This is a genomic window from Albidovulum denitrificans (genome assembly GCF_002973535.1).
GTDB lineage: Bacteria > Pseudomonadota > Alphaproteobacteria > Rhodobacterales > Rhodobacteraceae > Albidovulum > Albidovulum denitrificans.
In genome coordinates, this window is sequence record NZ_PVEP01000005.1 from 108,035 (window position 1) to 218,249 (window position 110,215).

Annotated in this window: 109 protein-coding genes and 2 tRNA genes (1 of these 111 only partly in view); 64 read left to right on the forward strand and 47 right to left on the reverse strand. The window is 66.2% G+C overall.

The window, feature by feature from the left end; translation table 11 throughout:
- From LX70_RS12485 to LX70_RS12530, 10 genes are all read left to right on the forward strand, one after another.
- A protein-coding gene (locus LX70_RS12485) for an acyl-homoserine-lactone synthase (protein WP_105515112.1) crosses the window boundary here: on the forward strand, window positions 1–394 show its 3' portion. Its footprint begins 197 nt before the window's first position; the window shows 394 of its 591 coding nt (coding positions 198–591); the start codon falls outside the window, past its left edge; the stop codon is at window positions 392–394.
- Window positions 395–464: 70 nt separating this feature from the next.
- The gene (locus tag LX70_RS12490; protein ID WP_105515113.1) at window positions 465–1,781 is read left to right on the forward strand and encodes a replication-associated recombination protein A; all 1,317 of its coding nucleotides are present in this window, start codon (window positions 465–467) and stop codon (window positions 1,779–1,781) included.
- Window positions 1,782–1,895: 114 nt separating this feature from the next.
- Window positions 1,896–2,276 carry a fluoride efflux transporter CrcB gene (crcB, locus tag LX70_RS12495; protein WP_105515114.1) on the forward strand — a complete coding sequence of 127 codons (381 nt, stop codon included), beginning with the start codon at window positions 1,896–1,898 and terminating at the stop codon, window positions 2,274–2,276.
- Window positions 2,273–3,322: an RluA family pseudouridine synthase gene (locus LX70_RS12500; protein WP_105515115.1), complete on the forward strand. Its 1,050-nt coding sequence runs from the start codon at window positions 2,273–2,275 to the stop codon at window positions 3,320–3,322. The genes crcB and LX70_RS12500 overlap by 4 nt, the downstream gene beginning before the upstream one ends.
- Window positions 3,319–3,990 (forward strand): HAD-IA family hydrolase, encoded by a 672-nt coding sequence (locus LX70_RS12505; protein WP_105515116.1) that lies wholly within the window; start codon window positions 3,319–3,321, stop codon window positions 3,988–3,990. The genes LX70_RS12500 and LX70_RS12505 overlap by 4 nt, the downstream gene beginning before the upstream one ends.
- Entirely contained in the window at window positions 3,987–4,706 is a 720-nt protein-coding gene (locus tag LX70_RS12510) for an ATP12 family chaperone protein (protein ID WP_105515117.1), read from the forward strand. The genes LX70_RS12505 and LX70_RS12510 overlap by 4 nt, the downstream gene beginning before the upstream one ends.
- Window positions 4,707–4,909: 203 nt before the next feature.
- Window positions 4,910–5,926 (forward strand): amino acid ABC transporter substrate-binding protein, encoded by a 1,017-nt coding sequence (locus LX70_RS12515; RefSeq protein WP_105515118.1) that lies wholly within the window; start codon window positions 4,910–4,912, stop codon window positions 5,924–5,926.
- A gap of 128 nt (window positions 5,927–6,054) precedes the next feature.
- Entirely contained in the window at window positions 6,055–7,332 is a 1,278-nt protein-coding gene (locus LX70_RS12520; protein WP_105515119.1) for an amino acid ABC transporter permease, read from the forward strand.
- Between the two features lie 46 nt (window positions 7,333–7,378).
- Entirely contained in the window at window positions 7,379–8,809 is a 1,431-nt protein-coding gene (locus tag LX70_RS12525; RefSeq protein WP_425430592.1) for an amino acid ABC transporter permease, read from the forward strand.
- Between the two features lie 11 nt (window positions 8,810–8,820).
- A complete protein-coding gene (locus LX70_RS12530) occupies window positions 8,821–9,615 on the forward strand; it encodes an amino acid ABC transporter ATP-binding protein (protein WP_105515120.1) in 795 nt (264 codons plus the stop codon).
- An 18-nt stretch (window positions 9,616–9,633) separates the two neighbouring features.
- On the opposite strand, the gene LX70_RS12535 is transcribed toward LX70_RS12530, so the two are convergent.
- From LX70_RS12535 to rpmH, 11 genes are all read right to left on the reverse strand, one after another.
- On the reverse strand, window positions 9,634–10,149 hold the full coding sequence (locus tag LX70_RS12535) for a SixA phosphatase family protein (protein ID WP_105515121.1): 516 nt from the start codon (window positions 10,147–10,149) through the stop codon (window positions 9,634–9,636).
- The gene (locus tag LX70_RS12540; protein ID WP_245885070.1) at window positions 10,146–10,802 is read right to left on the reverse strand and encodes a ferredoxin; all 657 of its coding nucleotides are present in this window, start codon (window positions 10,800–10,802) and stop codon (window positions 10,146–10,148) included. Before LX70_RS12540 ends, LX70_RS12535 begins: the two co-directional genes overlap by 4 nt.
- A complete protein-coding gene (gene argB / locus LX70_RS12545) occupies window positions 10,799–11,677 on the reverse strand; it encodes an acetylglutamate kinase (protein ID WP_105515122.1) in 879 nt (292 codons plus the stop codon). Before argB ends, LX70_RS12540 begins: the two co-directional genes overlap by 4 nt.
- Before the next feature lie 75 nt (window positions 11,678–11,752).
- Window positions 11,753–12,403 (reverse strand): ribosome biogenesis GTP-binding protein YihA/YsxC, encoded by a 651-nt coding sequence (gene yihA / locus LX70_RS12550; RefSeq protein ID WP_105515123.1) that lies wholly within the window; start codon window positions 12,401–12,403, stop codon window positions 11,753–11,755.
- Window positions 12,400–13,155 carry an MOSC domain-containing protein gene (locus LX70_RS12555; protein WP_105515124.1) on the reverse strand — a complete coding sequence of 252 codons (756 nt, stop codon included), beginning with the start codon at window positions 13,153–13,155 and terminating at the stop codon, window positions 12,400–12,402. The genes yihA and LX70_RS12555 overlap by 4 nt, the downstream gene beginning before the upstream one ends.
- On the reverse strand, window positions 13,152–15,041 hold the full coding sequence (yidC, locus tag LX70_RS12560; protein ID WP_105515125.1) for a membrane protein insertase YidC: 1,890 nt from the start codon (window positions 15,039–15,041) through the stop codon (window positions 13,152–13,154). The genes LX70_RS12555 and yidC overlap by 4 nt, the downstream gene beginning before the upstream one ends.
- A gap of 201 nt (window positions 15,042–15,242) precedes the next feature.
- The gene (locus LX70_RS12565; RefSeq protein WP_105515126.1) at window positions 15,243–16,760 is read right to left on the reverse strand and encodes a putative bifunctional diguanylate cyclase/phosphodiesterase; all 1,518 of its coding nucleotides are present in this window, start codon (window positions 16,758–16,760) and stop codon (window positions 15,243–15,245) included.
- A 72-nt stretch (window positions 16,761–16,832) separates the two neighbouring features.
- Window positions 16,833–17,699 carry a tRNA 2-thiocytidine(32) synthetase TtcA gene (gene ttcA / locus LX70_RS12570; protein ID WP_105515127.1) on the reverse strand — a complete coding sequence of 289 codons (867 nt, stop codon included), beginning with the start codon at window positions 17,697–17,699 and terminating at the stop codon, window positions 16,833–16,835.
- 69 nt (window positions 17,700–17,768) lie between these two features.
- Window positions 17,769–18,020, reverse strand: a complete 252-nt coding sequence (yidD, locus tag LX70_RS12575) for a membrane protein insertion efficiency factor YidD (protein ID WP_105515128.1) — start codon at window positions 18,018–18,020, stop codon at window positions 17,769–17,771.
- The gene (rnpA, locus tag LX70_RS12580; protein ID WP_105515129.1) at window positions 18,017–18,439 is read right to left on the reverse strand and encodes a ribonuclease P protein component; all 423 of its coding nucleotides are present in this window, start codon (window positions 18,437–18,439) and stop codon (window positions 18,017–18,019) included. The genes yidD and rnpA overlap by 4 nt, the downstream gene beginning before the upstream one ends.
- A 23-nt stretch (window positions 18,440–18,462) precedes the next feature.
- A complete protein-coding gene (gene rpmH / locus LX70_RS12585) occupies window positions 18,463–18,597 on the reverse strand; it encodes a 50S ribosomal protein L34 (protein WP_105515130.1) in 135 nt (44 codons plus the stop codon).
- Between the two features lie 247 nt (window positions 18,598–18,844).
- Here rpmH and LX70_RS12590 point away from each other — a divergent pair, with 247 nt between their 5' ends.
- Together LX70_RS12590 and LX70_RS12595 are read left to right on the forward strand one after the other, a co-directional pair.
- Window positions 18,845–20,263 carry a sensor histidine kinase gene (locus tag LX70_RS12590; RefSeq protein ID WP_105515131.1) on the forward strand — a complete coding sequence of 473 codons (1,419 nt, stop codon included), beginning with the start codon at window positions 18,845–18,847 and terminating at the stop codon, window positions 20,261–20,263.
- 82 nt (window positions 20,264–20,345) lie between these two features.
- Window positions 20,346–20,422 (forward strand) — tRNA-Arg (locus tag LX70_RS12595).
- Window positions 20,423–20,485: 63 nt separating this feature from the next.
- Here the strand turns inward: LX70_RS12595 and LX70_RS12600 are convergent.
- Window positions 20,486–21,139, reverse strand: coding sequence for a GntR family transcriptional regulator (locus tag LX70_RS12600; RefSeq protein WP_105515132.1), 654 nt, complete (start codon window positions 21,137–21,139; stop codon window positions 20,486–20,488).
- A gap of 156 nt (window positions 21,140–21,295) precedes the next feature.
- Between LX70_RS12600 and LX70_RS12605 the strand changes: the two genes are divergently transcribed.
- The 6 genes from LX70_RS12605 to LX70_RS12630 all read left to right on the forward strand — a co-directional run bounded on the left by LX70_RS12605 (window position 21,296) and on the right by LX70_RS12630 (window position 28,035).
- Window positions 21,296–22,279 carry a TRAP transporter substrate-binding protein gene (locus LX70_RS12605; protein ID WP_105515133.1) on the forward strand — a complete coding sequence of 328 codons (984 nt, stop codon included), beginning with the start codon at window positions 21,296–21,298 and terminating at the stop codon, window positions 22,277–22,279.
- A 63-nt stretch (window positions 22,280–22,342) separates the two neighbouring features.
- Complete coding sequence (locus LX70_RS12610; protein ID WP_105515134.1) at window positions 22,343–22,906, forward strand: TRAP transporter small permease; 564 nt, start codon at window positions 22,343–22,345, stop codon at window positions 22,904–22,906.
- A complete protein-coding gene (locus LX70_RS12615) occupies window positions 22,903–24,183 on the forward strand; it encodes a TRAP transporter large permease (RefSeq protein WP_105515135.1) in 1,281 nt (426 codons plus the stop codon). The genes LX70_RS12610 and LX70_RS12615 overlap by 4 nt, the downstream gene beginning before the upstream one ends.
- On the forward strand, window positions 24,180–25,169 hold the full coding sequence (locus LX70_RS12620; RefSeq protein WP_105515136.1) for a sugar phosphate isomerase/epimerase family protein: 990 nt from the start codon (window positions 24,180–24,182) through the stop codon (window positions 25,167–25,169). The genes LX70_RS12615 and LX70_RS12620 overlap by 4 nt, the downstream gene beginning before the upstream one ends.
- Window positions 25,153–26,859: a dihydroxyacetone kinase family protein gene (locus LX70_RS12625; RefSeq protein WP_105515137.1), complete on the forward strand. Its 1,707-nt coding sequence runs from the start codon at window positions 25,153–25,155 to the stop codon at window positions 26,857–26,859. The genes LX70_RS12620 and LX70_RS12625 overlap by 17 nt, the downstream gene beginning before the upstream one ends.
- Window positions 26,860–26,973: 114 nt before the next feature.
- Entirely contained in the window at window positions 26,974–28,035 is a 1,062-nt protein-coding gene (locus LX70_RS12630) for a 4-hydroxythreonine-4-phosphate dehydrogenase PdxA (protein ID WP_105515138.1), read from the forward strand.
- A gap of 37 nt (window positions 28,036–28,072) precedes the next feature.
- Here the strand turns inward: LX70_RS12630 and LX70_RS12635 are convergent, their stop codons facing one another.
- The 10 genes from LX70_RS12635 to LX70_RS12680 form a co-directional block, all read right to left on the reverse strand.
- Complete coding sequence (locus LX70_RS12635; protein ID WP_245885072.1) at window positions 28,073–29,143, reverse strand: GlxA family transcriptional regulator; 1,071 nt, start codon at window positions 29,141–29,143, stop codon at window positions 28,073–28,075.
- Between the two features lie 64 nt (window positions 29,144–29,207).
- A complete protein-coding gene (locus tag LX70_RS12640; RefSeq protein WP_105515139.1) occupies window positions 29,208–30,197 on the reverse strand; it encodes a CobW family GTP-binding protein in 990 nt (329 codons plus the stop codon).
- Window positions 30,190–30,483, reverse strand: a complete 294-nt coding sequence (locus LX70_RS12645) for a hypothetical protein (protein WP_105515140.1) — start codon at window positions 30,481–30,483, stop codon at window positions 30,190–30,192. Before LX70_RS12645 ends, LX70_RS12640 begins: the two co-directional genes overlap by 8 nt.
- 9 nt (window positions 30,484–30,492) lie before the next feature.
- Window positions 30,493–31,398: a polysaccharide deacetylase family protein gene (locus LX70_RS12650; RefSeq protein ID WP_105515141.1), complete on the reverse strand. Its 906-nt coding sequence runs from the start codon at window positions 31,396–31,398 to the stop codon at window positions 30,493–30,495.
- Between the two features lie 28 nt (window positions 31,399–31,426).
- Window positions 31,427–32,887 carry a dihydropyrimidinase gene (gene hydA / locus LX70_RS12655; protein WP_105515142.1) on the reverse strand — a complete coding sequence of 487 codons (1,461 nt, stop codon included), beginning with the start codon at window positions 32,885–32,887 and terminating at the stop codon, window positions 31,427–31,429.
- Window positions 32,884–33,873 (reverse strand): asparaginase, encoded by a 990-nt coding sequence (locus LX70_RS12660; protein WP_170076189.1) that lies wholly within the window; start codon window positions 33,871–33,873, stop codon window positions 32,884–32,886. The genes hydA and LX70_RS12660 overlap by 4 nt, the downstream gene beginning before the upstream one ends.
- Before the next feature lies 1 nt (window position 33,874).
- The gene (locus tag LX70_RS12665; protein WP_105515144.1) at window positions 33,875–34,993 is read right to left on the reverse strand and encodes an ABC transporter ATP-binding protein; all 1,119 of its coding nucleotides are present in this window, start codon (window positions 34,991–34,993) and stop codon (window positions 33,875–33,877) included.
- Window positions 34,990–35,832: an ABC transporter permease gene (locus LX70_RS12670; RefSeq protein ID WP_105515145.1), complete on the reverse strand. Its 843-nt coding sequence runs from the start codon at window positions 35,830–35,832 to the stop codon at window positions 34,990–34,992. Before LX70_RS12670 ends, LX70_RS12665 begins: the two co-directional genes overlap by 4 nt.
- 3 nt (window positions 35,833–35,835) lie before the next feature.
- The gene (locus tag LX70_RS12675) at window positions 35,836–36,711 is read right to left on the reverse strand and encodes an ABC transporter permease (RefSeq protein ID WP_105515146.1); all 876 of its coding nucleotides are present in this window, start codon (window positions 36,709–36,711) and stop codon (window positions 35,836–35,838) included.
- 82 nt (window positions 36,712–36,793) lie between these two features.
- Window positions 36,794–38,098, reverse strand: a complete 1,305-nt coding sequence (locus tag LX70_RS12680) for an ABC transporter substrate-binding protein (RefSeq protein WP_105515147.1) — start codon at window positions 38,096–38,098, stop codon at window positions 36,794–36,796.
- A 215-nt stretch (window positions 38,099–38,313) separates the two neighbouring features.
- Between LX70_RS12680 and LX70_RS12685 the strand changes: the two genes are divergently transcribed.
- Window positions 38,314–39,378, forward strand: coding sequence for a GntR family transcriptional regulator (locus LX70_RS12685; protein WP_170076190.1), 1,065 nt, complete (start codon window positions 38,314–38,316; stop codon window positions 39,376–39,378).
- A 10-nt stretch (window positions 39,379–39,388) separates the two neighbouring features.
- Entirely contained in the window at window positions 39,389–40,567 is a 1,179-nt protein-coding gene (locus LX70_RS12690) for an ABC transporter substrate-binding protein (RefSeq protein WP_105515149.1), read from the forward strand.
- Between the two features lie 11 nt (window positions 40,568–40,578).
- Here LX70_RS12690 and LX70_RS12695 read toward each other — a convergent pair whose 3' ends face one another.
- The 4 genes from LX70_RS12695 to LX70_RS12710 form a co-directional block, all read right to left on the reverse strand.
- Window positions 40,579–40,815, reverse strand: a complete 237-nt coding sequence (locus LX70_RS12695; RefSeq protein ID WP_105515150.1) for a thioredoxin family protein — start codon at window positions 40,813–40,815, stop codon at window positions 40,579–40,581.
- 11 nt (window positions 40,816–40,826) lie between these two features.
- Complete coding sequence (locus tag LX70_RS12700; protein WP_105515151.1) at window positions 40,827–41,885, reverse strand: permease; 1,059 nt, start codon at window positions 41,883–41,885, stop codon at window positions 40,827–40,829.
- Window positions 41,882–42,172, reverse strand: a complete 291-nt coding sequence (locus LX70_RS12705) for an ArsR/SmtB family transcription factor (protein WP_105515318.1) — start codon at window positions 42,170–42,172, stop codon at window positions 41,882–41,884. Before LX70_RS12705 ends, LX70_RS12700 begins: the two co-directional genes overlap by 4 nt.
- 81 nt (window positions 42,173–42,253) lie before the next feature.
- Complete coding sequence (locus tag LX70_RS12710) at window positions 42,254–43,255, reverse strand: LLM class flavin-dependent oxidoreductase (protein WP_105515152.1); 1,002 nt, start codon at window positions 43,253–43,255, stop codon at window positions 42,254–42,256.
- Window positions 43,256–43,387: 132 nt separating this feature from the next.
- Here LX70_RS12710 and LX70_RS12715 point away from each other — a divergent pair, with 132 nt between their 5' ends.
- The 8 genes from LX70_RS12715 to LX70_RS12750 all read left to right on the forward strand — a co-directional run bounded on the left by LX70_RS12715 (window position 43,388) and on the right by LX70_RS12750 (window position 50,021).
- Window positions 43,388–44,434: a pyridoxal-phosphate dependent enzyme gene (locus tag LX70_RS12715; RefSeq protein WP_105515153.1), complete on the forward strand. Its 1,047-nt coding sequence runs from the start codon at window positions 43,388–43,390 to the stop codon at window positions 44,432–44,434.
- Window positions 44,431–45,588: a M24 family metallopeptidase gene (locus LX70_RS12720; protein WP_105515154.1), complete on the forward strand. Its 1,158-nt coding sequence runs from the start codon at window positions 44,431–44,433 to the stop codon at window positions 45,586–45,588. Before LX70_RS12715 ends, LX70_RS12720 begins: the two co-directional genes overlap by 4 nt.
- Window positions 45,585–46,349 (forward strand): maleate cis-trans isomerase family protein, encoded by a 765-nt coding sequence (locus LX70_RS12725; protein WP_105515155.1) that lies wholly within the window; start codon window positions 45,585–45,587, stop codon window positions 46,347–46,349. The genes LX70_RS12720 and LX70_RS12725 overlap by 4 nt, the downstream gene beginning before the upstream one ends.
- Before the next feature lies 1 nt (window position 46,350).
- On the forward strand, window positions 46,351–47,193 hold the full coding sequence (locus tag LX70_RS12730; RefSeq protein ID WP_105515156.1) for a fumarylacetoacetate hydrolase family protein: 843 nt from the start codon (window positions 46,351–46,353) through the stop codon (window positions 47,191–47,193).
- A 76-nt stretch (window positions 47,194–47,269) separates the two neighbouring features.
- A complete protein-coding gene (locus tag LX70_RS12735) occupies window positions 47,270–47,599 on the forward strand; it encodes a hypothetical protein (RefSeq protein ID WP_105515157.1) in 330 nt (109 codons plus the stop codon).
- Between the two features lie 75 nt (window positions 47,600–47,674).
- Window positions 47,675–48,115, forward strand: a complete 441-nt coding sequence (locus tag LX70_RS12740) for a c-type cytochrome (RefSeq protein ID WP_105515319.1) — start codon at window positions 47,675–47,677, stop codon at window positions 48,113–48,115.
- A gap of 34 nt (window positions 48,116–48,149) precedes the next feature.
- Complete coding sequence (locus LX70_RS12745) at window positions 48,150–48,509, forward strand: hypothetical protein (protein WP_146111598.1); 360 nt, start codon at window positions 48,150–48,152, stop codon at window positions 48,507–48,509.
- Between the two features lie 48 nt (window positions 48,510–48,557).
- Window positions 48,558–50,021 carry a multicopper oxidase family protein gene (locus tag LX70_RS12750; protein ID WP_105515159.1) on the forward strand — a complete coding sequence of 488 codons (1,464 nt, stop codon included), beginning with the start codon at window positions 48,558–48,560 and terminating at the stop codon, window positions 50,019–50,021.
- Between the two features lie 61 nt (window positions 50,022–50,082).
- Here the strand turns inward: LX70_RS12750 and LX70_RS12755 are convergent, their stop codons facing one another.
- Window positions 50,083–51,690: a GMC family oxidoreductase gene (locus LX70_RS12755; protein ID WP_105515160.1), complete on the reverse strand. Its 1,608-nt coding sequence runs from the start codon at window positions 51,688–51,690 to the stop codon at window positions 50,083–50,085.
- A 188-nt stretch (window positions 51,691–51,878) separates the two neighbouring features.
- On the opposite strand from LX70_RS12755, the gene LX70_RS12760 reads away from it, so the two are divergent.
- From LX70_RS12760 to LX70_RS12790, 7 genes are all read left to right on the forward strand, one after another.
- Window positions 51,879–52,979 carry a TRAP transporter substrate-binding protein gene (locus LX70_RS12760; protein WP_245885073.1) on the forward strand — a complete coding sequence of 367 codons (1,101 nt, stop codon included), beginning with the start codon at window positions 51,879–51,881 and terminating at the stop codon, window positions 52,977–52,979.
- 50 nt (window positions 52,980–53,029) lie between these two features.
- A complete protein-coding gene (locus tag LX70_RS12765) occupies window positions 53,030–53,584 on the forward strand; it encodes a TRAP transporter small permease subunit (RefSeq protein WP_105515161.1) in 555 nt (184 codons plus the stop codon).
- Window positions 53,585–53,623: 39 nt separating this feature from the next.
- Window positions 53,624–54,994: a TRAP transporter large permease gene (locus LX70_RS12770; protein ID WP_105515162.1), complete on the forward strand. Its 1,371-nt coding sequence runs from the start codon at window positions 53,624–53,626 to the stop codon at window positions 54,992–54,994.
- 20 nt (window positions 54,995–55,014) lie between these two features.
- Window positions 55,015–55,914, forward strand: a complete 900-nt coding sequence (locus LX70_RS12775) for a LysR family transcriptional regulator (protein WP_105515163.1) — start codon at window positions 55,015–55,017, stop codon at window positions 55,912–55,914.
- Window positions 55,915–56,063: 149 nt separating this feature from the next.
- Entirely contained in the window at window positions 56,064–56,678 is a 615-nt protein-coding gene (locus tag LX70_RS12780; RefSeq protein WP_245885075.1) for an ImuA family protein, read from the forward strand.
- A complete protein-coding gene (locus LX70_RS12785) occupies window positions 56,593–58,047 on the forward strand; it encodes a Y-family DNA polymerase (RefSeq protein WP_105515321.1) in 1,455 nt (484 codons plus the stop codon). Before LX70_RS12780 ends, LX70_RS12785 begins: the two co-directional genes overlap by 86 nt.
- 41 nt (window positions 58,048–58,088) lie before the next feature.
- Window positions 58,089–61,409 carry an error-prone DNA polymerase gene (locus LX70_RS12790; protein ID WP_211301721.1) on the forward strand — a complete coding sequence of 1,107 codons (3,321 nt, stop codon included), beginning with the start codon at window positions 58,089–58,091 and terminating at the stop codon, window positions 61,407–61,409.
- 208 nt (window positions 61,410–61,617) lie between these two features.
- Here LX70_RS12790 and LX70_RS12795 read toward each other — a convergent pair whose 3' ends face one another.
- The 5 genes from LX70_RS12795 to LX70_RS12815 all read right to left on the reverse strand — a co-directional run bounded on the left by LX70_RS12795 (window position 61,618) and on the right by LX70_RS12815 (window position 67,900).
- Window positions 61,618–63,603, reverse strand: a complete 1,986-nt coding sequence (locus LX70_RS12795; protein WP_105515164.1) for a vWA domain-containing protein — start codon at window positions 63,601–63,603, stop codon at window positions 61,618–61,620.
- On the reverse strand, window positions 63,600–64,139 hold the full coding sequence (locus tag LX70_RS12800) for an RNA polymerase sigma factor (protein ID WP_105515324.1): 540 nt from the start codon (window positions 64,137–64,139) through the stop codon (window positions 63,600–63,602). Before LX70_RS12800 ends, LX70_RS12795 begins: the two co-directional genes overlap by 4 nt.
- A gap of 51 nt (window positions 64,140–64,190) precedes the next feature.
- A complete protein-coding gene (locus LX70_RS12805; protein ID WP_146111599.1) occupies window positions 64,191–65,579 on the reverse strand; it encodes a PAS domain-containing protein in 1,389 nt (462 codons plus the stop codon).
- A gap of 147 nt (window positions 65,580–65,726) precedes the next feature.
- Window positions 65,727–66,260, reverse strand: a complete 534-nt coding sequence (locus tag LX70_RS12810; RefSeq protein ID WP_105515166.1) for a peptidoglycan-binding protein — start codon at window positions 66,258–66,260, stop codon at window positions 65,727–65,729.
- 161 nt (window positions 66,261–66,421) lie between these two features.
- Window positions 66,422–67,900: an NAD-dependent succinate-semialdehyde dehydrogenase gene (locus LX70_RS12815; protein WP_105515167.1), complete on the reverse strand. Its 1,479-nt coding sequence runs from the start codon at window positions 67,898–67,900 to the stop codon at window positions 66,422–66,424.
- An 80-nt stretch (window positions 67,901–67,980) separates the two neighbouring features.
- Between LX70_RS12815 and LX70_RS12820 the strand changes: the two genes are divergently transcribed.
- On the forward strand, window positions 67,981–68,769 hold the full coding sequence (locus tag LX70_RS12820; protein WP_105515168.1) for an alpha/beta hydrolase: 789 nt from the start codon (window positions 67,981–67,983) through the stop codon (window positions 68,767–68,769).
- Between the two features lie 3 nt (window positions 68,770–68,772).
- On the opposite strand, the gene LX70_RS12825 is transcribed toward LX70_RS12820, so the two are convergent.
- From LX70_RS12825 to LX70_RS12840, 4 genes are all read right to left on the reverse strand, one after another.
- Window positions 68,773–69,516, reverse strand: a complete 744-nt coding sequence (locus LX70_RS12825) for a class I SAM-dependent methyltransferase (RefSeq protein ID WP_105515169.1) — start codon at window positions 69,514–69,516, stop codon at window positions 68,773–68,775.
- Complete coding sequence (locus LX70_RS12830) at window positions 69,509–70,504, reverse strand: P1 family peptidase (RefSeq protein WP_105515170.1); 996 nt, start codon at window positions 70,502–70,504, stop codon at window positions 69,509–69,511. Before LX70_RS12830 ends, LX70_RS12825 begins: the two co-directional genes overlap by 8 nt.
- Window positions 70,504–70,854, reverse strand: a complete 351-nt coding sequence (locus LX70_RS12835; protein ID WP_105515171.1) for a cupin domain-containing protein — start codon at window positions 70,852–70,854, stop codon at window positions 70,504–70,506. The genes LX70_RS12830 and LX70_RS12835 overlap by 1 nt, the downstream gene beginning before the upstream one ends.
- A 68-nt stretch (window positions 70,855–70,922) precedes the next feature.
- Window positions 70,923–71,660, reverse strand: coding sequence for an SDR family oxidoreductase (locus LX70_RS12840; protein WP_105515325.1), 738 nt, complete (start codon window positions 71,658–71,660; stop codon window positions 70,923–70,925).
- Window positions 71,661–71,788: 128 nt separating this feature from the next.
- On the opposite strand from LX70_RS12840, the gene LX70_RS12845 reads away from it, so the two are divergent.
- Window positions 71,789–72,583: a DUF72 domain-containing protein gene (locus tag LX70_RS12845; RefSeq protein ID WP_105515172.1), complete on the forward strand. Its 795-nt coding sequence runs from the start codon at window positions 71,789–71,791 to the stop codon at window positions 72,581–72,583.
- Between the two features lie 12 nt (window positions 72,584–72,595).
- Here LX70_RS12845 and LX70_RS12850 read toward each other — a convergent pair whose 3' ends face one another.
- The 4 genes from LX70_RS12850 to LX70_RS12865 all read right to left on the reverse strand — a co-directional run bounded on the left by LX70_RS12850 (window position 72,596) and on the right by LX70_RS12865 (window position 76,593).
- On the reverse strand, window positions 72,596–74,185 hold the full coding sequence (locus LX70_RS12850) for an ABC transporter ATP-binding protein (protein WP_105515173.1): 1,590 nt from the start codon (window positions 74,183–74,185) through the stop codon (window positions 72,596–72,598).
- Window positions 74,182–74,994, reverse strand: a complete 813-nt coding sequence (locus tag LX70_RS12855; protein WP_105515174.1) for an ABC transporter permease — start codon at window positions 74,992–74,994, stop codon at window positions 74,182–74,184. Before LX70_RS12855 ends, LX70_RS12850 begins: the two co-directional genes overlap by 4 nt.
- The gene (locus LX70_RS12860; protein ID WP_105515175.1) at window positions 74,991–75,938 is read right to left on the reverse strand and encodes an ABC transporter permease; all 948 of its coding nucleotides are present in this window, start codon (window positions 75,936–75,938) and stop codon (window positions 74,991–74,993) included. Before LX70_RS12860 ends, LX70_RS12855 begins: the two co-directional genes overlap by 4 nt.
- A 112-nt stretch (window positions 75,939–76,050) precedes the next feature.
- Complete coding sequence (locus LX70_RS12865; RefSeq protein WP_105515176.1) at window positions 76,051–76,593, reverse strand: hypothetical protein; 543 nt, start codon at window positions 76,591–76,593, stop codon at window positions 76,051–76,053.
- 548 nt (window positions 76,594–77,141) lie between these two features.
- Here LX70_RS12865 and LX70_RS12870 point away from each other — a divergent pair.
- Window positions 77,142–78,344, forward strand: a complete 1,203-nt coding sequence (locus LX70_RS12870) for an aminopeptidase P family protein (RefSeq protein ID WP_105515177.1) — start codon at window positions 77,142–77,144, stop codon at window positions 78,342–78,344.
- A 94-nt stretch (window positions 78,345–78,438) separates the two neighbouring features.
- Window positions 78,439–79,230: a L,D-transpeptidase gene (locus LX70_RS12875; RefSeq protein WP_105515178.1), complete on the forward strand. Its 792-nt coding sequence runs from the start codon at window positions 78,439–78,441 to the stop codon at window positions 79,228–79,230.
- Between the two features lie 9 nt (window positions 79,231–79,239).
- On the opposite strand, the gene LX70_RS12880 is transcribed toward LX70_RS12875, so the two are convergent.
- Window positions 79,240–79,581 (reverse strand): cupin domain-containing protein, encoded by a 342-nt coding sequence (locus LX70_RS12880; RefSeq protein ID WP_105515179.1) that lies wholly within the window; start codon window positions 79,579–79,581, stop codon window positions 79,240–79,242.
- Between the two features lie 87 nt (window positions 79,582–79,668).
- Window positions 79,669–81,141, reverse strand: a complete 1,473-nt coding sequence (locus LX70_RS12885; protein WP_105515180.1) for an ABC transporter substrate-binding protein — start codon at window positions 81,139–81,141, stop codon at window positions 79,669–79,671.
- Window positions 81,142–81,299: 158 nt separating this feature from the next.
- Here LX70_RS12885 and panB point away from each other — a divergent pair, with 158 nt between their 5' ends.
- Both panB and panC read left to right on the forward strand, forming a co-directional pair.
- Entirely contained in the window at window positions 81,300–82,124 is an 825-nt protein-coding gene (gene panB, locus LX70_RS12890; RefSeq protein WP_105515181.1) for a 3-methyl-2-oxobutanoate hydroxymethyltransferase, read from the forward strand.
- The gene (gene panC / locus LX70_RS12895) at window positions 82,121–82,960 is read left to right on the forward strand and encodes a pantoate--beta-alanine ligase (RefSeq protein ID WP_105515182.1); all 840 of its coding nucleotides are present in this window, start codon (window positions 82,121–82,123) and stop codon (window positions 82,958–82,960) included. Before panB ends, panC begins: the two co-directional genes overlap by 4 nt.
- An 82-nt stretch (window positions 82,961–83,042) precedes the next feature.
- Here the strand turns inward: panC and LX70_RS12900 are convergent, their stop codons facing one another.
- Window positions 83,043–84,329 (reverse strand): acetylornithine deacetylase/succinyl-diaminopimelate desuccinylase family protein, encoded by a 1,287-nt coding sequence (locus LX70_RS12900; RefSeq protein WP_105515183.1) that lies wholly within the window; start codon window positions 84,327–84,329, stop codon window positions 83,043–83,045.
- A 153-nt stretch (window positions 84,330–84,482) separates the two neighbouring features.
- On the opposite strand from LX70_RS12900, the gene LX70_RS12905 reads away from it, so the two are divergent.
- From LX70_RS12905 to LX70_RS13000, 20 genes are all read left to right on the forward strand, one after another.
- Window positions 84,483–85,562 (forward strand): coiled-coil domain-containing protein, encoded by a 1,080-nt coding sequence (locus LX70_RS12905; RefSeq protein WP_105515184.1) that lies wholly within the window; start codon window positions 84,483–84,485, stop codon window positions 85,560–85,562.
- Window positions 85,559–85,858 (forward strand): hypothetical protein, encoded by a 300-nt coding sequence (locus LX70_RS12910; protein WP_105515185.1) that lies wholly within the window; start codon window positions 85,559–85,561, stop codon window positions 85,856–85,858. The genes LX70_RS12905 and LX70_RS12910 overlap by 4 nt, the downstream gene beginning before the upstream one ends.
- Window positions 85,851–86,978: a hypothetical protein gene (locus LX70_RS12915; RefSeq protein WP_211301713.1), complete on the forward strand. Its 1,128-nt coding sequence runs from the start codon at window positions 85,851–85,853 to the stop codon at window positions 86,976–86,978. Before LX70_RS12910 ends, LX70_RS12915 begins: the two co-directional genes overlap by 8 nt.
- Before the next feature lie 64 nt (window positions 86,979–87,042).
- On the forward strand, window positions 87,043–88,977 hold the full coding sequence (locus tag LX70_RS12920) for an AAA family ATPase (RefSeq protein WP_105515186.1): 1,935 nt from the start codon (window positions 87,043–87,045) through the stop codon (window positions 88,975–88,977).
- Complete coding sequence (locus LX70_RS12925; protein WP_211301714.1) at window positions 88,974–89,738, forward strand: hypothetical protein; 765 nt, start codon at window positions 88,974–88,976, stop codon at window positions 89,736–89,738. Before LX70_RS12920 ends, LX70_RS12925 begins: the two co-directional genes overlap by 4 nt.
- Window positions 89,735–91,093, forward strand: a complete 1,359-nt coding sequence (locus LX70_RS12930) for a DUF6638 family protein (RefSeq protein WP_105515188.1) — start codon at window positions 89,735–89,737, stop codon at window positions 91,091–91,093. The genes LX70_RS12925 and LX70_RS12930 overlap by 4 nt, the downstream gene beginning before the upstream one ends.
- Window positions 91,090–91,368 (forward strand): hypothetical protein, encoded by a 279-nt coding sequence (locus LX70_RS12935; protein ID WP_105515189.1) that lies wholly within the window; start codon window positions 91,090–91,092, stop codon window positions 91,366–91,368. The genes LX70_RS12930 and LX70_RS12935 overlap by 4 nt, the downstream gene beginning before the upstream one ends.
- A 7-nt stretch (window positions 91,369–91,375) precedes the next feature.
- Window positions 91,376–92,050, forward strand: coding sequence for a DUF1523 family protein (locus LX70_RS12940; protein ID WP_105515190.1), 675 nt, complete (start codon window positions 91,376–91,378; stop codon window positions 92,048–92,050).
- 110 nt (window positions 92,051–92,160) lie between these two features.
- Window positions 92,161–93,135, forward strand: a complete 975-nt coding sequence (gene deoC, locus LX70_RS12945) for a deoxyribose-phosphate aldolase (protein ID WP_105515191.1) — start codon at window positions 92,161–92,163, stop codon at window positions 93,133–93,135.
- A gap of 59 nt (window positions 93,136–93,194) precedes the next feature.
- A complete protein-coding gene (locus tag LX70_RS12950) occupies window positions 93,195–95,552 on the forward strand; it encodes an aldehyde dehydrogenase family protein (RefSeq protein WP_105515192.1) in 2,358 nt (785 codons plus the stop codon).
- Window positions 95,549–96,247, forward strand: coding sequence for a fumarylacetoacetate hydrolase family protein (locus LX70_RS12955; protein ID WP_105515193.1), 699 nt, complete (start codon window positions 95,549–95,551; stop codon window positions 96,245–96,247). Before LX70_RS12950 ends, LX70_RS12955 begins: the two co-directional genes overlap by 4 nt.
- Before the next feature lie 84 nt (window positions 96,248–96,331).
- Window positions 96,332–96,913: an amino acid synthesis family protein gene (locus LX70_RS12960; RefSeq protein WP_105515194.1), complete on the forward strand. Its 582-nt coding sequence runs from the start codon at window positions 96,332–96,334 to the stop codon at window positions 96,911–96,913.
- The gene (locus LX70_RS12965) at window positions 96,913–98,274 is read left to right on the forward strand and encodes a hypothetical protein (protein WP_105515195.1); all 1,362 of its coding nucleotides are present in this window, start codon (window positions 96,913–96,915) and stop codon (window positions 98,272–98,274) included. Before LX70_RS12960 ends, LX70_RS12965 begins: the two co-directional genes overlap by 1 nt.
- Before the next feature lie 97 nt (window positions 98,275–98,371).
- Window positions 98,372–99,658 carry an ABC transporter substrate-binding protein gene (locus tag LX70_RS12970; RefSeq protein ID WP_105515196.1) on the forward strand — a complete coding sequence of 429 codons (1,287 nt, stop codon included), beginning with the start codon at window positions 98,372–98,374 and terminating at the stop codon, window positions 99,656–99,658.
- 48 nt (window positions 99,659–99,706) lie between these two features.
- Window positions 99,707–100,621, forward strand: a complete 915-nt coding sequence (locus LX70_RS12975) for a branched-chain amino acid ABC transporter permease (RefSeq protein WP_105515197.1) — start codon at window positions 99,707–99,709, stop codon at window positions 100,619–100,621.
- A 5-nt stretch (window positions 100,622–100,626) separates the two neighbouring features.
- Complete coding sequence (locus LX70_RS12980; RefSeq protein ID WP_105515198.1) at window positions 100,627–101,559, forward strand: branched-chain amino acid ABC transporter permease; 933 nt, start codon at window positions 100,627–100,629, stop codon at window positions 101,557–101,559.
- Entirely contained in the window at window positions 101,547–102,254 is a 708-nt protein-coding gene (locus tag LX70_RS12985; protein ID WP_105515199.1) for an ABC transporter ATP-binding protein, read from the forward strand. The genes LX70_RS12980 and LX70_RS12985 overlap by 13 nt, the downstream gene beginning before the upstream one ends.
- The gene (locus tag LX70_RS12990; RefSeq protein WP_105515200.1) at window positions 102,255–102,950 is read left to right on the forward strand and encodes an ABC transporter ATP-binding protein; all 696 of its coding nucleotides are present in this window, start codon (window positions 102,255–102,257) and stop codon (window positions 102,948–102,950) included.
- Between the two features lie 74 nt (window positions 102,951–103,024).
- Entirely contained in the window at window positions 103,025–103,318 is a 294-nt protein-coding gene (locus LX70_RS12995; protein ID WP_105515201.1) for a chorismate mutase, read from the forward strand.
- Window positions 103,319–103,336: 18 nt separating this feature from the next.
- The gene (locus tag LX70_RS13000; protein WP_105515202.1) at window positions 103,337–104,305 is read left to right on the forward strand and encodes a 2-hydroxyacid dehydrogenase; all 969 of its coding nucleotides are present in this window, start codon (window positions 103,337–103,339) and stop codon (window positions 104,303–104,305) included.
- Here LX70_RS13000 and LX70_RS13005 read toward each other — a convergent pair whose 3' ends face one another.
- The gene (locus LX70_RS13005; protein ID WP_105515203.1) at window positions 104,306–104,506 is read right to left on the reverse strand and encodes a heavy-metal-associated domain-containing protein; all 201 of its coding nucleotides are present in this window, start codon (window positions 104,504–104,506) and stop codon (window positions 104,306–104,308) included.
- A gap of 153 nt (window positions 104,507–104,659) precedes the next feature.
- On the opposite strand from LX70_RS13005, the gene LX70_RS13010 reads away from it, so the two are divergent.
- Both LX70_RS13010 and cueR read left to right on the forward strand, forming a co-directional pair.
- On the forward strand, window positions 104,660–107,134 hold the full coding sequence (locus tag LX70_RS13010) for a heavy metal translocating P-type ATPase (RefSeq protein ID WP_105515204.1): 2,475 nt from the start codon (window positions 104,660–104,662) through the stop codon (window positions 107,132–107,134).
- Complete coding sequence (gene cueR / locus LX70_RS13015; protein WP_105515205.1) at window positions 107,131–107,523, forward strand: Cu(I)-responsive transcriptional regulator; 393 nt, start codon at window positions 107,131–107,133, stop codon at window positions 107,521–107,523. The genes LX70_RS13010 and cueR overlap by 4 nt, the downstream gene beginning before the upstream one ends.
- On the opposite strand, the gene LX70_RS13020 is transcribed toward cueR, so the two are convergent.
- The 3 genes from LX70_RS13020 to rlmB form a co-directional block, all read right to left on the reverse strand.
- Complete coding sequence (locus tag LX70_RS13020; RefSeq protein WP_105515206.1) at window positions 107,520–107,996, reverse strand: CoA-binding protein; 477 nt, start codon at window positions 107,994–107,996, stop codon at window positions 107,520–107,522. The two genes, cueR and LX70_RS13020, sit on opposite strands and share 4 nt — an antisense overlap.
- A gap of 169 nt (window positions 107,997–108,165) precedes the next feature.
- On the reverse strand, window positions 108,166–108,627 hold the full coding sequence (locus tag LX70_RS13025) for a YHS domain-containing (seleno)protein (RefSeq protein WP_105515207.1): 462 nt from the start codon (window positions 108,625–108,627) through the stop codon (window positions 108,166–108,168).
- A 131-nt stretch (window positions 108,628–108,758) separates the two neighbouring features.
- Window positions 108,759–109,556: a 23S rRNA (guanosine(2251)-2'-O)-methyltransferase RlmB gene (gene rlmB / locus LX70_RS13030; RefSeq protein ID WP_105515327.1), complete on the reverse strand. Its 798-nt coding sequence runs from the start codon at window positions 109,554–109,556 to the stop codon at window positions 108,759–108,761.
- A 121-nt stretch (window positions 109,557–109,677) separates the two neighbouring features.
- On the opposite strand from rlmB, the gene LX70_RS13035 reads away from it, so the two are divergent.
- Window positions 109,678–109,761 (forward strand) — tRNA-Tyr (locus LX70_RS13035).
- Window positions 109,762–110,215 lie beyond the last annotated feature (454 nt).

Here is a 110,215-nt window from a genome sequence, read left to right on the forward strand (position 1 = left end):
TGCCGGCAATCGGCTGACGCCGACGACCGCGCGGTGCGGCGTCTATTCCTACATGATTCGCGATGCCCAGCGGGGGCTTCTGGATACCATCCCGTCGGACCTGCTTTACGAACAGGCGCCGGTCTCGGATCAGGTCTGGGAAAGCTCGCGCCTCTTCGTTGCGCATAACGTTCCGGCCGGGATCCGCCGCAGGGTTCATGCCACGCTGATCGCCGAGATTGGCCGGGCGTCGCGGGCGCTGGGCGCGACCAGTTGCCTGACCCTGCTGGCCGCGAACTGGCCGCGCTGGGCCAAGCGGGTGAATGTCGACATGAAGGCGATGGGGCCGGTCATGCTGATCGACGGGATCGAGAACCAGGTGGTCTCGATGAACTTCGCGTCCAACCTTCACTAGGCGCGGGTGAAACGCGTGGCACGGATACGCCACCTTCCTGTTCGGCTCCGGCAAATGTAAGGTCGGGGGCATGTCTGATCTGTTCGATCTTGCCCCCGGCGCACCCGAGACACGAAACAGCGGCCACCGGCCGCTGGCCGACCGGCTGCGCCCGGCCGCGCTTTCGGATGTGATCGGCCAGGACAAGGTGCTGTCGGCCGAGGGTCCGCTCGGCGCGATGGTTGCGTCGGGAAGCCTGTCGTCGCTGATCCTCTGGGGGCCGCCCGGTGTGGGCAAGACCACCATCGCGCGGCTTCTGGCCGATGCGACCGACCTTGCCTTCGTCCAGATCAGCGCCATCTTCACCGGCGTCCCGGAGCTTCGGAAAGTGTTCGAAGCGGCGAAGCTGCGCCACCGGCAGGGCCGCGGCACGCTGCTGTTCGTGGATGAGATCCACCGCTTCAACAAGGCGCAGCAGGACGGCTTCCTGCCTCATATGGAGGACGGGACGATCCTTCTGGTCGGTGCCACGACCGAAAACCCGTCCTTCGAACTCAACGCGGCGCTTCTCAGCCGGTCGCAGGTCATCGTGTTGGAACGCTTGTCGCTTGCTGATCTGGAGCGGCTGGCGCAGCGGGCGGAAAAGGAACTCGGCGCCGCGCTGCCGTTGAAAGGACCGGCGCGCGAGGCGCTCCTGGAGATGGCCGATGGCGACGGCCGCGCGCTTCTCAACCTTATCGAGCAGGTGACGGCCTGGAAGCTGAAAGAACCGATTGAGGCGGAGGTGCTGGCCAAACGCCTGATGCGGCGGGCGGCGAAATACGACAAGTCGGGTGAGGAGCATTACAACCTCATCTCCGCGTTGCACAAATCGGTGCGGGGGTCGGACCCGGATGCGGCGCTTTACTGGTATGCACGGATGCTTGAAGGCGGTGAGGACCCGCGCTTCCTTGCCCGCCGCCTGACCCGGATGGCGGTGGAGGATATCGGCCTTGCCGATCCGCAGGCGCAGACCCTCTGCCTGCATGCCTGGGAAACCTATGAACGCCTCGGCAGCCCGGAAGGGGAACTGGCGCTGGCGCAGGCGGTCGCCTACCTCGCCCTCGCGCCCAAATCGAACGCGGGCTATGTCGCCTACAAGGCCGCCCGCGATCTTGCCCGCAAGACCGGGTCAGAGCCGCCGCCAAAGCATATCCTCAACGCGCCGACGCGGATGATGAAGGATCAGGGCTATGGCGCGGGCTATGCCTATGACCACGATGCCGAGGACGGCTTTTCCGGCCAGAACTATTTCCCCGACAGCGTGAAGCGCCCGGTTCTCTACCAGCCGGTCGAGCGTGGCTATGAGCGCGAGCTGAAAAAGCGCGTCGACTGGTTCGCCAAACTCCGCGCGGAGCGGAACCGCTGATCCTTTCATCTTGCCGGAAATACCTTCGGGGGTGGACGGCCCGCAATGGTCGGAGGGGGCGGACAGCCCCCTTGCCCGGTTGACTTCCCGCGCGCCGCGTCAGAGGAAGGCGCAATGATCCAGACGCTTTTCCAGGTCGCCCTCGGCGGCGCGCTCGGCGCCTCGGCCCGCTATCTTGCCGGGGTCGCGGTCATGCGCCAGTTCGGCAGCCCCGTCTTCCCGCTGGGCGTCATCACCGTGAACATCGTCGGGTCTTTCGTGATGGGCGCGCTGGTCGTGTTCCTGGGCCAGAAGGGGCTGACCCACTGGAACGCCTTCCTTGCGACCGGCATCCTTGGCGGGTTCACCACCTTTTCCTCCTTCTCGCTCGAAACCTGGCGGCTGATGACAGAGGGGCGCTATGACCTTGCCGGGCTTTATGTCGGTCTTTCGGTTCTGGTGTCGATCCTCGCGCTGATTGCAGGCGTCGCGCTGATGCGGGCGGTCCTGGCATGAGCGGCGTGCGTACCCTGACCGTGGCCGAGGCCGAGGGCGAAAGCCGTCTCGACCGCTGGCTGAAGAAGCGCTTTCCCCAGATCACCCAGGGCGCGATCGAAAAGATGTGCCGCACCGGGCAGATCCGCGTCGATGGCGGGCGGGTCAAGGCCTCTACCCGGATCGGGCCGGGGGCGCAGGTCCGGGTGCCGCCCCTGCCGAAATCCGACGCCCCCGCGACGAAGCGCGAGGTGAGTATCGCGGATGATGACGCGCGGATGATCCAGGCGGCGGTGCTGTGGAAGGACGACCATATCATCGCGCTGAACAAGCCGCCGGGCCTGCCGTCACAGGGCGGGTCAGGGCAGGGCAACCGGCATGTGGACGGCCTGACCGGGGCGCTGCTGTTCGGCTACAAGGACCGGCCGAAGCTGGTCCACCGGCTTGACAAGGACACTTCGGGCGTTCTGCTGCTGGCCCGCACCGACCGCATCGCACGGGCGCTGTCCGAGGCGTTCCGCGCCCGCACCACGCGCAAGATCTACTGGGCCGCCGTCGCCGGTCTGCCCAATCCGAAGATGGGCACGATCCGCTTCGGCCTTGTGAAGGCGCCGGGCCACGGGCGTGGGGGGGAGGGCGAGAAGATGATCGCCATCCATCCGTCCAAGGTGAATGAGACCGAGGGCGCGAAACGGGCGACGACCGATTACGCCGTCATCGACGCGCTCGGCACCCGTGCCGCCTGGGTGGCGCTGGTGCCGGTCACGGGGCGGACCCATCAGCTGCGCGCCCATATGGCCGAAATCGGCCACCCGATCGTGGGCGACGGCAAATATGGCGGTTCCGGTCAGGAAAACCTTGGCGACGGCTGGGGGGCGCAATTGGGCGGGGAGATCAGCCGCAAGCTGCACCTCCACGCCCGCTCCATCGCCTTCGATCACCCGATCACCGGCAAGCGCATCACGCTGACCGCGCCCTTGCCCGACCACATGCTGCGGACCTGGAAGACCGTCGGCTGGTCCGAGGGCGAGGCGACGGCCGACCCGTTCGACGAGACGTCGGAATGAGCGGGTTGAAGCTCGCCGTCTTCGACGTGGACGGGACGCTTTGCGACAGTCAAGGGCATATCCTGTCCGCGATGGCGGCGGCTTTCGGGGCCGAGGGGGTGATGGTGCCACCGCGTGAAACTGTGCTGTCCATCGTCGGGCTGTCCTTGCCGGTCGCGGTCGCGCGGCTGGTTCCCGATCTCGACAGGGGCGTTCAGGACCGGCTGGTCGCGGCCTACAAATCCGCCTACACCGCCGCGCGTATCGCCGAACTGGCGCCACTTTACGACGGCATCCCCGCGCTGATCGACGGGCTGGCGGGGCGCGGGGACGTGATCCTTGGCATTGCGACGGGCAAGTCGCGCCGGGGGCTTGATCACCTTCTCGCCGGGCATGGCATCGCCGGGCATTTCCTCACCCGGCAGGTGGCCGACGATCACCCGTCCAAGCCGCATCCCGCTATGCTTCTGGCCGCGATAGCCGAGGCCGGGGCGGCGCCGGAGGCGACGGTGATGATCGGCGACACGACCTATGACATGGACATGGGCCGGGCCGCGGGGGTGCGGACGCTGGCCGTGACATGGGGCTATCACGGGGCAGGGGCGTTGGCCGCCACCGGCCCCGACCGGACCGCGACGCGGGTGGCAGAGATCGCGCCGCTTCTGGACGACCTGTGGGGGGCGATATGACCGGATGGGCGGCGCGGCGGTTCTGGAAAGAGGTCTCGGTTGAGGCGGCGGAGGGCGGCCACCGCGTGCGCCTTGACGCGCGGCCGCTGATGACGCCCGCCAAGCGGCCGCTGATTCTGCCGACGGTGGCGGTGGCGAAAGCGGTGGCGGACGAATGGCGCGCGGTGGGCGAAAAGGTCGATCCGCGCCAGATGCCGGTCACGCGATCGGCCAATGCGGCGATCGACAAGGTCGCGACGCAATTCGCCGAGGTGGCCGGGCTGATTTCCGATTATGGCGGAACCGACCTGATCTGCTACCGGGCCGAGACGCCCGAAGAACTGACCGCCCGGCAGGCGGCGGCCTGGGACCCGCTGGTCGACTGGGCCGTGCGGCGGTTCGGGGCGCGGCTGACCGTGACGCGCGGCATCGTGCCGGTCGTCCAGCCGGCCGAGAGCGTTGCAGCCCTGTCGCGCGCCGTGACGGCGCTGTCGCCCTTCGAGCTGACGGCGCTGCATGACCTTGTGGCGCTGTCGGGGTCGCTGGTGATCGGGCTGAACGCGACGGAGCCGGGGAGCGACCCCGAGGCGCTTTGGTCCCTGTCGCGGGTCGATGAGGACTGGCAGGCGGAGCTGTGGGGCGTTGATGAGGAAGCTGCGGCCCTGGCGTCGGTGAAGAAGCGCGATTTCCTTCATGCGCATCGATTCTGGACCTTGCTGCACGATCAGAGCGCTTGACGTTACGTCCATGCGCCGCCCCGGCACGGACGGACCGCCGTTGGTGCCAGAATCCGGGGCGGACCGGGCAAAGGTCCCTTGACGTGTGGAGTGGGACGGTCCTTACTGGCCGCCACTGGGGATAACCCTAACATCTGCGTCAGGACCACCTGACCGATCTCATCTGCCCCGAAAGAGGGGCGGCAACTCAGGAAGAGGTAAGCATGAAGAAATCCGTATTTCTCGGGACGCTTGCGGCCACGGCCCTTCTCGCGGGCTATGCATCGGCTGCGACGCTCGACGACGTCAAGGCGCGCGGGGAACTGAACTGTGGCGTGAACACCGGCCTTGTGGGCTTTGCCGCGCCGGATGCGAACGGCAACTGGCAGGGCTTTGACGTCGCGATCTGCAAGGCGGTCGCTGCCGCCGTGCTGGGCGACGCCACGAAGATCAAGTATGTCCCGACCACCAGCGAAACCCGCTTTACCGCGCTCGCCTCGGGCGAGATCGACGTGCTGGCCCGGAACACCACCTGGACCTTCTCGCGCGATACCGACCTTGCCTTCACCTTCACCGGCGTGAACTACTACGACGGTCAGGGCTTCATGGTGAAGAAGGACCTCGGCGTGACCTCGGCGAAGGAGCTCGATGGCGCCACGGTCTGCATCCAGACCGGCACCACGACCGAGCTGAACCTGGCCGACTTCTTCAAGGTCAACAACATGAGCTATCAGCCGGTGGCCATCCAGACCAACGCGGAAGGCGAACAGCAATTCCTCGCCGGGGCCTGCGACGCCTATACGACCGACGCTTCGGGCCTTGCCGCGACGCGCGCGGCCTTTGCCAGCCCGGACGACTACATCATCCTGCCCGAGATCATCTCGAAAGAGCCGCTTGGGCCGCTGGTGCGTCAGGGTGACGATCAATGGGCCGACATCAACCGCTGGGTGCTGAACGCGCTGGTTGCGGCGGAAGAATACGGCGTGACCTCGGCCAATGTCGAAGAGCTGTCGAAAGGCACCGACAACCCGGAAATCAACCGGATGCTTGGCAATGAGGGCGACCTCGGCGCGATGATCGGTCTCGACAAGGACTGGGCCAAGCGCGCGGTTTCCGCGTCGGGCAACTATGGCGAGATCTTCGCCGCGACCATCGGTGAATCGACGCCGATCGGCCTCGCCCGCGGCCTGAACGCGCAGTGGACGCAGGGCGGCCTGCTCTACTCGCCGCCGTTCCGCTAAGACGACCGGGGGCGCGTCGGGGACAGGCCCGGCGCGCCCCTTCTCCTATCAGGACATCCAGAAGCCGACGGGGCAGCAAGACCCCAGCGACGTGATCGCAGACAGGCTTTGGGCAACGGGGATACAGAATGGCAACTTTCGCGGATACGCCGAAGGCTAACTTTCGGCTGGGGATGCTGATTTACGATACGCGGTATCGGTCGGTCACCATCCAGATCGTCGTACTTTTCCTGTTCATGGCGGGGGCCGCCTGGCTTCTGAACAACCTGTTCACGAACCTCGCGGAACGTGGCAAGGACCTGAGCTTTTCCTTCCTCTGGTACCGTGCCGGCTATGACATCAACCAGACGCTGATACCCTATACGAACGACGACACGCATTTCCGCGCGATGCTCGTCGGGCTGGTGAACACGCTTCTGGTGGCTTTCCTTGGCTGCGTGGCGGCGACGATCATCGGCGTCGTGGTCGGGGTTCTGCGGCTGTCGTCGAACTGGCTGGTGGCGCGGCTGATGACGATCTATGTCGAGATTTTCCGCAACGTCCCCGTCCTTCTGTGGATCCTCGTCACCTTCGCGATCTTCACCGAGGTGACGCCGCAGCCGCGCGATTTCAAGGTTACCGACCAGATGATCGCCGAGGGGCAGGAACCGGCCGCCTCGATGCTGCTGTTCGACAGCGTCGCCATCACCAATCGCGGAACCTTCATTCCCAAGATCGTCTATTCCCGGTCGCTGGGTGAGATTCACCTCGGTTTCCTGCCGATCAGCATCGACACGCTTCTGGTGCTGGCCTCGATCGTCTTCGGCGTTCTTGTCTTCCGCGCCATCGGGAATAACGCGACAAAGGTGCAGGAGGCGACCGGCGTCCGGCCCGTCACCTGGTGGAAGCGGTTGCTGGCGCTCTTCGGGCCGCTTCTGATCGTCCTTGTCGCGCTTGGCTTTTCGTTGCAGCGGCCGACGCTGGGCGGGTTCAACTTCACCGGCGGGGTGCTGGTCCTGAACTCCTTCATGGCGCTCTGGATCGGGCTGACGCTTTATACCGCCGCCTTTATCGCCGAGATCGTGCGGGCCGGTATCCTCGCCATTTCAAAGGGGCAGACCGAGGCCGCCTATGCGCTGGGCCTGCGGCCGGGGCGGACGATGAACCTTGTGATCCTGCCACAGGCGCTGCGCGTCATCATCCCGCCACTGATCTCACAATACCTGAACCTGACGAAGAACTCCTCTCTCGCCATCGCGGTCAGCTACATGGACCTGCGCGGTACGCTGGGCGGCATCACGCTGAACCAGACGGGACGGGAGCTGGAGTGCATGCTCCTCATGATGCTGATCTACCTCGTCCTCAGCCTGCTGATTTCCTCGGGGATGAACGTCTACAACAACGCCGTCCGGCTGAAGGAGCGTTGAGATGAGCGATCTTCATTCCGAAAGCGTTGCCTTCGTCCGCGACACCATGCTGACACCGCAGTCGCCGCCCGCGTCGCAGGCAGGGGCGATCAAGTGGCTGCGGGAAAACCTGTTCTCCGGCCCGATGAACACGATCCTGACCATTCTTGGTGTGGGCATCGTCGTCTACCTCGTGAACCTCGGGCTGCCGTGGTTCCTGCACTCGGTCTGGAACGCCAATTCGCTGGCCGAGTGCCGATCCGCGATCACCGCGACCTGGGGGCCGGACGCGCATGGTGCCTGCTGGGCCATGATCCGCGAGAGGTGGAGCCAGTTCATGTTCGGCTTCTACCCGAACGTCTTCTACTGGCGTCCGATCCTGGCGCTGCTGCTGCTCTTCGTGGCCCTGGCGCCAATCCTGTTCGCCGAGTTTTCCAACCGCCTGACGATCGCGGGCGGGGTGGTGGCCGCGTTGGTGGTCTGGCTGGCGGCCTCCTACGGCGAATGGCTGCCGGTCGGCATCCTTGCGGTCGTCGCCGCGATTGCGGGGCTTCTGGCGGTGCAGGGAACGAAATGGCCGCATAACCTGATCTGGTTCCCGATCGTCTATGCGGGGATTGCCTTCTGGCTGCTTTGGGGCGGGTCGATCTTTACCCCCATCGCGGCGCTGGCCGGGATCGTCGTCGGCTGGCTTGCCTTCCGCATCCTCGCCCCCATCGCGGGCAACATCGTCGCGGTGACGGCGGCGGTCGTGGCGCCGGTTCTGTGGTGGTATTTCGGCAGCGAGCCCGTGATCGACCTGCTGAGCCGGGCGCTTCCCCGCGTCGAACCCTTCTGGCTGCCGCCGGTGGACAGCGACCAGTTCGGTGGCTTCGTCCTGGCCTTCGTCATCGGCCTGACCGGCATCGCCTTCTCCCTTCCCATGGGGATCGTGCTGGCGCTGGGGCGGCGGTCGGACATGCTGCTGGTCAAGGCGCTTTGCGTGGGCTTCATCGAGTTCATCCGGGGCGTGCCGCTGATCACGCTTCTTTTCACCGCATCGCTGCTTCTGAACTACTTCCTGCCACCGGGAACCAATTTCGACATCATCCTGCGCGTCATCATCATGGTTACGCTGTTTTCGGCCGCCTATATCGCCGAGGTGATCCGGGGTGGTCTCGCCGCCCTGCCGCGCGGGCAGTATGAGGCGGCCGATGCGCTTGGCCTCGACTACTGGAAGGCGCAGCGGCTTATCATCATGCCGCAGGCGCTGAAGATCTCGATCCCCGGTATCGTCTCCTCCTTCATCGGGCTGTTCAAGGACACCACGCTGGTCGTCTTCGTGGCGCTTCTCGATCCGCTGAAGGGCATCACCGACGCCGTGCGCGCCTCGATCGAATGGAAGGGCATCTACTGGGAGCCTTACATCTTCGTCGGCGCCATCTTCTTCCTCGTTTGCTTCAGCATGTCGCGGTACTCCATGTACCTCGAAAACCGGCTGAAGCGTGAACATCGTTAAGGAGTGCCATCATGGCTGATCCCCACGCCGTAACCCGCGAAATCAATCGCAGCCAGATGCAGGTCAGCGAGGAAATCGCGATCGAGATCGTCAAGATGAACAAGTGGTACGGGGCCTTCCACGTCCTGCGCGACATCGACCTGACCGTGAACCGGGGCGAACGCATCGTCATTGCCGGGCCGTCAGGGTCGGGCAAGTCCACGCTGATCCGCTGTATCAACCGGCTTGAGGAGCATCAGTCGGGCAAGATCGTCGTCGACGGGATCGAATTGACGAGCGATCTGAAGAACATCGACAAGGTGCGATCCGAGGTCGGGATGGTGTTCCAGCACTTCAACCTCTTCCCGCATCTGACGATCCTGGAAAACTGTACCCTTGCCCCGATCTGGGTCCGCAAGGTGCCGAAGAAGGAAGCCGAAGCGACGGCGATGCACTTCCTTGAAAAGGTGAAGATCCCCGAGCAGGCAAACAAGTATCCCGGCCAGTTGTCGGGTGGCCAGCAGCAGCGGGTGGCCATCGCGCGGTCCTTGTGCATGAAGCCACGGATCATGCTTTTTGACGAACCGACCTCGGCCCTCGACCCGGAGATGATCAAGGAAGTGCTGGACACGATGATCGAGCTGGCCGAGGAAGGCATGACGATGCTGTGCGTGACGCATGAAATGGGCTTTGCCCAGGCCGTCGCGAACCGGGTCATCTTCATGGACCAGGGCCAGATCGTCGAACAGAACGAACCGACGGAGTTCTTCAACAACCCGCAGTCCGAACGCACGAAGCTGTTCCTGAGCCAGATCCTCGGCCACTGACGCCCTCCGGGCGCGGTGTCAGCCGCGCCCGGAGGGGACGAAGAAGTCCAGCACGCTGGCGCGGCCGAAAGCGGCATCGCGCCAGTCCGCGATCTCGAAATCCACCACAAGGGTCGCCGCGGTCGGAAAGCGGCGGAAATCGGGGTCGAGCGGCGGCTGCGCGGGCAGCATCGCGGCCAGCTCGCCGATGCCGGGGTTATGCCCGATCATCATCACGCAGTCCCCGGTGGCCTTTTGCAGCGCCGCCAGCATGACGTCAGGCGTGGCGTGATAGAGGCTGTCGACATAGGACACACGCGGCGTCACCTCAAGCGGTGCGGCAAGGGCGCGCGCCCAGGTCTCCCGCGTGCGCTCGGCGGTGGAACACAGCACCTCGTCCGGCTCATACCCGCGCGAATGCAGCCATTCCCCCAGTTCCAGCGCGGCCCGGCGGCCACGGGCGTTCAGCGGGCGGCCGTGGTCGTCCTGATCGGGATCGTCCCATGAGGATTTCGCGTGGCGGGTCAGGATCAGGCGGCGGTGGCCAAGCGTCATTTGTGGAACAACCTCATGTGATAGGCGGATTGTTCCGGCAGCCTGCCATAGCCTTGCGACACCGGGCAAGCGCGACGAGTGACGCAGCCCGAAGAAATGCAATCGCCGTCCGGCATCGTGTCGAGATAGGCGTGGCAAGCGGGGACGTCATAGCCCTGATTTCCAAGGGCGCCCGCCGGGCAGGCCGTCAGGCAGGGTCGGTCCGTGCAGCTTGCGCAAGGGGATTGCGTGGGCGGGGCGGGCAGGTCGATCCGGTCGGTCAGGGCGATGGCCCCGCGATAGGACACCATCAGCCCGGCGGTGTCATGGACCAGAAGCGCGACGGGGGAGGGCCAGGCGCGGCCCGACCGCAGCGCCCAGGCGTAGAACGGGTGATAGGGCGGCCCGCCGAAGGGGAAGAAGGCCCGCCCCCCGAACCGATCCGCAAGCCCGGTCAGGACACGCGCCGACCAGCGGTCGACGGGATCGGGCGTGCCATCCTGCCATTCCGGTTCGGCGGTCAGATGCGGCCAGAAGCCGGGTTCATCGGGGCCGAACAGAAGCAGGGTGCCGGTGCCGTCGGGCAGGCTGTCGCCGGGTTCGGCATGGAACGCCCCGAACACCGCGAGGCGATGCGCGGCGGCGGCGGAGGCAATCGCTCTCAGCGCCGTCACCGGATGCGCGGCTTGACGCGCGGTTCGGTGGTGCGGATCTGGCTGCCGGTGCCGTGGTCGGTGAACAGCTCAAGCAGCACCGCGTTCGGCACCCGCCCGTCCACGATCGTCACCGCGCGGACCCCGTCGGCGATTGCCTTCAGCGCGGTTTCGGTCTTGGGGATCATGCCACCAGCGATGGTGCCGTCCTCGACCATCGCGCGGACATCCTCGGGCGTCAGCTGGGTCAGGACCTCGCCGTCCTTGTTCTTCACCCCGGCAACGTCGGTCAAAAGCAGCAGCCGGTCGGCCTGCAACGCGCCCGCGATGGCCCCGGCGGCGGTGTCGCCGTTCACGTTGAAGGTTTCGTTATCGGCCATGCCGGTCGCGACCGGGGCGATGACGGGGATGATCCCGGCGGTGTAAAGATCGCGGATCACCTGCACGTTCATCTCGACCGGGCGGCCCACGAAGCCAAGTTCGGGGTCGTCGGCCTCACACACCATCAGGTCGTCATCCTTGCCGGAGATCCCCACGGCGCGGCCGCCCTGATCGTTGATCGCCTGCACGATCCGCTTGTTGACGAGGCCCGAGAGGATCATCTCAACCACCTCGACCGTGGCCTTGTCGGTCACGCGCTTGCCGCGCACCCACTGGCTTTCGATGCCGAGCTTGCCAAGCATCTCGTTGATCATCGGCCCGCCGCCATGGACGACGACCGGGTTCACGCCGACCTGCCGCATCAGCACGATGTCACGGGCAAACTCTGCCATCGCGTCATCGTCGCCCATCGCGTTGCCGCCGAATTTCACGACGACGACGGCGCCCGAGTAGCGTTGCAGATAGGGTAATGCTTCCGAAAGCGTCCGGGCGGCGGCGATCCAGTCCTGGTCCATCTTCTGTTTTCTCATTGGCGTTTCCTCGGGGCAGGCAAAGTGTTACCGCGCCTGCCGGGGACTGCCAAGGGCCGCTCAGCCGATCCCGGCGACGATCGCGCGCAGGGTTTCGATCCCGTCGCCCTTCTCGGAAGAGGTCAGGACGATCTCAGGGTAGGCGGCGGGGTGCTTTTGCAGCGCGGCGCGAACCTGGGCCAGAACCTTCTCGCGGTCGGCGGCCTTCACCTTGTCTGCCTTGGTCATCACGACCTGAAAGGTGACGGCAGAGCGGTCGAGAAGGGTCAGGATCTCTTCATCCACCGCCTTGATGCCATGGCGCGTGTCGATCAGGACGAAAGCGCGGCGAAGGGTCTGGCGCCCCGCCAGATAGGCCTTCAAAAGCCGCTGCCATTTCGCGACGACGGCCACCGGCGCCTCGGCAAAGCCATAGCCGGGCAGGTCGACAAGATAGTGGTCGTCACCGAGGGTGAAATAGTTGATCTCTTGCGTCCGTCCCGGCGTGTTTGAGGCGCGGGCGATGTTCTTTCGCCCCGTCAGCGCATTGATAAGACTGGATTTCCCGACGTTGGAGCGACCCGCAAAACAAACCTCGGCCCGGTCGGGGGGCGGCAGGCCCTCCATCGCGACGACGCCCTTGACGAAATCGACCGGCCCGGCAAAAAGCAGTCGGCCCTTTTCCCGCGTGGCATCGTCGGGCGGTTCCACCAGCGGGAAGGGGATGGTCACGGCAGGACCTCGACAGTATCGCCGGTCCTGATCGCGCCGCCCTCGATCACGCGCGCATAAACGCCGAATTCCGCCGCGCCGTGCAGGGTCTTCAGCGCGCCGAGCGTGTCGGCATCGCGTTCGCCGGTGGCCGGGTTTGCGGTCGTGGCAAGGCAGCGGACGATATTTTCCTCGACACGCAGCAGGGTGTCGCCGATCCGCACCTCACGCCCGATCCAGCCGCGTTCGGCCCAGGGGCCGGTCCCCTCGATCCAGAGATTGCCGCGCCAGCGAAGGGGCGACAGGTCCTGACCCATCCGTGCGCAGAGATCGGCATTGGAGGCAAGCGAAAGAAGCGAGACGGATTGATAGTCCGTATCGGTCATCGCGACGTCGGGCGCCGAAAAGATCCGCGCCGGTTGCGCGCGGTCGGGCGGGCAAAGCGGGCGCACCCAGTCGATGAAGCGGGCGGCATCGTCGGGGTCGTCGGGTGCGAAGGTGATGGGGGCCTGATCCGGGTGGGTCAGCGTCAACTGCGCCGCCCCCTCATCCAGCTTTGCCGAGATCGCCGTCAGCCGCGCCGCCTTCGATCCGCGCGAAAAGTTCTGGCACGGCGCCCAGGCGCCCTCGGTCAGCCGCGCGGCGTCATGCGCGACCGCCCAGTGCCGGTCCCAGGGCAGCGCGCAGCCCGGCGTCAGCCGGACCCCCTCAAGCGTTTCGCGCCCATGCGATTTCAGCGGATGGCGCTGGATCGAGGCGAGCCGCGCGGTCATTTCTCGGCCGGTTTGTTACGCTTGAAGCCCGACTTGATATTGCCGAACAGGTCCGGGCGTTTCCCGTGCATCGACATGATGGTGTACTGCTGGATGAAGGTGATCGTGTTGTTGGTGATCCAGTACAGCACCAGGCCCGAGGCAAAGCTGCCCAGCATGAACATGAAGATCCACGGCATCCAGGCAAAGATCATCTGCTGGGTCGGATCGGTCGGCGCAGGGTTCAGCTTTTGCTGGAACCACATCGAAATACCCAGAAGGATGGGCAGGATGCCGAGCGAGAAGATGAAGAAGATGCTGCCCGGTTCCGGCGTCGCCCAGGGCAGAAGACCGAAGAGGTTCAGGATCGACGAGGGATCGGGCGCCGACAGGTCACGAATCCAGCCGATCCATTCGGCATGGTAAAGCTCGATCGTGACGTAGATGACCTTATAGAGCGAGAAGAAGATCGGGATCTGGATCAGGATCGGCAGGCAGCCCGAGGCCGGGTTGACCTTGTTCTTCTTGTAAAGCTCCATCATGCCCTGCTGAAGCTTCTGCCGGTCCTCGCCCGCGCTTTCCTTCAGCTTCTCCATCTCGGGCTGCAATTCCTTCATCTTCGCCATCGAGACGTAGGATTTGCGCGCCAGCGGGAAGACGAGAAGCTTGATGAGGAAGGTCAGCGCGATGATCGCGAAGCCCATGTTCCCGATCGCACCATGCAGCCAGTGCAGGACGCGGAACATCGGCTTGGTCAGGATGAAGAACCAGCCCCAGTCGATCGATTCGATGAAGTTCTTCACCTGCGGGCGGTTCGGATCGACCTTCTTGCCGAACAGGCTGTCGATCCAGTCGGGGTCGTTCTGGTAATACTTGATCGCGTCCCATTCCTTCGCACCCGCGAAAAGCATCGTGGGAACGTCAACGCGGGCGCCGGGGGCGACGTCCTGCACCGGCAGGCGCGTTTCGGCCTGATAGATGTCGCCGCTTTCGACGTATTTCACGACCGAGGTGAAGGGCGCGCCGGGCTGCGGCACCAGCGTCGTCATCCAGTAGGCATCGGTAAAGCCGATCCAGCCGTCATGGGCGATGGATTTGGTTTCCGCCTGGCCTTCGCCCGGAAGGGTGTCGATCTTCGGGATGGCAGAGTATTTCAGGTCGCCAAGCTCGCCATCGGTTTCGCGGATCAGGCCCTCATGGCGGACATAGGCGCGGGTTGCCTCGGGGATGCCGTGGCGCACGACCATGCCGTAGGGGGCGAGGCGGACCGCCGCGCCGGTCTGGTTTTCGACCGATTGCAGCAGGGTGAACATGTAGTTTTCGTCGACCGAGATCGTGCGGTGGAAGATCAGGCCGTTGCCATTGTCCCAGCGCAGCTTGACCGGCTTGCCGGGCGAAAGGGTCGCGCCTTCCTCAAGCGTCCAGAGCGTGCGGGCGCCGGGAACCGCGTCGGACGGGAGGCCACCGGCGGGTTGCCAGCCGTAGACGGTGTAATAGGGCAGGGCGGCATTCTCGACCGCGCCGCCGACCGGCGACAGAAGCCGGACATCGGGGGAATTCGCGTCGAGCGAGACCTTGTAATCCTTCAGGCTGAGGTCATCGAGACGCCCGCCGAGCAGAGAGATGGAGCCGGTCAGCCGGGGGGTGTCGATCTGCACCCGCGGGGCGGCGGCGATTTCGGCCGTGACGCTGTCGGCGGCGGCAAGTTCCGGCGCGGTCGCCGTGCCGGACGCGGTCGCCGCGGCGGGCGGCGCCGTGGCGTCGGTGGCGGGGCTGGCCGCCTGTTCGGTCGCCGTCTGGTCCTGCGGGGTTTCGGGCTGCTGCGGCGGGAAGAGTGTGACCCAGCCGAGGATCACGAGGAAGGAAAGCACCGTCGCGAGAATGAGGTTCTTGTTCTGATCGTCCATCTGGACCCACCGCCCGCCTGTTCGAGGTTTGGGCAGGTTCAACAGAACGGGGGGGCAAAGGTCAAGCGGTTTTCCGGTTCAGAGACCGGCCCGGACCGTGGCCGCAGGGCCGACGCGGGCCGTCTTGCGCCCGCGCGGCCCGCGCGCCCCGGACAAGCCGCTGAATTCGCGGGGTCCCGGCCGCCCGGCCGGGGGGCGGCGTCACGATGCGGCGCGGCCCGACAGGCCGGGTGTCCGCTCAAGCTTGGCCCTGTGGCTGGCCAGCCAGCCATGCGTGGATTGCAGCGGCATCGGCCGGGCGATGGCGAATCCCTGCACATGGGTGCAGCCGAGTTGCGCCAGAAGCGCGTGTTCGGAAAGGGATTCGACCCCCTCCGCCAGCGTCTCGACGCCCAGCTGTTCGGCCAGCGACAAGATCGCGGTGATGATCTTCTGCTGTTCGGGGTCGGTATCCGCCCCGGCGACGAAGGACCGGTCGATCTTGATGCGCGAGACGGAAAACCGCCGGATCGAGGCGATAGCCGCGTGGCCGGTGCCGAAATCGTCAAGGTCGATGCCGCAGCCAAGCTTCGACAGCGCGGTCAGGTTGCGCACGATCATGTCATCGTCGGTTTCCGCGACGACGGATTCCAGCACCTCGATGCTGAGCCGCTGGGGCGGCAGGTCGAAGCGGTCGAGATCCCATTTCAGCCGCGCGACGAGGTTGGGATCGCGCAACTCCTCGGACGAGAAGTTGACCGCGACCGATCCGACCTCAAGCCCCGCGCGATCCCAGGCGCGCAGGGCGGAAAGGGCCTGGGTCAGGATCGTTTCGTTCAGCCGCCCGCCCAGCCCCGAGGCCGCGATGGCAGGCATGAATTCGGCCGGTGGCAGGATGCCGCGGGTGGGGTGCATCCAGCGCGCCAGCGCCTCGAACCCCGTCACCTCGCCGGTGTCGGTGGAAAGCTGCGGCTGGAAGAAGGCGACGATTTCGCCGGTGTCCAGCGCCCGCTCGATTTCCTCTGTCAGGTCGTCGGTCCGGCGCTGGCGGTGGCGCATGTCGGGGGTGTAGGCACGGATCGCGCCGGGGCCGTTCGACCACGCCTCATCCAGCGCGCCTTCGGCGGCGGCGAGGATCGCCGCCCCACTGCGTTCGGGCGCGCGCGACGGCAGGCAGAAGCCGACGGAGACCGAACCGTAGACGGTGGTCCCGTCCAGGCTGACCGGCTCACAAAGCCGTTTTTGCAGACGCGCGGCGATCTGGATCGCGGATTCGAGGTCGATGCGCCGGTGCGCCGTGACCGCGACGGCAAAGCGGCCGCCGTCGAACTGGCGCAGCACGTCGCCATTGCGCAGCGCGCCGCGGATACGGTCCTCGAACGCGGCCATGATGCGGTCATAGCCGCTGCGCCCGAACTGGGTCAGGATCAGGTGCGGATCGTCCATGCAGATGGCGAAGCAGGCCATCCGGTCATGCGTCGCCGCGCCGTTGCGGAAGGCGGTATCGAGGGCGGCGGTAATCACCTCACGCGGGGCGGTGCCAGAGGGCGGCGGCGCAGCGCCGCGCCCGGCCCTGCCGCGTGTCGCGCCGAGAATGGCCAAGGGTATCCCCAGCGCCCCGGCGACGGCGGCGCCTTCGGGGCCGAAGAACCAGCCTCCGGCGGCGACACCCGGACCCAGCGCCAGAACATCCGGCCGGATCAGCCAATGCAACTTTTGCGAAAAGTCTCTCGATGTCATGGTCGCCCTCGTCCCTGCGGCAGGATGATCTGCCTGCGGGACCGACATTAGGACGAGGGTCTGACCGCGAGGTTAACGCAGATCAGGAATGTTCCCGTCCCGTTCCTTTTCCGGCTGGCGCGCGAGTCCTGCGAAATCGAAGAGCTTCGGGTCGAGAAGATGGGAGGGCCGCGCGTTCATCAGCGCCCGGAACATCACCTGTCTGCGGCCGGGGCTGCGCGCCTCCCACCCGTCGAGGATCTGCTTGACCTGCTGGCGCTGAAGCCCGTCCTGGCTGCCGCAGAGGTCACAGGGGATAATCGGATAGGCCATGGCCCTGGCGAACTTCTCGCAATCCGCCTCGGCCACGAAGGCCAGCGGGCGGTAGACGAACAGGTCGCCATCCTCGTTCAGAAGCTTCGGTGGCATCGTCGCCAGTCGCCCGCCGTGGAAGAGGTTCATGAAGAACGTCTCAAGAATATCGTCGCGGTGATGGCCGAGGACGACGGCGGAACACCCCTCTTCCCGCGCGATGCGGTAAAGGTTGCCGCGCCTGAGGCGGGAGCAGAGCGAACACATCGTGCCGCCGGGCGCGATCTTGTCGGTGACGATGGAATAGGTGTCGGCATATTCGATGCGATGCTCGACGCCCATCTTGGTCAGGAAGGCGGGCAGCACCGTCGCCGGAAAGCCCGGCTGGCCCTGATCGAGGTTGCAGGCCAGAAGATCGACCGGCAAGAGACCGCGCCATTTCAGCTCATGCAGCACGGCCAGCAGGGTGTAGCTGTCCTTGCCGCCCGACAGGCAGACGAGCCAGCGGGCGCCGCGTTCGATCATGCCATAGGCCTCGATCGCCTCGCGCACTTCGCGCACGATCCGCTTGCGAAGCTTCTTGAACTCTGTCGTCGCAGGCGCGCCGTGAAACAGCGGGTGGATGTCGTCGGTATCGTCGTCAAGCATCGGGCGGCTCTCCGGGGCCGGGTGGGCCTTGGCATAGGCAAGGCGCCGTGTCGTCGTCAAGGCGCGGGGTCAGTCCTTCGGCCCGTGGTCGTGTCCGTCCGCCCCCGGCACCGGATCATAGCCCGATCCGCCCCAGGGATGACAGCGCCCGATCCGGCGGGCCGCCAGCCAGCTTCCCTTGATCGCGCCATGCTTTTCCAGCGCGTCAAGCGCATAGGCCGAACAGGTCGGCTGATAGCGGCAGGAATGGCCGATCCACGGGCTGAGGAGAAGCCGGTAGGCGCGGACGGGCAGGGCGACGAGGTGGGCAAGCGGGGTCATGTCCGCCCGCCATGTATCTTCTGAAGCGCGCGCGAGAGATCGCCCTTCATCGCGGCGAAGTCGCGGGTCGCGGTGGCCTCGGGGCGGCCAACCAGGACATAGTCCCAGCCGTGCTGGCCTTCCGAGGTCAGCACCAGCCGCGCGATCTCCCTCAGCCGCCGTTTGGCGCGGTTGCGGGCGACGGCATTGCCGACCTTCTTGGAACAGGTGAACCCGACCCGGATCGCGTCGGGGGCGGTCGCTTCGCCATCACGCCGCGCGCGCGCCTGAAGCAGAAAGCCCGGCGTTCCCTGACGCCGGGCCTGTGCCGCGCGCAGGAAATCGGCGCGCTTTGTCAGTTGCTGCAAAACGACCACCGCCGGAGGCGCCTCCGCCGTCCGGCCCATGGGGCCTTGCGCGGGTGCCTCCGGCGGTGTCATGCCGTGTGCCTTGGTGTCTGGCCTCAGGCCGACAGAACCTTGCGGCCCTTGGCGCGACGGGCGTTCAGCACCTTGCGGCCAGCCTTGGTCGCCATGCGGGCGCGGAAGCCGTGACGGCGGGCGCGAACGAGGTTCGACGGTTGGAACGTGCGCTTCATCGCTTCAACTCCGGTTGGGGGCGGCCCAAACCCTTCGGACGGATTCGAAGGCCGCGGTCATTCGAAGCCCGGCTCATAGAGGGCAGTAGCGCCCAAGTCAACTCGCCCCTGCGGATTTTTCGCGTGCCGCGCCGGGCAAGACAGAGGTTTAAAGCCCGCCCCCGAATGCATATTGTCATGCGGACCGGACGATCCGGGACCGGGCCACCCATATCAGGGATGGAACGGGGAAGCACGGGGCATTTGGATGTTCTTCAAAACGCTGTCAGGACGGTTCCTGCTGCTGACGACGCTGTTCGTCATGCTGGCGGAAGTTCTGATCTTCGTGCCCTCCGTCGCGCGGTTCCGCGAGGACTATATCCTGTCGCGTCTGGAACGGGCGCAGATCGCCTCGCTCGCGCTCTTGGCGACCGACGGCATGATCGACGCGCAGCTTGAGAAGGAGCTGCTTGAGAATGCCGAGGTCTATAACGTCGTCCTGCGCCGGGACGAGGTGCGCCAGCTTGTCCTGTCCTCGCCGATTCCGGCACCTATCATGGCGACCTACGATTTGCGCGACGTCCCGGCGTGGCAGTTGATCCGCGACGCGATCGGCACGCTGCTGCATCCCGAGGCACGGGTGATCCGGGTGATCGGCGACCCGGTCAAGCAGGCGGGCCTCTTGATCGAGGCGACGATGGATACCGGCCCCTTGCGGGTGGCCATGCTGGATTACGGTCTGCGCATCCTTGGCATGTCGGCCATCATCTCGGCGGTGACGGCGGTCTTGCTGTTCCTTGCGGTGCGCAGGCTTTTCGTCCTGCCGATCCGCCGCGTCATGCAGGGGATGAGCCTTTATGCCGAGGCCCCCGAGGATGCCCGCCGGATCATCGAACCCGGCGCCACGATCCTGGAACTGCGCGAGGCCGAGGAAGCGCTGAAATCCATGCAGCAGCAGTTGACCGGGTCCCTGCGCCAGAAAGAGCGTCTGGCCCAGCTTGGCAGCGCGGTCGCCAAGGTCAGCCATGACCTGCGCAACATCCTGACCACGGCCCAGCTTTTCGCTGACCGGATGGAGGACAGCGACGACCCGATGGTCAAGCGCGCGACGCCGAAGCTGGTGAACTCCATCAGCCGCGCGGTCGGGCTTTGCGAGGCGACGCTGGCCTTCGGCAAGGCCGAGGAGCCGCCGCCCACGCTGACCCGCTTCATGCTTTCCGCGCTGGTCGATGACGTGATCGAGGGGGAGAAGGCGGCGGCGGGCGATTGCGGGGTGGACTTCATCACCGATGTCGCGCCGACCCTGGCCATGCGGGCGGATTTCGAGCAGCTCCACCGCGTCCTGACCAACCTGATCCGCAACGCGCGGCAGGCGATCGAGGCGACGCGCCGCCCCGGCACGATCGAGATCGCGGGCGGCGAGAGCGAGGATGGCTGGTGGATTCGCGTCGGCGACACCGGCCCCGGCCTGCCCGAGCGCGCGCGCGAACACTTGTTTCAGCCGTTTCAGGGCGGGATTCGCAAGGGCGGCACCGGCCTTGGCCTTGCCATCGCGGCCGAACTGGTCCGCGGCCATGGCGGCCAGCTTGAGCTGTTGAAGTCCGGCGAGGACGGGTCCGAATTCCTGATCCGCCTGCCGCGCGACATCATTCCCGCCCCCGCACGGGCGCCTGAGGGGGCGCACTGACCGGGCGCCGTGCCGCCGCGCCGCAAATTCTTGGCAAGGCCCCTTGCATTGCCCCGCGCCGACGGCTAAATGCCTCACCCACGCACCCGTAGCTCAGCTGGATAGAGCACCAGACTACGAATCTGGGGGTCAGGAGTTCGAATCTCTTCGGGTGCGCCATTTTCCATTGTCAGACGGTGCCAGATCCCAAGCCTCCCGCCGACCCTTGGTATGCGGCTGCCTTCAGATGCTGTCCTTGACCCGTTCCCAGGTCTTTCTGAGATGGCTGGACATCGCTTCACCAAGGCGCTGGCCGTCGCGTTTTTTCAGCGCGGCGACCATGTCCTCATGATCGGCGACGGCGCCGGCCCATGACTCCGGTTGCTGATTGCCGATATAGCGGATGCGCTTCAGCCGGGCCTGGATGTTCGACTGAACCTCTTGCAGTGTCCCGTTGCCGGAGAGGCTTGCCAGGCGCGAATGGAATTCCTGGTTCAGCTTGTAATAGGGCATCCGGTCGCGGAGCCGGTAGCACGCCATCATCCGTTCGTGCAGATCCACAAGCGATTGGATGTCCTCGTCGCTCGCCCGCGCGCAGACCAGTTCGCCCGCCAGCTTCTCAAGATGGCCCAGCACCTCAAGCATTGAAAACACATCCTCGGGTGTCAGTTTCCGCACGATGCTGCCCTTGGACGGGCGCACGATGACCAGTCCTTCGGCCGCCAGGGTGCGCAGCGCCTCGCGGAACGGGGTGCGGGAGACGCCCAGTTCCTCGATCAGATGGGCTTCGTCGATTCGGCTTCCGGGCTCAAGCGTTCCCTCGATGATCAGGTCGCGGACCCGGCTGACGACCTGATCGTGAAGCGAGCGGTTCGTGATGGCAATCGACGCGTCCATGTCCAACCTTCTGTCTTTGCGCCATTTTTTACGCAGATACGCGGGGCCTGTCCAATATAGGGATTCACCGATTGCAAGTCGATACTTTCGCCATGTATACAAAATACATTGAGCGGAAATGCAATGCTGCATTCCGACAGGAGAGGAGACCAATCCATGAAACCGCTTCAGAACGGCGTTCTCGCGGGTCTGCTGGCTTGCACCGCAACGCTTGCCGCTGCGCCGGTTGTGGCCGAAACCTACATCGTGGCCGTGGGCGCCGCCTCCAACAGCCTTCAGGGTCGGAGCGCGGCCAAGTTTGCCGAAGACCTTCAGGCCAAACTCGGCGATGCCGACACGGTCGAGTTCTATGCCGACGGTCAGCTTGGCGATGAAAAGGAACTGATGCAGAAGCTGCGGCTCGGCACGGTCCAATTCACGCTGATCTCCTCGATCATGACGAATGTCGCGCCGGAATTCGCGCTCTTCGACATGCCCTTCCTCGTCAAGGATCGCGCGCATCTCAAGGCGATCGACGCCGAGATTGTCCAGCCTGAGCTTGCCCCCAAGGCCGAGGCGCAGGGCCTCCACGTTCTGTCGACCTGGGAAAATGGCTTCCGCCAGATCACCAACAACACCCGTCCGATCGACAAGCCCGAGGATCTTGCCGGCCTGAAGATCAGGACGCCGTCGTCGGAATGGCGCGTCGCGATGTTCAAGGAGTGGGGCGCCAACCCCACGCCGATGGCCTTTTCCGAGGTCTTTGTGGCGTTGCAGACCGGCACGATGGACGGGCAGGAAAACCCGCTGACCAATATCGTGGGCGCGAACTTTCAGGAGGTACAGAAGTATCTCAGCCTGACGGGCCACGTCTATTCGCCGACCTACCTGACCAGCGGTGCCGCAACCTGGGCCGACCTGCCCGACAATGTGAAGGCCGCCGCGGTGGAAGTTGCGGCCGGGGTTCAGGACTGGTCGCTCGCCGAGGGCGAGAAGGCGGATAACGAGCTTGTCGACAAGGTCAAGGCCGCGGGCGTCGCGGTCAACACCGCCGACAAGGCGGCTTTCATCGCGGCCTCCGCGCCGGTCTACGCCGCTTTCGCCGAACAGGTTCCGGGCGGGGCAGAGCTTGTCGCCAAGGCGCAGGCGCTGGCCAAGTAGGCCATTGCACTCCGGTTGGCCGGGACAGCCCCGGCCGACCGTCACGGGGGGGAGGAACCAGCGATGATCGCCTGGATCGAAAGAACCATTCTGCGCGTGATCGAGACGATCTGCCTGGCCCTTCTGGTCGTGCTGGCGGTCTCGGTCGTCTATTCGACCACCATGCGCTATCTCGGCGCGTCGCCGACCTGGTATGATGAGGTCGCCAGCGTCCTTCTGGCCTGGCTGACCTATTTCGGCGCCAGCTATGCGATGTTCACACGCTCGCACATGGCCTTTGCGGGGCTTGTCTCGGCCTTGCCGCGCCGCTTTGCCGTGGCGCTTGCGATCCTCTCGGAAGTCCTCGTGATCGCCTATTTCGCGCTGGTCGGGTGGTATGGCGCCGCGGTCCTGAAGGTTGCCGCCTTCGACGCGCTGCTCAGCCTGCCATGGCTGACGCTCGACATCGTGCAATCGGTGATCCCGATTTCGGCCATCCTGATGATCCTCGGCACGCTCCTGACCATGCCGCGCGCGATCCGCGATGCGGCCGAAGGGGTCGACCGGGAACATGCGGAGATCGAACAAGCCATCGCCGAGGCCGAGAAAGACGCCGGTGCGCTGGCCCAGAAGGAGGCCCGGCCATGATCCTTCTGCTGACCACCATCGCGCTGATTTCACTGATCCTCATCAACGTTCCCATCGCGATCGCCATCGGTATCGTATCGGTCGGCGGCTTTTACCTGACCTCCGGCAGCGGCCGTTTCTATGACATGGTGATCGCGCTCTATTCCGGGGCGACCTCTTTTCCGCTGATTGCGATCCCGCTTTTCATCCTGGCGGGCAACCTGATGAACACCTCGGGCATCTCGGTCCGGCTTATCAACTTCGTCACCGCGCTGATCGGCTTCGTGCGGGGCGGTCTGGGGATGGTCAATATCGGCGTGTCGATGGTCTTTGCCGAGATTTCGGGGTCGGCCGTCGCCGATGTCGCGGCGACCGGGACGGTACTGATTCCCGAGATGAAGAAGCGCGGCTATTCCCGCACGCTGGCCGCCGCGATCACCTCATCCTCGGCCTCGCTCGCCATCATCATTCCGCCCTCGATCCCGATGATCCTTTACGGCGCGATTGCCGAAACCTCGGTGCTGAAGCTTTTCGTGGCGGGGGTGATACCGGGCGTTCTGGGCGGCGGGCTCTTGATGCTGGTGACTTATTTTCTGGCGATCCGATACGATCTGCCGCGCGCCGAGGGCTTTGACCTTGGCCATATCTGGAAAAGCTTCAAGGAAGCGTTCTGGGCGCTGACCATGCCGGTCATCATCCTTGGCGGCATCTTTTCGGGCATCGTGACCGCGACCGAAGGGGCGGGGCTTGCGGTGCTGGCCGCGCTTGTCATCGGCATTTTCATCTACCGTGACCTCGACCTGAAGCGTCTGCGCGCAACGATGCTGGACGGGATCAGCCAGACCGGCGTGGTCATGCTTCTGGTCGCGACCTCTGCCGCGCTGGGGCTGTTCCTGACCCAGGCGCAGGTGCCGCAACAACTGGCGGCGCAGATCACCCATGTCACGACCAACCCGCTGATCGTGCTGGCGCTTCTGAACCTGCTTCTTCTGGTCCTGGGCATGTTCCTGCATGGTGCGGCGGCGATCATCCTGGTGGTGCCGGTCGTGATGCCGCTGGTCACCGCGGTCGGGATCGACCCGGTGCATTTCGGGATCATCGTGACGCTTAACCTTGCCATCGGGCAGCAGACGCCCCCGGTCGCCTCGGTCCTGATCACCTCCTGCTCGATCGCCAAGGCGGGGATCTGGGAGACCTCGCGGACCAACCTGCCGTTCATCGGGGTGCTGGCCTTCATCCTGCTTCTGGTCACCTATGTCCCGTCGGTGTCGCTGGCGCTGACCGAGTACATCAAATGACGCAGGCAAGTTCAGGTCAGTCCCCCACGCGCCAAGGCGCCCGCTGGTCCGCGCGGGACTGGCCGATTGCCGCGGCCATGATCCCCTTCCCCGGCACCCTGCCGGACGGGCGCGCGGTTCAGGGCGCGGGACCGGAAGTCTGGGCGAAAAGCCTGAGGGAGGTTGCGGCAGCGGGGTTCGATGCGGTGGACCCGACCGATTCCTGGTTGCGCATCGCCGATCTGGCCCCGGCGGCGCGCGCGGAATTCCTTGCCATCTGCGCCGGGCTGAACCTGTCCATCCCCGCCATCTCCACCTCGCGCCGCAGCGTCATCGACCCGGAGCATGGCGCTTCCCATCTGGCCTATTGCCACCGGGTGATCGACACCGCCGCCGAGCTTGGGATCGGCCATGTCAGCATCGGCCTTTTCGGCCCGCTGACCGACGCGCAGCAGCGGGCGACCTGGTTCTGGACCCAGCCGGGTGTCCGTAACCCGGACGATCCGGCGATCTACGACCTCGCCCTGACCCGTATCCGCGACCTGGCGGACCATGCGGGCGGTTGCGACATCCAGCTTTCGCTTGAGATGTATGAGGATACATATCTCGGAACCGCGCGCGATGCCGTGCGCTTCATGACCGATCTGGATCACCCCGCCGCGCGGCTGAATATCGACATCGGCAACCTGATCCGCCTGCACCGGCCGGTGGAGCCGTGGGCCGAGATGATCGCGCTTTGCGCCCCCTTCGCGGGCTACTGGCACGTCAAGAACTACACCCGGATGGAGGACAGCGCCTCAGGTCAGGTGATGACTCATCCCGCGCCGCTTCTGGGCGGCACGATCAACTGGCGGGCCGCGATCTGGACGGCGCTGGAGCTTGGCTTCGACAGCCCGTTTCTGGTCGAGCATTACGGCGGCGACGGCCTGTGGGTCTGCGCCCGGAACCGCGACTACATCCGCGAGGTTCTCGCGGCCAAGGAGAAGGTCGATGACCAAGGTATTTGACGCCCCCGAAGACTTCGCCGCGACCGCGCTGGCGGGCTTTTGCGCCGCGCACCGGGACCGTGTGGCGGCGGTTCCGCATGGCGCCGTCCGGGCCGCGCCGGGGGCGAAGGACAAGGTCGCGCTGGTGGTCGGGGGCGGCTCGGGCCACTACCCGGCCTTTCTGGGCTATGTCGGTGCGGGCCTTGCCGATGCGGCGGTGGCAGGCGATGTCTTCGCCTCGCCCGCGACCAGCGCGGTGGCGACTGTCGCGCGGGCCGCGAACCGGGGCGGCGGCGTGATCCTGGGTTTCGGCAACTACGCGGGGGACGTGCTGAATTTCGGCGCCGCCGCGCGCCGGTTGCAGGACGAAGGTATCGACGCCCGCATCCTCGCCGTCACCGATGACGTCGCCAGCGCGCCCGCCGATCAGCGGGACAAGCGGCGTGGCGTGGCGGGCGATCTTCTCGTTTTCAAAATCGCCGGGGCCGCCGCCGAGGAAGGCCGGGACATCGACGCCGTCGATGCCGTCGCCCGTGCCGCGAATGCGGCGACCGTGTCCTTTGGCGTGGCCTTCGACGGCTGCACCCTACCGGGGCAGGTGGCACCGCTGTTCACTGTTGAGGCAGGCGCGGTCGCGCTCGGCCTCGGGATTCACGGTGAGCCGGGGATCAGGACCGAGGCGATGCTCCCCGCCGCCGATCTGGCGCGGATGCTGCTTGCGCCGCTGCTGGCGGAGCGTCCCGACGGGCATGACGGCCGGGTGGCCGTGGTCCTGAACGGGCTGGGCGCGACCAAGTATGAGGAGCTTTTCGTCCTCTGGCATCACATCGCCGGGCGGCTTGAGGCCGAGGGGCTGACGGTGGTCGAGCCGGAGGTGGGCGAGTTCGTCACCAGCCTCGACATGGCGGGCTGTTCGCTGTCGATTACCTGGCTTGACGACGATCTTGAGCGGCTTTGGCGCGCCCCGGCGGATGCACCGGCCTTCCGCAAGGGGGTGGTTCAGCGCGGCATCGCCGAAGCGCCCGTGGTCGAAGAGGCATCGCAGGCGATCGCGACAGGCAGCCCCGCCTCGCAGAAGACGGCGGGCTGCATCGTCACGCTGATGGAGAGGCTGGCCGATGCCCTCGCCGAGGCGGAGGAGATGCTGGGCCGGATCGACGCGCAGGCCGGGGACGGCGATCACGGGCAGGGTATGGCGCGCGGCTCCCGCGCCGCTGCGGGGGCCGCAAGGCAGGCCGCCGATGCGGGCGCGGGGGCTGCCACGACGCTCGGGCTGGCGGGCGATGCCTGGGCGGACCGGGCGGGCGGCACCTCTGGCGCGCTTTGGGGCGTCGCGCTGCGGGCCTGGGCAGCGGCGCTGGGGGATGCGCAGGAGGGCGACGCGCAGGCGGTGGCCGATGGCGCGGCGGCGGCGCAGAAGGCGATCACGGACCTTGGTGGTGCCAGGGTCGGCGACAAGACGCTGGTCGATGCGCTGGTGCCTTTTGTCGAGACGCTGCGCGCCGAGGTGAAGGCCGGTCACCCGCTGGCAGAGGCCTGGGCGAAAGCGGCCACCGATGCCACCGCCGCCGCCGAGGCGACCGCCGGGCTGCTGCCCCGGCTTGGCCGCGCACGGCCGCTGGCCGAACGCAGTCTGGGACACCCGGATGCAGGTGCCATCTCTCTGGCGCTTTGTGCGCGGGTCGTCGGGGAAGAGCTTTCCGCGCGGTAATCGCGCGGCTGAGGACATGGATCGGATGCGGGCTGCCAGGGCTGCCCGGCGATCCGCAAGGACGCAATCTTGCGCGGATGACAGGCGCGCGACAGGAAACGGAAGGAACGCGCGATGCGGCTGGCTTTGGCAATCGGAGATGGCGGGGGCGTTGGCCCCGAACTGGCGGCAAAGCTCTTGTCGCACCCCGAGATGCGGGACCGCGATGTGATCGTTCTGGGCGATGCGCGGCTTTTGCGCATGGGGGCGGAACAGGCCGGGGTCCGGCTTGACCTGCCGGTGGTCGCGGCTGGGGACCTACCGCGAGATCTTCCCGCTGGACAGGCCATCGTCGATCTTGCGAACTGCGCGCCCGCTTCGTTTGCGCCGGGGCAGTCCAGCGCCGAAACGGGCGCGGCATGCTTGCAGAATTTCGCCGCCGTGCTGCGGCTTGCGCAGGCGGGTATCGCCGATGCCGCGATGTTCACGCCCTTCAACAAGCATTCCATGCGCCTGGCCCGCCCGGCCTATGTCGATGAAATCGGCTTTATCGACGCCACCCTTGGCGCGACCCGCAGCGGGCGAGAGTTCAACGTTCTCGATGAGGTCTGGAACGCCCGCGTGACGTCCCATATCCCGCTGCGCGAAGTGGCCAACCGGCTAAGCACGGAACGCATCCTGTCCAGCATCCGCCTGACCGTCGAGGTGATGGAAGGCGCCGGGAAACCCGCCCCCCGGATTGGCGTCGCCGCGCTGAACCCGCATGCGGGCGACGGGCGCAACTTCGGCGAGGAGGATGAGGATATCATCGCCCCCGCGGTCGAGGCCGCGGCCGCCGAAGGATACCGCGTGAGCGGCCCCATTCCGTCAGACACCGTCTTTGTCCGCGCGACGCGGGGAGAATTCGACGCGGTTCTGACGATGTATCACGATCAGGGCCAGATCGCGATGAAGCTGATGGGCTTTGACCGGGGCGTGACCCTGATCGCGGGCTATGGCTTTCCCATCGTCACCCCGGCCCATGGGACCGCTTTCGACATCGCCGGTCAGGGCAAGGCCGATCTTGGCGCGACGCTGGCCGCCGCGCGGCTTGGCCTTGCCCTTGCCAAGCTTAACCCGCCCCGCAAGCGGCAGGGGGCCTTGGCCCGGGACTGGGCAACCGCGCCGGTCGGCGATGCGCCTTTGGTCGAGGCGTGACACGGGCGCCGGGCCGACCGATGTTTCGGCCCCTGCGCTATGCCTCCCCGCCCTTGCCGCGCCGTCTGTGATGCACCCTGCTCGGCGGGCTGCCGAAGCGGCGGGTGAAGACCTTGGAGAAGTGGGACTTGGTGTTGAAGCCGCAGGCGGCGGCGATCTCGAACAGGGTCAGGTCGGTGTCGGTGATCAGGCTGCGGGCGTGGTCAAGGCGCAGGTTCTGGTAAAACCGCGTCGGCGTCACGCCAAGGCAGCGCTGGAACTGGCGTTCGATGTGGCGCATCGTGTAGCCGACCCTTTCGGCCAGTTCCTCCATCGTCAGGGGCGTTTCGATATTGTCGGTCATCAGTCGGACGATCTCGATCAGGCCGGGGTTGCGGGTGTGCAGGACCGAGCCGATCGAGGTGCGCTGGGCGAGGTTGGCGCCCGCATCGTCGCGCAGCAGGCACATGTCGGCGACGATGGCGGCGAAGGCGTCGCCGTGATCCTTGCGGATGATGGAAATGGCCATGTCGGCCGAAGCCGCGCCGCCGCCGCAGGTCATGATGCGGCCGTCGATCTCGAACCGGCGTTTTGACGGGGGCAGGTGTTCGAAGCGTTCGGCAAAGCCCGGATGGCATTCCCAATGCAGCGTGAAGGTACGACCGTCGAGAAGCCCCGCCTGCGCCAGCGCCACCGCGCCGGTGCAAATCCCCCCCAGCGCGCCGCCGGTCCGGTTGTGGCGGTGCAGGAAGGCCAGCGTGGATTTCGCCGGGTTACCGCCGGACAGATTGCCGGAGCAGGCGAAGATCACGGTGTCCTTGCCGGTACTGGACAGCGCCGCATCGGCCGCGATCTCCACGCCCGAGGAACTGCGGACGGGGCGGCCATCCTCGGACACGACGGACCAGCGGTAAAGCGGCTTTTGCGAAAGCTGGTTGGCGATGCGGAAGGGCTCGATCGCGGCGCTGAAGGCGAGGAGGGTGAAATCCTTCAGAAGCAGGAAGGCATAGCTTTGCGTCTTCACGACCTCGCCCACCGGAAAGAAGGCCGAGCCAAGCGGGATCAGCGCGCGGGACAGGTCCATGATCGCGTCGTCGCTGTCGGTCGTCGGGGGTGTCTTGTCCGTCACGGGGGGCCTGTCCTTGTACCACCGGCCCGCGTGATCCTGCGGGCCGGGTTGGCGGATCATAGCGTCACGGATCGTCCCGCGCGATCCCCTCTGCGCGGCCCTCATGGCCCAGCACGAAACGGTCCCAGGATGCCTGCAAGCGCACCGGGTCGATGCCGCGGCCGATGAGGACGATGAAGTCGCCTTCGCCCTCCTGCGGCTGCTCCCTCTCCGGCAGGATCTCCGGCGGTTGGACGTGACGGCGGACGGATTGCAGCAGAAGGCGCCCGGCCGGGCTTCGTACCGCGCCCTTGACGCGGACGATGCTGTCGCCCCGCGCGAAGAGAAGGGCCGAAAGCCAGGCCGACAGCGCCCACCAGCCGCCCGCCGATCCGGCGTCAAGCCGGTGGGCCTGGATCGGGCCGCTGTCCTCCGCCACCGGGCCAAGATCGAAGGGCAGGGCGTCGGGGTCGGTTTCGACCTTCGTCTCGACGCCGAAATCGGCCCAGCCGAGGCGGGCATCGGGGGCAAGCCCGCGCAGCGTGGCGGCAAGTCGGGATCGGTTCGGGGCAGGGGCCTCTGCTGCCTTGGTCACGACGATCTCATCCGCGGCCTCTGCCTGCGCGCGGGCGAGGTGTTCGGTCGCCAACTGCCCCGGCCCCTCTAGCGCGTCGACAAGGACGATGGTCCGGGTCAGGACGATCCGGCGCACCAGCACCGGGTCCTCCATGATCGCGCGGGCGATGGCGGCGGGATCGGCGATGCCGCTGGTTTCAAGCACGATGGTGTCGAGCGCCACGGCGCCCGCGTCACAAATCCGGCGCAGCGCGGCCAGCAGGTCGGCACGACCGCTACAGCAGGCGCAGCCGCCTGCGAGGACATCCAGCCGTTCGGCCCGGCCCAGCAACAGGTCATCGACCGGCATTTCCGCCGCCTCGTTGACCAGCACATGAACCCGGCCGAAGCGGCGGGTGAAAAGCTGATGGCGGAGCCAGGTGCTTTTGCCCGCGCCAAGGAAGCCGCCGACGATGACCAGCGGCAGAAGGCCGTCCTGCCGTCCCGTCGCCTCAGCCATGGGTCAGCGCGCGGTCCGACATCGGATCGACCGGCCCGCGCGCCATTCGCGACGCCTCGCGCCACAGTGCGTCGAGGTCGGGGACCAGCACCCATTCGCCACCCGGCGCGAAAAGTTGCAGCCCCGGCGTCGCCCCGTCATCGCGGGCGCTGAGGCCATAGGGCGCCAGCAGACGGTTGACCACCGCAAGGCGCGCGAAGCGCAGCCGCAGCCGGTCACCGGCGCTGCTCGCGCCGGCGTCGGTCCAGTGGCCGGGGGCGGCGGGAAAGCCGCAGGCGTTGCACATGGCGCGCCCTCAGATCACCTCGGGCCGCTTGCCGCTTTCGAAGGGGAAGCGTTCGCGGAAGTCGTCGGCGATCTCCTCGAAGGTGGCCCATTCGATGCCGTCATGGCCGTTGATATGCTCGATCAGACGCTCCAGCATCAGCAATACCTGCGGCCGACCGGAGACGTCGGGGTGGATGGTAAAGGCGAAGACGCCGTAATCCATCTCGCGGTAGACCCAGTCGAACTGGTCGCGCCACATCTCCTCGATGTCGCGCGGGTTCACGAAGCCGTGGCTGTTGGGCGACTTCTTCATGAACATCATCGGCGGCAGGTCATCGACATACCAGTTGGCAGCGATATCGACGAGGTCGATCTCCTTGCCGTGCTTCAGCGGGTGCATCCAGTCCTTCGCCTTCTTGGTGTAGTCGATGACGTTCCATTCGTCGCCGACACGCGCATAGAAGGGCTGGAAGTCGCGGTATCCCTGAGAGTGGTCATAGCTGAAGTTGTACTTCTTCAGCAAAGCAGCCGTCGCGGCGGACATTTCCCACCAGGGCGCGACGTAACCGCGCGGCGCGCGGCCGGTCAGCTTTTCGATCAGCTCGATCGACTTGACCAGAACGTCCTCTTCCTGCTGCGGCGTCATGGCCACGGGGTTTTCGTGCAGGTAGCCATGGGCGCCGATCTCATGCCCGGCATCCACGATCATCTGCATTTCCTTCGGAAAGGTCTCAAGCGAATGACCGGGGATGAAGAAGGATGTCTTCATGTCGTATTTCTTGAACAGCCGCAGCAGGCGCGGGATGCCGACCTCGGTCGCGAAGATGCCGCGCTGGATGTCCGAGGGGCTGTCGCCGCCGCCGTAGGAACCGATCCAGCCGGCGACGGAGTCGATGTCTGTGCCGAAGGCGCAGTAGATCTTTTTCTTGGCCATGGTCTTCCTCCTGATCTTGTTGCGCGGCTTAGACGCCGCTGGGAATGTTTTGCGGGTCCCGGTGGACGAACCGGGGGGAGTTGAGGTCCTTCCACACCGATAGCGCGCGGTTCACGGACGGGAAGGCGGGGCGTGGGACGTAGACGCCATGGCCCGCGCGGGGGCGTTCGTTCTGCCCGTGGCTCCACACCACCTTGCCACGCGACAGCGTGTGGCGCGCCTGGGCCGTGACCTCGATCCCCTCAAAGACGTTGTAATCGAGGATCGAAAGCTGGTTGGCGGCGCGGATGGTCTTTTTCAGCTTCGGGTCCCAGACCACGATGTCGGCATCCGCACCGGGGACCAAAGCGCCCTTGCGCGGGTAGATGTTCAGGATGCGGGCGATATTGGTCGAGGTGACGGCGACGAATTCCTCGGGCGTCAGCCGCCCGGTTTCCACGCCGGTGGTCCAGAGAACCGCCAGACGGTCCTCAAGCCCGCCGGTGCCGTTCGGGATCATCGGGAAGCCTTTCAGACCCATGCGCTTCTGATCGGTCGTGAAGGCGCAGTGATCGGTCGCCACGACCTGAAGGCTGCCCGCCGTCAGTCCGGCCCAAAGGCTGTCCTGATGCGCCTTGTTACGGAACGGGGGCGACATCACGCGCTGCGCGGCGTGGTCCCAGTCCTTGTCGAAATACTCGCTTTCATCCAGCGTCAGGTGCTGGACCAAGGGTTCGCCAAAGACACGCATCCCCTTCTGCCGCGCCCGGCGGATCGCCTCATGTGCCTGCTCGCAGGACACATGGACGACATAAAGCGGCACCCCCGCCGCATCGGCGATCATGATGGCGCGGTTCGTCGCCTCGCCCTCCACCTCGGGCGGGCGGGAATGGGCGTGGCCCTCGGGGCCGATCTGGCCCGCCTCCATGAACTTCTTCTGCAATTCGGCGATGATGTCGCCGTTTTCGGCATGGACCAGCGGCAGCGCCCCAAGTTCAGCGCAGCGGGTGAACGAGGCGTACATCTCGTCATCCTCGACCATAAGCGCGCCCTTGTAGGCCATGAAATGCTTGAAGGAGTTGACGCCCATCTTCACGACCTCGGCCATCTCCTGCCAGATCGTCTGGTTCCAGCCGGTGATCGCGACGTGCCAGCCGACGTCGATGCAGATCTTGCCGTCCGCCTTGCGGTGCCAGTCCTTGACCGCGTTCACCAGCGACCCGTCCGGGCCGGGCAGGACGAAATCGACGATCATCGTCGTCCCGCCGGACGCGGCGGCGGCGGTGCCGCTTTCGAAGGTCTCGGCGGCGGTGGTCCCCATGAAGGGCATTTCCAGATGGGTGTGGGGGTCGATCCCGCCGGGGATGACATAGGCGCCGCCTGCGTCGATCACGGTGTCGCCCTTCAGGTCCGGCCCGACGGCGGCGATCTTTTCGCCCTCGATCAGGATGTCGGCCTCCCACATGCGGTCGGCGGTGATGAGGGTTCCCCCCTTGATGACGGTGGTCATTCTCCGGTCCTCCACGATAGGTCGGCATGGTCGGCGAAACACTCGGCCCGACCCGCCATCAGAAGCAGCGTCAGAAGCAGCCGCGCCTTGAGAGCGTCGAGATCGCCCGCGGGCAGAAGGCCGCGCCCGATCAGGTCGATCTCGGCCCCGGTCTGGCCGTAGGTGCGGTTCAGGACCCGGCCACCGCGGGTTCGGCTGGTGAAGACGACGGGGATGTCCCCCGCGGCGCCTTCAAGCGCATCGGCCCAGGCGGCGCTGGCATGGCCACCGCCCGAAAGCTCGGCCACGATGCCCTCCGCGCCAGAGGCAACGGCGGCAGTAACAAGGTGTGGCGGCTCCCCCAGTCCCGGTTTCAGGATCGGCACATGGGGAACCTCCGCGCCCTTCGGGACAAAGATCGGTGTCCGGCGCGGGCGGCGGAAGCGCAGCGCGGGGCGCCCCTCGGCCATCCAGCCCAAAGGCGCGGGCGACCAGAAGGCGCCGACAGAACTCGTGTCGCGCTTCTGCACCCAGTCGGCGGCGTGGATGTCGTCGTCAAAGACCACCAGCGCCCCCTGATCGCGGCAGGCGGGATCGGCGGCGCAGGCGATGGCGGCGTAGACATTGGCGGGACCGTCGGGGCCGGGGAGCGAGGGGTTGCGCATCGCCCCGGTCACGATGACCGGCGAAGACCCGGTGTGCAGAAGGTCCAGCAGATAGGCCGTTTCCTCGATCGTGTCGGTGCCTTGGGTAATGACGAAGCCCGCCGCACCTTCGCCCTCCAACTGTTGGATCAGGTCCGCAAGGCGCATCAGAAGCGGCAGGTCGATCTCCACGCTCGGGACATTGACCAGTGTGCGGGCGCGGATCTCGGCAAGGTCGCGCGCGGCGGGGACGGCGGCCAGCAGATCCTCGGCCGTCAGGCCCGGCACGACACCCTTGCCGTCGGGGCGCGGCGTGCTGGCGATGGTGCCGCCCAATGCGATGACTTCGACCCGGCCCGCCATCTCAATCCTCGTAGGGTGTGCCGGTGGAGTTGTTGGCCCCGACAAGGATATGGTTGACCTTCGGCGCCCAGCTTGCATGGACCTTGTCGCCCACGGCCTTCGGTGCGGCGTAATAGGCATCATCGTCGAGATAGACGATGAACTCTTCCCGCGTGCCGGTCTCAAGCGCGAGTTTCACGAAGGTCCCCTGGTATTCGATGTTGACGACCGTGCCTTCGGTACAGTTGCGGCCATCGCCCTTCGTGTCGGAAATCTGGATGCGATCCCGGCGAACCGAGAAATTGGCGGTGTCGCCCGGTTTCGCGCCCTCGATCGGGGGCAGGTCATAGAGGTTGCCATCCTTGCTTTCGACGACGGTTCCCTCTGCCCCGGCCGACTGGACCGTGCCGGTCAGCACGTTCTGACCGCCCATGAAGCGCGCGACATAGGGGCTGTGGGGGCGGTTGTAGATGGTCCGGGGGCTTGCGGCCTGCTCGACGACGCCGTGATCCATGACCACCACCTGATCGGCCAGCGCGATCGCCTCGGGCTGGGTATGGGTGACGTGGATGAAGGTGATGCCCAGCTGGTTCTGAAGCCGCTTCAGTTCCACCCGCATCCTCAGGCGCAGGAATTCGTCCAGCGCCGAAAGCGGTTCGTCCAGAAGCAGCACCTTGGGGTTGGTGATCAGCGCGCGGGCCAGCGCGACGCGCTGCTGCTGGCCGCCCGAAAGCTCGGACGGGACCCGGTCGGCGAGGTGAAGAAGCTGCACCCGGTCCAGCATCTCGCGCGCCTTGTCGCGCCGCTCGGAGGCAGCCACGCCGTTGACCCGCAGGCTGAAGGCGACGTTGTCGGTCAGCGACAGATGCGGGAACAGCGCGTAGTTCTGGAACATCAGCGCGGTGCCACGGCTGCCGGTCCTGACCGTGGTCATATCCTCACCCCCGATGGAGATGGTGCCGGATGTCGGCGTCTCATGCCCCGCGATCATGCGCAAAAGCGTGGTCTTGCCGCAGCCCGAGGGGCCGATCATGCAGCAATAGGCCCCGCCGTCGATGGTCAGGTCGACGTCGTTGACCGCGCGGACCGCGCCGTAAAGCTTGGTGACGCTGCGAATGTCGATACGGCTCTGCTCGGTCATGCGGACTTTCCTTTGGCGCGGGCTCGTCTCTTCTGGACGATGGCGATGGTGATGAACGCGGTCGCGATGACCAGGAAGCTGACGGCGGAGGTGACGGTCCCGATGGCGTAAAGCGCGGGCGTGGTGACATTCGTCGTCATGTTGGAGATCTCGATCGGCAGCGTGTTCTTCGCGCCGACCGTCAGCAGGGACCGGGGCATCTCGTCATAGCTAAGCGTGAAGCCGAAGAGCGCGACCGCGATCAGGCCGGGGAAAAGGATCGGCACGGTGACATAGGACAGCACCTGCCGGGGCGAGGCACCGGCATCGCGCGCCGCCTCTTCCCACGATCCGTCGAAACGGTTCAGGACGGCAAACATGATGAGAAGGCCAAAGGGCAGGGTCCAGCTCAGATGCGCGCCAAGGCCCGAAAGCCACCAGGCCAGCCGCAGGCCAAGAAGCTGGAACAACTGGCTGATCCCGAGACCAAGAAGGATGCCCGGCACCACAAGGCTGACGATGGAGAGGTAAAAGATCGGCCCCGCGCCCCAGAACCGGCGCCGGAAGGCCAGCCCCGCGAAGAGGCACACCACCGCCGTGATGGCCAGAGACAGCCCGCCAAGGACCAGCGACCGGCGGAAGGCGCCGCCAAGGTCGCCGTAGCGGCTTGAGGTCCAGAGGTCGTGGAACCAATGGGTCGAGACCCCGCGCATCGGAAAGGTCAGGCCACCGGTCGGGCCCTGAAAGCTGAGGATGAAGATCATCAGCATCGGGCCGTAGAGGAAGATCACGAAAAGCGCGAAGAAGGTCGCGAGAAGGTAGAAGGCGGCGCCGCGGCGGTTTGTGGTGCTTTGCGACATGACCTACCTCGCCAGTTCCGAGCGGATGTCGACCACCCTGAGGATCGCCGTCACCATCAGCAGGACGACGATGATGAGAAGGACCGCCATCGCCGAGGCGACGGGGTAGTAAAGCTGGTCGATGTTGTTCTTCATCGCCGAGACGACGGATGCGCTTTGCCCGCCGCTCATCACCCGGACGACGAAGAAATCGCCCATCACCAGCGTCACGACGAAGATCGACCCCAGCGCGATCCCGGTCTTGGACAGCGGCACGATGACGCCCCAGAGGATCTGCCATCCGCTTGCGCCCGCGTCCCGCGCGGCCTCGATCAGGTTCGGGTTGATCTTGGCCATGCTGTTGAAGATCGGCACGATCATGAAAAGCGTGAAGAGGTGGATATAGGTCAGCACCACCGCGAAATCCGAATAAAGCAGGATGTCGAGCGGCTGGTCGATGATGCCCGCCTGCATCAGGAGGCTGTTGAAAAGCCCCTCACGCCCCAGAAAGGGAATCCAGCTGACCATGCGGATCACGTTCGATGTCCAGAACGGGATCGTGCAAAGCAGGAACAGCGCGATCTGCACGCGCAGGTCGCGGACATGGAAGACGAGGAAATAGGAGCAGGTGAACCCGACTACCGTCGTCGCGATCAGGGTCATCAGCGCGTATTTCAGCGTAGAAAGAAACAGGCTGAGCGTGACGGGGGAGCTTAGGACCTCCTTGTAGTTGGCCCAGGTAAAGGCCGGATAGACGGCGATCCCGTCGAATTCCCAGAAGCTCAGAAGCACGACCGTCAGAAGGGGGATGCCCACCATCGTGATCATGAGGAAGGCCAGCGGCGCGACCTGGAGATAGGGCGCGAGCGATCCGCCGGATGGAGACGACCTCCCGGACATTAGGCACCTCTTTCAGGGCTGAAACGTGGTCTTTGCGGGTGGATGGCCCGGCGCGATCCTTCCGCGCCGGGCCGGGTCCTTATCAGGAGGCGATGAACTCGTTCCAGCGCTGGATCATGTAGCGATCTTCATCCATCACCGCGTTCCAGCAGGCGATGTTGCCCATGCGCTGTTCAAAGCTGCCGCCGTCGCGGCTGGCACCGGCCTTGTCCATGATGTTGCCGTAGGGGTCCATGATGTCCTCGGTCGCGGGCTTGCCTTCATACCAGTAGCCGCGCTCATTCTCGCTGAGATCGGCCATGGCGGTCGTGGGGACAGAGGAGTAATAGCCCTGCCGCGCGATGAAGGCGCCCTGCCAGCCGGTCAGGTACCAGTTGAGGTATTCGTAGGCGGCCTCAAGCTTGATGCCTTCGAGATGGCGCATCAGGCCCATGCCAAGACCCCAGCCGCGATAGCCCTGCGACAGGCCCTGATAGACGCAGTTGATGCCGCGCGATTTCACGGCGGTCACGGCGGGCGACCACATCGACTGGATCACCACCTCACCGGCGGCCATCAGGTTGACGCTTTCGTCGAAGGTGGACCAGAAGGCGCGGAACTGGCCGTCCTTCTTCAGCGCGATGAGGGCGTCGATCGTCTTGTCGATCTCTTCCTTCGTCATGTTGCCCTTGTCGCCATAGGTCAGGTCGCCGCGCGCCTCAAGCGCCATGGCGGCGTCCATGATGCCGATGGAGGGGATGTTGACCAGCGCCGTCTTGCCCTTGAATTCCGGGTTGAACAGCTCTGCCCAGCTGGTGATCTCGCGCCCCGTCAGGTCGGGGCGGATGCCCAGCGTGTCGGCGTTGTAGATCGTCGGCATGACCGTGGCGAGGTCGGTGGCCCCGGTCGCGAAGGCCGTCGACTCCGCGCTGTCGGTATACAGCACCTCGAAGGGCAGGGTTCCCTGACGGCTCAGGTCGGCGCCGTCGAAATTCTTGCCGTCGCGCATCAGCGGCGTCATCTCGCCCCAAAGCTTGATCTTGCTGATGTCCACCGGCTGAAGGTTGCCCGCGCGATAGACCTTCTGAAGGCCCCAGAACTCGAAATCCGCGATGTCCACGGTTTCGGGCTGGTTCACCACCTTGGCCATCAGTTGCGTCGTCTCGGCGGTCTGCGGGACGATCTTGAAGCCAAGATCGGCACTGGCCTTTTCGCAGATGTCGGCGATCACCGAATAGGACGGGCCGACCTGGGTCAGCGTCACGTCCTTGATGTTCTGCGCCCAGATCATCGGCGCCCCGAGGATGCCGGACCCGACGCCCGCGCCCGCCACGGCGGCGGAGCCCTGCAAGAGTTGCCGACGTGTCACACCGGCGCGTGTCTTGGTCGGAGAAGTTGGTCGTGTCATTTCCGTCTCCCTGTTGATCGTCGCAAACGTAGCTGTTGGTGCCGTCACGCCTTCTTTTCGGGGCGTTTTCGGATGGAGTCTTCGACTCGAAGCCTAAGTCAAAGTGTTCTTCGAATGCAATAAGCAATTCTGACTTGTTGAAAGGCCTGAATGGTGAAAAAAATAGCGATTAGAGAAGTATCATGTGGCCCATTGTATTCGATGGACAATTTCTGATGGCAGAATCGCGTCTCTCCGCCGACAGCCGCAACGGGGCGGCCGACCACCCGGCCGCGCCGCGCGATGCGGATATGCCGGGCGCCGGCGAAGGGGCCGGGGCTGCCTTTCTTTATGATTCCGTGCGCAACCTTCTTGAGCAGAAGATCGCGGTGGGGGAGGTGCCGCCCGGCGCGCTTCTGAAAGAGGCCGCCGTCGCCACCCATCTGGGCGTCAGCCGCGCGCCGGTGCGCCGGGCGATGGCGATGCTGGCGGAACAGGGGCTGATCCGGCCTGCCGACGGGCAGGGCTATATCGTCGGCGCGGCGCGGGCGCGTCGCCTCAGCCCGCGTGAGTTGCACGACATCCTCGCGCCCTCGACCGAGGACATGAACCGCAGCGCGACGTGGGAGAGGATCTTTGCCCGCGTCTCGGATGAGATCACGGCGCTGCTGCCCTTCGGCACCTACCGTATCCAGGAGGCGGAGCTGGGCGATTACCACGACGTCAGCCGCACCGTCGCGCGCGAGGTGCTGTGGCGGCTGATGGATGTGCGGCTGATCGAGAAGGACCGCAAGTCGCACTGGATCGTCGGCCAGATGACCGCCCGCGACGTGCGCGATTCCTTCGAGATGCGCCGACTGTTGGAGCCGCAGGCGCTGGCCAATGTCGCGCCGTCGCTGGACCTTGCCTGGCTTGAGGGGCTGGCCGGGCGGATCGACGCGGCCATCGCCTCCTTTCCCGCTTGCGGCGCGGGTGAGATTGATGCCATCGAACATGACATGTTCGAGGCGATGTATCAGGGGGTGCGGAATGCGCGGATGCTTGGCTCGATCCGGCGTAACCAGATCGCGCTGAACGTGCCGCGCCTTTTCCGGCAGCATTTCCCGATCCGCGACGACCTTCCGGCGCTGACGCTTTACAGCCAGATCGTCCGGCTTCTCTCCACCGGCTCGATCAACGCGGCGCAGGTGCTGTTGCGGACCCATCTGGAGCGCGCCGAACCCCTCGTCCTGGCGCGGCTGAGGGTGCTGGCGATGCTGCCCGCGCCCGCGACCGTACCTTATATCGTCGCCGTTCACTGAAAGGCCGCGCATGACAGAGCTTACGCTTCGCGTGATCGGAACCAGCGCCACGCTGACCGAGGACCTGCGCCGCCGCGCCGCCGCCGATCTGCCCTTCAGGATCGCTTTCGAGGTGCTGGACGGTGTGGCCTGCCTGCGCCGGGGTGTCATGAACCCCGAAAGCTATGACGTCTACGATCAATGGTTCTATTCGCTCGACGTGCTGTGGACCGCCGGGTCGATCCAGCCCATCGACACGGCCCGCATCGACCGTTGGACCCAGGTCCGTGTCGCCGGGCAGCTTCCCGGTGTCACCGCCGGGCGCAGCCATGGCGCGGAGCCTGCCGCGCAGATGTTCGTCCAGCCTGACGGCACCCTTGGCCCAAAGCCGGTCTTCGGCAGCGCGCCGCAGGTCGGGATGCTGCCGACCAGCTACAACGTCGACGGCTTTGCCTACGGGCGGGAATTGCTGTCCGACACCGCGCCGGGTGAGGTCGAAAGCTGGGCCTGGCTTCTGGACGACCGCTGGCACGGGCGCTGCACGCTCGGCCTCGACCCGGCGGGGACGGCGGTGGAACTTGCGCTGGCGGCCCGTGCGGCCGGACTGGTCGATCTGAACGATCCCGGCGACCTGACGATCGAGGAGATTGACGCGCTGTTCGACATCCTCATGTCGCGCAAGCGGCGCGGCCATTTCACCCGGTTCTGGGGGACGAGCGAGGATTCCGTCGGCCTGATGGCGGCGCCGAACTGTGTGATCGGCTCGCTCTGGTCGCCCGCGTTCTACACGCTGCGGGGCATGGGCAAGGACGTGATCTATGCCGCGCCGAAAGAAGGCTATCGCGGCTGGCACAGCGGACTATGCCTGTCGGCGCGCGCCGATGATGAGGTGCGCGATGCGGCCTATGCCTACATGAACTGGTGGCTTGGCGGCGAACCCGGCGCGATCATGGCGCGGCAGGGCTATTACATCTCGGTCGTGGAGCCGTTGAAGGACACGCTGAGCGAGGCGGAGTGGCAGTATTGGTATGACGGCAAACCGGCCAGCGAGGACCTTCTGGGCGCCTCCGGCACCGTGGCCGTCCGGCGCGGGGAATGCCGCGAGGGCGGGACCTATCAGGACCGCGTGTCCAAGGTCGCGGTCTGGAGTACCATCATGCCGGAACACAACTACCTGTCCCGGCGCTGGCGCGAATTGCTTGAGATGTGAGGGGCGCGGGGTCAGGCCGTCAGCCAGGTTTCCAGCTTCGCGGCATCGGGCAGGCCACCGGCATGGACCAGCTTGCCATCGACGGAAATGCCGGGCGTCGACATGACCCCCGCCATGGCTATGGCGCGCGGATCGGTGACCTTTTCCACGTCGATGGCGATCCCCAGTTTCGCCGCGGCGTCGCGGACCATCGCCTCGGTCGTGTCGCAGCGTTTGCAGCCGGGGCCGTAGACCTTGACCGTTTTCATGTGACGTCCTTTCAGAAGATGAGGTTGAAGAGGAACCCGACGGCAAGGATGCCGCTGGCCACCACGCCGATGAAGACGGCAATCAGGCGCAGGGTCAGGACCTGCCGCAGGATGATCATTTCGGGCAAGCTCAGCGCGATCACGCTCATCATGAAGGCCAGCACCGTGCCAAGCGCCGCGGCCTTGCCCAGAAGCGCCTCGACGATGGGGATGACGCCCGCGGCGTTGGTGTACATCGGAACGCCCATCAGCACGGCGGCGGGAACCGACCACCAGGCATCCGCGCCCATGATGCGGACCATCAGATCCTGCGGCACATAGCCATGGATCAGCGCGCCCGTGCCGATGCCGAGGATGATCCAGAGCCAGACCTTGGCGAAGATCTCGCGCACCGCCGCGATGCCAAGGCGGTAGCGGTCGGTCATGGTCGGACGCTCCCCCTCCGCCAGCTCTTGGGTGTTGGCGCCGGAATGGATGTCGCGCACCCAGTCCTGCAACCAGCCCTCAAGCCGCAGCTTGCCGATGACGAACCCGGCCACCACGGCGATGCCGAGGCCTAAGACCAGATAGGTCACGGCCACCTTCCAGCCGACCAGCCCGAAGAGCAGCACCAGCGCCACCTCGTTTACCATCGGCGCCGCGATCAGGAAGGAGAAGGTGACCCCCAGCGGCACACCGGCCGAGACGAAGCCGATGAACAAAGGCACCGCCGAGCAGGAGCAGAAGGGCGTCAGCACGCCAAGCCCGGCGGCAAGGACGTTGCCGACCCCCTCGCGCTTGCCCGACAGGACCGCGCGGGTCTTCTCGGGCGAGAAGAAGCTGCGCACCACGCCCATCGCGAAGACGATCAGCGTCAGAAGCATCATCACCTTCGGCACGTCGTAGAGGAAGAAGGCGATCGCCTCGCCGGTATGGCTGTGACGGTCCACCGGCATCAGGCCGACCAGCCATTCCGACAGCGGGATCAACTGGCGATAGACCAGCCACCAGAGCGCCGCGAAGGCAATCACGCCCAGATGCCAGGTCCAGTCGGGCCGCGCGGGGCGGGGGGAGGTGTGGGCGACGCTCATGCGGCCTGCCTCTCCTGCCGGGCCGCCGCCGCGATCACTGCGTCCACGATGGCGCGGATATGCGGCGGCATGTCGGGGTTGAGGCGGTAGCGCACCCATTGCGCGTCGCGCCGGTCCACCACCAGCCCCGCCTGCCTGAGGACCTGCATATGCCGCGACATGCGGCTTTGGGTGACGCCAAGCGCCTCCATCAAGGCGCAGACGCAATGTTCCGACCCATCCGCCAGAAGCGGCATGACCGCAAGGCGGGTCGGTTCGGCAAGGGCGGAAAGGACGTGGATCGGCATGGGCATTCCCCTTTATGCGCATCTGCGCATAAGCGGAAGGCCCGCGCCTTGATCTGCGTCAACGGGCGGGTGCGGCCAACCTCAGGCGGTCGGGGCCGTGGTCAGACCGTCCAGAACCTCGGCCGCGATGGTGACGGATTTCAGCCGCGCGGCGTGGTCGTGGATCATGCCGGTGATCATCACCTCATCCGGCCCATACCTCTCGATCAACGCGGCCAGTTCGCGCCGGATCGTCGTGGCCGATCCGGTGGCCGAACAGGACAACGCCTGACGGACCTGCGCCATCACCGGCGCGGGAATTTCCGACAGATCGTCGGTCGGGCGGGGCAGCTTGCCGGGCCGCCCGGTCCTGAGCCGCGCGAAGGCGAGGATCTGCGAGGATCGCAGCAAAGCGGCCTCCTCATCCGTATCGGCGGCGGTCACGCCGACGGCCATCATCGCGTAGGGCCGGTCCAGCCATTTCGAGGGCCGGAACGTCTGCCGATAGGTCGCGAGCGCATCGCCCAGAAGGTCCGGCGCGAAGTGTGACGCGAAGGCGTAGGGCAGGCCCAGATAGGCGGCCAGTTGCGCGCCGTAGAGGCTTGACCCCAGCATCCAGACCGGCACATGCGTTCCCGCCCCCGGCACGGCGCGCACAGGTGCCGCCGGGTCGGGATCGTCCAGATAGGACAGAAGCTCGACCACGTCTTGCGGAAAGCTGTCTTCGGGCGCCATGTGGCGGCGCAGGGCGCGGGCGGTCTGCATGTCGGTTCCCGGCGCGCGGCCAAGGCCAAGGTCGATCCGGTTCGGGAACAGGGTGGCCAGCGTCCCGAACTGTTCGGCCACCATCAGCGGCGCATGGTTGGGCAGCATGATCCCGCCCGCCCCGATCCGCATCCGCGAGGTTGCCGCCGCGACATGGCCGATCACCACCGCCGTCGCCGCGCTGGCGATGCCCGGCATGTTGTGATGTTCGGCCAGCCAGAAGCGGTAAAAGCCCAGCCCGTCCGCCGTCCGCGCCAGATCGCGCGTGTTGGCCAGCGCGTCGGCGGCGCTGCCACCCTCTGGCACAGGCGACAGGTCGAGAAGCGAATAGGTCTGCACGGGTCTGTCCTTTCTTGGGGCGCCGATGGTCAGGAAGTGTGGTCTTGGCGCGGAATGTCAATCGTGCGGGCCGGGCTGGAGCGTTCAACCTTGCGCTTGACGGTCGCCCTGCGCTGTGCAGCACTGCCCGGCATGAAAATCCTTGCCAACCCCCACCGCCATCTTGGTCTTGGCGATCCGGCGCTTGCCGATGTGCCCTGGCCCGTCGCCGATGCCAGCGCCGCCCGGTCGCTCGTTTCCCGCTGCCCTCGGGCCGGGGTCACGCCGTTGACCGATGCGCCGGACCTGGCGGCTGGGGCCGGGGTCGGGGCGCTTCTGGTCAAGGATGAACGGGGCCGGATGGGGCTGGGCAGTTTCAAGGCGCTTGGCGCGGCCCATGTCATCGCGCGGGAGGCGGCGGAGGGCCGTGCGCGCGGGCGGACCTATGTCACCGCGAGCGCGGGGAACCACGGGCTGTCGGTCGCGGCCGGGGCGGCGGCGTTCGGCGCCCGCGCGCGGATCTATCTGGCCGAAACGGTGCCGGAAAGTTTTGCCGACCGGCTGCGCGCCGAAGGGGCCGAGGTCGTCCGGGCGGGCGCCATCTATGAGGAAAGCATGCGCGCGGCGGCCGAGGCGGCACGGGCCGAGGGGCTGGAGCTTCTGTCCGACAGTTCGTGGCCCGGATACATGGAGCGGCCAAGGGTGCTGATGGAGGGCTACCTGATCCTTTTCGCCGAGGTCGCGGACCAGATCGACGCACCGCCGACCCATGTCTTCGTGCAGGCCGGTGTCGGCGGGCTGGCGGGTGCGGCGGCGGCTTTTGTCCGCGCGACCTGGGGCGATGGCCCGCGCGTGGTGGTGGTTGAGCCTGAGGCTGCGCCTGCGCTTTATGCCTCGGTCACGGCGGGCAGGGCGGTGGTCGCGCCGGGGCCGGTGTCGATCATGGGGCGGCTTGATTGCAAGGAACCCTCGCTGATCGCGCTGAAGGGGCTGGCGCGCGACGCGGACGATTTCGTGACCCTGACCGAGGCGGAGGCCGCGGCGGGAACCGCGCGGGCGGCGGAACGGGGGCTGGCCTCCACCCCATCCGGCGCGGCCGGGATCGCGGCACTGCTGGCGGCCGGGGACGGGCGCGCCGCGCTGGGCCTGACGCCCGCGTCAAGGGTGCTGACGATCCTGACAGAGGCGCCCGCGTCATGACCCCGCGCGGCTTTCCGGTTGAGGAGTTCCGCACCCGCACCGCACGGGCGCAGGACGCCATGGCCAAGGCGGGTCTTGATGCGCTTTTGCTGACGACCGAGCCGGAGCTGCGCTATTTCACCGGCTTCCTGACCCGGTTCTGGGAAAGCCCGACGCGGCCCTGGTTCCTGATCCTGCCCCGGACGGGCGATCCCGTCGCCGTCATCCCCGCGATCGGGGCGGCGCTGATGCGCACGACCTGGATCGCCGATATCCGCACCTGGCGTTCGCCGGATTATGAGGATGACGGTGTCTCGCTGCTGGCGGGGGCGCTTTGCGATCTGGTGGCGGAGCGCGGCGCCATCGGCGTGCCAAGCGGGGCAGAGACGCATCTGCGGATGCCGCTGGCGGACTGGGAGGTGTTGAAACGCCGCACCGGCGGGCGGGTCTTTCGCGACGATGCCGGGGTGATGCGCCGCCTGCGCATGGTGAAGTCCGGGGCGGAGATCGAGAAGATCCGCGAAAGCTGCGCCATCGCCAACCGCGCCTTCGCCCGCGTGCCTGAGATCGCCCGGCAGGGCGTTTCGCTCGCGCAGGTCTTTCGCGACTTTCAGCGGCTTTGCCTTGAGGAAGGCGCCGACTGGGTCCCTTATGTCGCGGGCGGCGCCGCGCCGGGCGGCTATCCCGATGTCATTTCGCCCGCGACAGAGCGGCCTTTGGCGCCGGGCGATGTGCTGATGCTGGACACCGGGCTGGTGCGTGACGGCTATTTCTGCGACTTCGACCGGAACTATTCCGTCGGCCCGGCCGCGCCGGAACTGATCCGTGCGCATGACAGGCTGATCGCGGCGACGCTGGCCGGGTTCGACCGCGCCCGCCCCGGCGCCACGGCGGCGGAGGTGTTCGCCGCGATGGACCATGTGCTGACCGGCGGTTCCGGCGGATCGGATGCGGGGCGCTTCGGCCACGGGCTTGGGATGCAACTGACCGAACCGCCCTCGCTGATCCCCGCCGACCCTACGGTGCTGGAACCGGGGATGGTGCTGACGCTGGAACCGGGGGTGGAGCTTGGGCCGGACCGCTGGCTGGTGAACGAGGAAGACATCGTGATCGGCGAGGGCGGGGCGGAGTGGCTGTCGGACCCGGTGCGGCGCTTGGCGGAACTGCCGCTGTGACCGCCGCCTTTCCCTATCGCCTGAGTGAGGTTTCGGCCCCCCGCATCGGGCTGATCGTCCTTCAGGCCGATGAGACGATCGAGGTCGATTTCCGCCGCCTGATCCCGCCGGGTGTTGAGCTTCTGGTCAGCCGGGTCCCGTCGGGGGCCGAAGTGACGTCGGAAACGCTGGCGGAGATGGCGGGCCATCTGACGGCGGCCGCCGCGCTCTTCCCCGGCTCTGTCAACTTTGCCGCCGTGGGCTATGCCTGCACCTCCGGCACCGCGCAGATCGGTGCGGCGGAGGTGGCGCGCCTCGTCCGCGCGGGAACGACGACGGCCGCGGTCACCGACCCGGTCACGGCGCTGATCGCCAGTTGCCGCGCGCTTGGTCTTGGCCGTCTTGCGCTTCTGTCGCCCTATGTCGCGCCGGTTTCGGAACGGTTGCGCGACACGCTGGCGGCGGCGGGGATCGACACGCCCGCCTTCGGCAGTTTCGACGTCGCCGAAGAGGCGCGCGTGGTGCGGATCGACGGCCCTTCCATTATCGGCGCGGCCGAGACGGTGGCCGCCCGCGCGCCGGTCGACGGGCTCTTTCTGTCCTGCACCAACCTGCGCACTTTGGACGTGATCCCCGCGCTTGAGGATCGGCTGGGCATCCCGGTCCTGTCCAGCAACCTCGTGCTGGCCTGGCATCTTCTGCGCCTTGCCGGTGTGCCGATACCCGATGCCCCGCCCTCGCGGCTGATCGACCAGACCGCGCGTAAATCACTGAGGACCTGAAATGAAACTGATGAGAGTTGGCCCTGCCGGGTCGGAGATACCGGCGATCCTCGATGCGGCCGGGACGGTGCGCAGCCTTGAAGGGATGGTGCCCGACATCGCGGGGGATGTGCTGACGCCCGAGGGGCTGGCGCGGATCGCGGCGCTTGATCCGGCGCAGCTGCCCGCGGTCACGGTGGACCGGATCGGGCCTTGCGTGGGCCGGGTGGGCAAGTTCCTGTGCATCGGCCTCAACTATGCCGACCATGCCGCCGAAAGCGGCCTGCCGATCCCGGAAGAGCCGGTGATCTTCACCAAGACGACCTCCTCCATCGTCGGGCCGGATGACGACATCCAGATCCCGCGCGGGTCGACGAAGACCGACTGGGAGGTCGAGCTTGGCATCGTGATCGGCAAGGGCGGGGTCTATATCGACGAGGCGGACGCGATGGACCATGTCGCGGGCTATTGCGTCATCAACGACGTCTCCGAACGCGAATTCCAGATCGAGCGGGGCGGGACCTGGGACAAGGGCAAGGGCTGCGACACGTTCGGGCCGATCGGTCCCTGGCTGGTGACGCGGGATGAGGTTGCCGACCCGCAGGCCCTGTCGATGTGGCTTGAGGTCGATGGCCACCGCTATCAGGACGGATCGACCGCGACGATGATCTTCCCGGTGCGCGTTCTGGTCTCTTACGTCTCGCAGTTCATGAGCCTTCAGCCGGGCGACATCATCAGCACCGGTACCCCGCCGGGTGTTGGCATGGGGCAAAAGCCGCAGGTCTACCTGAAGGGCGGAGAGCGCATCCGGCTGGGCGTCGAGGGGCTTGGTGTGCAGACGCAGAACGTACGTCCGGCGCTCTGACAGGCGGCCCGGTGCCGATTGACAGGGGCGCGGCGGCGGGCGACAAGATCGGCCGAGGTCAAGGGGAACCTGCCCGGTGCGCAAGCTGGTGCTGATGCTGATCGTTGTGCTTGGCGCGGCCGTCTCGTTGGGGACGGGCGCGGTGGCGGTTCACCATGCGGATGGCGTGCCGGGCGTTTCTGCCGTCGCGACGATGGCGCATGACTGCCCCGATTGCGCGGATGGCATGGGCGGGGCGGATCATGGCCGCTGCGCCGATGGCATGATGTGCGGCGCCTCGGCCGTGCTTCCGGTGGCGCCGGTTCTGGCGCAACCCGTCGTGCGGGCGGACCTGATCGTGCTTGTGCCGCCAGCGCGGCTGACCGGCCTTGTCCGCACGCTCGACCCGCCACCGCCGCTTCTCTGATCGTTCTGCATCGCCGCCATGGTGCCTGCCATGGCCAAGGGGGCCTTGCGCCCCGATCGGACCATCGAGAGATACATGAAAATCTTACCAATCCTGACCGGCGCCGCCGTCCTGGCCGCCGGAATTGCCGCCTGGGTCGCGACCCGGCCCAACCCGCAGGCCCCGGCGCCCGCGCCCGCCGCCGCCATGCCCGGTGAGGCGATGGTGCAGGTCACCCTGCCCGAAAGCCTTTCCCCGGAAGAGCAGCTTGGCCAGCGCGCCTTCGACGCGGTTTGCGCAAAATGCCATGGCCCCGACGCCGCCGGGCGCGAAGGCATGGGGCCGCCGCTGGTTCATGACTATTACAAGCCCTCGCACCACGCCGACATGGCCTTTGTCATGGCGGTGCAGAACGGTGTGCGGGCGCATCACTGGACCTTTGGCGACATGCCGCCGCAAAGCGGCCTGACAGGGGCGGACGTGAAGGCGATCATCGCCTATGTCCGCGCCGTGCAACGGGCCAACGGGATCAGGTGAGAGGGGCGGGCGCCGTGTCGGGCAGGTGACGCATATGTCACCTGACGCAGGCACGGCGCCGCGCTATGCTGGTGCCATGACGGTGCTTGCCAGATTTCTGCGGGTGATGCTTGTCGTGGCCCTTGGCCTCGGGCTGCCCGGCACCGCCATGGCGTTTACGATCGTACCCGCGACCGACGGCCATGCGGTGCATATGGCCACCCATGCCGCGGCCACCCCGGCCCAGCCGGGCGAACCCTGTCGCATCCATTGCGCCGGAGTTCCGCTGACGCCGGACCTTGCCGCCCTTGCCGCGCCTGTGATCGGGCGGGTGACCCGCCTTCATACCGACGCGGGCGAGGTCGATGCGCCCTCGCTCTGGCCGCTGCCGCTGGGGCATCCGCCGCGCCGCTGATCTCCGTCCCGATCGACCCTTGTCGACCCTTTCTTATCGGAGATCGAAATGACCCAGTTGACCCGTCGCGGCTTCCTTGCCGCCTCTGCGGCCGGTGCCGCATCAATCCTTCTGCCTGCCACCGCGCGCGCCGCCGTTGCCGGACCCGCCGCGCTGCGGGCCACCACCCGCGTGATCGAGGTGAACGGCAAGGCCGCCACCGTCATGGGGCTGGTGAACGCGCAGGGCGGGCTTGGCCTGACGCTCGACCCCGCTTCGCGCTTCCGGGCCGAGTTGACCAATACGCTCGATATCGAGACCATCGTGCATTGGCATGGCCAGATCCCGCCCAACGCGCAGGACGGGGTGCCGAACACCAACCCGATGCTGAGGCCGGGCGAGACCCGCGCCTATGACTATGTCGCGCGCCCCGGCACCTTCTGGATGCACAGCCATATCCCGGAACAGGAGATCGGGCTGCTCGCCGCGCCGCTGATTGTGCTGAGCGAAACGGACCTGCGCGCCGACCGGCAGGAGGTGGTGCTGTTCCTGCACGATTTCACCTTCCGCACGCCCAAGGAGGTGCTGGCCGAGGTGACCGGCGGCATGGCGATGGACCACGGCGCCATGGATCATTCGGCACCCGCGGCGGGCGGCATGATGGGAGAGATGCCGGGCATGACGATGGGCATGACGCACGACATGGGCGGCATGGTCATGGACCTGAACGATTTCAACTTCGATGCCTACCTTGCCAATGACCGCACGCTTGACGACCCCGAGGTGATCGCGGTCGAGAAGGGCGGGCGCGTGCGGCTGCGGGTCGTCAACGGCGCCTCGATGACGGCGTTCTGGATCGACCTTGGCGCGCAGGCGGGGCGGCTTGTCGCGGTCGATGGCGAACCCGTCCTGCCGCTGGAGGGGCGCCGCTTCCCGCTCGCCCCGGCGCAACGGCTCGACATCGAGGTCGATCTGCCCTTGGACGGTGCCGCGCTGCCCGTCCTTGCGCTGCGCGAAGGCGCGCGAGAGCGGACCGGGATCATCCTTGCGCCCCAAGGCGCCGATGTGCCGCGTCTTTCACCGCTGTCCGGGGCCGACCACCCGGCGGTGTCGGGCGACATGACGCTGGAACTGGCGCTTCGTGCCGCCACGCCCTTGCCCGAACGGCCCTTGGATAACGGGCAAATGGTGATGCTGATGGGGGCGATGCAGCCCTATCTCTGGACCATCAATGGCCGGACCTGGGACAACCGCATTCCGGTCGCGGCGCGAAGCGGTGAGCGGGTGGAAATGATGTTCCACAACATGTCGATGATGGCCCATCCCATGCACCTGCACGGCCATGTCTTTCAGGTCGTCGGCATCAACGGCAGCCGTTTTTCCGGCGCGAAGCGCGATACGGTTCTGGTGCCGCCGATGGCCAGTGTCACCATCGCCTTCGATGCAGGTGAAGCCGCGCCCTGGATGCTGCATTGTCACCAGATGGGCCATCTGGCCGCCGGGATGATGACCGAACTGGCCGTCACGGCCTGAGGGCGCGAAGGGTCGGCCCGATGCCGACCCTTCCGAGTCGGCTCCCGTCCAAACGGGGATGTCAGGATTTCGCCGCCCGCCTGATAAGATCGCTGGCGCGTTCTGCGATCATGATCGTGGGGGAATTGGTGTTGCCGGAGGTGATGCGCGGCATGATCGACGCATCCACGACACGCAGCCCGGAAACACCCCTGACGCGCAGGTCCGCATCGACGACCGCGCGGTCGTCCGCGCCCATCCGCGCCGTCCCGACCGGATGAAAGATCGTCGAGGCGATCTGGCCCGCGCCGGTCACAAGCTCTTCGTCGCTTGTAAAGGTGGGGCCTGGCTTGAACTCTTCGGGCCGGTACCGGGCCAGCGGGGCCTGCGCCATGATCCTGCGGGTCAGGCGGATCGCGCGCGCCGCCGAAAGCCGGTCCTGCCCGGCCGACAGGTAGTTTGGCTGGATTTCTGGATGCGCCCGCGGATCGGGCGAGGTGATGTGGACATGGCCGCGGCTTTCGGGGCGAAGCTGGCAGACGCTGGCGGTGATCGCGGGGAAGTCGTGGGGGGCCTGTCCAAAGGCCTCAAGCGTCACCGGCTGGACGTGGAATTCCAGATCCGGGGTCGCGACACTTTCATGCGAACGGGCAAAGGCCCCAAGCTGGCTTGGCGCCATGGACATCGGGCCGCTGCGCTTCAGCACATATTCCAGCCCGATCATCGCCTTGCCCCAAAGCGACGCGCTCATCGTGTTCAGGGTTTTCGCGCCCTGCACGCGGTAGGCGCAGCGGATTTGCAGGTGGTCCTGAAGGTTGCCGCCAACGTCCGGTGCCTCATGCAGGACGTCGATGCCATGGGTTTGCAGCAAGGCCCCCGGCCCGATGCCCGAAAGTTGCAGCAGCTGCGGCGATCCGATGGCGCCCGATGAGAGGATGACCTCGCGCCGCGCGGTGGCGCAGGCGGGCTGGCCCTGGCGCAGGAACTGCACCCCCTTGGCGCGTTTTCCGGCGAACAGGACCTTTTCGGCCTGCGCGTGGGTCAGGACGGTCAGGTTCGGGCGCTGCCGTGCGGGGCGCAGGAACCCCTTCGCCGTACTCCAGCGCCAGCCCTTGCGCTGGTTCACCTTGAAATAGCCAACGCCGGAATTGTCCCCGCGATTGAAATCGGCGGTTTCGGGGATGCCCGCCGCGATGGCGGCCTGTTTCCAGGCGTCGAGGATTTCCCACTTCAACCGCTGTTCTTCGACCCGCCATTCGCCGCCTTCGCCATGCGCCTGGGAGGGGCCTTCGAAATAATCCTCGGACTTGATGAAATAGGGCAGGACATCGTCCCAGCCCCAGCCGGTATTCCCCATCTGGCGCCAGCCGTCGTAATCGGCCGACTGCCCGCGCAGGTAGAGCATCCCGTTGATCGAGGAGCAGCCGCCCAGAACCCGCCCGCGGGGATAAAGCAGCGACCGCCCGCCAAGCCCGTCGCAGGGCGCGGTGGAAAAGCCCCAGTCGGTACGCGGATTTCCGATGCAGTAGAGATAGCCGACGGGAATGTGAATCCAGGGATAATTGTCCTTTCCGCCCGCCTCCAGAAGCAGGACGCGGGTGTCGTGATCCTCGCTCAGGCGGTTGGCCAGAACGCATCCCGCCGAACCGGCGCCGACGATGATATAGTCGAATTCACCGCAATCCTGCATCGTGGCTCCTCCAGTTCAAGCCTCGGTCCGCCGCCAGAAAGAGGTCGGCGCCGCCCGAGCGAAAGCACCGATTTCGCACATCGGCTGTCGAATAACAGTCATAGGGCCGTGGGAGGTCTTCGCACTAGGCTCCCCCTGCCGCAAGCGGTTCGAAAACCGGCACGCGGCAGGATAGGGAGGAAATACGAATGAATATCAAGCACATGCTCAAATCGGGCGTGAGTATTGCCTGTTTTGCGGGTCTTCTTGCGACCGTGACCGCACCCGCCCATGCAGAAGAGGTGGAAAAGCTGAAATGGGCCGTTCCGATCAGTTTCTCGTCGAACCTGACGGCGCTGGGGGATACGCTGCCCTGGGTCGCCAAGCAGCTCGACCGCGCGTCTGGCGGCAATATCGTTCTTGAGGTGTTCGAGCCGGGCAAGATGATCCCCGCGCTGGCGGTCTTCGAAAGCACCGCGACGGGGCAGATCGAGGCGGGCTATAGCTGGATGGGCTATGAACGCGGTCAGGTTCCCGCATCGGCCCTGTTCGGCGCCACGCCCTTCGGCCTGGAACCGGCCGAGTTCATCGCCTGGATGTATGAAGGCGAAGGCAACACCCTGCTTCAGGAGTTGTTCGAGCCCTACAATGTGCATCCGATCCTCTGCGGCGTCATCAGCCCCGAGGCGGCGGGCTGGTTCAAGTTCCCGATTGAGAGCGTCGATCAGTTGAACGGGCTGAAGTTCCGCGCGGCGGGCCTTGGCGGCGAGATCATGAAAGAGGTCGGCATGTCGGTCACCGTCCTGCCGGGCGGAGAGCTTTACCAGGCGCTTGAGACCGGGGTGCTGGATGCGACCGAGTTCTCTCTGCCCACGGTGGATGAACAGCTTGGCTTCTATCAGGTGGCGAAATACTACCACCTGCCGGGCTGGCATCAGCCTTCGACCTCGCAATACCTCTATATCAACGGCGACGTCTGGAACGGGCTGAACCCGACCACGCAGGCCCTGATCGAGACGACCTGCATGGCGGGTGTGACCTATGCCATGGCCCGCGCCGAGGCCCTTCAGGGCGCGGTGCTGGAAACTTTTGCCGAAAAGGGCGTTTCGGCCGAACGGCTGCCCGACGAGGTGCTTCAGAAATTCCGCGACGCGACCGAGGTCGTGATGGCCCGCGAATCCGCGGCCGATCCCCAGTTCGCGAAGATCTACACCTCGATGAAGACCTTCCAGGCGCAGAACGCCGAATGGCATTCGCTGGGCTACCTGCCACGCGACTGGAAATGGGCGAACGAGCCTGCCGCGAAATGACCGGCGCTTTCCCGCTTTAGCCTCTGCGAAACCGGACGGGAGTGCCGCCGATGCCACATCTTGTCGAAGACACCCCGACGGCGGGGCATGCGCATCTTGAGGGGCGTCTGCCCCTCATCTCGCGCATCCTTGACGGCATGGTCAGGGCCATCGCCGTCACCGCGCATCTCAGCTGGCTTGTCCTGATCGCCGTCATCATCGCCAATGTCGTGCTGCGCTATGTCTTTGCCGACAGCCTTGTCGCGCTGGAAGAGATGCAATGGCATCTCTACGCCTATGCGCTGATGATCGGGGTGGCCTATTGCCTGGTCGAGGATCAGCACGTCCGGGTCGATGTGATCTCGGAACATTGGCCGGTGAAGCGGCGCGCGCTGATCGACCTGCTGGCGATGGTCATCCTCGTGATGCCGTTTGCCTATGTCATCGCGCGTGACTCGATCCCGTTCGTCGAGTTTTCCCGCAAGCTGAACGAGGTGTCGCGCTCGCCCGGCGGGCTGTCGCACCGATGGCTTCTGAAGGCGGTGATCCCCGGCGCGATGGGTCTTGTCTTTCTTGCGGCCCTGTCGCGCGCCCTGCGAATGGTCGGCCTGCTGCGCGACCGTTGATCCCCCAAATTCCCATCAGCCGCCCACAAAGGAGCGCCAATGTTCGGTCTCGCGGTAAACGAACTGCTGGTCATCAGCATGCTGGTTGGCTTTATCGCCCTCCTGTTCCTTGGCGTCCCGGTGGTCTGGTCGCTGGCCGGAACTTCGCTGGTCATCGCCATCCTCGCACTGGGTCTTAACGAATATCTTGGTTCCGACACCTATTTCCTCGACAGCTGGCGGGATTACGCGGTGATCGTGCAGCGTATCTGGGCGATCATGGAAAACGCCGTTCTGGTCGCGTTACCCCTGTTCATCTTCATGGGGCTGATGCTTGATCAGTCGGGGTTGGCCGAAACGCTGATGAAGGAATTCGCCAACACCCTTGGCCGCTTCAATGGCGGGCTGGCGGTGGCAGTGATCCTGATCGGCATCCTGCTGGCGGCATCGACCGGGATCGTCGGCGCCTCGGTCGTGCTGCTGACCACGATCGCGATGCCGATCATGCTGGAACAGGGCTATGACAAGCGGCTGGCGGCGGGGGTGATCGCCTCGGCCGGGACGCTCGGCATCCTGATCCCGCCTTCGATCATGCTGATCATCATGGCCGATCAACTGGCGCTTTCGGTGGGCGAGTTGTTCATGGGCGCGCTGGTGCCTGGCATCCTGCTTGGCCTGGCCTATCTGGTCTATGTGGTGGTGATCGTCACCCTTAATCCGGCACTGGCGCCGCGCCCCCGCAACCTTGCGCCGCTGACCGCGGGCAGCCTTCTGCGCACGGTGTTGGCCGTACTACCGCCGCTGGGGCTGATCGTTGCCGTCCTCGGCTCTATCTTCGCAGGGATCGCGACCCCGACAGAGGCCGCCGGGATCGGCGCGCTGGGGGCAAGCCTTCTGGCGCTGGCCAACGGAAGGCTGAGCCTTTCGGTGCTGTATGAGGTGTCCCGGCGCACGACGCTGACGACCGCTTTCATCTTCGGCATCTTCATCGGCGCCACCGCCTTCGCGCTTGTCATGCGCGCCCTTGGCGGGGATGAAATGATCGCGGCCGGGCTGAACGCCATCCCGTTCGGCGACATGGGCGTGATTATCACGATCCTTGCGTTTTCCTTCATCGCCGGGTTCTTCCTCGACTGGCTGGAGATCACCCTGATCTTCCTGCCGCTGGTCGGTCCGGTCGTGGTCAACGATCTTGGCCACGATCCGATCTGGTTCGTGATCCTGTTCTCGGTCGCGCTTCAGACCTCCTTCATCACGCCGCCGGTTGGCTTTTCTCTCTTCTATCTCAAGGGGGCTGCCCCGAAAGAGGTTGCCACGAAAGACATCTACAGGGGGATCGTACCTTTCGTGCTGATCCAGCTTTCCATCGTGGCCCTGATCCTGATCCTGCCGGAAATCGTGACCTGGCTGCCGCAATTGGTCTACGATTGAACCGGGGCGGAGGGGTCGGCATGCAGTTCAACTGGGACGACGTCAGGATCTTTCTTGAAATCGAACGGACGGGGCGGCTTAGCCGCGCCGCCAAGAGGCTTGGCGTCAGCCACACAACGATTGCCCGTCGCATACGGCAGATGGAGGCCCGGTTCGGCTGCCATCTTTTCGAGCCGACGGATGACGGGCTGATCCTGACCGCCGCCGGGTCGCAGGTTCTGCAAAAGGCGACGGAGATGGAGAACGCCGCCGTCGACATCTCTGACCGGCTGGCACGGTTGGAAGGCAAGAACAAGGGGCGCGTTCGGGTGGGGGCGCCCGACGGGTTCGGCAATGCCGTCCTCTCCCATATCCTGCCGGAACTGGTGAAGGAGAATCCGGGAACCGAGGTGGAGTTCGTGCCGGTGCCTGCGTCACACAAGCTTTGGCGGCGCGATGTCGATATTGCGGTCAGCCTGGACCGGCCGCTCTCTGGCCAGGTGATCATGCGCAAGCTGACCGATTACGATCTGCGGCTTTATGCCGGGCCGGGGTTCTTTGACGGAAAGAACGTCCCGACCTGTCGTGAAGAGCTTCGGGAATACCCGTTTGTGGGGTACATCGACGAATTGCTCTATACGCCGGAACTCGATTTCAACCGCGCCATTCTGCCGGGGCTGAACGTCGTTTACCGCGCCGCCACCGTCAAGGCGCAGTTCGACGCCGTGAAGAACAACGCGGGCCTTGGTGTCCTGCCCTGCTTCATGACGCGAAATACCAACCTCCTGCCGATCATGCCGGAAGAGATCAACTTCGTCCGCACCTACTGGCTGCTGTACCCCGAGGAATATCGGCTGCTGTCGCATATCCAGCTGGTCAGCAATTTCATACATAACCGAACCCGCGAGATGTACGATATCTTCCGCTGCCCCGCGACCTAGGCGCTTTGTCGATGGCCCCGCGTCAAAGCCCTTGTGTTTGGCGTGGCGGTGTCGGTTTTCGGCCGTCCCTTGCCGTTTCATAAAGCACTTTCAGAGCGGAAGGTCAGAAGTTTGCTCCGTTGGCGCTGCGCATCCTTCGAAGGGCTGCTATGAAGGGCCGAACCGTTCCTGACCCGATGATCGCGATGCCCCGTCCGGCTATTACCGCCTATCCGCTTCTGCCCGGCCGCGTTCACGAGGTGTCCGGCCCCGGTGCCGTGGCCTTCGTGCTGCGGGCCGCGCGGCAGGCGGGGGCGGATCTTCTGTGGGTGCGCGAAGACTGGCAGGCCGACATGCTGCACCCGCTTGGGTTTGCGGGCTTTGATCCGGCGCGGCTGGTAATGGCGATGACCGGGGATCAGAAGGACACGCTGGCCGTCGCCGAAGAGGCCCTGCGCGACGGGGCCGTCGCCATGGTGGCGCTTGAGATCACCGCCCCCCTCAGCCTGACCGCCGGGCGGCGCTTGCAGCTTGCCGCAAGGGCCGGGGGGACGACCGGGCTGTGCCTGATCCCCGAGGGCATGGGCAGCAATGCGGCCGAGACGCGCTGGCACTGTGCGCCGGTCTTCGATCCGGGCGACTCGACTCTGCAATGCTGGCGGCTTATCAAGAACAAATCGGGAACTCTTGGGTCTTGGCATGTTCGATGGGATGCAGAGACGGGTCGTGTCGCTGTGGTTCCCCCGGCTGGCGACAGACCGGGTGCTGAGGACATGCCTGACTGATCGGCCCTTTGTCCTGACGCTGAAGGACAGCAATGCCAACCGGATCCATTGCCTGAATGCGGCGGCGGGGCGGCAGGGGCTTTATCGCGGGATGAGCTTTTCCGACGCGCGGGCCTTTTGCCCCGATCTGATCAGCCGCCCGGCGCGGCCCGATCTGGACGCGCAGTTCCTGACCGCCCTGCGCCGCTGGGCGCTGCGCTGGTGTCCCTGGGTCGCGCGCGACGGCGCGGACGGGCTGGTGCTGGACATCACCGGATCGGCGCATCTGTTCGGCGGGGAAGAGGCGATGCTGGCGGCGATGGGCCAGCGGCTGGCCCGTGCCGGGCTGTCGGTGCGGCCGGGGCTGGGCGATACGCGCGGGGCGGCCTGGGCGCGGGCGCATTACGGCGCGGACGCGGCGCTGGCCGATTTGCCGGTCGAGGCGCTGCGGCTGGATGCCGAAACCGCCGCCGGGCTGAAGCGCATGGGGCTGCGCCGCATCGGTGATCTGTCCGGCACCCCGCGCGCGCCCTTGGCGCGCCGTTTCGGGCCGGGCCTTCTGCTGCGGCTGGATCAGGCGCTGGGGCATCAGCCCGAGCAGATCAGCCCCGAGACCGAGCCGCCGCATTACGGTATCCGCATGACCCTGCCTGAGCCCATCGGGCTGGAAAGCGACGTGATGGCGGCGGCGGATCGGCTGCTGACCCGGCTTTGTGACAAGCTCTGCGCGCAAGAGGCCGGGGCGCGGGTCCTGTGCCTGACGCTGCGCCGGGTCGACAGCAATGCCCAGCAGGTCGAACTGCGCCTGGCCCGCCCGATGCGCGACCCGGCCCGTATCCTGCCGTTGTTTCAGCGCGGCATCGCACAGGTGGAGGCCGGTTTCGGCATTGATCAGGTCCGGCTGGCGGCGGTGCAGGTCGCCCCCCTGCCGGCCGAACAGATCAGCAGCGCCCGCAGCCGCGATCCGGGGCGGCTGGACGACCTGATCACCCGGATCGGAACGCGGATCGGGCTGGAAAACGTGCAGCGCTTCCTGCCCGCCGACAGCCACATCCCGGAGCGCAGCTTCATTATCGCGGCGGCCGCCTGTTCCGAGCCGGACAGCACCTGGATCAGCCCGAACCCGCGGCCGGTACGGATTTTCCCGCCCGAACCGATCGCCGCGACAGGCAATCGGCCGCCCGAACGGTTCCGCTGGCGGCGGATGGCGCTGACCACGGGCCGCGCGACGGGGCCGGAACGGATCGCGCCGGAATGGTGGCTGGATGACCCGAACTGGCGCAGCGGTCTGCGCGATTACTGGCGCGTCGAAACCTTGCAGGGGCGGCGGCTGTGGCTTTTTCACACGCCGCAGGAACCGGGCTGGTTCGTGCAGGGGGAATTCGCGTGACCGAACCTTTTCGCGCCCCCGCCGATGTCGCGCCGCCCGGCCTGCCCGGTCGGCGCGAGGCGTATGCGGAACTCTGCGTTACCTCGAATTTCACCTTCCTGACCGGCGCCTCGCATCCCGAAGAGATGGTGACACGGGCCGCCGAACTGGGGCTGGCCGCCATCGCGATCACCGACCGCAATTCTCTGGCGGGCGTGGTGCGGGCCTATCGCGCCCTGCAAATCCTGCGCGAAAAGGCCGAAGACAGCGTCCGCATCCGCTCGCGACATCGGGTGGACAGTTGTTCGCGCCAGGAAATCGGCACCCCGCAGGACCTGCCCCGTCCCGAGGTCCCGCATCTGCCGAAGCTGATCGTCGGCTGCCGTCTGGTCTTGCGTGACAGCGCCGTCGAATGGCTCGCCCTGCCGACCGACAAGGCGGCGTATCGGCGGCTGGCCCGGCTTTTGACGCTTGGCAAGCGGCGGGCGGGCAAGGGCGACTGCCATCTGGACATGGCCGATCTGCTGGCGGGATGCGACGGCATCCTCCTGATCGCGCTGCCGGGCGATATGATCCGCGCGGCACAGGATATCGGCCGGGTTCGCCGCCGCTATCCCGGCAATACCTTCACCGGGGCGGCGCCGCGCTATGACGGGCAGGACCGCGGCTGGCTGAACCGATGCGCGCGGCTGGCGGCGCTGACATCGGCGCCGATGGTCGCGGTCGGGAATGTCCTGATGCACCGCGCCAGCCGCCGGCAACTGGCCGATGTGCTGACCTGCATGCGGCTGGGCTGCACCATCGACCGGATCGGCCGCCACGCCCTGCCCAATGCCGAGCGTCGGTTGAAGGGCGCCGCGGATATGGCGCGGATGTTCGCCGATCATCCCGCCGCCATGCGCCGCACGATCCAGATCGCGGATCGCTGCTGCTTCGATCTGGGCCAGCTCAGCTATGATTACCCCGACGAGATCGCGGATGGTGGCGAGACCCCGATGGAGCGCCTGACCCGGCTGGCTCATGAGGGTCTCACCCGCCGCTATCCGCAGGGCGCGACCGAGAAGGCAAGGACCTTGATGGCCAAGGAACTGGCCGTGGTTCAGGAGCTGAACTTTCCTGCCTATTTCCTGACCGTCCACGACATCGTGCAATATGCCCGGTCGCAGGGGATCCTGTGCCAGGGGCGCGGGTCTGCCGCCAATTCGATCCTGTGCTATCTGCTGGGCATCACCGATGTGAAGCCCGAGATGATCGGCATGGTGTTCGAACGCTTCGTGTCGCGCCATCGTGGTGAACCGCCCGACATCGACGTGGATTTCGAACATGAACGCCGCGAAGAGGTGATCCAGTGGATCTACCGGAAATACGGCCGCCACCGCGCGGGTCTTTGCGCCACGGTGATCCATTTCCGCTCCCGCGCCGCGATCCGCGAGGTCGGCAAGGTCATGGGGCTAAGCCAGGACGTGACCGCCGGGCTGTCGGGGCAGATCTGGGGCTATTCCAGTGATGGCCCGAACCCGGAGCGTATCCGCGAACTGGGCCTTGATCCGGCAGACCGCCGCCTTGCCCAGACCCTGCGCCTGATTGGCGAGATCATCGGCTTTCCCCGCCATCTCAGCCAGCATGTTGGCGGTTTCGTCATCACCAAGGGGCGGCTGGATGAACTGTGTCCCATCGAGAATGCCGCGATGGAGGATCGCACCATCATCGAATGGGACAAGGACGACATCGACGTGCTGAAGATCCTCAAGGTCGATGTGCTGGGGCTGGGGATGCTGACCTGCATCCGCAAGGCATTCGGACTGCTTGAGGACCATGAACAGCGCGCCCTGACGCTGGCCACCGTCCCGCCCGAGGATGCCGCGACCTATGAGATGTTGCAGGTGGCCGATGCGGTCGGTGTCTTTCAGGTCGAAAGCCGGGCGCAGATGAATTTCCTGCCCCGGATGAAGCCGCGCGAGTTCTACGATCTGGTGATCGAGGTCGCCATCGTCCGTCCCGGCCCGATCCAGGGCGGCATGGTCCAGCCCTATATCCGCCGCCGCCAGGGGCTTGAGGCGCCCGAACCCTTCGGCCCCGCGCTGGAGCAGGTGACGCGCCGCACGCTGGGGGTGCCGCTCTTTCAGGAACAGGCCCTGCAAATCGCCGAGGTGGGCGCCGGGTATAGCGCCGAAGAGGCCGACAAGCTGCGCCGCTCGCTTGCCAGCTTCCGCCGCATGGGGACGATCGGCGAACATCGCGACAAGTTCATCGCCGGGATGGTGGCGCGCGGCTATGCCCCGGAGGTCGCCGCCCGCTGTTTCGGCCAGATCGAGGGCTTTGCCGATTACGGCTTTCCCGAAAGCCATGCGGCGGCCTTCGCGCTTCTGGTCTATGTCTCGGCCTGGCTGAAACGCCATCACCCGGCGGTCTTCGCCTGTGCATTGCTGAACAGCCAGCCGATGGGCTTTTACGCCCCGGCCCAGATCGTGCGCGATGCCCGCGACCACCGGGTCGAGGTGCGCCCGATCTGCGTCAATGCCAGCGCCTGGGACAATAGGCTGGAACGCCGCCCCGACGGCGCGCTGGCCCTGCGGCTGGGCTTTCGCCAGATCAAGGGGTTTCGTGAAGAGGATGCCGCCCGGATCGCCGCCGCGCGTGGCAATGGCTATCGCGACCCCGAAAGCGTCTGGCTGCGCGCAGGCGTCGCCCCCGCCGTTCTGGAGCGCCTGGCCGAGGCGGACGGTTTCGCCGCCATCGGCCTGACCCGCCGCGATGCGCTCTGGCAGGTGCGCGCCATCCGCGCCCCCGCCGCCCTGCCGCTGTTTGACGACCCGATTGACGGTGAGGCGATTATTGAGCCCGCCGTCACCCTGCCGCAGATGCAGATCGGCGAAGAGGTGGTGGAGGATTACGTCGCCACCCGCCTGACCCTGCGCGCCCATCCGATGGAGCTGCTGCGCCCGTCGATGCCGGGCCTGACCCGCCATGATGCCCTGATCGCCGCGCCGCTGCGCCGGACCACGGTCTGCGGCCTTGTCATCACCCGCCAACGCCCCGGCACGGCCTCGGGCGTGATCTTTCTGACGCTTGAGGATGAAACCGGCGTCTCGAATATCGTCGTCTGGCGCAAGGTGTTCGACCGCTTCCGCCGTGCCGTCATGGGTGGCCGCCTGCTGCGCGTCACCGGCACGCTGCAACGCGAAGGCATCGTCACCCATCTGATCGCGCAAGAGATCGAGGACGTCTCGCACCACCTCTCGGACCTCGGTCACCCGATGGATGCCGCCATCGGTCAGACCACGGCCAAGACCGACAGCGCCCCCAAACCCCTGCCTGCGCCGCGCGCCATGCACCCCCGCGATCAGGCCAAACGCCTTTTCCCCAGCCGGGATTTCCATTGAAGGGGAAAGGAGTGGGGATGCGCGGATAAGGCGAAGGGCCGCGATGACCGGCCCCGCCGGATGCTGTCCCCGCGCGGGCGCAGGGTCCGGCAGGGTCTGGTTGCCTGCCCGCCGACCCTATAGCGTTTCGGGTTTGCGCTGACTCAGAATTCGAACTTATTTCGTTCGAATTCCGATACTTGCTTTCCTAACGAAAACCCGAAACGCTTTAGCGTGACAGGCTTTGGGCCAGCCGCATCAGGCGCACCGCCTCGGCCCTGTAGCCGAAGGGATCGTTGCCCCGCGCGTCATTGGCCAGCGCGATGGCCTGATCCCAGCCCCAACCGCCAAGGTATTTCGGATCGCTAAGGAGTTGGCCCATCCCGGCGATGGCGGCCGCGAAGCGGGCGTCGGTATCCGGCGTGGCGGGCGTGGCGGGGATCGGCGTTTCGATCAGGGTCGAGGTCGCGGTGCCGGGCGCTTTGTAGCGCAGTTTCAGGAAGGCAAGCTCATCGCTGCCCGTGCTTTCCGGGCTGGCCGCATAGCGCAGCGCGTCGGTCCGTTGCGCGGGAGAGCCGACGGGGGTGATTTCGTACAGTGCCGTTACCTGATGGCCCGCGCCGATCTCGCCCGCATCGACCTTGTCGTTGTTGAAATCCTCGCGCGCCAGCGCCCGCGTCTCATACCCGATCAGGCGGTATTCGGCGACGGTGGCGGGGTTGAACTCCACCTGGATCTTCACATCGTCGGCGATGGGAAAGAGGGCGCCCGCAAGCTGGTCGGAAAGCGTCTTTTGCGCCTCGGACAGCGTGTCGATATAGGCGGCGGTGCCGTTGCCGTTCTGCGCCAGCGCCTGCATCGTCGCATCGTCCAGATTGCCGCGCCCGAAGCCCAGGACGGAAAGGTAGATGCCGCTGTCGCGTTTCCTGGCGATGTAGCTTTTCAGCGCCTCGGGGTCGGAGAGGCCGACGTTGAAATCCCCGTCCGTGGCCAGAAGGATGCGCCCGGTGCGGCCGTCGGCGGCCATGTCTTCGGCGACCGCATAGGCCTGTTCCAGACCGGCCTGCCCCGCGGTGGAGCCGCCCGCGCCCAGCCGGTCGAGCGCGGCGAGGATCTTTGTCGTCTCGGAGGCGGCAGTGGGGTCAAGGACCAGCCCGGCCGCGCCCGCATAGGTGACGATGGCCACGCGATCCTCAGGGGCAAGCTGGCCCAGCATGAGGCGGAAGGACTGCTTCAAAAGCGGCAGTTTCTGCGGGTCGTCCATAGACCCTGACGTGTCGATCAGGAAGACAAGGTTCAGGGGCGGGCGGTCCTGCACGGCGGGCATCGCGCCCTGAATGCCGATCCTGAGAAGCTGGGTGTCCTTGTTCCATGGGGTCGGGAACAGGCTGACCGAGGCGCGGAAGGGGCCGTCGCCTGCCTGCGGCGCGGGGTAGTCATAGGGGAAGTAGTTCACCATCTCCTCCACCCGCACGGCGCCGTCGGGCGGCAGCGTGCCGCGCGTGAGAGAGGATCGGATGACGGCGTAAGAGGCGGTATCGGTGTCGATAGAGAAGGTCGAAACGGGGTCCTCTGCCGCGATCTTCAGCGGGTTCGGGGTGGCACTGGCATAGGCTTCGGTATCGCGCGTGGGAAGGGCGGCATCGCCGGGGTAAAAGCTTTCGGTCTGGGCGAGCGCGTCCATCGCCGGGGCGGGGGTGGCGGGGGCGGCCATCCGGGCCGCGCCTTCGACGCGCAGGCGTTGCTTGGCCAGCGGCGGGGCGCTTTGCGCGTTGCCTTGCGCAAGCGGCTCGGCCAGCATCATGTCCTGCGCGGGCTGGGGCGCGGGCGCCGCCTGATCGGCCATCTCGGTCTTGACCGCCGCAGTTTCCGCGGCGGGTGCCGCCTTTTCGACCGACAGGGTGGCGGGCTGCACCGCCGCAGGCTCCGGCCGGGTGCGAAGGTCGGGATAGATCACAAGGGCGATGCCGATGGCGGCGACAGAGGCGGTCGCGGCAAGGCCCGCGCGGGTGGTCAGTTTCGAAAGCATCAGGCGTACTCCTCTCAAACGGCCCGCCGGTTCGGGGCGGTCGTTGATAGGACGTGTGGTCGGGGCCGATGCTTGGTGGCGGTCGAAATTTTCCAGCGCCAGCCGCAGCGCACGGGCCTTTGCCCCGCCCTCCGGCGCGGGGGCCGGTTGCAGCGCCTGGCGGAGTTGTTCGAGATCGTCGGTCATAGCATGTCCTCCGCCCGCGCGATGGTCCGCAGGCGCTTTTTCACCTCGCTCATCCGCCAGGCGATGGTGCCTTCGGAGACGCCGAGAACCTCGGCGGCGTCCTTCTGGCTCAGCTCCTCGCCCAGCGTCAGGGCAACCGTATCCCTCAGTTCCGGCGGCAGCTGGCGCATGGTCCGGGTCAGCCAGTCCTGCGCCTGGGTTTCCTCGGCCATCGCCGCACGCCGGTTCACCTCCCAGTCGCCCCAGCCCCCGGCGGCGCGGGCATGGCTGGCGGCGCGGCGGCGGCGGTCATGGGCGGCGTTGACGGTGACGCGGTAAAGCCAGGTGGTAAAGCGCGCCTCGGCCCGGTAGCTGCCAAGCTTCGCGGGCAGGGCAAGGCAGATGTCCTGGGTCAGGTCCTCTGCCTCGCTCCGCTGGCCGGTCAGGCGGAAGGACAGCGCGTGAATACGGTCGTAATGGCGCGCGACAAGGGCGGCGAAGGCCGGTCTGTCACCGTCCCGCGCGGCCTGGGCCAGATCTTCATCTGCGGTTTCCATGCGCATCACGACTGATTGGACGCGCGCCGCCCGTCAATCCTTGGCGGGGTGTTACGTTTTTTCCGTCACGGTGAAATGCGGCGCGGGGATCGAGATCGACCAAAGCACACCGGCGGTGGTGAAATTATACGTCACCTCGGCATCGAGAAGCGAAACGGCAAGGCGTGTCAGCACCGTGTTGCCAAAGCCGCGATGGCGGGGCGGGGCGTCGAAGCTTGGCCCGGTTTCCACCCATTCGATGAAAAGCGCGGGCTCCCCGCCGTCCTCGGCCGGGGTCAGCCGCCAGCGGATTGCCACATCGCCCCCATTGTCGCCAAGCGCGCCGTATTTGGTGGCGTTGGTGCCAAGTTCGTGCAGCGCCATGCCGATGGTCTTGACCGCCTGCGGGCGCAGTTCCACCGCCGGGCCGCCCACCGTCAGACGGGTGTCATCATGCGCGAACAGCGCAAGCTGGGACCGGATCAGCGCGTCGAGGGAGACGGTCGCCCAATCCTCTGACGTCAGGAAATCCGCCGAGCGGGAGAGCGAGGCGATGCGTTCGCCGAACTTCTCGTTGAACTCTTCCATCGACCTGGCCGAGGCGGCGGTCCGGCGATGGATCGCGCTGATCACGGTCAGCATGTTCTTGGCGCGGTGGATGACCTCCTGGGCGACGATCTGGCGCGAGTCCTGATGTTTGCGGATCTCGGTTATGTCGCGGTGGATGTTCGACACCGCGATGACCCGGCCTTCGCTGTCGCGGATCGGCGCGGCGGTGATCCAGACAAGGCGTGGCTTGCCGGTGCTGGTCATCCGCGTCGCCTCGAAGCTGGTCAGCTTGCCTGCGATGATCTCATCCCGGTAGTCGCCGATGCGCTTGGTGAACCCGTCGGGGTAGAGGCGTTCCATCGACTGGCCGATGATCTGCTCCGGGGTGTAGCCGTAAAGCGCCTCGGCGGCGGCATTCCACGTCCTGACCCGGCCGTCGAGGTCATAGCTGATGATCGCGTCGGAGGAGGTCTGAACCAGCGCGCCCAGAAGCTCTGAATCGATCTTCGCGGCGCTGGCAAGGGTCGCCATGGCCCGGCGCGGGGTGATGTCGCGATGGCGCAGCATGACCAGGCGCTGTTTCGGGCTGGGCAGCCGATCGACCTGAAGCTCGAACCAGCGTTCCTCGCCGTCGATGGGGCAGGGGTATTCAAGCGTACTGCCCCGGCCGCTTTCGATTGCCTGCTGGAGTGCGGCGGCGACATGGTCCGCCCCCGCGCCGGGGGCGCGGCAGACGTCAAGGTAGTTCACGCCCAGAAACCCGTTCGTGTCGCCCGCGCCGCCCCGGTCGGCAAAGGCGCACCAGGCGGCATTGACCGCGACGATTTTCCCGTCGGCGTCGATCACCGCGATCTCGTCCTCAACGGCATCCACGATGAGCGAGGGGTCAAAGTCCAGAAACGTCTTCAGCAAGCCGGTATCTCTCGTGCAAGTCGGGCGCCACCGGGCGAAACATTTAGCCAAATCCGGGCGCGGTACAATCTTTCTTCGCGCATGGCCCGTTTTCCGTCCGGGTGGCGGTCGCCGGGCCTTGTCAGACCCGGCGCCTGCCTTCCCCTCTCAGGCGCGCAGGATCGCGTCGTAGAAGTCGAACGCCCCGCCAAGGGTCGAAAGCTTGTCCGCCCCCGTCGAATCGCGCGAGATCGCCATGACCGCATTATAGGTCATCGGGCCGAAGGCGCCGTCGATGGCGCCGTTGTAATAGCCCGCGCGGGCCAGGCGGGACTGGATGTTGCGCCGCTCGCTCAGCGAATAGGTGTTGAAGGCGCGGCCCGCCGGGGTCGTCGAAACGCCCTGCGGGATCGGTTGGGCCGCGGGCGGCTGATAGCGCGGGGTGTCGTAGCTGGGCGTCCCGTAGCGCGACGTTCCGTAATTGGGGCCGGTATAGGTCGGCACGGTGGAGCGCGTGACGGGTGCGGCGCGGTGGCGCTTGTTGTTTTGCACGATCAGCGTTCCGATGGCCCCGGCGGCGAGAAGTGCGACAAGCGCGTTCTGCTCCCGCTCCCCCCAGGCATGGGCCGGTGCGGGCAGCGCGACGGCAAGCGACAGGGTGGCGGCGATGGCCGTGGCGGTGGTGCGAAGGTTGTTCAGCATCTGTCTTTCCCCAGGCAGTGTTGACGTGATGGGGCAAAGATGGCGACGGGGCGGGTGATAGGCAAAATCGGCCGGTGGCTATCCGATAACGCGCCCCTCAGCCGCAGCGAAAAGGGGGCTGCGCGGCCCCCTTTTACGTTCGATATGTGCAAATCCGGCGGTCAGACCGACAGGCAGATGTATTTCATCTCAAGGTAATCCTCGACGCCGTGATGGCTGCCCTCGCGGCCAAGGCCCGACTGCTTGACGCCGCCGAAGGGTGCGACCTCGGTCGAGATCAGGCCGGTATTGACGCCGACCATGCCGTATTCCAGCGCCTCCTGCACGCGGGTAATCCGGCCGATGTCGCGGGCGTAGAAGTAGGAGGCGAGGCCGAAGATCGTGTTGTTGGCCAGCCCGATCACCTCTTCCTCCGTGTCGAACTTGAACAAGGGCGCGAGCGGGCCGAAGGTTTCTTCGGTCGAGACCTTCATGTCGGGCGTGATGCCGGTCACCACGGTGGGTTCGAAGAACGTCCCGCCAAGCGCGTGGCGCTTGCCGCCGGTCACGATCTTGCCACCGCCCGACAGCGCGTCGGCGATATGTTCCTCAACCTTCTCCACCGCCGCTTCGTTGATGAGCGGGCCGGTGGTGACGCCATCGTTCAGCCCGTCGCCGACGTTCAGCTTCTTCACCGCCTCGGCCAGCTTGGCGGCGAATTGGTCATAGACGCCCGCCTGAACGTAGATCCGGTTGGCGCAGACGCAGGTCTGGCCGTTATTGCGGAACTTGGAGATCATCGCGCCCTCGACGGCGGCATCCAGATCGGCGTCGTCGAAGACGATGAAGGGCGCGTTGCCGCCAAGCTCCATGGAGCATTTCATGACCTGGTCGGCGGCCTGACGCAGCAGGATGCGGCCCACCTCGGTGGACCCGGTGAAGGTCAGCTTCCGCACCGCGTGGTTTTCGCAGAACTCCTTGCCGATGGCCGAGGACTTGGTCGATGTCACGACCGAGAAAAGCCCCGCCGGAACGCCCGCCCGTTCGGCAAGAAGCGCCATCGCCAGCGCCGACAGTGGCGTTTCCGCCGCGGGCCGCGCGACGAAACCGCAGCCGACGGCCAGCGCCGGGGCGACCTTGCGCGCGATCATCGCGTTCGGGAAATTCCACGGCGTGATGGAGGCCGCAACCCCGATCGGCTGCTTGATGACAGTGATGCGCTTGTCGCGCTGGTGGCCGGGGATGGTCTCGCCATAGACGCGCTTTGCCTCTTCCGCGAACCATTCCACGAAGGAGGCGCCATAGAGGACCTCGCCCTTGGCCTCGGCCAGCGGCTTGCCCATCTCGGCGGTCAGGATCGCGCCAAGATCGTCGGCATTGGCGACCATCAGGTCATACCACTTGCGCAGCACGGCGGCGCGTTCCTTGCCGGTCCGCGCGGCCCATTCGTGGCGCGCCGCATCGGCCGCCGCGATGGCGCGGCTGGTTTCGTCCCGGCCAAGGTCGGGCAGCTTGCAGATCACGTCGCCGCGTGCCGGGTTGGTCACGGCAAAGGTCGCGCCGTCATCCGCGTCGACCCATTGCCCGGCGACATAGGCCTTTGTGACCAGAAGCGACGGGTCTTTGAGAAGCGACCGAAGATCGGTTACGGAATCAAGCATGGGAATCCTCCTCTATCCTGATTTGATCAAATGCCGGGGCAAGGCGGCAGAGTCCAGCCCGGCGGCAAGGGAAGCTGGCCATGAGATATGACGAGGCCTTCGCCAATGCAAAGCATATTCCTGGCGGTGAAAGCTATGCCGGCCGCTGGGCCGGGGCGGCGGCGGCGTTCCGGGACGGCCCTGGCAACCGCGCCCGGCTTGGGCTGCGCTATGGCGGGCCCGAGGCGGAGTGGTTCGACCTTTTCCTGCCGGAGGGGGCGGCCGTGGGGCTGATGGTCTTCGTCCATGGCGGCTACTGGATGGCTTTCGGGCCGCGCGACTTCTCCCACCTCGCGCGCGGCGCGCTGGCGCGCGGCTGGGCGGTGGCGATGCCCGCCTATACGCTCGCGCCCGATGCGACGATCCCCGCCATGACGCGGCAGATCGCCGCCGCCGTCACCGCCGCTGCGGCAGAGGTCGTCGGGCCTGTCGTCCTGACCGGGCATTCGGCGGGCGGGCATCTTTCCGCGCGCATCGCCTCGGCCGATGTGGCGCTTGCCCCGGATGTCGCCGCGCGGATCGCCCGCGTCGTCCCGATCTCCCCCCTCTCGGACCTGCGCCCGCTGCGGGAGACGTCGATGAACGCCACGCTGCGGATCGATGCCGCTACGGCCCGTTCCGAAAGCCCGGTCCTTCTGCCAAGGCGCCGGGGCGTTGCGGCCCATGTCTGGGTCGGCGGCGCAGAACGACCCGCCTTCCTCGATCAGGCCCGGCGTCTTGGCAATGCCTGGGCCTGCCCGGTGACGGTCGAGGGCGGGCGGCACCATTTCGACGTGATCGAGGGGCTTGAGGACGCGACCAGCCCGCTGATGGCGGCCCTTCTCGGCTGACCCTCAGGCAAGGCGGCAGATCGGGATGAACTCCGGGCTGTCCTCCGCCAGCGCCGCCCCCGTCCAGTCGCCCAGCCATGTCTCGACCGCAAGCCCGGCTGCGGCGATCTGCGCGGTCAGATGGTCCAGCGCGGGAAACGCGATCCGCGCCCCGGCGGTGAACTCTTGCCCGGTGGCGGCCACGCGATAGCTGGTCCGGTAGGCCAGAACCCCGCTCTTCTCGTCCCAATCCACGTCATCCCACGCCGTGATGGGGCCAAGCTCCGGGTCGTCGAAGCCGCGCCGCGACAGGTCGGGACGCCAATCCTCCCATTCCCGGCGCGCAGGGTTGCGGCTGTCAAAGACGAAGCAGCCGCCGGGCGCCAGATGCCGCGCCACCGCCGCCAGCGCCAAGGCCCGGTCCTGATCTGTCAGCAGCGCCTGAAACGCATGGCCGGTCATCACGATCAGGTCGAAGCGCTGGCCAAGGTCCAGCCAGCGCGCATCCGCCTCTACCCAGCGCACCCGCGCGGCCCCGGCCTTCCGGCGCGCGATCTCCAGCATGGCTCGCGCCGGATCGGCACCCGTCACCGCCGCCCTCTGCTCTGCCGCGATATGGATCGCCAGATCGCCGGTCCCGCAGCCAAGGTCGAGGACCGCCGCCTTGCCCGCCGCCAGCCTCAGACAGAAGGTCCGGTCCGCGGTCCAGCCATTATCGAGGTCATAGAACCGCGCCAACGCCGCGTCGCGGTAAAGCCCCTCATCCATCGCCAAACCGCGCCGCCCAGGCGGGCGTCACATCGCCGGGCCGCGGGGCGGCAAGGTAGACCCCCCGCGCGATGGCCCGCGCAAGGCAGACCGCCGCCGCGTGGCCGATCAGGAACGGCTCCGTCACCGGGTCCTTCAGCGCCCGCGCCCCGGTTGCGGCGGCAAAGACCAGATCACCGTCGAAGGGCGTGTGCGAGGGCACGATGGCGCGCGCCATCCCGTCATGCGCGGCGATTGCCATCCGCTGCGCCTGCGCCTGCGTCAGCGCCGCGTCGGTCGCCACGATGGCGATGGTCGTCGCCTCGCCCGCGCGCTTCATCAGCATCGGCTCCGCCGCCGGATCGTGGGCGCGCGCGGTTCCAAGCCCGCCGAACTCACCCCCCATCTCCCAGGGCGCGGCCCAGAATTCGGGTCCATCGCCCACCGTCACCCGGCCCAGCGCATTGACCGCGACCAGCGCGCCCACCGTGACGCCGCATTCCAGCACGACAGAGGCCGACCCCAACCCGCCCTTCAGGTCATGCACCATCGCCCCGGTCCCGGCCCCGGCGGTTCCCAGCGCGAACTCCTCCCCCGCCGCTGCCAGCGCGTCTTGGCCCAGCCGCTTGTAGGGGTTCTCCACCCAACCCTTGTCACCCCCGTTCAGCAGATCGAACAGGATCGCCCCCGGCACGATCGGCACCCGCTGCCCGCCAACCTCGAACCCGCGCCCCAGCGCCCGCAACCCGTCCGCCACGCCCGAAGCCGCGTCCAACCCAAAGGCCGAGCCGCCCGACAGGACCAGCGCGTCCACCTCCTGCACCAGCTTGTCGGGCGCCAGCAGATCCGTCTCCCGCGTCCCCGGCGCGCCGCCCATGACATGCACGGCGGCGGTAAAGGGCCGCTCCCCCACCAGCGCCGTCACCCCGGTGTGGATGGTGTGATCCTCGGCATTGCCGACCCGCAGGCCCGCCACGTCGGTGATCAGGTTCAGCGCGCCCGGCCGCATCAGATCCGGTCCTTCCGTGCGGCCGTCGCGGCATCGCCGGTATTGGGCGTGCCGCGCGGCTCGATCAGCAGCAGCGTCGCCTCCCTCTCTGCCCTCGGCCGGTGTCGGACCCCCTTCGGCACGACGAACAACTCGCCCGGCCGCAGCACATGGGTCCGGTCCTCCACGTCCAGCAGCACCTCCCCGTCCAGCACCAGGAAGAAATCGTCGGTGTCGGGATGGTCGTGGAACGGAAACTCCCCCTCGACCTTCACCACCATGATGTCATTGCCGTTATACTCCGCCACGACCTTCGGGTCCCAATGCGTCGCGAAAAGCGCCAGTTTCTCGGCGAGGTTGACGACCTTCATCCCTTGTCCTTCTTCGTTGCTGAAATACTCCACGGGGGTCCGGGGGTGTGAAACCCCCGGCGCCGCCCTCAGATGCAGCGCCCGCCATCGACCTCCATCGCCACGCCCGTCACCATCGACGCCTCGTCCGAACACAGGAAACAGGCCGCGTTGCCCATGTCCTCGGGCGTGGAAAAGCGCCCGATCGGGATGGTGGACAGGAACTTCGCCCGCATCTCCGGCGTGTCCTCGCCCATGAAGCTTTTCAGAAGCGGCGTGTCGCCCGCGACCGGGCAGATCGCGTTGACGCGGACGCCCTCGGGCGCGAGTTCCACCGCCATCGTCTTCGTGGCGGTGATCATCCAGCCCTTCGAGGCGTTGTACCAGTTCAGCCGCGGCCGGGGCGACAGGCCCGCGGTGGAGGCGACGTTCAGGATCGCGCCGCTTCCCCTTGCCTTCATCCCCGGCACGAAGGCGTGCGCGGTCAGAAAGACGGATTTGCAGTTGACGGCGAAGACGCGGTCGAACTCCGCCTCATCCACCTCTTCCATCGGTGCGGGCAGGTGGGTGATCCCGGCATTGTTCACCAGAATATCGACCGGGCCAAGCGCGTCGGCCGCCCGCGCCATTGCCAGAACGCTGTCGCTGTCAGAGATATCGACCCCGCAGGCCACCCCGCCGATCTCCTCCGCCACGGCCCGCGCCGCCGTCTCGTTCAGGTCCGCCACCAGCACCCGCGCGCCCTCGGCGGCGAATTTCCGCGCGATGCCCGCGCCAAAGCCGGACCCCGCGCCGGTGACAATCGCCGTCTTTCCCGAAAGCCGCATCCGCCCCTCCATCTTCAATCCTCCGACACCCTGCCCGATCCTTGCGCAAACGCAAGCCCGCCGCCGCATCGCCGCTGGGCAGGGGGCACGGCCCGGTCTAGACTTGTGATCGCAGCAGGGAGGGTCCCATGACCGGCAAGATCCATATCGGCATCGGTGGCTGGACCTACGCGCCGTGGCGCGGGACGTTCTACCCGGCGGACCTTACGCAGAAGCGGGAGTTGGAATACGCGGCCACCCGCCTCAGCTCGATCGAGATCAACGGCACTTACTACGGCTCGCAAAAGCCCGAGAGCTTCGAGAGATGGCGCGACGAGACGCCCGACGGTTTCGTCTTCGCGGTGAAGGGGCCAAGGTTCGCGACCAACCGCCGGGTTCTGGCCGAGGCAGGCCCCTCTATCGAGCGCTTCTTCGACAGCGGTGTGATGCGGCTGGGCGAGAAGCTTGGCCCGGTGAACTGGCAGTTCATGGCGGCCAAAAAGTTCGACCCCGAGGATTTTGCCGCCTTCCTGGCGCTTTTGCCGAAAACGGTCGAGGGGCGGGCCATCCGCCACGCTGTCGAGGTCCGCCACGACAGCTTCCGCGCGCCGGAATTCGTGGCACTTGCCCGCGCGCATGGGGTGGCCGTGGTGACGGCGGGGGACAGCGGTTTTCCCCAGATCGCCGATGCCACCGCGCCCTTCGCCTATCTCAGGATCATGGGGACGACCGAAACGGAGCCTGCGGGCTATTCCGACGCCGCGCTTGAGGTCTGGGCAGCGCGGCTGCGGGCCATCGCCGGGGGAAACCCGCCCGAGGGGCTGGCGACCGTGACCGAACCGCCCGCGCACCCCGCTGCCCGCGACGTGTTCCTTTATGTCATTTCGGGCCACAAGGTCGCCAATCCCGCCGCTGCGATGCGGCTTCTCGACCTGCTCGGCTGACCGCGCCATCCGTCACGCGCTGTCCTGCCATGCCGCCGGAATGACTGGCGTCGCGGCGATAAGGCGCTGCGTATAGGGATGCTCTGGCCGGGCAAAGACAGCCTCGGTCGCGCCTTCCTCGACGATCCGGCCCGCTTTCATCACCAGCACCCTGTCGGTGATGGAACGCACGACCGACAGGTCATGGCTGATGAACAGGTAGGCAAGGCCATGGCTTTCCTGCAACCGGGCCAGAAGGTCCAGCACCTGCGCCCGCACCCGCACGTCAAGGGCCGATACTGCCTCATCCAGCACGATCAGGTCGGGGCGGATGATGAGGGCGCGGGCGATGGCGATCCGCTGGCGCTGCCCGCCGGAAAATTCGTGGATATATTTGCCCATGTCGGCGGGTGACAGCCCGACCTCTTCCAGCGCCGCCGCGACGCGGTCGCGCGCGTCCTTCGGTTGGCCCGTCAGGTGGAACGGCTCGGCCACCAGCCGTTCGACACGGTGGCGCGGGTTGAAGCTGCCATAGGGGTCCTGAAACACCACCTGCATCTTCGCGCGCAGGTCGTGCGGCATGGTGTGGCCGGGCGTGACCTCTTGCCCGTCCAGCCGGATCGTGCCGCCCTGGATCGGATCGAGACCGAGGATCGCGCGGGTCAGCGTGGACTTGCCGCAGCCGCTTTCGCCCACAAGGCCAAGGCTTTCGCCCCTGCGGATCGTCAGGCTGACCCCGTCGACGGCGCGCAGGACGGGCGGCTTGGCGAAAGGCGAGGGGCGCGGAAGGATATATTCGCGCACGGCCCCTTCGACCGACAGCAGCGTTTCGGGGCGGGTCTGCGCCCTGCGCTGTGGCTGATGGGCGGAGGCGGCGAACAGGCGGCGGGTATAGTCCTGCGTCCGCGTGCGAAACAGCGTCTCTGTCGCCCCTTGCTCCACGATCCGGCCGTTCTGCATGACCGCGACACGCGCCGCCATGCCCGCCACGACGGCAAGGTCATGGGTAATCAGCATCAGCGCCATCCCCTCATCCCCGGTCAGCCCTTTCAGCAGGTCGAGGATCTGCGCCTGTGTGGTCACGTCCAGCGCCGTGGTCGGTTCATCCGCGATCAGAAGCTTCGGGCGCAGCGCGATGGCCATGGCGATGGCGACCCGCTGGCGCTGCCCGCCCGACAGTTCATGCGGGTAGCGCGACAGCGGAAAGCGATCCTCGGGCAGGCCCACGCGGGCCAGCTTTTCCCGCGCCACGTCGCGCGCCTCTGCCCGGCTGGCGGCACGGTGGATCAGCAGCGTTTCGGCCACCTGATCGCCGATGGTCTTCATCGGGTTCAGCGCCGTCATCGGTTCCTGAAAGATCATCCCGATCTCATTGCCGCGCAGGCCGGTCAGGGCACGTTCGGGCAGGGTCAGAAGGTCCCGGCCCATGAACTCCGCCCGCCCGGATGTCGTGGCGCCGGACGGCAGAAGCCCCATCACCGCCAGCGCGGTCATCGACTTGCCCGACCCGCTTTCGCCGACAAGGCCGAAGATCTCCCCGCCCGCGATGTCGAAGGCCACCCCCGACAGGATCGGCTTGCCGTGGATCGCAAGCGAGAGGTCATCAAGGCGCAAAAGGCTCATCCCGCGCGCCTCAGCCTTGGGTCGAGATGGTCGCGCAGCCCGTCGCCCAGCAGGTTCAGCCCCAGCACGGTCAGAACGATGGCAAGGCCGGGAAAGATCGCGACATGGGGGGCCAGCGTCACCATCGTCTGCGCCTCGGCCAGCATCCGGCCCCAGCTTGGCGTGGGCGGCTGCGCACCAAGGCCGACATAGCTGAGCCCCGCCTCGGCAAGGATGCCGAGCGAGAACTGGATCGTCCCCTGCACGATCAGAAGGTTGAGGATATTCGGCAGGATATGTTCGGCCGAAATGCGGGTGCGGCCCTTGCCCGCGACCTCTGCCGCGCGGATGAAATCGAGCGTCCAGAGCGACAGCGCCCCGCCCCGTGTGACACGGGCGAAGACGGGGATGTTGAAGATGCCGATGGCGATGATCGCGTTGGTGGCGGAGGGGCCGAAAACGGCGGTGATAAGGATCGCGATCACCAGCGAGGGGAAGGCAAAGATCAGGTCATTGCCGCGCATCACGACCTCATCGACCAGACCGCCCCGGTTGGCGGCGGCCAGCAGGCCCAGCGGCACCCCCAGCCCGACCCCGATCCCGACCGCGACAAGGGCCACTGCGATCGACGTCCGGGCGCCTGCCATCAGCATCGACGCGATGTCGCGGCCGAAGTGATCGGTGCCAAGCCAATGCGCGGGCGAGGGCGGTTTCAGCTTGTCCGCGATGGAAAGCGCGGTGACGTCGTAGGGCGTCCAGACCAGCGACACGAGCGCCGCGATCAGGGCCGCCAGAGACAGGATCAGGCCGAGGAAAAAGGCGACCCTCATGCCCGTTTCCTCAGCCTTGGGTCGATGGCGGCATAGGCGAGGTCGACAAGGAAGGTCACCAGGATCACCGCGAAGACGAGGATCATCACGACCGATTCCACCACGATCAGGTCGCGCTGCGTGATCGCCTGAAAGATCAGCCGCCCAAGCCCCGGAAGATAAAAGACATTCTCGATGATGATCGCGCCGGCGAGGAGGAAGGAAAACTGCATGCCCATGATCGTCAGCACCGGGATCAGCGCGTTGCGCAAGCCGTGGCGCAGCAGGGTCTGGCCGCCGGTCAGACCCTTGGCGCGGGCGGTGCGGATATAGTCCTGGCCCAGCGTCTCGATCAGGGCGGAGCGCAGGACACGGGCGAGGATGGCGGCTTGTGGCAGGGCGAGGGCGATGGCGGGCAGGGTGAGGGCGCGCAGGCCGGGCCAAAGCCCCTGATCCCAGCCGGGAAATCCCCCCGCGGGGAAGATCTGCCAATGCAGCGCGAAGGCCAGCACCAGAAGCATCGCGAACCAGAAATTCGGCAGCGCGATGCCGACCTGCGTCGCCCCCATCACCGCCGCATCCGCCACCTTCCCACGCCGCGCGGCGGCCATCAGCCCGGCCGGAAAGGCGACCAGCACGGCCAGCGCAAGGGCATAGAGCGCAAGCGGCAGGGAAACGGCAAGGCGCTGGATAACCAGTTGGGAAACCGGCGTTTTATAGGTATAGGACAGGCCGAAATCGCCCTGCACCATGCCCGTTATCCAGTTCAGGTAGCGCACCGGCGCCGGGGCATTCAGCCCTAACTGGTCCTTCAGCGCGGCGACGGTTTCGGGCTTGGCGTTCAGGCCCAGCATGTAGGACGCCGGATCGCCCGGCACCACCTCGATCACCGCGAAGATCACCAGGCTCGCGACCACGAGACTGAGCGCGAGAGAGATCAGGCGTCTGAAGAGATAGCGAGTCATCCGGCCCCTTCCTTGCGCGAGGCTAGGGGGAAGCGGGCGGGCGGTCCAGAGGGTCGGAGGGGGCGTCGGGACGGTGTCGGGATGCTGTAGGGGGCGCGTAGGGTTTTTGTAGCTACGGGCGCGCGTCGGGCTTGAAGCGGATTTCCGGGTCTGCGACGCGCAGGCCGATCTCGCTCAGCCCGAAGTAGCTTGTCCGGGCGGTCGCGGTGAGGAGGTCGCCGGGGAAGACGGTATGCTCCACGAGTGGTTGGTCCGGCGGGGCGGCCGCCTGTCGGTAGGGGCGATAGGCGAGGCCGGGCAGGATGAAGGCCAGCGTGTAGAGCAGCGCAAAGCCGAGGCAGAGCGCAAGGCCGGTGCGCGACCCTATGAGCATGACCGCCGGGAACAGGATCAGGAACAGGACCAGCGTTGCAAGAAAGGCGATCAGCCCGCGTGTGCCGGACCGGGAGGTTTGCCGCAGGATTGCGCGGCGCAAGGTCGGCACGGCAAAGACGCTGGCGCAGACGAGATAAACGGGCGCCGCGATCGCGGCGAAGGTTGTGAACCCGGTGGGGTCTGACAGCCCGGCGACGGCCTTGAAGGCGAACCTGAGCCCGAGCAGGGCGAGGGATAGCGCGCTGAGGATCGTGGCAAGCCGGATGATCGTTGAAGACATGCCTTGCGCCGGTGAAGTTTCTGACCGGGATGGGTTTCGCCGCCGGTCTGTCCGGGCCTTGATGGCGGTCGGGGACGCGGGGTGTCAAGCTTGGGGTATCGCCCCAGCCCGGAACAAGGCGCGGTACGCGCCGCCGGGCCAGCGCCCGACCGCCCCGGAGGGCGGGCGCTTTTGCGAGGTTGCATGGCCAGACCGGCGTCGGAGGTGGTCGGCACCATAAAGTGCTGTCCTCGACCGTTGCGGCGCCCGCCCGCGGTCGGGCGCTGGCCCTTTATTGTGCGGTTGGTGGGGATGGTGGGGATGGTGGGCTGAAGGCCCACCCTACGGTGATCCCCGAAGCGCGGTCGTTCCTCCGCCGACACCGTCCTGTCGCTTTCCGGCTAGTCTCCCCCGCCGCCGCCCGCTACAACGCGCTTGAGCCCGCGGCGATGGCGTCGCCGCAGGGGCCTTTCGCGCCCCGAGGCTTGCGGAGAGGTCCGCCTGAAGTCCTGTACGCCGGGACCTTTCGGGGTCCGGGCTGTCTCCAGACCCCCGCCATGAGGTCTGATATGGAACGTCCACAGCAGTACAAATTTCATCAGGGCGACCGCGTCCTGCCGTTCGAGCGCGCCGAATACGATCTGCGGATCGGCGGGCTGCGCGTGATGATGGATGCGATGGATGTGGAGGCAGTGGTCTTCACCTCGATGCACAACATCGCCTATTACTCGGGCTTTCTCTATTGCTCCTTCGGGCGGCCCTATGCGCTTGTCGTGACGGCGAGCGAGGATGTGACGATCAGCGCGGGGATCGACGCGGGCCAGCCGTGGCGGCGCTGCCATGGCGACAACATCACCTATACCGACTGGACCCGCGACAATTACTGGCGCGCGATCCTGTCGGTGACGGGGCCGGGCCGGGCGATTGGCTATGAGGCGGACCATCTGACGTTGATGCAGGCGGAGAAGCTGAAGGCGTTCCTTGCGCCGTCGAAGCTGGTTGATATCGCCCCGGCGACGATGCGGCAGAGGATGATGAAGTCACCGGCGGAGATCGCGCTGATCACGCACGGCGCCAATGTCGCCGACGTGGGCGGCCATGCGATCCGCGAGGCGGTGAAGGAAGGCGCGCGGGAGATCGACGTGGCGATGGCGGGCCGTGACGCGATGGAGCTTGAGATCGCGAAGCGCTTCCCCGAGGCGGAGTATCGCGATACCTGGGTCTGGTTCCAGTCCGGGATCAACACCGACGGGGCGCATAACCCGGTGACGGCGCGGGCGTGCCAGGTGGGCGATATCCTCAGCCTGAACACCTTCCCGATGATCTCGGGCTATTACACCGCGCTGGAACGGACGATGTTCCTGCGCGAGGTGGACGCCGCCAGCCTGAAGATCTGGGAGGCGAATGTGGCGGCGCATGAGCTGGGGATGAGCCTTCTGAAGCCCGGTGCGCGCTGTTCGGACGTCACCGCGCAGATCAACGCCTTCTTCGAGGACCGCGACCTTCTGCAATACCGGACTTTCGGCTATGGCCATTCCTTCGGGGTGCTTTCGCATTACTACGGCCGCGAGGCGGGGCTGGAGCTGCGCGAGGATATCGACACGGTGCTGGAACCCGGCATGGTGATCTCCATGGAGCCGATGCTGACGATCCCTGAAGGGCAGCCGGGCGCGGGCGGCTACCGGGAACATGACATACTTGTGATCACCGAAGAGGGCGCCGAGGACATCACCGGCTATCCTTATGGGCCGGAATTCAATGTGGTTGGCTGATTTGCAACGCTTGCCGGGGCCGGGCTGCGGGGCGGTTGCAACCGCCCCCAGTGATGATAGGGATGAAGACAGGCAACCGCGCGTGGATTCCCCGATGATTGATCTTACCCAGAACCGCCGAGCCTTCCTTGGCCTGGCTGGAACCGCCCTTCTGACGGCCTGCGCCCCGCGCACGCCGAGCGACGTGTTCTCCCAGACCTCGCCCGAGGGGACGACCGAGAGTTTCACCCCGGTCGAGGGCTATGGCACGATCGTGGATAACGGCTACACGCTGCCTGCGGTGCCGCCGCAATACCTGCAATGGCCGAACCGGCGGCAGGTCGTCTATTACGAAGGCAGCGCCGTGCCGGGGGATATCGAGATCGACCCCTATGCCAAGTTCCTGTACTACGTCATGGATAACGGCACCGCCTGGCGTTACCCGATCGCGGTCGGGCGCGCGGGTCTCAGCCTGAAATCGACGACGGTGATCCGGCGCAAGAAGGAATGGCCGGGCTGGCAGCCGACGCGCAACATGCTGCGCACCCAGCCCGATGTCTACGGCCCTTTCGCGGGCGGGGTTCCGGGCGGTCTGGCCAGTCCCCTGGGCGCGCGGGCGCTTTATCTCTACCGGGGTGGCAAGGACAGTTATTACCGTATCCACGGCACCAATGACCTTGGCTCCATCGGCAATTCGGGGTCGGCCGGGTGCATCCGGCTTTTCAACCACGACATCATCGACCTTTATGACCGCGTCTCGGTCCCGACGACGGTGAAGATCCGCAGCCAGGAAGAATCGCTGCGCATCGTCGGGCCGGAGTTCAGCCCGCGCGGCGTGGAACTGCCGCCCAAGATCGTGTCGCCGGAATCGATCTACGGCGCGACGGATATCGCGCTGGATCAGTGAACCGCTGCTTCATAGCCGGATGACGTAGTCCTTCCGGGTGGTCTCGATCACCTCCCATGTCCCGGAAAATCCGGGGCGCAGGATGAAGCTGTCACCGGCCTTCAGCGGATATTCCGTGCCGTCGGCGGCGGTGATGAGCGAGCGCCCGGCAAGGATGCGGCAATATTCCCATTCCTCGTAGCTGACCCGCCACTTGCCGGGGGTGGATTGCCAGATGCCGCAGTAAAGCCCGTCCCGCTCCTCGACATTCCACGTCGTGTGGACCGGGTCGCCGGAGATCACCTTTTCGGGCGCGGGGCGTTCGACCTCCGGTTCGGCGGCGGAGGGGGTGAGGTAGAGGAAGTCGGGCATGGTTGGTCCTGTAAATAGGGGGAAACGGCCGCGAACCCACTCGCGGCCGTTGGTCGTGTCGGTCAGTTGGTTGTGCCGGTCAGCGCCTCAGTCAACCCAATGCACCGCCGTCAGGTCGTTGGCCTGGGTGGGCGAGTTTTCCCACAGCCCTTCGATCTTCGCGTTCGCCACACCGGTCTTGGCAAGCTGGAAGAGGTAGGCGTTGACGTAGTCCTTGGCGATCATCTCCTGCGCCTGTTTCAGAAGGTCGGAGCGCGCCGCCGGGTCGGTGGTTTTCGTCAGCGTCTCCATCAGCGCCACGAAATCCGGCTTGCCATAGCCGAAATAGTAATCGGGGCGGGCGTAGATGTTGATGTCCATCGGCTCGGTATGGCTGACGATGGTCAGGTCGAAGTCATGGCCCTTGAACACCTGTTCAAGCCATTGCGCCCATTCGACATTGGTGATCTCGGTCTTGATGCCGACGGCGGCCAGTTCGGCCGCGATGATCTCCCCCCCGCGGCGGGCATAGGTGGGGGGCGGCAGGGCAAGGCGAAGGGTCAGGTCGGAGACGCCCGCCTCGGCCAGCAGGGCCTTCGACTTTTCCGGGTCATAGGCGGACAGGCCGGTCAGATCGACGTAATCGGGATTGTGCGGCGCGAAATGGGTGCCGATGGGCGTGCCATAGCCGAACATCGCGCCGTCGATGATTTCCTGCCGGTTGATGGCATGGGCGATCGCCTCGCGCACCTTGACATTGTCCAGGGGCGGCTGGCGGTTGTTCATCGCCAGGATCGTCTCCCCCTCGGTCGAGCCGACGATGACCTTGAAGCGCGGATCGGTCGAGAATTGCGCCAGCGTCTCGGGCGCGGGAAAGTTCGGGAAGGCATCGACATCGCCCGCCATCATCGCCGCGAAGGCGGCGGTGGGGTCGGAGATGATGCGGAAGGTGGCCTTCGACAGTTGGGCGGGGGTCCCCCAATAGCCGTCATAACGGCTGATCGTGATATGGTCGCCCTGCGCCCATTCGTCGAACTTGAAAGGGCCGGTGCCGACGGGGTGCGTCGCCTCATCCGCGACCGATTCCGGCGCGACGATCACGGCGTCGCCCCAGGCCATGTTGAAGGGGAAGCTGCCGTCGGCGTCCTTCAGCGTGACGGTGACGGTGGCGGGGTCGATGACCTCGACCGTGTCGATCCCGGCGAAAAGCGCCTTTTGCGCATTGGCGCTGTCCTCGGCGCGGGCGCGGTCGAGCGAGAATTTCACGTCCTCGGCGTCAAAGGCGGTGCCGTCATGGAAGGTGACGCCGGTGTGAAGATGGAAGGTATAGGTCTTGCCATCCTCCGACACGTCCCAGCTTTGCGCGAGCGCGGGCAGGACCGCGCCATCGGGGCCAAAGCGGGTCAGGCCTTCGAAGATATTGGCATAGACGACCTCATCAATCGCGGCGGCGGCGCCGGCGGTGGGGTCGAGGTTTGGCGGCTCAAGCACCATGCCGAGGGTGATCGTGTCCTGCGCCGACAGGGCGGCGCCGGCCGACAGCGCCAGCGCGGCGGCGGTCAGGGTCAGGCGGTGGAACATGGTGCGACTCTCCTGATGGTCCGGCCCGGGCCGGGCGATTGGCGCCATCTTTGGACGTTTTCCCCCGCCGATCAAGAACTTGCCGCGACACGCCGTGCTGGAAACGATGCTGCGGTGCAGCTATGATGGCGTGACGCCGAAACGGGGGAGGACCTGGGATGAGCGTGACAGGACAGGTGAAGCGGCCGGTCCCACCGGACATTCGGGCGCGGAAGGGCGGCACGCCGCTGGTGATGCTGACGGCCTATACGACGCCCGTCGCGCGGCTGGTCGATCCGCATTGCGACATGGTGCTGGTGGGCGACAGCGTGGGCATGGTGCTGCATGGTCTGCCTTCGACCCTTGGCGTGACGATGGAGATGATGATCCTGCACGGGCAGGCGGTGGCGCGCGGGCTGGAGCGCGCGATGCTGGTCATCGACATGCCCTTCGGCTCCTATGAGGAGGGGGAGGCACAGGCCTTTCGCAATGCCGCGCGGCTGATGGCAGAGACCGGGGCGGCGGCGGTGAAGCTTGAGGGCGGCGCGCATATGGCGCCGACCATCGCCTTCCTGACGGCACGCGGCATCCCGGTGATGGCGCATATCGGGCTGACGCCGCAGGCGGTCAACACGCTGGGCGGTTACCGGGTGCAGGGGCGTGGTGAGGATGCCGACCGCATCCGGCGCGACGCGGTGGCGGTGGCCGGGGCGGGGGCGTTCTCGGTCGTGCTGGAAAAGGTGCCGGAGGTGCTGGCGGCGGAGGTGACCGAGCGGCTGGATATTCCCACCATCGGCATCGGCGCCTCGGCCCGCTGCGACGGGCAGGTTCTGGTGGTCGACGACATGCTGGGGCTTTTCACCGCGTTCCGGCCGAAATTCGTGAAGCGGTATGGCGAGCTGGGCGCGGCGGCGGACGCGGCGATCGCGGCCTATGCCGAAGAGGTGCGGGCGCGGACCTTCCCGGCGGCGGAGCATGTCTTTGGCGAGGAGGCGCGCAAGTGACCGAGGTGATCCGAAGCGCTGCGTCGCTGCGCGAAAAGGTGTCGGCCTGGAAACGGTCAGGGATGCTGGTCGGCGTGGTGCCGACGATGGGCGCGCTGCATGACGGGCATCTGAGCCTTGCTCGCGCGGCAAGGGCGCAGTCGGACCGGGTGATCGTGACGATCTTCGTCAACCCGATGCAGTTCAACAACCCCGAGGACCTGAAGAAATACCCCCGCGACGAGGCGCATGACCTTGCGCTTCTGGAGGCCGAGGGGGTCGATGTCCTGTTCGCGCCGGGGCCGGAGGAGGTTTACCCCGAGGGGTTCGCGACCAAGGTGTCCGTCGCGGGTGTGTCCGGGCCGATGGAGGGCGCGTTCCGGCCCGGCCATTTCGATGGCGTGGCGACGGTGGTGACGAAGCTGTTCGGCATGACCCAGGCCGGGCGGGCGTTCTTCGGCGAGAAGGACTGGCAGCAGGTGCAGGTGGTGGAGCGGCTGGTGAGAGACCTGAACATCCCGATCCGCATCATCCCCTGCCCGACGATCCGCGAGGCGGACGGGCTGGCCATGTCGTCGCGCAATGTCCGGCTGACGGCGGAGGAGCGCGCGCTGGCCCCGGCGCTGCATGGCGCGATGCAAGGCGCGGCGGCGGCGATCCGGGGCGGCGCGCCGGTCGAGGCGGCGCTGGGCGAGGCGCGGGCGGCGGTGCTGGCGGCGGGGTTTTCGGGCGTCGAGTATCTCGACCTGCGCGATGCCGAGACGCTTGAGGTCGCCACGGCGCTTGACCGCCCGGCGCGGCTTCTGGCGGCGGCGGTGTTGGGTGAGGTGCGGCTGATCGACAATATCGCCGTGTGAGGGCGGTTTCCGCGCCTGTCGGCGCGGACCCGCGTGGGGGCGCTGCCCCCACACCCCCGGAGTATTTGGACAACGAAGAAAATCAGGGGGCGAGAAGTTCGGCAAGGACGAGGGCCATGACCTTCGCGCTGTCTTCCATATCGGTGATGCCGACCCATTCGTCGGGTTGGTGGGCGAGGTCTAAAACGCCCGGCCCATAGGCGATGCAGTTCTTCAGCCGTCCGATCCGGTCGATATGTTTCTGGTCGTAGGTGCCGGGCGAGACGACGTAGCCCGCGTGTCTGCCCAGCACCTTTTCGATGGCGGCGGCGGTGGTGCGGACGACGGGGGCGTCCTTTTCGGTCATCGTGGGGCGGACCTCGAAAAGGTCGCGGATGTCGTATTGGAAGTTCGGGCGTTCGGCGCGGATCTTTTCCAGCAGCGCTGTGACCTCGCGTTTTACCTCGGCCAGATCCTCTTCGATCAGATAGCGGCGGTCGATCACGATGCGGCAGCGGTCGGGGACGCAGGGGGCGGGCAGGCCGGTATAGTCTTCCTCCTGCTCCTTCTCGCCGCCGTGGATGGAGTTGATGTTGAGCGTGGATTGCTTTGCCCCTTCGGGGATCACCGGCATCGCGGTGCGCTTGGTGGCGAGAAGGGGGAAGAGTGTCCTTTCCATCTCTTCCAGCACCGCGCCCATGTGGCGGATGGCGCTGTCGCCGAGGAAGGGCATGGAGCCGTGGGCGATGCGGCCCTTCGTCTCGATCTCGGCCCACCAGACGCCGCGATGGCCAAGGCAGATGCGGTCCTTGTGCAGCGGTTCGGGGATGATGACGTGCTGGACGCGGGCAGGGTCGAAGCGGCCCTGTTCGGCGAGATAGGCGACGCCGCCATAGCCGCCGGTTTCCTCATCTGCCGTGGCGCTGATCTCGATCGCGCCGCGGAAATCGGGGCAGGCGGCGATGAAGGCCTCGGCGGCGATGATGCTGGCGGCGAGGCCACCCTTCATGTCGCAGGACCCGCGGCCATAGATGCGGTCGCCCTCCACCTCGGCGCCGAAGGGATCGCGGGTCCAGCCATGGCCGACCTCGACCACGTCGTGATGGGAGTTGAAATGGACGCAGTCGCCGTGTCGGGCGCCCTCTTTCCGCGCGACCATGTTCCAGCGCGGGTGGGCGGGTGAATCGCCCGGTGCGCCCTCGGCCCGGATCAGATCGACGGTGAAGCCCTGTCGGCCCAGACGGTCCGCGAGATATTCGCAGATTTCCAGATAGTTGCGGCCCGGCGGGTTCAGCGTCGGAATGCGGATCAGGTCCTGGGTCAGTGCGACCAGATCGGCGCGGCGCGCGCCGATCCCTGCGATGATCCTGTCTTCCGCTTCGGAGGTCATGGCGAAACCCTAGCGCGGCGGCTCCGGGCCGGCAACGGCAAGAAAAGCGGATGACGTCACGGGCGCGATGCACTAGTTTTTCGGCCGGGCGATCTCGACAAACCGTGTCGGGGTCACAATATCGTGTGAAGGCGTTTAACATTGGAGGGCCGGATGGCCGATTTCGAAACCCAGATCCTGGAAAGCCAGCGGCAGGTGTCGGAGGCGCAGTCGCGGATTTCCGAACTGACGGCCAAGATCGATTCCGCGAAGACGAAGCTGAACGCGGGTCAGGACATTTCCATCGACATCGAGAATGCGACGCTGGACGACGTTCACAAGCATACCGAGCTGATGAACGCCAACATCGCCGAACTTATCATGGGCCTTGACGACGTCACGGCGGGGTTTTCGAAGGACTTCGACGAGATGCGATCGAAGACCGGGTGGGAAAGCTTTGTCGGCATGTTCTCCAAAGGCAAGTCGGAATCGATGCGGCAGGAGCGGCTGCGCGAGGCGACGATCGACGACAAGTTGCAGGACCTGATCGCCAAGTCGGACACGATCGTGAAGCTTCTGGAGGGGCAGTTGGCCGTCCTCAACGACCACAAGGCCAAGGTCGAGACCAACCTGACCGGCACGCTGAGCGAGCGTGAGGTGACGGTGGGCGAGCTGGAGAGCCTGCGGGCCGAGATTCAGACGATGGACCCCAGGATCATCGAGCTTGAGAACAAGATTTCCGTCGAACAGGACGCGGCGGCGCGCACCAAGCTGGAAAGCGAGCTGGCGGAGCTGAACAAGCAGTACAACGCCATGGTGCAGGACGAGCAGGTGAAGCTGGCCAAGTCCCAGACGCTGGAGCGCTATATCGAGAAGGGCAAGACCTGGGTGGATTCGCTGCAAAATCAGGCGGCGACGCAGATGGTGCTGATCAACAAGTTGCAGACGGATACGAAGCAGCGGGTGGTGCTGTACGACGCCCTGACCAAGAGCTTGAAGACCGCGCAGCAGCAGGACGTCGCGCACCGGATCAACGAGATCGGGGTGAAGACCGACCAGGAGGCGCAGGCCGCCATGGCCGGGATCGGCGCGGCCACCAACACGCGGATGGCCGAGATGATGGAGGCCCATGAGGACCAGATGGTCTTTGCGCGCAAGGTGCTTGAGCAGAAGGCCAAGGCGGATGAGCGGTTCGCGCGGCGGTTCCAGGCCATCGTCGAGAAGCACGACAAGAACCTGTATGGGGGCCAATGAGGGCCGTTTATCAGGCGCGGATCGCCATGATGTTCGGTGCGGGGCTTCTGTTGCTTGGCACGTTGAAGCTGGTGTTCGCAACGGGTGAGGGGGCCGCGCCGTTCCTGGGCGCCGGGACTTTCGTCTTCGGGGTCGGAGGGGTTCTTCGGCTCTGGATGCGGCGGCAGTGGCTGGCGGCGGACGGGACCGCCGATACAGACATCGCGGCCGCGCGAGGGCGTCTTCTGAACGGCCCCCTCGGCGGTTTCTGGGCCTTCTGGCTGGGCGTTTCGCGGGATGGTATCCAAAGTGACTGACCTTGACCTGACCACCGACCACAAGGCGCTGGACGACGACCTCGCCGCGCGGCGGTATTTCGCGAAGTTCGAGACGATCACGCGGCTTCTCTCCGGCGTGGCCGGGGAGATGGAGAAGGACAAGTCGCTTTCGGCCATGGATGCAGAGGTGCTTGAGACCTACATCCGTGCGATTTCCTGGAGTTTTCAGGCGCTGAGCCTGAAATACCTTGTCTCCGGCAGGCTTGACGGGATCGGGCAGAAGCATCTGACCATCGACTTTCACGAAAGCGGGTTCCCGGTCTTTCAGGAAATCGTGACGATGGCCAACGATGCCGCGCAGGCGGAGAAGCATCTGACGACGATGGCGGGCGAGGCCGAACTCAAGGACGAGATGGTGCGCCGGATCGTGGGGGAGAGGGTAGTGCCGACGAAGCTGCAATACGCTCTGTCGCAACGGCTCTACTATGAGGCACTTCTGAAAGGCTGGCTCTTTTTTGCGCAGATGCACCCGGAGGTCGAGTTCATCTCTGATGTCTCAGGTGGACGGCGCGGGTATCTGGTTCACTGGGCGGTCTATGACAGCCAGCTCAACGTGCCGGTGATCTATCTGATGGAGGTCGTGGACTCCGGTCGCAAGGCGCTGCCGCGCGATGAGACGCGCTGGCCTGCTGTGCAGGCGCATCTTCTGGCGCAATCGGTCGGAGCTCTGAAGCTTCTGACCATCGCCAAGGGGTTCGATACGGATTTCGACGACCTGCATCCGAAGCGGCTGCGGCGCATTTACCTTGGCCCGATGTATTCCGCGGCCTTCACGCTTCAGACCGGCGCGATGCGCGAGGTTCTGGACGAGGCGAAGGCAGGACCGGGGGAGGATTGGGCCCTGGCCTGGACGGTCGAGGAACTGGTGAGCGAGCGGGTGGAGGTCGAGGAGGGCTGGTTTTCCAGGACCGAGCGCGAGGTCTTCCGGCTTGACCCCTTCGCGGCGCAGGGGGCGGAGACGGGGGCGACGCGGATCACGCGGTCCCTGATCCTGCCGCAGCGGCCGTTTCAGGTGCTGGCCGAGAAGGACCCCGAGGGGTTTCGGGCGCTGCGCAAGTTTGTCGTGGGGAAAGAGGGCCGGGTGCTGGTTTACGGATAGCGCCGGACCGGGGCGGCGCCCCGGACCCCGAGGTATTTCGAGCAAGATGAATGAGGGTTGAGGGATGAGTGGGCAGCGCGACGAGATGGAGCTGAAGGAAGAGGCGATCCGGGCGCATTATGCCGGGGCCGCCGCGCTTCTGTCGGGCTTTGACCATGCGCCGCGGATCGCGAAGGCGCAGGTCGCGGAGACGGCGGAGCGGTCGCCGGGGATAGGCGCGCGGCCGCGGTTCCGGTCGACGACGCCGGGGCTGGTGACGCGGCCCATGGTGCGGCCCGAGGGCGTGCGGCTGATCGAGCGGATCGAGGGCATCGGCGGTGACGATCCGATCGTCGATCCGGTCGAGGCCACCGTGTTGCAGGGCCTGCGCCGCGCGCTGGCGATTGCGCTGGCCGTGGGGGAGGCGTTTTCGGAGCAGACCGGGCTTTCCGAGCTGAAGCGCGCCAATCTGGAAAACCGCTTGCCCGCCGACCGCAAGGGCGCGTTTTCCGAGCTTCTGGCGGCGGAGGCCCTGGCGGTGCTGTCGGTCTTTGCCAATGCGACGGCCTTCCTTCTGGCGGCCCATGCCACCGAGGAGGTGGTGGAGATCGGCGCGGTCGAGGAGGTGTTGACCGATAACGCGCAACTGGCGCTTCACGGCGCGCTTTGGGAGCTGGATCAGGACATCGCGGTCTTTGCCGGAGAGGCGCCGAAGCTGGTGCCGGTGGTGCTGGCCTTTGCCGAGCAGCTGATGGAGAAGGTGAAGCTGCGCGCGGCGACCGCGCCGGGGCTTGAGGCCTTCACGCAGGCGAATTACCGGGTCGAGGCGGACGATTTCCCGATCTCGGGGTTCGAGGCGGCGCGGAAGGCCAAGGGCTCAACCCTCGTCATGACCTTCAAGAAGCCCAATGAGGTCGTCGGCAACCATATCGCCAAGTATCAGGCGATGCGGCTTTCGAAGATGCTGATGGCCTATGATTTCGAGCGTCGGCTGAACCCCTTTGCGGAGCTTGGCGGGTTCATCTTCACCTTCATGGGCGACGGCAAGCCGGGGACCGGCAAGACGACGCTGATCCAGATGATGGCGGGGCTTCTGAACGACTATTGCAAGGTGGCGAACTATCCGTTCCGCTATGCCAACCTGTCGATCGACAATGTCGATAGCTATCAGGGCAAGTCGGGGCAGAACGCCAAGGCCTTCATCAATTCGGTGATGGACCCGGCGGTGATCGGTTTCGGCACCGTCGATGACATCGACCAGGTGGCGGGCAAGCGCGGCGACCGGCAATCCTCGGCCGGGCAGCAGGAGATTACCGCCGTGCTGATGGAGGCCTTTGCCGGGGCCAATACCGTGGTGCGGGGCAACTGCACCTTCGGGATGTTTTCGAACTACCCGGAGAACGTGGACGACGCTTTGCGGCAACGCGCCGGGGCGCGGTTCCTGGTGGACGGGCCGCAGAGCCGCGAAGACTATATCGACATCCTCGCGCTTCTCTTGGGCAAGAACCATTCGATCCCGCTGGGCGAGCATGAGCTTTACGCCGCGCAGGAGATCAAGCGGGCCGTGGCGGCGAGTTTCGACGGGCATTCGGTGCCGCATGAGGATGGGTTGAAGGTTGTGTGGGCGGAGGTCGAGGGGCGTGTCGGGCCCTTGGACACCATCGCCAAGCTCGGCACCTATCTGAAGGCCATTCAGGAGGCCGATGAACGCTTCACCGGCCGCGCGATCAAGAACATTACCGATGCGGTGAAGGTGCGGGCGATGGATTTCGAATTGCCGGACGCGTGGATGGAGGAACCGGAGCTGTTCCTGTTCAAGTCCTATGACGAGAAGATGGCGATGATTTCGGAGCTGCGGAGGCCCATCACGGTGGAGATGGTGGTGCAGGAGATCAACCGCTACGCCGACAGCGAGTTCCGCTATGCCGACAAGTCGGATGAGGTGGCGATTGAGGCTATGGTGCGCGACTTTGGCCGGCAGGAGGAGGCGAAAAGGCGGTATCTGGAGGGGAAGGGGTGAGGGCGCCTGAACGGAAGATCTCTGTATTTCCCCTCGCTTGGGAAGAGTTGGAAACTATGCCTATTGAGCAAAAGACCTTGTATGTCTGCCTTTGCTTCTTGGTGAGTGAATTGAATGTACTGCAACGCCTCACGTTGCTCTCCCTGAAAGAGTTCCCCGACGATCCCCTTTACGAACACGCGGCGAAAATTCAAAGCAACACTTTGATACGCATCTATTCGTCAAAATGCTTCGAAGTTCAGAGGTTCGTGGCTAGCTGCGTCAAGAAGTGCAAAGACCTAGAGGTCAGGGAGTTCGCAGAGGATTTCGAACTGAGGTTCGCGGTGAAAAATGCCGGAAAGGGTTACGCTATAGCGGAGCATCTTCGAAACAAGATCGGCTTTCATTTAGATTTTCGTGAAGCGATGAAGTCTACTCGCAATGCGTTGGGGAAAACTGACTGCAATCTTTATATTCAGGAATCTGACGGAAACTGCTTCTTCCCTGTCGGCGAGGACATAATTCAGGGCAGTTGCTTCTGGGATGCAGCAGACGACGCCAAACACGCAATCAAGTCTGAAGAAGATCACGGGGCATGGGTTGATTGGTCGATGTCCGTTCATGCGCTGGCCAAAGATATGCACGGGGACGCATTTGAACGCTTTGTGCTGTCTAATCTAACGGAACCACTAGGCGACCCGATCAGCCACAAGGTTGACGGAGGGATGTTCGCGGTCGTCGGCGATCAAAGCCTCCCACTATTCGCGGTAGGAAGGCCATGAAACGCCTCATCACCAAGGGCCTGATGTTCGGCAACCTCATCCCGGTCGAAAGCCCGGCCCTCATCGAACGCTATAACCGCGCGCTCAAGGCGCTGACCGGGAAAGAAACCAAGCTTCCCGATTTCCATATCGACATTTCGGGCTATTCCCCCGAGGTGGGGGATGAGCTGGGCGATCACCTCTACCTCAACAAGAACGGCTGCAACCGGCAGTTCATCCTGCTGACCACCGACCAAAAGAATGCGCCGCTCCTGAACGCGAAATTCTCAACCTCGCGCGGTATCCTGACCCGCTTTATCGAGGAGAACGAGGCGCAGCTTTTCAGCCTGACCGCCCGCGACGCCGTGGCGGGGGAGCTGGAGAATACCGTTTTCGAACTGACCTCCCCGGCGAAGCTTTTCGACATCCGCCGGGTCACGGTGGTGGCCGACACGACCGGCAATCATCTGGCCGAGGCGGAAAAGCTCGGGCGGCTGATCGAGACCTTTCGCACCAAGGAAGACGCCTGGTGGGACGATGTGCTGATCGCCGAGATGATCGGGCTGGCGCAGAAGACCGGCGACGTGACGCGAAACCCGGTCACGCTGAAAGCGACGGCCTTTGAGCAGGGCAATTTCTGGACCTCGCATTTCGGCGGCATCTATGTGTTCCGCGACGTGGCCCATCCGGCCGCGATTTCCACCCTGCCAAAGGCCTCGCTGGGGCAGTTGCCGATCAAGTATGTCTTCGACCTGACCGACCGGAACCAGATCGCCAAGTTCCTTGAGATCAACGATCTGGTGGAACCGATCGTGACCGCGCGGGGGGCGGATGCGGCGGCGATCCTGCGCCAGAAGATGGATTTCATCGTCGTCGATGCGGCCTCGGCCCTTGGCCTCGACATCGGTCCCGGCGGGCGGCGGGACCTGCGGTCGGCCGCCGCCGCGCTGGGCCACCGCCTGCCGGAGGAGTTTCAGGGGCTGGCGGCACTTTTGCGCTGGGTCGAGACGGGCGGCGGATGGCCGCGCATCACCTCGGCCCATCCGGCCTATTTCTATACGCTGCGCGCCCGGCCCCATGCCGACCGCGACCTTGTGAACATGCTTCTGGCAGAGCTGTCGCCCTTGGACGTGCGCCAGCTTTTCATCTGCCACAAGGAGCTGTTCTACCGCACCTATGCCGGCTGGCCGGAGGAGAAGAAGCAATTCGTGGCGGATTATCTTGAGCGCGAATATCAGATCGACAAGGCGGGGGCGCGACGCGCGCTTTTCGGGCCGGAACCGGATATGAGCGGGGCGGATGTGACGCCGGGGCCGCTTCGCGATATGCTCGACATCGTCGGCCCCTGGGGCGCGGTGCGGAAGGAGCGCAGATGATCGGCTTCCTCAGAATGTTCGTCTTCGGGCTGATCGGCATGACCGTGGCCTATTGGCTCTTGCGGATCTACTTCCGTTCCACCCGGCGCGAGGAGCTTGAGAAGGACTGGGCCGCCGAGCATCCCGACGGGGGTGATCCCGGCGCCCGCGACGCCTATATCGAGGCCGGGATGGCGCGATACGGCAAGAGCCTGGCCCTGAAGCTGATCTGGCTTGTCTATGTCATTCCGACGCTGGCGGTTTTCGTGCTGGCATTCCTGATGAACCAACACTGAGGCGATCATGAGATATGTGAAATGGACCTTCCTGACGGTGATCGCGCTGATCGTGGTCGGGTTCTTCCACTATACGCTGCCGCAGCATGACGTGGTGCGGGTCGTCGGCACCTATCAGGAACGCCAGGACCTGAGCGACTGGACCCGGATCTTCTGGGCCACGCCCGATGATCAGTCCACGGGCCTCATCAACCGCGATGTGCAGTTCATCCAGGCGGTGAAGGCGAACGGCAAGGAAGTTGTTTACCGCAATGAGGATACCGGCTGGAACTGGCCGCCTTATTTCAAGTTCGACACCGCGAACCTTCTGGCCCGCGCGCAGGACATGATTTCGACTTCCGACAACCCGAAATGGGCGGTGGTCACGCATTACGGCTGGCGGAACATCTACTTTTCCTCCTTCCCCAACGCGATCTCGATCAAGCCGGTGGCGGGGCCGGATGTGACCATCATCCCGTGGTTCAACATCTTCTTCTTCGTCTTCCTCGCCGTGATCCTTCTGATGCTGCGGCGGATGTGGTTGCAGTTCCGCGAACGCTCCATCGACCCGGTGCTTGAGGATATGGGCGAGGCCTGGGATTCGGTCGAGGATCGCGCCGGTGCGGCGGCGACCGAGGCGCGGGGCGTCTGGGGCAGGTTCAAGGCCTGGCTTGGCACCTGGCGGGGCAAGCCGCGGGTGTAGAACGTCGCGTCATTCCTTGACCATATGGTCAAGGAATGCGTTGCGGAGATGGGGGACAAACGTTAGGTATCCGCGTTATGATCCCGGCGGTCCCAGCGGCAGGAAGTACGATGAACGCCGACGCAACAGCCCACGGCACGAACACCCTGCGCAATGCGGGCATTCCCCTGCAACTCGACTGGTTCGAGACTATCGCCGTGAACACGCCTGCGGCGGAACGGCGGGCGGCCACGCTGACCACGCGGCGCAGCGTGAAGAAGGAATGGCAGGCCGCCTGGCTTGTGAACGCGATCCGCTGCATGGACCTGACGACGCTGGCGGGCGACGATACCGAGGACCGCGTGCGGCGGCTTTGCGCCAAGGCGCGGCGGCCGCTTGCCGATCACATCATGGAGGGGCTTGGGCTTGACCGGCTGATGACGGGGGCGGTCTGCGTCTATCCGACGATGGTCGGCGCGGCGGCCCGCGCGCTTGAGGGCAGCGGTATTCCCGTCGCCTCGGTCGCGACGGGCTTTCCCGCCGGGCTGATGCCACTTGATCTGCGGCTGGCCGAGATCCGCTATGCGCTCGACCAGGGCGCGGATGAGATCGACATCGTCATCACCCGCGCCCATGTCCTCGACGGGAACTGGTCGGCGCTTTACGAGGAAATCGCCGCGATGCGCGAGGCCTGCGGGGCCGCGCATATGAAGGCGATCCTTGCGACCGGCGATCTGAAGACACTGCGTAATGTCTACAAGGCCAGCATGGTGGCGATGCAGGCGGGGGCGGATTTCATCAAGACCTCGACCGGCAAGGAAGGCGTCAACGCCACGCTGCCGGTCAGTCTTGTGATGGTCCGCGCGCTGCGCGACTACAGTCACGAAACCGGCTACCGGATCGGCTTCAAGCCGGCCGGCGGGATGAAGACGGCGAAGGACGCCATCGCCTGGCAGATCCTGATGAAGGAGGAGTTGGGCAATCCCTGGCTTTCGCCCGCGCTGTTCCGGCTTGGTGCCTCCTCCATGCTTGGCGATATCGAACGGCAGCTCGATCATCATGTGACCGGGCGCTATGCCGCATCCTCGCGCCATGCGCTGGCGTGATCGTCCGGTGGCCCGTCGGGGCCGCCGGGACGGAACAGATTGATGGAAAGTGAACCCGGATGCCCAGCGTGACAGAGATATTGGAGACGATGGACTACGGCCCGGCCCCCGAGGCATCGGGCGAGGTGCGGGCCTGGCTGAAGGCGCGCGGAACCTTTGGCCATTTCATCGACGGGGCCTTCACGAAACCCGGCAAGACCTTCGCCACGGCGGACCCCGCCACGGGCGAGGTGCTGGCGAAGGTGGCGGCGGGAAGCGTGAAGGACGTGGCCGAGGCGGTGAAGGCCGCCCGCGCGGCGCAGCCCGGCTGGGGCAGGCTTTCCGGTCATGAACGGGCGAAGTGGCTTTACGCGCTTGCCCGCCACATCCAGAAACGCGAACGCTTCCTTGCGGTGCTTGAAACGCTCGACAACGGCAAGCCGATCCGTGAAAGCCGCGACATCGACGTGCCGCTGGCGGCGCGGCATTTCTACCACCACGCCGGTTGGGCCGAGATGCTGGCCGAGGAGTTTCCGGGCGCGTCCCCGGTCGGCGTTTGCGGCCAGATCATCCCGTGGAACTTCCCCCTTCTGATGCTGGCATGGAAGATCGCGCCCGCGCTGGCGGCGGGCAATACCGTGGTGCTGAAGCCCGCCGAATACACGCCGCTGACCGCGCTCGCCTTTGCCGAGATCTGCGCCGAGGTCGGGCTGCCCAAAGGTGTCGTCAACATCGTCACCGGCGACGGTGAAACCGGGGCGGCGCTGGTCGCGGCGGAGGTGGACAAGATCGCCTTCACCGGCTCGACCGAGGTTGGCCGCGCGATCCGCAAGGCGACGGCGGGGACGGGCAAGGCGCTGACGCTGGAACTGGGCGGCAAGTCGCCCTTCGTTGTCTTCGCCGATGCCGATCTGGATGCGGCGGTGGAAGGCGTGGTGGATGCGATCTGGTTCAATCAGGGGCAGGTCTGCTGCGCGGGATCGCGGATTCTGGTGCAGGAAGCGGTCGCCGCGACCTTCCAGAACCGGCTGAAGGCGCGGCTGGGCAAGCTGCGCGTCGGCGACCCGCTGGACAAGTCCACCGATGTCGGCGCCATCGTCGATCCGGTGCAATTGACCCGCATCCGCGACCTTGTCGCGAAGGGGGAGGCGCAGGGGGCAAAGCTGCATCAGGCGGCGGCGCAACTGCCCGCCAAGGGCTGCTATTTCGCGCCGGGCTTCTTCACCGACGTGGCCCCGGCAAACATCGTGTCGGAGGCCGAGATTTTCGGCCCGGTCGCCACGCTGACCACCTTCCGCACCCCGGATGAGGCGCTGGCGCTTGCCAACAACACGCGCTACGGCCTCGCCGCCTCTATCTGGTCGGAGAACATCAACCTTGCGCTTGATGTGGCGGCGAAGGTGAAGGCGGGGGTGGTCTGGGTCAACTCCACCAATGTCTTCGACGCCGGGGCGGGCTTTGGCGGCTACCGCGAAAGCGGTTTCGGTCGCGAGGGCGGGCGCGAGGGGATGCGGGAGTATCTGGCCGAACCCACCCCCAGGGCGCGGGCCGAGGTCGCGGCAGTCGCGCTTGATGCCGCGCCGGTCCCCGCCGCGCCGTCCAAAGGCGCAGCCCCCATCGACCGCACCGCGAAGATGTATGTCGGTGGCGCGCAGAAACGCCCCGACAGCGGCTATTCCTACGCCGTGATGGCGAAGGGGCGCGAGATCGGGCTGGCCGGGCTTGGCAACCGCAAGGACATCCGCAATGCCGTTGAGGCGGCGCAGAAGGCGGGCGGCTGGGGCAAGGCCACGGGCCACAACCGGGCGCAGGTCCTTTACTATCTGGCCGAAAACCTGTCGGCGCGCGAGGCGGAGTTCACGGCGCGGCTGAAAGAGGCCGGGGTGACCAAGGCGGCCGATGAGGTCGCAGGCACCATCCGCCGCGCCTTTTACTACGCCGCGCAGGCCGACAAGTTCGACGGCGCCGTGCATTCCACGAAATCCGCCCATGTCACGCTGGCCATGCCCGAGGCCTTCGGCGTGATGGGCATCGCCTGCCCGAATGACGCGCCGCTTCTGGGCTTCGTCAGCCTTGTCCTGCCCGCGATCGCGATGGGCAACCGGGTGGTCGCTGTCCCGTCGCAGTCGATGCCGCTGGCCGCGACCGATCTTTATCAGGTCTTCGATACCTCCGACCTGCCCGGCGGCGTGGTCAATATCGTCACCGGCCCGCGCGACGATCTGGCCAGGACGCTGGCGCAGCACGACGATGTCGCCGCGATGTGGTATTGCGGCGGGGCCGAAGGCGCGCGGATGGTTCAGGCGGAAAGTGCCGGTAACCTCAAGGTCACATGGACCCTTGCCAATCGCGACTGGCACGGGCCAGATGGGCAGGGGCGCGGCTTTCTGACCCGCGCCACGCAAGTGAAAAACATCTGGATTCCATACGGCGAATGACCCGCACCCTCTTTCCGCTTCCCGCGCCCGCCCTTGTCCCCGTGAACGGGGAGGAGGCATCCTTTCCCGTCAACCGCATCTTCTGTGTCGGGCGCAACTATGCCGACCACGCCAAGGAGATGGGGTCGGAGGTGGACCGCGAGGCGCCGTTCTACTTCACCAAGGCACCCGCGCATGTCGTCCTGTCCGGCGCGACGGTTCCCTTCCCGCTTGGCACCGCCGATTGCCATCATGAGATGGAGTTCGTCGTGGCCCTCGGCGCGCCTGCCTTCCGGGTTTCGGTAGAGGAGGCGATGGCAGCGGTCTATGGCTATGCCGCAGGTCTCGACATGACGCGGCGCGATCTTCAGGCGGTGGCGAAGGACAAGCGCCGCCCTTGGGACACCGGCAAGGATTTCGAGAATGCCGCCGTGATCGGCCCGATCACCCGTGCGGCCGCGTTTGGCACGCCGGGGCCACAGGCAATCACCCTGCGTCTGAACGGCTCGGTGCGGCAGGCGTCGCATCTGTCGGACATGGTCTGGTCCGTGCCAGAGATCATCGCGCATCTTTCGACGCTCTATCACCTCATGCCCGGCGATCTGATCTATACCGGCACCCCCGCCGGTGTCGGCGCGGTCCAGCCCGGTGACCGGCTGGTGGGCGAGGTGGCGGGGCTGTCGCCGGTCGAACTGACTTACGGTCCGGCGGAATAGGGCCGGGGCGGTTTCGAAACGGAATTGCCCGCCCCGTCCGATTGCGGCATGTTGCCCGCGTTCAGTTTGGGGGAGAGAAGACATATGGCCAGGTTCCGCCTTCGCAAGATGACGGTCATCCTTGACGAGATCCACCATGACGGCGGGCCGGATGCCGCCCGCCCGCGCCAGCGCGGCGCGGTTCTGGCGGTCGTCTCCAACCCCTTCGCCGGGCGCTATGAGGCCGACCTGCAACCGGCGATGGAGGATCTGAAGCCCCTGGGCAAGGCGATGGCCGAAAAGCTGATCGCGGCGCTGGGCGGGGCGGAGGGGATCGACGCCTATGGCAAGGGCGCCATCGTGGGCGAGGCGGGGGAGCTTGAGCATGGCGCGCTTTGGCACGCGCCGGGAGGCTACGGGATGCGCGAGATCCTGGGCAACCCCAAGGCCATCGTGCCGTCGACCAAGAAGGTCGGGCCGATGGGCGCCTTCATTGACCTGCCGCTGACGCATTTCGGCGCGTCCTATGTCCGCAGCCATTTCGATGCGATGACGGTCTCTGTGCCGGACGGCCCCAAGGCGGATGAGATCGTCTTTGGACTTGTCATGGCCAAGGGGCCGCGCGTGCATTCGCGCATGGGCGGGCTTGAGGTGGCGGATATCAAGGGCGAGGACGGTCTGCGCTGATGCGCCGTCTTGCTGCGTTGCTGGTCCTTCTGCCCGGCGCGGCGCTTGCCCATGCGTCCGAACGCATGGTGATCCTGACGCTGCCGACCGGGTGGTACATCCTTGGCGCGGGCGTGGCGGTGGCGCTGACGGCGCTGGTGGGGCTGGCCGGGGGGCGGCTGCCTGCCTTCGGCAGCCGGGTGCTTTTCGACCGGCCCGTGCTGGTGCCGCGCGTGGTGACAAGCTGGATCGGTGCGGCGGCCTTCTGGGCGCTGGTTGCCGTCGGCATCTGGGGGACGCGCGATCCGCTGGGGAACCTTCTGCCGCTAACCGTCTGGACGGTGCTTTGGGTCGGGCTGACGCTGGCTTGCGTGGTTTTCGGCAATCTCTGGCGCGATGTCGCGCCGTGGGGTGGCCCGGTCCGGTCGATCCGGCGCGCAACCGGCTGGCAGGGCAGCATCGGCCTTTCGCGCCTTGGCCATGCCCCGGCGGTGCTGGGATACCTTGCCTTCGCGTGGTTCGAGATCGTGTCGCTTGCCCCCGCCGATCCCTTCGTCCTCGCCCGCGCGGCGGCGGTCTACTACCTTGTCATCCTCGTGCTGGCGGTGGCAGAGGGGGAGGACTGGCTGGAGAAGGGCGAATTCGCGACGCTCTACTTCGCCTTCGTCGCCCGTATCGCGCCCTTCTGGGCCGAATACGCGCCCGGCCGGGTGCGGGTCATGGTCGGCCTGCCGGGGGCGCAGGTCCTGCGGATGGAGCCGCTGGACGCAACGGCCATCGCCTTTCTGACGCTGGTGCTGGCCTCGGTCAGTTTCGACGGGCTGCATGAGACGTTCTGGTGGCTGGTCCAGATCGGGATCAACCCGCTGGAGTACCCCGGTCGCTCGGTCGTCTGGTCCGTGAATTCGCTGGCGCTGCCCGCCTTCTGGGCGCTGAGCGCCGCGACGATCCTTGCCGCGATCCGTCTGGGGGTGCCGAAGGGGACGCGGTTTTCGGACATGGCCGGGCCGATGATGCTGGCGATCCTGCCCATCGCGGCGGGCTATCACGTCGCCCATTACCTGATCGCACTTCTGACCAACGGGCAATATGTGATCGCGGCGCTGAACGATCCGTTCGGGCGCGGCTGGGACCTCTTCGGCCTGCCGGACCATTGGGTGTCCTTCGGCTTCCTCGCGACGCGCAGCGGGACGCTGGCGATCTGGATCGCGCAATTCGCGATCATCCTTGCGGCGCATCTTCTGGCCGTCGTCCTTGGCCTGAAGATCGCGCAGCGCTTCGCCGGCGGGGACCGCTTTGCCACCCATCTGCCCATGACCGTCCTGATGATCGGCTACACCGTTTTCGGCCTCTGGATGCTCTCCTCCCCCACGGCGGGATGAGAAGTGCTTGCATTGCGGGGCGAACCGTTGTTCCGTTACGTTAGAAAAAACCCGAACTGCGCGGAAAACCGTGCGTTATCAACAGCGGAGATGTTTGATGTCTAACAAGATGACTATGCCGACTCGCCGTTCTGTCCTGTCCGGTATGGCGGCAGGGGGTGCGCTTCTGGCGACCGGGCTGACGCCGCGCTTCGTTCAGGCGCAATCCTCGGCGCCGATCAAGCTTGGGTTTCAACTGCACCGGACGGGCATCGGCGCGGCCTATGGGCGGTGGTATGAACGAACCGCGACTGCGGCGCTGAAGGTCCTGAACGATCAGGGCGGCATCGGCGGCCGCCCGGTCGAGATCGTGTTCGAGGATGACGGCACCGATCCCGCGCGCGGCGCCGAGGTCTTTGGCAAGCTCGCGACCCAGGCCAATTGCGATCTGGTCTATGGTGCGCTTTTCTCCCATGTCGTCGTCGGCACCGCGCCGCGCGCGGCAGAACTGAAGGTGCCCTACCTCGTCTGTTCCGAGGGCCACCACGTTGCCTCCGGCATGCTGAACCGCTGGACGCTTCAGCCGGGCATCACCGATGTGAAAAGCCAGGTGCAGTCGATGGCGCCATGGGTCACGCAGAACCTTGGCAAGAAGGTCACCATGGTCTTCCCGGACTATGCCTTCGGCCATGACCACCGCGATTTCTTCACCGCCGCCGTTCAGGCGCAGGGCGGCGAGGTGATCCGCCAGATCGCCATCCCGCCGACCGAGACGTCCTTCACCCGCTATTTCCCGCAGATCCCCGCCGATACCGAGGTACTGTATCACGTCATGGTCGGCCCCGCTGTCCTGACCTTCGTGAAGGAGTTGGGCGAGTTCTACGGCACCGGCGACCGGCCGCAGATCTTCGGTTTCATCGACAGCCTTGAGGCGGTGAACATCGCCTCTCCGGGGCTGGAATTCCTGGAAGGCACGCATTTCTGGGAAGGCCACAACCGCAACAAGCAGGCGGATGCGAGCGAGGCGGAAACCTTCTACCGCACCGCCGTCGGCGTCGATGATACCGGCGCCTCGGTCAGTGACGCGAATGAGGTATCGACCTACGCCCATATGTTTTCCGCCTGGGAGACGCTTTTCACCATCAAGGACGCGATGGAGGCCGCGGGCTATCAGGGGCCTGCCGACCGGCAGAAATTCGTCGAGGCGCTTGAGGCGATGACAAGCTTTGCCGAGGGCAACGACCATCCGCAGGGCGATCTGAGCTTCAACGGCAAGACCCACCAGGCCTTCGGGCATCAAAACATCTCGAAGGTTGAGGGCGGCAAGCTGATCCGCGTTCACCGGACCTCGCTCGAAGACGGGTATTACCCCGATGAGGTCGATTACACGACGCAGAGCTTCTGACATGATTGAAGGAGCAGGGCGGGGCCGCCGGTCCCGCCCGGTCTACGCGTGAGCCTCGGGTCCATCTTCCTTCTCGCCCTCCTGGAAGGGCTGGTCAGCGCCTCGGTTCTGGCGCTGACGGCAAGCGGGCTGTCGCTTGTCTTCGGGATCATGCGCGTCGTCAACGTCGCGCATGGCGAATTCTTCATGCTGGGCGCGGTGATCGCCTGGTTCGTGTCGCATTGGGTCGGCGGGCCGCCCGCGGTTGCCTTCGTGCTGGCACTGGGCGTGGCGCCGCTGGTCGTGGGCGGCATCGCGGCCCTGGCCGATACGCTGGTCCTGAAACGGCTGAATTACGAACCCGAAGCGACGATCGTCGCCACCATCGGGCTGCTCTACATCCTTCAGCAGGGCGCGCTGAGCCTCTTTGGCCCCAATGCGCTGCCGGTGCCTGCGCCCTTCGATCTGCGCCTGCAACTGATCGGATTTGGCTATTCCGGCTACAAGCTGGCCGTGATCGCGGCGGCGGTGGTGATCCTGCTTAGCCTCTGGCTGATCCTGACCCATACGCGGATCGGGCTGGTCATGCGGGCGACGCAGATCGACCGCAACACGGCGCGCGCCTTCGGGATCAATGTCGACCGCGTCTATGCGATGGTCTTCGCCATGGGCGCGGGGCTGGCCGCCATCGCCGCCGTGCTGATCGTGCCGATCCAGCAGGCGCATTACCTGATGGGGGCGGACCCGCTGTTGCTGTCCTTCTCGGTGGTCATTATCGGAGGGTTGGGCAGCCTGCGGGGGACGGTTGTGGCGGCCTTGCTGATTGGCATGGTGGATCAGGTGATCCCGATCTTCCTGCCGGTCGTCCTGCCCGATTACGGCGCCTATTTCACCCCGACGCTGGCGAAAATCCTTGCCACGCTGGTGGTGGCGCTGGTCCTTGTCTTCCGGCCGCAGGGCCTTTTCGGGAAGCGCCACGCATGAGGGACATGAAGGCGTTTTTCCTGCATCTGGCCGTCCTTGCCGCCCTTCTGGCGGCGCTGCCGCTGCTGTCGGCCTATCATGTCACCAATGTCGCCAAGATCATGGTGCTGGCGGTCTATGCGATGGGCTACAACATCGCCTTCGGCTATACGGGCCTTCTGAGCCTTGGCCATGCGCTGTTCTTCGCGGCCGGGCTTTACGCGGCCGGGATGGGGATCAGCCAGTTTGGCCTTGGCTCGGCCGGGGCGCTGGTCGCGGGGCCGGTCGCGGGCGGGCTGATCGCGGCGGCGGTCGGGCTTCTGGCGCTCAGGACCGCCGGTGTCGCCTTCATGATCGTGACGCTGATGTTCGCGCAGGCGGGCTATCTGACGGTCCTTTACTTCGTCCGCTACACGCGCGGCGATGAGGGGATCGTGCTGGACCGCGCCGCGCGGATGCTGGGCGGTGTCGATCTGTCGGGCGACACGCCGCGTTACCTGCTGGCCTTCGCGCTGTTCGCCGTCGCCCTGCTGGTCAACCTCGCGCTTGTCCGTTCCCCCTTTGGCCGGGTGATGATCGCCATGCGCGAGAATGAGGCGCGCAGCCGCATGCTGGGCTACAATCCTTACACCGTGAAGCTGACCGCGCTGGTCGTGTCGGGCGTCTATGCGGGCGCGGCGGGGGCGGCCTATGCGGTGCTGTTCGGTTATGTGGGTGCCAGCCTTGCCTCGGTCCAGTATTCGATCCTGCCGCTGCTTTACGTCCTTCTGGGCGGCGCGGGGACGGTGCTGGGGCCGCTTCTGGGCGCGCTGTTGATGTTCTACCTGATCGACTACGCAAGCTCGGCCACCTCGGCCTATCAGTTCATCGTCGGCGCGGTTCTGGTGGTGCTGGTGCTGTTCGCGCCGAAAGGCATTCTCGGAACGCTCAGGGAGCGGGGGCTACGATGGCTGCCGTGATCCTAGAGGCGCGCGGTCTGACGCGGCATTTCGGCGGGCTGAAGGCCGTGGACCGGGTCGATTTCGACCTGGCGGCGGGGGAGATTCACGCGCTGATCGGGCCGAACGGGGCGGGCAAGACGACCTTTGTCAGCCTCCTGTCGGGCCGGATCGAGGCCGGGGCGGGGCGTATCCTTTTCGAAGGCCGCGACATCACCCGGCTGCCCGCCCATGCCCGCGTCCGGCGCGGCATCGCCTATACCTTCCAGATCACCCAGATCTATGCCGCGCTGAGCGTTTATGACAACGTCGCGCTGGCGGCGCAAAGCCATGGCAGCCACCCGCTGAAACCGGCGGCGATGGAGGCGCTGGACCGCGTTGGCCTGACCGACCGCGCCGGGCAGATCGCGGGGACGCTCAGCTATGGCCACCAGCGATTGCTTGAGGTCGCGATGGGCCTTGCGCTGAAACCGCGCCTTCTGATCCTGGATGAGCCGACGCAGGGCCTGTCGCAGGGGGAGATTGAGGTCTTCAACGGCATCGTGCAATCGGTCGTGCCCGCGGCGACGGTGCTGCTGATCGAGCATAACATGGACGTGGTCATGGAGCTGGCCCAGCGGATCACCGTCCTGAACTTCGGTGAGGTGCTGGCGACCGGCACCCCTGCGGAAATCCGCGCCAATCCTGCCGTTCAGGCGGCCTATCTGGGGGCATGAATGCTGCGGCTTGAGGGGATCGAGGCGGGTTATGGCGCGGTGCAGGTCCTGCGCGGGCTGAGCTTTGCGGTCGAACCGGGGGAGGTGCTGTGCCTGATGGGCCGCAACGGCGTCGGCAAGACCACGGCGCTCCGCGCGATCATGGGGCAGGTGCCGGTCAGTGCGGGCGCGATCCTTGTTGACGGCGTCGCGGTGCAGGACCTTGCCGCCCATGACGTCCCGAAAGAGGGGATCGGCTATGTCCCGCAGGGGCGGCGGCTGTTCGGTGACCTGACGGTGGCGGAGAATATCGAGATCGGGCTGATGACGCGGGGCCGCGATGCCCGCGTGCGCGAGAAGGTGCTGACCATCTTCCCGCGCCTGCGCGAACGGCTGGGCCAGATTTCCCGCACGCTGTCGGGGGGCGAACAGCAGATGCTGGCCATCGCCCGCGCGCTTTGTCTTGAACCGAAGGTGCTGCTCCTCGATGAGCCGACCGAGGGCCTTCAACCGTCGATGATCGCGCTTATTCGCGACACGGTGGTGGCGCTGAAGGAAACCGGCGTCGCCACGATCCTTGTCGAGCAGCGCGTGGATGCCGCCCTGTCGGTCGCCGACCGGATCGCCTTCATCTCTGGCGGGCAGGTGGCCGAGACGGTGGATACCGGCGGCATGACCGAACAGTCGCCGCAATTCGCCGCCTATGTCGGGGTCTGACGGCCCGGCGCCGCATTGCGGCAGCGGGCGCATGGGGCTATGACCGCTGGGCAGGGCAACGGCGGGACGGGACGATGAAGGCATCCGAGTGCAGCACCATGGCCGAGCTTCGGGCCGAGATCGACCGCATCGATGCGGGCCTTGTCGACCTGATCGCCGAGCGTATCACCTATATCGACCGGGCGGCGGAGTTGAAGCCCGCCCTTGGCCTTCCGGCGCGGATTGACGACCGGGTGGAAGAGGTCGTGGCGAAGGTCCGTGCAAGTGCCGTGGCGCGGGGCGTGGACCCCGATCTGGCCGAGGCGCTGTGGCGGCGGCTGATCGACTGGTCCATCGCGCGTGAGGAAGTGGTTCTGGGCAGCGACTGAACGACGAAAGGGGCCGCCATGGCACGGGCAAAGGTTCTGGTCACGCGCGCCTGGCCCGCCGAGGTCGAGGCGCGGCTGGCGGCGGGGTATGAGGTTACGCTGAACCCCTCCGACACCGCCCTGACCCTGGCGGAACTGATCGCGGCGGCGGCGGACTATGACGCCATCCTGCCGACCGTCACCGACCGCATCGGGGCAGAGGTTTTCGCAGGCGTCCCCCGGCTGCGCATCCTTGGCAATTACGGTGTGGGCTTTTCCCATATCGCGACCGATGCCGCGAAGGCCGCCGGGGTGGTGGTCACGAACACGCCCGATGTGCTGTCCGACTGCACCGCCGACATCGCCATGACGCTTATCCTGATGGCCGCGCGCCGCGCGGGCGAGGGGGAAAGGCTGGTCCGGTCCGGCCAATGGACGGGCTGGCGGCCGACGCAGCTTGTCGGGCGCAAGGTGTCCGGCGCGGTGCTTGGGATCGTGGGTTTCGGGCGGATCGGGCAGGCGCTGGCCCATCGTGCGCATCACGGCTTCGGGATGCGGGTTCTGGTGCAGAACCGTTCCGCCGTCGCGCCCGAGGTGCTGGCGGCTTGCGGCGCGGTGCAAGTCGACACGCTCGACGATCTGTTGCCGAAGGTCGATGTCCTGTCGCTGCACTGCCCCGGCGGGGCGGCGAACCGGCACCTGATCGGCGCGGCGGCGCTGGGCCGGATGAGGCCTGACGCGATCCTCGTCAACACCGCGCGGGGCGAGGTGGTGGATGAGGGCGCGCTGGCCGCTGCGCTGGCCTCGGGCCAGATCGCGGCGGCGGGGCTGGATGTCTATGAGGCAGAGCCACGGGTCACGCCCGCGCTGATGGGGATGGAGAACGTCGTCCTCCTGCCGCATCTCGGCTCTGCCACGCATGAGACGCGGGCGGCGATGGGGCACCGGGTGGTCGACAACCTCGATGCCTTCTTCGCTGGGGAGAACCCGCCCGACCGCGTCGTCTGATCAGGCGGCGACGGTCGCCGGATAGCCCGCCGCATCCAGGACGGTGGCCAGGTCGCCGGGGGCCAGCGTGCTGTCGATCGTGACCTCTTTCGCGTCAAGATCGCAGGACACGGTCGCGGCGCTGTCGGCCTCGGCCACGGCCTGTTCGATGGCCTTGCGGCAGTGGCCGCAGCTCATGTCGGGAACTGAGAATTTGGTCATGTGTCGTCTCCTTTGCCCCGCTGATCTGGGGGTTTCCCCTGCTGGAAGGTCAAGGGCCGATCCCGGCGGTTCGAAAAAATTCTGAAGGGTCTTGACCTTCCAGTCACTGGAAACATTATCTGGGGTGCGAAACTCGGAACAGGAGGTTTCGCCATGGCCGATACACAGAACCTGACGCTTAGCATCGAGGGGATGACCTGCGCTTCTTGCGTGGGGCGGGTGGAGCGTGCGTTGAAGGGCGTTCCCGGTGTCGACGACGTTTCCGTGAACCTCGCCTCGGAGACCGCGCAGCTGCGCCATGGTGGCGCTTCGGCCAGCGACATCCTCGCCACGCTGGACCGCGCCGGGTATCCCGCGCGCATCGTCGATGTCACGCTGCGGATCGAGGACATGACCTGCGCCTCCTGCGTCGGAAGGGTGGAGAAGGCGCTGAAGGCCGTTCCCGGCGTCATCGGGGCCGAGGTCAATCTGGCGACCGAATCCGCCCGCGTCCGCTTTGCCGAAGGCGCGGTGACGCCACAGGACCTGATCCGCGCGACCGAGGCGGCGGGCTACCCGTCGCACCTTCCTGAAAGCGCTGTCGCCAGCCCCGATGCAGGCGCGCGCAAGGATGCGGAATTCCGCGAGTTGAGGCGCGCCACGATCCTTGCCGCCGTCCTGACCGCGCCGGTCTTCGTGACCGAGATGGGCGGGCATCTTTTCCCGGCTTTCCATCACTGGCTGACGATGGTCCTCGGGACCCGGACGCTTTGGATCGCGCAGTTCGTCCTGACGACGCTGGTCCTGGCCGGGCCGGGGCGGCGCTTTTTCCTGAAAGGCTACCCCGCGCTGTTGCGCGGCGCGCCCGACATGAACAGCCTTGTCGCGCTGGGAACCTCGGCGGCCTATCTCTTTTCTACCCTCGTCACCTTCCTGCCGGGGCTGATCCCGGCCGCCGCGCGTGCCGTCTATTTCGAGGCGGCGGCCGTGATTGTCGTGCTGATCCTTTTCGGCCGCATGATGGAGGCGCGCGCCAAGGGCCGGACCGGCGCCGCGATCCGCCGCCTGATCGGCTTGCAGCCGCGCACGGCGCGGGTGGACAAGGATGGGGAAACCGTGGACGTCGCGCTGGCCGAATTGCGGGCCGGTGAAAGGATCGTCGTGCGGCCCGGCGAACGCATCGCGGCGGATGGCACCGTCGTGCAGGGTGAAAGCTGGATCGACGAAAGCATGATTACGGGCGAGCCGATGCCGGTTCACAAGGTTAAGGGCACGGCGGTCACCGGCGGTACCGTGAACGGGCAGGGGGCCATCACCTTCCGCGCCGACAAGGTCGGGGCAGAGACGGCGCTGGCGCAGATCATCCGCATGGTCGAACAGGCGCAGGGCGCGAAGCTGCCGATCCAGACGCTGGTCGACAGGATCACCATGTGGTTCGTCCCCGCCGTTATGGCGGCGGCGGCGGCGACGGTCCTGATCTGGCTGGTCTTCGGACCGTCCCCGGTCCTGACCCATGCGCTTGTCGCCGGGGTGTCGGTCCTTATCATCGCCTGCCCCTGTGCCATGGGCCTTGCCACGCCGACCTCGATCATGGTCGGCACGGGGCGCGCGGCGGAACTGGGGGTTCTTTTCCGCAAGGGCGACGCGCTTCAGGCGCTTCAGGGCATCGGTGTCGTCGCTTTCGACAAGACCGGGACGCTGACCGAGGGGCGCCCCGAACTGGCCGGGCTGTCGGTCGAGGCGGGGTTTGATGAGGGTGAGGTGCTGCGCCTTGCCGCGGGGGCGGAGGCGGCGTCGGAACACCCGCTGTCGCGCGCGATCCTTGCGGCGGCCGGGGCGCGGGGCGTGACGGTTCCAACGGCCACGCGCACCGAGGCGGTGGCGGGCCATGGCGTGATCGCCGAGGTGGAGGGCCGCCGCGTCGTCATCGGGGCCGAGCGACTGTTGGTGCGCGAGGGGATCGACACCTCCGGCCTGCGCGCGCGCCAGGACCTGTCGGGTGCCGACAAGACGCCGATCTATGTCGCCATCGACGGCCGTCCCGCCGCCATCCTCGCCGCCGCCGATCCGATCAAGCCCGCCAGCCGCAGGGCCATCGCCGCGCTGCACGCAATGGGGCTGCGCACCGCGCTGATCACCGGGGATACGGAAACGACCGCCAAAGCCATCGCCGCCGAGGCCGGGATCGACACGGTCGTCGCCGGTGTCCTGCCGGGCGGCAAGGTCGAGGCGCTGAAATCGCTCAGCGGTCCGTCGGGCGATCTGGTCGCCTTCGTCGGCGACGGCATCAACGACGCCCCCGCACTGGCCGAGGCGGATGTGGGCATCGCCATCGGCACCGGCACCGATGTCGCCATCGAGGCGGCCGATGTGGTGCTGATGGCGGGCGATCCGGCGGGCGTGGCCACGGCCTTTGACCTGTCGCGCCGCACGATGGCGAATATCCGGCAGAACCTCTTCTGGGCGTTTGCCTATAATGTCGCCCTGATCCCGGTTGCGGCGGGGCTGCTTTACCCGGCCTTCGGTGTGCTTCTGTCGCCGATGCTCGCCGCCGGGGCCATGGCACTGTCGAGCGTCTTCGTGCTGACCAACGCGCTCAGGCTGCGCTTTGCCGGGCGTTCCTTTGAACAAGAAGGGGTAAGGACATGAACATATCCGAGGTTGCCGAGCGGTCCGGCCTGCCGTCGAAGACCATCCGCTATTACGAGGATGTCGGCCTGATCGCGCCGGGGCGTTCGGCGAACGGCTATCGCAGCTTTGCCGAGACCGACCTGCACAAGCTGGCCTTTCTGGGCCGGGCGCGGTCGTTGGGCTTTACTATCGACGAATGCCGCCGCCTACTGGCGCTTTATGAGGACCGGGGCCGCGCCAGCGCCGATGTCAAGAAGCTCGCCGAGGGGCATCTGGAGGACATCGACCGCAAGATCGCCGAACTGACCGAAATGCGCCGCACGCTGTCCCATCTGGTGCATTGCTGCGCGGGGGATGGCAGGCCGGACTGCCCGATCCTGGAATCGCTGGCGAAGGGCGCGGTCTAAAGTTTCGACGAGATGATGCCGGTGGAAAAACCGCCCATGCGCAATTCGCCGAAGAGCCGCTGATACTCGATCTTCGGGCAGCGGTTCTGAACCACGCGCAGCCCCGCCGCCTGCGCCTTTTCCGCCGCGCCATCATGCGTCACGCCGATCTGCATCCAGATCGTGCGCAGGTCCGGCAGATGGGCGATCGCCTCATCGACGATGGCGGGGACGGCCTCGGACCGGCGGAAGATGTCGACCATGTCGACCTTCAGCTCCGCCGGGATGGAGGCGAGGTCGGGATAGACCGTCTGACCCAGGATCGTGCTGCCCGCATGGCCGGGATTGACCGGCACCACGCGAAACCCCTTCAGCGCCAGATAGCGGCCGACGAAATAGGATGGCCGCACCGTATTGGGCGAAATGCCGACCACCGCCACGACGCGGGTGGTTTCGAGGATCTCACGCAGGAAGGTGTCGGAATAGTCGGTCATGCTGCCTGCCTTCCTGCCAGAAAAAAGCGCCCGCTCCAAGGGAGGGGCGCCAGTTGCGGAACGAGGGACAGTGAATTGGAGCATGGCAGTTCCGGTGCCGCGCTCCCACAGTGTCATGTAGGTATGTAAGAGATGTGTAAAAGGGCGGTCTCGCAGTTGTGAACGGCGGCTAACGACCGAGGATCGAGGGCCATTTCGCGTCCGCCTCATGGATGAAGGTGGCCATGTCGGCGGTCCAGACCGCGCGAATCGCGGGGCTTGCGTTCAGGTAAAGGCGGCCATTCTCGATCGTGTAGGCCTCGGGCGAGGACGGCGCGGCCGTCCCCTTGGCGATCGAATAGGCGCAGTAGCCGCCATATTGCGGAGCATAGGCGACGGGGTTCATCTCAAAGCTTTCCATGTTCCCGGCGCTGACGAAATACCAGGTCGCGCCGCGCCAGCGCAGCGCATGGCTGGCGCTGCCCGCGACGGCGCGGTTTTCGGTGAAATAGGCGACCGCGTCATAGCCGGAAATCGCGACCCCGTTCGGCGCGTAGACATCGGGTTCCTCGGCCAGCGCGGGTCGCAGGATGGTGCCAAGAACGGGCAGGGCGATCATGGTCACGATCAACAGTCGTCGTGTCACTGGCATAAGGTCGTCTCCGTGCTAGGCGGGGCCGGTGCGGCCCGTCTGTCTGCGCCCGTGACCCAAGATGCCACCTTGGCCGCGTTCCGCAAACTCCCCTCCCGCAAGCGTGATCGGGCGTGCGTGTCCGGGGCCGTTCAGGGCGCCCCTGTCCCCCGGCGCGTGGCGGCATAAAGCGATACGGCAGCCGCGTTTGAAACATTGAGCGAGCCGAAGCTGCCCGCGAAGGGGATGCGGGCGAGCATGTCGCAGGTCTCGCGCGTCTTCTCGCGCAGGCCCGGACCTTCGGCGCCAAGGACCAGCCCCACGGGGCGGGTGCCGGTGTCGGCCAGCGCCTCGGGCAGGTCGCGGTCCGCTTCGCCGTCCAGACCGATCAGGATGAAGCCCAGCTTCTTCAGCGCCTCCATCGCGTCGGCAAGGTTGCCGATCCGCAGATAGGGCTGCCGCTCAAGCGCGCCGCTGGCGGTCTTGGCCAGCGCCCCGGTTTCGGGCGCGGAATGACGCTGCGGGGCGATGACGGCACGGGCGCCGAAGACCTCGGCCGAGCGCAGGATCGCGCCGACATTGTGCGGGTCCGTCACCCGGTCGAGAAGGACGACAAGCGGCTGGCCCGCGCCGGTCGTGCAGACCTCTTCCAGCGCGCCCCAGTGCAGCGGCTTCACCTCAAGCGCCGCGCCCTGGTGGACGCTGTCGCGGTCCAGCGGCACATGGCTGTCGAACTTGCGCGGATCGACGATGTCAGGCGCCGGGCCTTGGGAAAGCGCCTCGGCCCCCAGCCGGTCGGCGGCGTTCTTGGTCAGGACAAGGCGCAGCTTTTCCCGCGCCGGGTTCGCCAGCGCGTCGCGCACGGCATGCAGACCGAAAAGCCAGACGGTCTCCGCCGCCGCCGCCCGGCGGGCGCGCTCCTTCTCGATCACCCAGGTCGGCTTCTTCATGGTCTTGGTCCTTTCGCCGTGGGCCGGGACAATGCGGCGCGGCGGGGCCGGATACAAGCCCGGAGCGGGCGGAATTCCTCCTTGACGCCCCGATGCCCCTTCGCTATTCCGCGCTGGCGTCGGGCGACGTGCTGCAAGGTGCGGCAGCGGACTGTAACTCCGCCGGGGAGACCCATGCCTGGTTCGATTCCAGGGTCGCCCACCATTTTCCCTTCCGATCCACTCAAGCCGACGCTCCGCGGCGCGGTCGCGTCTTCGGTTTCCGCAGGAGGGAACGACTGTCCCGCCACAGTTATCCCCGCGAATTTGTGGGCAGGCTGTGTACTGACAGTTAATATTGCAGTGAGGCCGGAAGGGGGTGGGGGTGGTCGGGCTATGACATTTCGGACAACGAAATAAGGGCAATGAGGCCGCAAATGGAGCCGGGCCGGGGCGCTTTGGCGAAGACTTGCAGTGGCGCGGAAACGGGCCATGTGGCGCAGACGTGTCAATGATCGGCCCCGCCGAGGCGCAAATCTAAAGCTACCGTTTAAATGACTGAAAACAGGGCGTTTAACGGCGCGTAAAGGGTGCGACCTGACCGCCGAACGGTGATCCGATGCGTTCGGAACCTGCAAATGCGGTTGCAGGTTAGACGATGGATTTGCATGTTTGGTTAA

Excerpts from the sequence above, each read along its gene's own strand:
- LX70_RS12795 (WP_105515164.1), bottom strand. The coding sequence starts at position 63,603 with ATGACCGACGATCTCGAACAACTCCGCCAGGCGCTGCAACCGGCCCCC.
- LX70_RS12670 (WP_105515145.1), bottom strand. The coding sequence starts at position 35,832 with ATGTCGCAAAGCACCACAAACCGCCGCGGCGCCGCCTTCTACCTTCTC.
- LX70_RS12535 (WP_105515121.1), bottom strand. The coding sequence starts at position 10,149 with ATGACGCTTGGCCACCGCCGCCTGATCCTGACCCGCCACGCGAAATCC.
- LX70_RS12700 (WP_105515151.1), bottom strand. The coding sequence starts at position 41,885 with ATGAGCGTCGCCCACACCTCCCCCCGCCCCGCGCGGCCCGACTGGACC.
- LX70_RS12980 (WP_105515198.1), top strand. The coding sequence starts at position 100,627 with ATGAAGGCGTTTTTCCTGCATCTGGCCGTCCTTGCCGCCCTTCTGGCG.
- argB (WP_105515122.1), bottom strand. The coding sequence starts at position 11,677 with ATGGACCAGGACTGGATCGCCGCCGCCCGGACGCTTTCGGAAGCATTA.
- LX70_RS12860 (WP_105515175.1), bottom strand. The coding sequence starts at position 75,938 with ATGACTCGCTATCTCTTCAGACGCCTGATCTCTCTCGCGCTCAGTCTC.
- LX70_RS12520 (WP_105515119.1), top strand. The coding sequence starts at position 6,055 with ATGGCAACTTTCGCGGATACGCCGAAGGCTAACTTTCGGCTGGGGATG.
- LX70_RS12690 (WP_105515149.1), top strand. The coding sequence starts at position 39,389 with ATGACAGAGCTTACGCTTCGCGTGATCGGAACCAGCGCCACGCTGACC.
- LX70_RS12510 (WP_105515117.1), top strand. The coding sequence starts at position 3,987 with ATGACCGGATGGGCGGCGCGGCGGTTCTGGAAAGAGGTCTCGGTTGAG.
- LX70_RS12665 (WP_105515144.1), bottom strand. The coding sequence starts at position 34,993 with ATGACCGAGCAGAGCCGTATCGACATTCGCAGCGTCACCAAGCTTTAC.
- rnpA (WP_105515129.1), bottom strand. The coding sequence starts at position 18,439 with ATGACACCGCCGGAGGCACCCGCGCAAGGCCCCATGGGCCGGACGGCG.
- LX70_RS12760 (WP_245885073.1), top strand. The coding sequence starts at position 51,879 with ATGAATATCAAGCACATGCTCAAATCGGGCGTGAGTATTGCCTGTTTT.
- LX70_RS13005 (WP_105515203.1), bottom strand. The coding sequence starts at position 104,506 with ATGACCAAATTCTCAGTTCCCGACATGAGCTGCGGCCACTGCCGCAAG.
- LX70_RS13010 (WP_105515204.1), top strand. The coding sequence starts at position 104,660 with ATGGCCGATACACAGAACCTGACGCTTAGCATCGAGGGGATGACCTGC.
- LX70_RS12940 (WP_105515190.1), top strand. The coding sequence starts at position 91,376 with ATGAGATATGTGAAATGGACCTTCCTGACGGTGATCGCGCTGATCGTG.
- LX70_RS12825 (WP_105515169.1), bottom strand. The coding sequence starts at position 69,516 with ATGGATGAGGGGCTTTACCGCGACGCGGCGTTGGCGCGGTTCTATGAC.
- crcB (WP_105515114.1), top strand. The coding sequence starts at position 1,896 with ATGATCCAGACGCTTTTCCAGGTCGCCCTCGGCGGCGCGCTCGGCGCC.
- LX70_RS12650 (WP_105515141.1), bottom strand. The coding sequence starts at position 31,398 with ATGGCCAAGAAAAAGATCTACTGCGCCTTCGGCACAGACATCGACTCC.
- LX70_RS12755 (WP_105515160.1), bottom strand. The coding sequence starts at position 51,690 with ATGCAGGATTGCGGTGAATTCGACTATATCATCGTCGGCGCCGGTTCG.
- LX70_RS12765 (WP_105515161.1), top strand. The coding sequence starts at position 53,030 with ATGCCACATCTTGTCGAAGACACCCCGACGGCGGGGCATGCGCATCTT.
- LX70_RS12960 (WP_105515194.1), top strand. The coding sequence starts at position 96,332 with ATGGCCAGGTTCCGCCTTCGCAAGATGACGGTCATCCTTGACGAGATC.
- LX70_RS12905 (WP_105515184.1), top strand. The coding sequence starts at position 84,483 with ATGGCCGATTTCGAAACCCAGATCCTGGAAAGCCAGCGGCAGGTGTCG.
- LX70_RS12800 (WP_105515324.1), bottom strand. The coding sequence starts at position 64,139 with ATGGAAACCGCAGATGAAGATCTGGCCCAGGCCGCGCGGGACGGTGAC.
- LX70_RS12780 (WP_245885075.1), top strand. The coding sequence starts at position 56,064 with ATGAAGGGCCGAACCGTTCCTGACCCGATGATCGCGATGCCCCGTCCG.
- LX70_RS12830 (WP_105515170.1), bottom strand. The coding sequence starts at position 70,504 with ATGCGGCCGGGCGCGCTGAACCTGATCACCGACGTGGCGGGCCTGCGG.
- LX70_RS12845 (WP_105515172.1), top strand. The coding sequence starts at position 71,789 with ATGACCGGCAAGATCCATATCGGCATCGGTGGCTGGACCTACGCGCCG.
- LX70_RS12515 (WP_105515118.1), top strand. The coding sequence starts at position 4,910 with ATGAAGAAATCCGTATTTCTCGGGACGCTTGCGGCCACGGCCCTTCTC.
- LX70_RS12645 (WP_105515140.1), bottom strand. The coding sequence starts at position 30,483 with ATGTGCAACGCCTGCGGCTTTCCCGCCGCCCCCGGCCACTGGACCGAC.
- LX70_RS12715 (WP_105515153.1), top strand. The coding sequence starts at position 43,388 with ATGAAAATCCTTGCCAACCCCCACCGCCATCTTGGTCTTGGCGATCCG.
- LX70_RS12850 (WP_105515173.1), bottom strand. The coding sequence starts at position 74,185 with ATGAGCCTTTTGCGCCTTGATGACCTCTCGCTTGCGATCCACGGCAAG.
- LX70_RS12525 (WP_425430592.1), top strand. The coding sequence starts at position 7,379 with ATGCTGACACCGCAGTCGCCGCCCGCGTCGCAGGCAGGGGCGATCAAG.
- LX70_RS12490 (WP_105515113.1), top strand. The coding sequence starts at position 465 with ATGTCTGATCTGTTCGATCTTGCCCCCGGCGCACCCGAGACACGAAAC.
- LX70_RS12500 (WP_105515115.1), top strand. The coding sequence starts at position 2,273 with ATGAGCGGCGTGCGTACCCTGACCGTGGCCGAGGCCGAGGGCGAAAGC.
- LX70_RS12815 (WP_105515167.1), bottom strand. The coding sequence starts at position 67,900 with ATGCTTGATTCCGTAACCGATCTTCGGTCGCTTCTCAAAGACCCGTCG.
- LX70_RS12875 (WP_105515178.1), top strand. The coding sequence starts at position 78,439 with ATGATTGATCTTACCCAGAACCGCCGAGCCTTCCTTGGCCTGGCTGGA.
- LX70_RS12900 (WP_105515183.1), bottom strand. The coding sequence starts at position 84,329 with ATGACCTCCGAAGCGGAAGACAGGATCATCGCAGGGATCGGCGCGCGC.
- LX70_RS12855 (WP_105515174.1), bottom strand. The coding sequence starts at position 74,994 with ATGAGGGTCGCCTTTTTCCTCGGCCTGATCCTGTCTCTGGCGGCCCTG.
- cueR (WP_105515205.1), top strand. The coding sequence starts at position 107,131 with ATGAACATATCCGAGGTTGCCGAGCGGTCCGGCCTGCCGTCGAAGACC.
- LX70_RS12930 (WP_105515188.1), top strand. The coding sequence starts at position 89,735 with ATGAAACGCCTCATCACCAAGGGCCTGATGTTCGGCAACCTCATCCCG.
- LX70_RS12590 (WP_105515131.1), top strand. The coding sequence starts at position 18,845 with ATGTTCTTCAAAACGCTGTCAGGACGGTTCCTGCTGCTGACGACGCTG.
- LX70_RS13020 (WP_105515206.1), bottom strand. The coding sequence starts at position 107,996 with ATGACCGACTATTCCGACACCTTCCTGCGTGAGATCCTCGAAACCACC.
- LX70_RS12870 (WP_105515177.1), top strand. The coding sequence starts at position 77,142 with ATGGAACGTCCACAGCAGTACAAATTTCATCAGGGCGACCGCGTCCTG.
- yidC (WP_105515125.1), bottom strand. The coding sequence starts at position 15,041 with ATGGACGATCAGAACAAGAACCTCATTCTCGCGACGGTGCTTTCCTTC.
- LX70_RS12675 (WP_105515146.1), bottom strand. The coding sequence starts at position 36,711 with ATGTCCGGGAGGTCGTCTCCATCCGGCGGATCGCTCGCGCCCTATCTC.
- LX70_RS12625 (WP_105515137.1), top strand. The coding sequence starts at position 25,153 with ATGACCAAGGTATTTGACGCCCCCGAAGACTTCGCCGCGACCGCGCTG.
- LX70_RS12970 (WP_105515196.1), top strand. The coding sequence starts at position 98,372 with ATGTCTAACAAGATGACTATGCCGACTCGCCGTTCTGTCCTGTCCGGT.
- LX70_RS12740 (WP_105515319.1), top strand. The coding sequence starts at position 47,675 with ATGAAAATCTTACCAATCCTGACCGGCGCCGCCGTCCTGGCCGCCGGA.
- LX70_RS12630 (WP_105515138.1), top strand. The coding sequence starts at position 26,974 with ATGCGGCTGGCTTTGGCAATCGGAGATGGCGGGGGCGTTGGCCCCGAA.
- LX70_RS12620 (WP_105515136.1), top strand. The coding sequence starts at position 24,180 with ATGACGCAGGCAAGTTCAGGTCAGTCCCCCACGCGCCAAGGCGCCCGC.
- LX70_RS12835 (WP_105515171.1), bottom strand. The coding sequence starts at position 70,854 with ATGAAGGTCGTCAACCTCGCCGAGAAACTGGCGCTTTTCGCGACGCAT.
- LX70_RS12720 (WP_105515154.1), top strand. The coding sequence starts at position 44,431 with ATGACCCCGCGCGGCTTTCCGGTTGAGGAGTTCCGCACCCGCACCGCA.
- yidD (WP_105515128.1), bottom strand. The coding sequence starts at position 18,020 with ATGACCCCGCTTGCCCACCTCGTCGCCCTGCCCGTCCGCGCCTACCGG.
- LX70_RS12910 (WP_105515185.1), top strand. The coding sequence starts at position 85,559 with ATGAGGGCCGTTTATCAGGCGCGGATCGCCATGATGTTCGGTGCGGGG.
- LX70_RS12955 (WP_105515193.1), top strand. The coding sequence starts at position 95,549 with ATGACCCGCACCCTCTTTCCGCTTCCCGCGCCCGCCCTTGTCCCCGTG.
- LX70_RS13025 (WP_105515207.1), bottom strand. The coding sequence starts at position 108,627 with ATGCCAGTGACACGACGACTGTTGATCGTGACCATGATCGCCCTGCCC.
- LX70_RS12610 (WP_105515134.1), top strand. The coding sequence starts at position 22,343 with ATGATCGCCTGGATCGAAAGAACCATTCTGCGCGTGATCGAGACGATC.
- panB (WP_105515181.1), top strand. The coding sequence starts at position 81,300 with ATGAGCGTGACAGGACAGGTGAAGCGGCCGGTCCCACCGGACATTCGG.
- LX70_RS12530 (WP_105515120.1), top strand. The coding sequence starts at position 8,821 with ATGGCTGATCCCCACGCCGTAACCCGCGAAATCAATCGCAGCCAGATG.
- LX70_RS12695 (WP_105515150.1), bottom strand. The coding sequence starts at position 40,815 with ATGAAAACGGTCAAGGTCTACGGCCCCGGCTGCAAACGCTGCGACACG.
- LX70_RS12555 (WP_105515124.1), bottom strand. The coding sequence starts at position 13,155 with ATGACCGCGCGGCTCGCCTCGATCCAGCGCCATCCGCTGAAATCGCAT.
- LX70_RS12820 (WP_105515168.1), top strand. The coding sequence starts at position 67,981 with ATGAGATATGACGAGGCCTTCGCCAATGCAAAGCATATTCCTGGCGGT.
- LX70_RS12680 (WP_105515147.1), bottom strand. The coding sequence starts at position 38,098 with ATGACACGACCAACTTCTCCGACCAAGACACGCGCCGGTGTGACACGT.
- LX70_RS12660 (WP_170076189.1), bottom strand. The coding sequence starts at position 33,873 with ATGGCGGGCCGGGTCGAAGTCATCGCATTGGGCGGCACCATCGCCAGC.
- LX70_RS13000 (WP_105515202.1), top strand. The coding sequence starts at position 103,337 with ATGGCACGGGCAAAGGTTCTGGTCACGCGCGCCTGGCCCGCCGAGGTC.
- LX70_RS12705 (WP_105515318.1), bottom strand. The coding sequence starts at position 42,172 with ATGCCGATCCACGTCCTTTCCGCCCTTGCCGAACCGACCCGCCTTGCG.
- LX70_RS12770 (WP_105515162.1), top strand. The coding sequence starts at position 53,624 with ATGTTCGGTCTCGCGGTAAACGAACTGCTGGTCATCAGCATGCTGGTT.
- LX70_RS12840 (WP_105515325.1), bottom strand. The coding sequence starts at position 71,660 with ATGCGGCTTTCGGGAAAGACGGCGATTGTCACCGGCGCGGGGTCCGGC.
- LX70_RS12880 (WP_105515179.1), bottom strand. The coding sequence starts at position 79,581 with ATGCCCGACTTCCTCTACCTCACCCCCTCCGCCGCCGAACCGGAGGTC.
- LX70_RS12990 (WP_105515200.1), top strand. The coding sequence starts at position 102,255 with ATGCTGCGGCTTGAGGGGATCGAGGCGGGTTATGGCGCGGTGCAGGTC.
- LX70_RS12615 (WP_105515135.1), top strand. The coding sequence starts at position 22,903 with ATGATCCTTCTGCTGACCACCATCGCGCTGATTTCACTGATCCTCATC.
- LX70_RS12965 (WP_105515195.1), top strand. The coding sequence starts at position 96,913 with ATGCGCCGTCTTGCTGCGTTGCTGGTCCTTCTGCCCGGCGCGGCGCTT.
- LX70_RS12785 (WP_105515321.1), top strand. The coding sequence starts at position 56,593 with ATGTTCGATGGGATGCAGAGACGGGTCGTGTCGCTGTGGTTCCCCCGG.
- LX70_RS12565 (WP_105515126.1), bottom strand. The coding sequence starts at position 16,760 with ATGACATCGAGAGACTTTTCGCAAAAGTTGCATTGGCTGATCCGGCCG.
- LX70_RS12985 (WP_105515199.1), top strand. The coding sequence starts at position 101,547 with ATGGCTGCCGTGATCCTAGAGGCGCGCGGTCTGACGCGGCATTTCGGC.
- LX70_RS12935 (WP_105515189.1), top strand. The coding sequence starts at position 91,090 with ATGATCGGCTTCCTCAGAATGTTCGTCTTCGGGCTGATCGGCATGACC.
- LX70_RS12605 (WP_105515133.1), top strand. The coding sequence starts at position 21,296 with ATGAAACCGCTTCAGAACGGCGTTCTCGCGGGTCTGCTGGCTTGCACC.
- deoC (WP_105515191.1), top strand. The coding sequence starts at position 92,161 with ATGAACGCCGACGCAACAGCCCACGGCACGAACACCCTGCGCAATGCG.
- LX70_RS12885 (WP_105515180.1), bottom strand. The coding sequence starts at position 81,141 with ATGTTCCACCGCCTGACCCTGACCGCCGCCGCGCTGGCGCTGTCGGCC.
- LX70_RS12810 (WP_105515166.1), bottom strand. The coding sequence starts at position 66,260 with ATGCTGAACAACCTTCGCACCACCGCCACGGCCATCGCCGCCACCCTG.
- LX70_RS12775 (WP_105515163.1), top strand. The coding sequence starts at position 55,015 with ATGCAGTTCAACTGGGACGACGTCAGGATCTTTCTTGAAATCGAACGG.
- LX70_RS12750 (WP_105515159.1), top strand. The coding sequence starts at position 48,558 with ATGACCCAGTTGACCCGTCGCGGCTTCCTTGCCGCCTCTGCGGCCGGT.
- LX70_RS12920 (WP_105515186.1), top strand. The coding sequence starts at position 87,043 with ATGAGTGGGCAGCGCGACGAGATGGAGCTGAAGGAAGAGGCGATCCGG.
- hydA (WP_105515142.1), bottom strand. The coding sequence starts at position 32,887 with ATGACCACCGTCATCAAGGGGGGAACCCTCATCACCGCCGACCGCATG.
- ttcA (WP_105515127.1), bottom strand. The coding sequence starts at position 17,699 with ATGCTTGACGACGATACCGACGACATCCACCCGCTGTTTCACGGCGCG.
- LX70_RS12950 (WP_105515192.1), top strand. The coding sequence starts at position 93,195 with ATGCCCAGCGTGACAGAGATATTGGAGACGATGGACTACGGCCCGGCC.
- LX70_RS12730 (WP_105515156.1), top strand. The coding sequence starts at position 46,351 with ATGAAACTGATGAGAGTTGGCCCTGCCGGGTCGGAGATACCGGCGATC.
- rpmH (WP_105515130.1), bottom strand. The coding sequence starts at position 18,597 with ATGAAGCGCACGTTCCAACCGTCGAACCTCGTTCGCGCCCGCCGTCAC.
- LX70_RS12600 (WP_105515132.1), bottom strand. The coding sequence starts at position 21,139 with ATGGACGCGTCGATTGCCATCACGAACCGCTCGCTTCACGATCAGGTC.
- LX70_RS12640 (WP_105515139.1), bottom strand. The coding sequence starts at position 30,197 with ATGGCTGAGGCGACGGGACGGCAGGACGGCCTTCTGCCGCTGGTCATC.
- LX70_RS12685 (WP_170076190.1), top strand. The coding sequence starts at position 38,314 with ATGGCAGAATCGCGTCTCTCCGCCGACAGCCGCAACGGGGCGGCCGAC.
- LX70_RS12505 (WP_105515116.1), top strand. The coding sequence starts at position 3,319 with ATGAGCGGGTTGAAGCTCGCCGTCTTCGACGTGGACGGGACGCTTTGC.
- LX70_RS12745 (WP_146111598.1), top strand. The coding sequence starts at position 48,150 with ATGTCACCTGACGCAGGCACGGCGCCGCGCTATGCTGGTGCCATGACG.
- LX70_RS12865 (WP_105515176.1), bottom strand. The coding sequence starts at position 76,593 with ATGTCTTCAACGATCATCCGGCTTGCCACGATCCTCAGCGCGCTATCC.
- rlmB (WP_105515327.1), bottom strand. The coding sequence starts at position 109,556 with ATGAAGAAGCCGACCTGGGTGATCGAGAAGGAGCGCGCCCGCCGGGCG.
- LX70_RS12995 (WP_105515201.1), top strand. The coding sequence starts at position 103,025 with ATGAAGGCATCCGAGTGCAGCACCATGGCCGAGCTTCGGGCCGAGATC.